General features: G+C 61.3%; 88 protein-coding genes and 2 pseudogenes. 35 read left to right on the top strand and 55 right to left on the bottom strand.

Annotation, left to right across the window (positions count from 1 at the left end; genetic code table 11):
• The first annotated feature begins 152 nt into the window (after nucleotides 1-152).
• Nucleotides 153-329 (top strand): PA1571 family protein, encoded by a 177-nt coding sequence (locus IFT99_RS20755; RefSeq protein ID WP_192134785.1) that lies wholly within the window; start codon nucleotides 153-155, stop codon nucleotides 327-329.
• 165 nt (nucleotides 330-494) lie between these two features.
• Nucleotides 495-1,475, top strand: a complete 981-nt coding sequence (locus IFT99_RS20750) for a zeta toxin family protein (RefSeq protein WP_192134783.1) — start codon at nucleotides 495-497, stop codon at nucleotides 1,473-1,475.
• Between the two features lies 1 nt (nucleotide 1,476).
• Here the strand turns inward: IFT99_RS20750 and pdxB are convergent, their stop codons facing one another.
• Nucleotides 1,477-2,625: a 4-phosphoerythronate dehydrogenase PdxB gene (gene pdxB / locus IFT99_RS20745; protein ID WP_192134781.1), complete on the bottom strand. Its 1,149-nt coding sequence runs from the start codon at nucleotides 2,623-2,625 to the stop codon at nucleotides 1,477-1,479.
• An 88-nt stretch (nucleotides 2,626-2,713) separates the two neighbouring features.
• Nucleotides 2,714-2,989: a sulfurtransferase TusA gene (gene tusA, locus IFT99_RS20740; RefSeq protein ID WP_192134779.1), complete on the bottom strand. Its 276-nt coding sequence runs from the start codon at nucleotides 2,987-2,989 to the stop codon at nucleotides 2,714-2,716.
• A gap of 249 nt (nucleotides 2,990-3,238) precedes the next feature.
• Here tusA and IFT99_RS20735 point away from each other — a divergent pair, with 249 nt between their 5' ends.
• The 6 genes from IFT99_RS20735 to IFT99_RS20710 are packed head-to-tail and all read left to right on the top strand — an operon-like array spanning nucleotide 3,239 to nucleotide 9,323.
• The gene (locus IFT99_RS20735; protein ID WP_192134777.1) at nucleotides 3,239-6,181 is read left to right on the top strand and encodes a monovalent cation/H+ antiporter subunit A; all 2,943 of its coding nucleotides are present in this window, start codon (nucleotides 3,239-3,241) and stop codon (nucleotides 6,179-6,181) included.
• The gene (locus tag IFT99_RS20730) at nucleotides 6,181-6,525 is read left to right on the top strand and encodes a Na+/H+ antiporter subunit C (RefSeq protein ID WP_065986226.1); all 345 of its coding nucleotides are present in this window, start codon (nucleotides 6,181-6,183) and stop codon (nucleotides 6,523-6,525) included. The genes IFT99_RS20735 and IFT99_RS20730 overlap by 1 nt, the downstream gene beginning before the upstream one ends.
• Entirely contained in the window at nucleotides 6,522-8,201 is a 1,680-nt protein-coding gene (locus tag IFT99_RS20725; RefSeq protein ID WP_065986225.1) for a monovalent cation/H+ antiporter subunit D, read from the top strand. Before IFT99_RS20730 ends, IFT99_RS20725 begins: the two co-directional genes overlap by 4 nt.
• Nucleotides 8,198-8,686, top strand: a complete 489-nt coding sequence (locus tag IFT99_RS20720) for a Na+/H+ antiporter subunit E (RefSeq protein ID WP_065986224.1) — start codon at nucleotides 8,198-8,200, stop codon at nucleotides 8,684-8,686. Before IFT99_RS20725 ends, IFT99_RS20720 begins: the two co-directional genes overlap by 4 nt.
• The gene (locus tag IFT99_RS20715; RefSeq protein WP_065986223.1) at nucleotides 8,683-8,961 is read left to right on the top strand and encodes a K+/H+ antiporter subunit F; all 279 of its coding nucleotides are present in this window, start codon (nucleotides 8,683-8,685) and stop codon (nucleotides 8,959-8,961) included. Before IFT99_RS20720 ends, IFT99_RS20715 begins: the two co-directional genes overlap by 4 nt.
• Entirely contained in the window at nucleotides 8,958-9,323 is a 366-nt protein-coding gene (locus tag IFT99_RS20710) for a Na+/H+ antiporter subunit G (protein WP_065986222.1), read from the top strand. Before IFT99_RS20715 ends, IFT99_RS20710 begins: the two co-directional genes overlap by 4 nt.
• 107 nt (nucleotides 9,324-9,430) lie before the next feature.
• Here the strand turns inward: IFT99_RS20710 and IFT99_RS20705 are convergent, their stop codons facing one another.
• Nucleotides 9,431-9,898 carry a hypothetical protein gene (locus tag IFT99_RS20705; protein ID WP_192134775.1) on the bottom strand — a complete coding sequence of 156 codons (468 nt, stop codon included), beginning with the start codon at nucleotides 9,896-9,898 and terminating at the stop codon, nucleotides 9,431-9,433.
• Between the two features lie 1,373 nt (nucleotides 9,899-11,271).
• Between IFT99_RS20705 and IFT99_RS20700 the strand changes: the two genes are divergently transcribed.
• A complete protein-coding gene (locus IFT99_RS20700; RefSeq protein ID WP_192134773.1) occupies nucleotides 11,272-11,508 on the top strand; it encodes a DUF2789 family protein in 237 nt (78 codons plus the stop codon).
• A gap of 94 nt (nucleotides 11,509-11,602) precedes the next feature.
• On the opposite strand, the gene IFT99_RS20695 is transcribed toward IFT99_RS20700, so the two are convergent.
• From IFT99_RS20695 to IFT99_RS20640, 12 genes are all read right to left on the bottom strand, one after another.
• Complete coding sequence (locus IFT99_RS20695) at nucleotides 11,603-13,066, bottom strand: T6SS phospholipase effector Tle1-like catalytic domain-containing protein (RefSeq protein ID WP_192134771.1); 1,464 nt, start codon at nucleotides 13,064-13,066, stop codon at nucleotides 11,603-11,605.
• A 273-nt stretch (nucleotides 13,067-13,339) separates the two neighbouring features.
• On the bottom strand, nucleotides 13,340-14,443 hold the full coding sequence (locus IFT99_RS20690) for a methyl-accepting chemotaxis protein (RefSeq protein WP_446731150.1): 1,104 nt from the start codon (nucleotides 14,441-14,443) through the stop codon (nucleotides 13,340-13,342).
• A 703-nt stretch (nucleotides 14,444-15,146) separates the two neighbouring features.
• Entirely contained in the window at nucleotides 15,147-15,551 is a 405-nt protein-coding gene (locus IFT99_RS20685) for a TraR/DksA family transcriptional regulator (RefSeq protein WP_065986217.1), read from the bottom strand.
• 349 nt (nucleotides 15,552-15,900) lie between these two features.
• Nucleotides 15,901-16,923 (bottom strand): ABC transporter permease, encoded by a 1,023-nt coding sequence (locus IFT99_RS20680; protein ID WP_065986264.1) that lies wholly within the window; start codon nucleotides 16,921-16,923, stop codon nucleotides 15,901-15,903.
• Between the two features lie 95 nt (nucleotides 16,924-17,018).
• Nucleotides 17,019-18,581 (bottom strand): sugar ABC transporter ATP-binding protein, encoded by a 1,563-nt coding sequence (locus IFT99_RS20675; protein ID WP_065986216.1) that lies wholly within the window; start codon nucleotides 18,579-18,581, stop codon nucleotides 17,019-17,021.
• Between the two features lie 85 nt (nucleotides 18,582-18,666).
• Complete coding sequence (locus IFT99_RS20670; protein WP_065986215.1) at nucleotides 18,667-19,593, bottom strand: sugar ABC transporter substrate-binding protein; 927 nt, start codon at nucleotides 19,591-19,593, stop codon at nucleotides 18,667-18,669.
• Nucleotides 19,594-20,129: 536 nt separating this feature from the next.
• Nucleotides 20,130-21,149: a Gfo/Idh/MocA family protein gene (locus IFT99_RS20665; RefSeq protein WP_192134767.1), complete on the bottom strand. Its 1,020-nt coding sequence runs from the start codon at nucleotides 21,147-21,149 to the stop codon at nucleotides 20,130-20,132.
• Nucleotides 21,150-21,328: 179 nt separating this feature from the next.
• Nucleotides 21,329-23,260 (bottom strand): 3D-(3,5/4)-trihydroxycyclohexane-1,2-dione acylhydrolase (decyclizing), encoded by a 1,932-nt coding sequence (gene iolD / locus IFT99_RS20660; RefSeq protein WP_192134765.1) that lies wholly within the window; start codon nucleotides 23,258-23,260, stop codon nucleotides 21,329-21,331.
• Between the two features lie 223 nt (nucleotides 23,261-23,483).
• On the bottom strand, nucleotides 23,484-24,983 hold the full coding sequence (locus tag IFT99_RS20655) for a CoA-acylating methylmalonate-semialdehyde dehydrogenase (RefSeq protein ID WP_192134763.1): 1,500 nt from the start codon (nucleotides 24,981-24,983) through the stop codon (nucleotides 23,484-23,486).
• Between the two features lie 22 nt (nucleotides 24,984-25,005).
• A complete protein-coding gene (iolB, locus tag IFT99_RS20650) occupies nucleotides 25,006-25,815 on the bottom strand; it encodes a 5-deoxy-glucuronate isomerase (RefSeq protein ID WP_065986211.1) in 810 nt (269 codons plus the stop codon).
• 2 nt (nucleotides 25,816-25,817) lie between these two features.
• A complete protein-coding gene (gene iolE / locus IFT99_RS20645; RefSeq protein ID WP_244657038.1) occupies nucleotides 25,818-26,771 on the bottom strand; it encodes a myo-inosose-2 dehydratase in 954 nt (317 codons plus the stop codon).
• Between the two features lie 60 nt (nucleotides 26,772-26,831).
• The gene (locus tag IFT99_RS20640; RefSeq protein ID WP_192134760.1) at nucleotides 26,832-28,769 is read right to left on the bottom strand and encodes a bifunctional 5-dehydro-2-deoxygluconokinase/5-dehydro-2-deoxyphosphogluconate aldolase; all 1,938 of its coding nucleotides are present in this window, start codon (nucleotides 28,767-28,769) and stop codon (nucleotides 26,832-26,834) included.
• Nucleotides 28,770-29,015: 246 nt separating this feature from the next.
• Here IFT99_RS20640 and IFT99_RS20635 point away from each other — a divergent pair, with 246 nt between their 5' ends.
• The 3 genes and pseudogenes from IFT99_RS20635 (at nucleotide 29,016) to IFT99_RS26955 (ending at nucleotide 31,424) form a co-directional block, all read left to right on the top strand.
• Complete coding sequence (locus tag IFT99_RS20635; protein WP_192134758.1) at nucleotides 29,016-29,942, top strand: MurR/RpiR family transcriptional regulator; 927 nt, start codon at nucleotides 29,016-29,018, stop codon at nucleotides 29,940-29,942.
• A gap of 168 nt (nucleotides 29,943-30,110) precedes the next feature.
• A pseudogene (locus IFT99_RS26960) lies at nucleotides 30,111-30,887 on the top strand (PAS domain-containing protein); the annotation flags it as partial.
• Complete coding sequence (locus IFT99_RS26955; protein WP_446731149.1) at nucleotides 30,873-31,424, top strand: methyl-accepting chemotaxis protein; 552 nt, start codon at nucleotides 30,873-30,875, stop codon at nucleotides 31,422-31,424. The pseudogene IFT99_RS26960 and the gene IFT99_RS26955, both read left to right, overlap by 15 nt.
• Nucleotides 31,425-31,887: 463 nt before the next feature.
• Here IFT99_RS26955 and IFT99_RS20625 read toward each other — a convergent pair whose 3' ends face one another.
• From IFT99_RS20625 to IFT99_RS20580, 10 genes are all read right to left on the bottom strand, one after another.
• Nucleotides 31,888-32,889, bottom strand: a complete 1,002-nt coding sequence (locus IFT99_RS20625; protein WP_192134755.1) for a lysylphosphatidylglycerol synthase domain-containing protein — start codon at nucleotides 32,887-32,889, stop codon at nucleotides 31,888-31,890.
• Nucleotides 32,886-34,118, bottom strand: a complete 1,233-nt coding sequence (clsB, locus tag IFT99_RS20620) for a cardiolipin synthase ClsB (RefSeq protein ID WP_244657037.1) — start codon at nucleotides 34,116-34,118, stop codon at nucleotides 32,886-32,888. The genes IFT99_RS20625 and clsB overlap by 4 nt, the downstream gene beginning before the upstream one ends.
• A gap of 23 nt (nucleotides 34,119-34,141) precedes the next feature.
• On the bottom strand, nucleotides 34,142-34,936 hold the full coding sequence (locus IFT99_RS20615; RefSeq protein ID WP_410934646.1) for an endonuclease/exonuclease/phosphatase family protein: 795 nt from the start codon (nucleotides 34,934-34,936) through the stop codon (nucleotides 34,142-34,144).
• Nucleotides 34,933-35,850 carry a DUF72 domain-containing protein gene (locus IFT99_RS20610; RefSeq protein ID WP_192134753.1) on the bottom strand — a complete coding sequence of 306 codons (918 nt, stop codon included), beginning with the start codon at nucleotides 35,848-35,850 and terminating at the stop codon, nucleotides 34,933-34,935. The genes IFT99_RS20615 and IFT99_RS20610 overlap by 4 nt, the downstream gene beginning before the upstream one ends.
• Before the next feature lie 142 nt (nucleotides 35,851-35,992).
• Entirely contained in the window at nucleotides 35,993-36,628 is a 636-nt protein-coding gene (locus tag IFT99_RS20605) for a CGNR zinc finger domain-containing protein (RefSeq protein WP_192134751.1), read from the bottom strand.
• A gap of 113 nt (nucleotides 36,629-36,741) precedes the next feature.
• Nucleotides 36,742-40,161 (bottom strand): PAS domain S-box protein, encoded by a 3,420-nt coding sequence (locus tag IFT99_RS20600; protein WP_446731148.1) that lies wholly within the window; start codon nucleotides 40,159-40,161, stop codon nucleotides 36,742-36,744.
• 270 nt (nucleotides 40,162-40,431) lie between these two features.
• On the bottom strand, nucleotides 40,432-41,340 hold the full coding sequence (glsB, locus tag IFT99_RS20595) for a glutaminase B (RefSeq protein WP_065986527.1): 909 nt from the start codon (nucleotides 41,338-41,340) through the stop codon (nucleotides 40,432-40,434).
• Nucleotides 41,341-41,533: 193 nt separating this feature from the next.
• Entirely contained in the window at nucleotides 41,534-42,031 is a 498-nt protein-coding gene (locus tag IFT99_RS20590) for an HIT family protein (protein WP_192134746.1), read from the bottom strand.
• 72 nt (nucleotides 42,032-42,103) lie between these two features.
• Entirely contained in the window at nucleotides 42,104-42,919 is an 816-nt protein-coding gene (gene blaOXA / locus IFT99_RS20585) for a class D beta-lactamase (protein WP_192134745.1), read from the bottom strand.
• Nucleotides 42,920-43,224: 305 nt separating this feature from the next.
• Nucleotides 43,225-44,022, bottom strand: coding sequence for a metallophosphoesterase (locus IFT99_RS20580; RefSeq protein WP_192134743.1), 798 nt, complete (start codon nucleotides 44,020-44,022; stop codon nucleotides 43,225-43,227).
• 242 nt (nucleotides 44,023-44,264) lie between these two features.
• On the opposite strand from IFT99_RS20580, the gene IFT99_RS20575 reads away from it, so the two are divergent.
• The 3 genes from IFT99_RS20575 to IFT99_RS20565 all read left to right on the top strand — a co-directional run bounded on the left by IFT99_RS20575 (nucleotide 44,265) and on the right by IFT99_RS20565 (nucleotide 47,512).
• Complete coding sequence (locus IFT99_RS20575) at nucleotides 44,265-45,257, top strand: AraC family transcriptional regulator (RefSeq protein WP_192134741.1); 993 nt, start codon at nucleotides 44,265-44,267, stop codon at nucleotides 45,255-45,257.
• Nucleotides 45,258-45,389: 132 nt separating this feature from the next.
• Entirely contained in the window at nucleotides 45,390-46,424 is a 1,035-nt protein-coding gene (locus tag IFT99_RS20570; protein WP_192134739.1) for a histone deacetylase family protein, read from the top strand.
• Nucleotides 46,421-47,512 (top strand): polyamine ABC transporter substrate-binding protein, encoded by a 1,092-nt coding sequence (locus IFT99_RS20565; protein WP_192134738.1) that lies wholly within the window; start codon nucleotides 46,421-46,423, stop codon nucleotides 47,510-47,512. The genes IFT99_RS20570 and IFT99_RS20565 overlap by 4 nt, the downstream gene beginning before the upstream one ends.
• A gap of 264 nt (nucleotides 47,513-47,776) precedes the next feature.
• Here IFT99_RS20565 and IFT99_RS20560 read toward each other — a convergent pair whose 3' ends face one another.
• The 4 genes from IFT99_RS20560 to IFT99_RS20545 form a co-directional block, all read right to left on the bottom strand.
• Nucleotides 47,777-48,493 (bottom strand): SDR family oxidoreductase, encoded by a 717-nt coding sequence (locus IFT99_RS20560; protein WP_192134838.1) that lies wholly within the window; start codon nucleotides 48,491-48,493, stop codon nucleotides 47,777-47,779.
• A 210-nt stretch (nucleotides 48,494-48,703) separates the two neighbouring features.
• Entirely contained in the window at nucleotides 48,704-50,407 is a 1,704-nt protein-coding gene (locus tag IFT99_RS20555; RefSeq protein ID WP_192134736.1) for a hypothetical protein, read from the bottom strand.
• Between the two features lie 161 nt (nucleotides 50,408-50,568).
• Entirely contained in the window at nucleotides 50,569-51,594 is a 1,026-nt protein-coding gene (locus tag IFT99_RS20550) for a type III secretion system chaperone (RefSeq protein WP_192134734.1), read from the bottom strand.
• Between the two features lie 229 nt (nucleotides 51,595-51,823).
• Nucleotides 51,824-52,645 (bottom strand): SDR family oxidoreductase, encoded by an 822-nt coding sequence (locus IFT99_RS20545; protein ID WP_192134732.1) that lies wholly within the window; start codon nucleotides 52,643-52,645, stop codon nucleotides 51,824-51,826.
• A gap of 177 nt (nucleotides 52,646-52,822) precedes the next feature.
• On the opposite strand from IFT99_RS20545, the gene IFT99_RS20540 reads away from it, so the two are divergent.
• The gene (locus IFT99_RS20540; protein WP_192134729.1) at nucleotides 52,823-53,593 is read left to right on the top strand and encodes an SDR family NAD(P)-dependent oxidoreductase; all 771 of its coding nucleotides are present in this window, start codon (nucleotides 52,823-52,825) and stop codon (nucleotides 53,591-53,593) included.
• 32 nt (nucleotides 53,594-53,625) lie between these two features.
• Here the strand turns inward: IFT99_RS20540 and IFT99_RS20535 are convergent, their stop codons facing one another.
• The 10 genes from IFT99_RS20535 to IFT99_RS20490 all read right to left on the bottom strand — a co-directional run bounded on the left by IFT99_RS20535 (nucleotide 53,626) and on the right by IFT99_RS20490 (nucleotide 69,789).
• Nucleotides 53,626-54,489: a hypothetical protein gene (locus IFT99_RS20535; RefSeq protein ID WP_192134727.1), complete on the bottom strand. Its 864-nt coding sequence runs from the start codon at nucleotides 54,487-54,489 to the stop codon at nucleotides 53,626-53,628.
• A complete protein-coding gene (locus IFT99_RS20530) occupies nucleotides 54,486-55,475 on the bottom strand; it encodes an alginate O-acetyltransferase AlgX-related protein (RefSeq protein WP_192134725.1) in 990 nt (329 codons plus the stop codon). Before IFT99_RS20530 ends, IFT99_RS20535 begins: the two co-directional genes overlap by 4 nt.
• Entirely contained in the window at nucleotides 55,472-56,137 is a 666-nt protein-coding gene (locus IFT99_RS20525) for an alginate O-acetyltransferase AlgF (RefSeq protein ID WP_141695097.1), read from the bottom strand. Before IFT99_RS20525 ends, IFT99_RS20530 begins: the two co-directional genes overlap by 4 nt.
• Before the next feature lie 8 nt (nucleotides 56,138-56,145).
• Nucleotides 56,146-58,722 (bottom strand): NfrA family protein, encoded by a 2,577-nt coding sequence (locus IFT99_RS20520; RefSeq protein WP_192134723.1) that lies wholly within the window; start codon nucleotides 58,720-58,722, stop codon nucleotides 56,146-56,148.
• Nucleotides 58,719-60,827 carry a glycosyl transferase family protein gene (locus tag IFT99_RS20515; protein ID WP_192134721.1) on the bottom strand — a complete coding sequence of 703 codons (2,109 nt, stop codon included), beginning with the start codon at nucleotides 60,825-60,827 and terminating at the stop codon, nucleotides 58,719-58,721. Before IFT99_RS20515 ends, IFT99_RS20520 begins: the two co-directional genes overlap by 4 nt.
• A gap of 12 nt (nucleotides 60,828-60,839) precedes the next feature.
• Nucleotides 60,840-63,053: a hypothetical protein gene (locus tag IFT99_RS20510; protein WP_192134719.1), complete on the bottom strand. Its 2,214-nt coding sequence runs from the start codon at nucleotides 63,051-63,053 to the stop codon at nucleotides 60,840-60,842.
• A 39-nt stretch (nucleotides 63,054-63,092) separates the two neighbouring features.
• On the bottom strand, nucleotides 63,093-64,265 hold the full coding sequence (gene wecB, locus IFT99_RS20505) for a non-hydrolyzing UDP-N-acetylglucosamine 2-epimerase (RefSeq protein ID WP_065986502.1): 1,173 nt from the start codon (nucleotides 64,263-64,265) through the stop codon (nucleotides 63,093-63,095).
• A gap of 890 nt (nucleotides 64,266-65,155) precedes the next feature.
• Nucleotides 65,156-66,778 (bottom strand): methyl-accepting chemotaxis protein, encoded by a 1,623-nt coding sequence (locus IFT99_RS20500; protein ID WP_192134717.1) that lies wholly within the window; start codon nucleotides 66,776-66,778, stop codon nucleotides 65,156-65,158.
• A gap of 679 nt (nucleotides 66,779-67,457) precedes the next feature.
• Nucleotides 67,458-68,255, bottom strand: coding sequence for a hypothetical protein (locus IFT99_RS20495; protein WP_065986498.1), 798 nt, complete (start codon nucleotides 68,253-68,255; stop codon nucleotides 67,458-67,460).
• A 307-nt stretch (nucleotides 68,256-68,562) separates the two neighbouring features.
• Nucleotides 68,563-69,789 (bottom strand): MFS transporter, encoded by a 1,227-nt coding sequence (locus IFT99_RS20490; RefSeq protein ID WP_192134715.1) that lies wholly within the window; start codon nucleotides 69,787-69,789, stop codon nucleotides 68,563-68,565.
• A gap of 72 nt (nucleotides 69,790-69,861) precedes the next feature.
• On the opposite strand from IFT99_RS20490, the gene IFT99_RS20485 reads away from it, so the two are divergent.
• The gene (locus IFT99_RS20485) at nucleotides 69,862-70,125 is read left to right on the top strand and encodes a hypothetical protein (RefSeq protein WP_192134713.1); all 264 of its coding nucleotides are present in this window, start codon (nucleotides 69,862-69,864) and stop codon (nucleotides 70,123-70,125) included.
• 49 nt (nucleotides 70,126-70,174) lie between these two features.
• On the top strand, nucleotides 70,175-70,375 hold the full coding sequence (locus IFT99_RS20480) for a hypothetical protein (RefSeq protein ID WP_192134711.1): 201 nt from the start codon (nucleotides 70,175-70,177) through the stop codon (nucleotides 70,373-70,375).
• Nucleotides 70,376-70,536: 161 nt separating this feature from the next.
• Here IFT99_RS20480 and nhaA read toward each other — a convergent pair whose 3' ends face one another.
• Nucleotides 70,537-71,907, bottom strand: coding sequence for a Na+/H+ antiporter NhaA (gene nhaA, locus IFT99_RS20475; RefSeq protein WP_192134709.1), 1,371 nt, complete (start codon nucleotides 71,905-71,907; stop codon nucleotides 70,537-70,539).
• A gap of 231 nt (nucleotides 71,908-72,138) precedes the next feature.
• Here nhaA and IFT99_RS20470 point away from each other — a divergent pair, with 231 nt between their 5' ends.
• The 3 genes from IFT99_RS20470 (at nucleotide 72,139) to IFT99_RS20460 (ending at nucleotide 76,747) form a co-directional block, all read left to right on the top strand.
• Nucleotides 72,139-73,446, top strand: a complete 1,308-nt coding sequence (locus tag IFT99_RS20470) for a DUF2254 domain-containing protein (RefSeq protein ID WP_192134706.1) — start codon at nucleotides 72,139-72,141, stop codon at nucleotides 73,444-73,446.
• A 39-nt stretch (nucleotides 73,447-73,485) separates the two neighbouring features.
• The gene (locus tag IFT99_RS20465) at nucleotides 73,486-75,060 is read left to right on the top strand and encodes a sensor domain-containing diguanylate cyclase (protein ID WP_192134704.1); all 1,575 of its coding nucleotides are present in this window, start codon (nucleotides 73,486-73,488) and stop codon (nucleotides 75,058-75,060) included.
• Nucleotides 75,061-75,127: 67 nt separating this feature from the next.
• Complete coding sequence (locus tag IFT99_RS20460; RefSeq protein WP_192134702.1) at nucleotides 75,128-76,747, top strand: methyl-accepting chemotaxis protein; 1,620 nt, start codon at nucleotides 75,128-75,130, stop codon at nucleotides 76,745-76,747.
• Between the two features lie 86 nt (nucleotides 76,748-76,833).
• On the opposite strand, the gene cysC is transcribed toward IFT99_RS20460, so the two are convergent.
• The 6 genes from cysC to IFT99_RS20430 are packed head-to-tail and all read right to left on the bottom strand — an operon-like array spanning nucleotide 76,834 to nucleotide 82,029.
• Entirely contained in the window at nucleotides 76,834-77,439 is a 606-nt protein-coding gene (cysC, locus tag IFT99_RS20455; protein ID WP_192134700.1) for an adenylyl-sulfate kinase, read from the bottom strand.
• Nucleotides 77,440-77,464: 25 nt separating this feature from the next.
• The gene (locus IFT99_RS20450; protein WP_192134698.1) at nucleotides 77,465-78,247 is read right to left on the bottom strand and encodes a class I SAM-dependent methyltransferase; all 783 of its coding nucleotides are present in this window, start codon (nucleotides 78,245-78,247) and stop codon (nucleotides 77,465-77,467) included.
• Nucleotides 78,216-79,418 carry a hypothetical protein gene (locus tag IFT99_RS20445; RefSeq protein WP_192134696.1) on the bottom strand — a complete coding sequence of 401 codons (1,203 nt, stop codon included), beginning with the start codon at nucleotides 79,416-79,418 and terminating at the stop codon, nucleotides 78,216-78,218. Before IFT99_RS20445 ends, IFT99_RS20450 begins: the two co-directional genes overlap by 32 nt.
• Nucleotides 79,419-79,463: 45 nt before the next feature.
• The gene (locus IFT99_RS20440; RefSeq protein WP_192134694.1) at nucleotides 79,464-80,195 is read right to left on the bottom strand and encodes an SDR family NAD(P)-dependent oxidoreductase; all 732 of its coding nucleotides are present in this window, start codon (nucleotides 80,193-80,195) and stop codon (nucleotides 79,464-79,466) included.
• Complete coding sequence (locus IFT99_RS20435) at nucleotides 80,192-80,929, bottom strand: sulfotransferase-like domain-containing protein (protein ID WP_192134692.1); 738 nt, start codon at nucleotides 80,927-80,929, stop codon at nucleotides 80,192-80,194. Before IFT99_RS20435 ends, IFT99_RS20440 begins: the two co-directional genes overlap by 4 nt.
• Nucleotides 80,926-82,029 carry a transaldolase family protein gene (locus tag IFT99_RS20430; RefSeq protein ID WP_192134690.1) on the bottom strand — a complete coding sequence of 368 codons (1,104 nt, stop codon included), beginning with the start codon at nucleotides 82,027-82,029 and terminating at the stop codon, nucleotides 80,926-80,928. Before IFT99_RS20430 ends, IFT99_RS20435 begins: the two co-directional genes overlap by 4 nt.
• A 676-nt stretch (nucleotides 82,030-82,705) precedes the next feature.
• Here IFT99_RS20430 and IFT99_RS20425 point away from each other — a divergent pair.
• The gene (locus IFT99_RS20425) at nucleotides 82,706-83,248 is read left to right on the top strand and encodes a cytochrome b (protein WP_167355767.1); all 543 of its coding nucleotides are present in this window, start codon (nucleotides 82,706-82,708) and stop codon (nucleotides 83,246-83,248) included.
• Between the two features lie 47 nt (nucleotides 83,249-83,295).
• Here the strand turns inward: IFT99_RS20425 and IFT99_RS20420 are convergent, their stop codons facing one another.
• From IFT99_RS20420 to IFT99_RS20410, 3 genes are all read right to left on the bottom strand, one after another.
• Nucleotides 83,296-84,411: an HlyD family secretion protein gene (locus tag IFT99_RS20420; RefSeq protein ID WP_244657043.1), complete on the bottom strand. Its 1,116-nt coding sequence runs from the start codon at nucleotides 84,409-84,411 to the stop codon at nucleotides 83,296-83,298.
• A gap of 95 nt (nucleotides 84,412-84,506) precedes the next feature.
• Nucleotides 84,507-86,186 (bottom strand): MFS transporter, encoded by a 1,680-nt coding sequence (locus IFT99_RS20415; RefSeq protein WP_192134687.1) that lies wholly within the window; start codon nucleotides 86,184-86,186, stop codon nucleotides 84,507-84,509.
• Nucleotides 86,187-86,264: 78 nt separating this feature from the next.
• On the bottom strand, nucleotides 86,265-87,437 hold the full coding sequence (locus tag IFT99_RS20410; protein WP_192134685.1) for an XdhC family protein: 1,173 nt from the start codon (nucleotides 87,435-87,437) through the stop codon (nucleotides 86,265-86,267).
• 459 nt (nucleotides 87,438-87,896) lie between these two features.
• Between IFT99_RS20410 and egtB the strand changes: the two genes are divergently transcribed.
• The 3 genes from egtB (at nucleotide 87,897) to IFT99_RS20395 (ending at nucleotide 92,435) form a co-directional block, all read left to right on the top strand.
• Nucleotides 87,897-90,044: an ergothioneine biosynthesis protein EgtB gene (gene egtB / locus IFT99_RS20405; protein WP_192134683.1), complete on the top strand. Its 2,148-nt coding sequence runs from the start codon at nucleotides 87,897-87,899 to the stop codon at nucleotides 90,042-90,044.
• 138 nt (nucleotides 90,045-90,182) lie between these two features.
• Nucleotides 90,183-91,280: an enoyl-CoA hydratase/isomerase family protein gene (locus tag IFT99_RS20400; RefSeq protein WP_192134681.1), complete on the top strand. Its 1,098-nt coding sequence runs from the start codon at nucleotides 90,183-90,185 to the stop codon at nucleotides 91,278-91,280.
• A 3-nt stretch (nucleotides 91,281-91,283) separates the two neighbouring features.
• Nucleotides 91,284-92,435, top strand: a complete 1,152-nt coding sequence (locus IFT99_RS20395) for an acyl-CoA dehydrogenase family protein (RefSeq protein WP_192134679.1) — start codon at nucleotides 91,284-91,286, stop codon at nucleotides 92,433-92,435.
• Nucleotides 92,436-92,512: 77 nt separating this feature from the next.
• Here the strand turns inward: IFT99_RS20395 and IFT99_RS20390 are convergent, their stop codons facing one another.
• Nucleotides 92,513-97,804: a dermonecrotic toxin domain-containing protein gene (locus IFT99_RS20390; RefSeq protein ID WP_192134677.1), complete on the bottom strand. Its 5,292-nt coding sequence runs from the start codon at nucleotides 97,802-97,804 to the stop codon at nucleotides 92,513-92,515.
• A gap of 227 nt (nucleotides 97,805-98,031) precedes the next feature.
• The gene (locus IFT99_RS20385; protein ID WP_065986466.1) at nucleotides 98,032-98,595 is read right to left on the bottom strand and encodes an NADPH-dependent FMN reductase; all 564 of its coding nucleotides are present in this window, start codon (nucleotides 98,593-98,595) and stop codon (nucleotides 98,032-98,034) included.
• A 329-nt stretch (nucleotides 98,596-98,924) separates the two neighbouring features.
• Between IFT99_RS20385 and IFT99_RS20380 the strand changes: the two genes are divergently transcribed.
• Nucleotides 98,925-99,137 (top strand): hypothetical protein, encoded by a 213-nt coding sequence (locus IFT99_RS20380; protein WP_083232993.1) that lies wholly within the window; start codon nucleotides 98,925-98,927, stop codon nucleotides 99,135-99,137.
• Nucleotides 99,138-99,218: 81 nt separating this feature from the next.
• Here IFT99_RS20380 and IFT99_RS20375 read toward each other — a convergent pair whose 3' ends face one another.
• The 4 genes from IFT99_RS20375 to IFT99_RS20360 all read right to left on the bottom strand — a co-directional run bounded on the left by IFT99_RS20375 (nucleotide 99,219) and on the right by IFT99_RS20360 (nucleotide 102,096).
• A complete protein-coding gene (locus tag IFT99_RS20375; RefSeq protein WP_065986465.1) occupies nucleotides 99,219-99,788 on the bottom strand; it encodes a GNAT family N-acetyltransferase in 570 nt (189 codons plus the stop codon).
• A 58-nt stretch (nucleotides 99,789-99,846) separates the two neighbouring features.
• On the bottom strand, nucleotides 99,847-100,599 hold the full coding sequence (dnaQ, locus tag IFT99_RS20370) for a DNA polymerase III subunit epsilon (RefSeq protein ID WP_192134836.1): 753 nt from the start codon (nucleotides 100,597-100,599) through the stop codon (nucleotides 99,847-99,849).
• Between the two features lie 240 nt (nucleotides 100,600-100,839).
• Nucleotides 100,840-101,292 (bottom strand): ribonuclease HI, encoded by a 453-nt coding sequence (gene rnhA, locus IFT99_RS20365; protein WP_192134675.1) that lies wholly within the window; start codon nucleotides 101,290-101,292, stop codon nucleotides 100,840-100,842.
• A gap of 45 nt (nucleotides 101,293-101,337) precedes the next feature.
• Nucleotides 101,338-102,096: a class I SAM-dependent methyltransferase gene (locus IFT99_RS20360; protein WP_065986459.1), complete on the bottom strand. Its 759-nt coding sequence runs from the start codon at nucleotides 102,094-102,096 to the stop codon at nucleotides 101,338-101,340.
• A 99-nt stretch (nucleotides 102,097-102,195) separates the two neighbouring features.
• On the opposite strand from IFT99_RS20360, the gene gloB reads away from it, so the two are divergent.
• The 9 genes and pseudogenes from gloB (at nucleotide 102,196) to fabI (ending at nucleotide 113,187) form a co-directional block, all read left to right on the top strand.
• The gene (gene gloB / locus IFT99_RS20355; protein WP_192134673.1) at nucleotides 102,196-102,975 is read left to right on the top strand and encodes a hydroxyacylglutathione hydrolase; all 780 of its coding nucleotides are present in this window, start codon (nucleotides 102,196-102,198) and stop codon (nucleotides 102,973-102,975) included.
• Between the two features lie 99 nt (nucleotides 102,976-103,074).
• A pseudogene (locus IFT99_RS26950) lies at nucleotides 103,075-103,183 on the top strand (lytic transglycosylase domain-containing protein); the annotation flags it as partial.
• A gap of 68 nt (nucleotides 103,184-103,251) precedes the next feature.
• Entirely contained in the window at nucleotides 103,252-104,688 is a 1,437-nt protein-coding gene (locus tag IFT99_RS20350) for a LysM peptidoglycan-binding domain-containing protein (protein ID WP_446731147.1), read from the top strand.
• 255 nt (nucleotides 104,689-104,943) lie between these two features.
• A complete protein-coding gene (locus IFT99_RS20345; protein WP_192134669.1) occupies nucleotides 104,944-106,773 on the top strand; it encodes an extracellular solute-binding protein in 1,830 nt (609 codons plus the stop codon).
• Nucleotides 106,770-108,665 carry an extracellular solute-binding protein gene (locus IFT99_RS20340; RefSeq protein WP_192134667.1) on the top strand — a complete coding sequence of 632 codons (1,896 nt, stop codon included), beginning with the start codon at nucleotides 106,770-106,772 and terminating at the stop codon, nucleotides 108,663-108,665. Before IFT99_RS20345 ends, IFT99_RS20340 begins: the two co-directional genes overlap by 4 nt.
• 1 nt (nucleotide 108,666) lies before the next feature.
• Complete coding sequence (locus IFT99_RS20335) at nucleotides 108,667-109,740, top strand: microcin C ABC transporter permease YejB (RefSeq protein WP_122624745.1); 1,074 nt, start codon at nucleotides 108,667-108,669, stop codon at nucleotides 109,738-109,740.
• Between the two features lies 1 nt (nucleotide 109,741).
• Entirely contained in the window at nucleotides 109,742-110,761 is a 1,020-nt protein-coding gene (locus IFT99_RS20330; RefSeq protein ID WP_192134665.1) for an ABC transporter permease, read from the top strand.
• Between the two features lies 1 nt (nucleotide 110,762).
• Nucleotides 110,763-112,373, top strand: coding sequence for an ABC transporter ATP-binding protein (locus IFT99_RS20325; RefSeq protein WP_192134663.1), 1,611 nt, complete (start codon nucleotides 110,763-110,765; stop codon nucleotides 112,371-112,373).
• Nucleotides 112,374-112,392: 19 nt separating this feature from the next.
• Nucleotides 112,393-113,187 carry an enoyl-ACP reductase FabI gene (gene fabI, locus IFT99_RS20320; protein WP_065986448.1) on the top strand — a complete coding sequence of 265 codons (795 nt, stop codon included), beginning with the start codon at nucleotides 112,393-112,395 and terminating at the stop codon, nucleotides 113,185-113,187.
• Nucleotides 113,188-115,343: the final 2,156 nt, after the last annotated feature.

Genomic DNA, 115,343 nt, shown 5'->3' with positions numbered 1-115,343 from the left:
GATTGTTCTCACGCCCTGCGTGCATGGGCCTTGCACACCGCCTTCCCCGACGACTCGCGACCGCGACGCAGATCGGCCGCAGCAGGTGTCACGGCGCAGTCACGCGGGCGTGGCTACTATGAACGCGCAACCCCCTGATGAGGAGACAGCCCATGAGCTTGCAAAGCAGCAGCAATCAAGAACCCGTGTTCCGCCCGCAACCTGAGCTGCAACTGGGCGGCGCGATTCTCGACAGAAACGGGCAGGAAATCCTGATCACTGAAGAAATGGTTCAGGCTGCCTGTCAGGAATACGAGAAGTACTGGGTGCAGCCCGAAAAACAAGATTGATGCACAGATCTGCTTGAAACCCGGCCATGGCGCCGGGTTTTTTATGGGCGCGATAAACATTCTGCAATACACAGCGCGTTTATTCCGTTGCCCATCGGCGGGCACTCCGATTACGTCCTTGGGACTTTCAACAGTCAATCCGACTCAACTCAAGGAAGACCTGCCATGACCGACACTCACTACGCCTACACACCAAAAGAACTGGATGCCGTATTTGAGGCAGTTGTGAACACCATCTTCGATGTACCGAAGGACATTGCAGACGATGGGCAGCCCGCCCCGAAAATTCTGGTGGTCGCCGGCGTACAAGGGTCCGGCAAGACCTACATGCTGAACAACACGCTGCTCAAGATTCCCGGATACGGCAACTACGTGCATCTTTATCAGGAGTATTTTCGCGAGCTGCACCCGCGCTATGCCGAGTTCGCCGATCAGGACGTGACCCGCCGCTACAAGCACACTGAAACCTTCATCTGGGAGCTGTGCAGCCGCATCTTTGCTTATGCCCACAGCAACACGTTCAACATCGTGATGGAAACCGCGCTGGACACCAAAGCCTTCGCCACGGTGATCTCGGGCCAGGCACTGGCCGCCTACCAGTTCGACGTTCACCTGATTGGCTGCAAGAAGGATTTCGTGCACCTTTCAACCATCAGGCGCGCCTTCAACGCGCTGGAAGCCGGGACCCTCGAGCGTTTTGTCGATATCGCCACCATCGAGACGAGCATCGAGAACGCCGAGGTCATTCTCAATGCGTTCGAGGAGGCTTGCATGAGGGTGAGCGGCTCCACCATCACCCTGTACGAGCGCGGCTTCGGTGAGCTCAAAGACCGCAAAAAAATCTGCAGCAGCCGCTGTGATCGAGTCGACTCGCTGACCCCGTACGTGTTCACCAATGAACAAGGCACAGAAATCACGTTGCAGGAACAGGTGCACCGGATCGAACGCAGCGAAGCGTTACCCACCCCCTGCAGCTTTGCCAGCTTCATCGCGCTGATCCAAGCCCCTGTCTCAGGCGCTGAAGATCGCCTGGAAGCCTGGCAAGAGGCCTACACCGCACTCCCGAGAATGCGCCAATTCTGGCAGCACGTTCCGCCCCGCCTGCCCGAGACACTCTGGTCTTACATCAAAAAATACAGCGAGTGACTCACGCGGTGACAACGGTGGCGCCCAAGGCCTCGACGATCTGACTCAACGTCGTCGACTCACCGTTGAGGCGAACCCGCAGGCTGTCGATTTCCCGGCGGGGCGGATAATGCTTGCGCAGGGCATCGAAGGCCAGGCGCTGGCTCTGGGCATCCCCCACCAGACTGCGGCGGAAATCCGCGTCATCGCGGCGCGGATCGTACACGCCGCGACACAACGTGTTCAGCGCCCAGACCGGGTCCGTGGCGGCATCCAGCGTGACCTCGGCCAGCCACGGCTTGGGCAGCAGATCTTCAAGACGGATGCTCGCCGGTTGCTCAAGGTGCGCGCACAGGGCCTGATAGATTTGCGCCGTGCCGCGCTGCCTGCCGTCGAGGCTGTAACCGGCGATGTGGGGCGTGCCGATGACGCACAGCTCGGCCAGCTCGACGTCGACCGCCGGTTCCTGCTCCCAGACATCCAGCACCGCTTGCAGGTCTTCGCGCTCCAGCAACACTTGGCGCAAGGCGGTGTTGTCGACCACCGGGCCACGCGCCGCGTTGATCAGCCAGGCGCCGGGCTTGAGCTGTTGCAAGCGGGTGCGGTCGAACAGGTGCCAGGTGGGCGTGTCGCCGGTTTTATCCAGCGGTGTGTGCAGGCTGATCACATCGCAGCGGGCAATGATCTCGTCGAGGCTGACGTAATCGCCGCCCTCGCTGGCCTGACGCGGCGGGTCGCAGACCAGGACGTTCCAGCCCAGGCCGCGCAACACCCTGATCAAGCGACCGCCGACCTGCCCCGCGCCGACCACGCCGTAGGTGCGACTAGCGAGGCCGACGCCTTCGATTTCCTCGAGGGTCAGCAGGCTGCCCAGCACGTAGTCCACCACGCCGCGGGCATTGCAGCCCGGGGCGCTGGACCATTGAATGCCGGCTTCTTTGAAGTAATCGAGGTCGAGGTGATCGGTGCCAATGGTGCAGGTCCCGACGAATCGTACGGGCGTGCCTTCGAGCAAGGCGCGGTCGACCCGGGTCACCGAGCGCACCAGCAGGATATCGGCATCGGCGACGGCGGCACGGTCAAGGGTGCGGCCCGGGTAACGCTGGATATCACCGAGTCCGGCGAAAAAGGCGTCGAGCAGGGGAATGTTTTCGTCGGCAACTATGCGCATGTCAGGGCTCCTGGAGTGGCCGCAGTGTAGGCGCCAGCGCCCTGTCGAGCCAGCGTGATGCGCAACGCGTCAGCGAGCAGGTCGCAAATCAGTCGAGTTTCTTGCGGATCCAGTACAGAAACTCGCCGTCGCCCGCCTGTTTATCCACCAGTTCGTGGCCGAGGAAGACACAGAATTTCGGGATATCCCGCTGGGTGGACGGATCGGTGGCGATCACCTTGAGCAGGCCGCCGGGCGGCAGGTCGCGCACCTTCTGGTGCAGCATCATGACCGGCTCGGGGCAATTGAGGCCGGTGGCGTCGAGCACGGCATCGACGGCGGGCCTTTCAATGGAATCAGACAGGGGGGCGATCGAATCAGACATGAGGGGGCTCCGGAAACAGGCCGGCATTGTCGCCTAATCGGTACATGCCGCCAATCGGCACTTTGCCTCGGCCCCTTCGCGAGCAAGCTCGCTCCCACAATAGGGCAGATAGCCGCCAACCTTACGCGACACAGACTGTCAACTACGCTGCTGCCTACAAACTTTGTAGGATTCTGCGACATCTTGGCGTTTGGTCATCCCGGACCCGGCACGTATGATCCTTGACATTTCTCCGCAGATTAGAAGCCTATGTCCCTGATAGTTCTACTGCTTCTGCCTTTCATCGGCAGCTGTCTGGCGGCGCTTTTGCCGCACAACGCACGCAACAGTGAATCCCTCCTCGCCGGCCTGATCGCCTTGATCGGCGCGGTGCAGGTCGCACTGTGGTATCCGCAGATCGCCCACGGCGGGGTCATCCGAGAAGAGTTTTTCTGGCTGCCCAGCCTGGGCCTGAACTTCGTCCTGCGCCTGGACGGTTTTGCCTGGCTGTTCTCGATGCTGGTGCTGGGAATCGGCGCGCTGGTGTCGCTGTATGCGCGTTATTACATGTCGCCGGACGACCCGGTGCCGCGCTTCTTCTCGTTTTTTCTGGCGTTCATGGGCGCCATGCTCGGACTGGTCATGTCCGGCAACCTTATTCAGATCGTGTTTTTCTGGGAGCTGACCAGCGTCTTCTCGTTCCTGCTGATCGGCTATTGGCACCACCGCGCCGACGCCCGACGCGGCGCTTACATGGCGCTGATGGTCACCGGCGCGGGCGGCCTTGCGCTGCTGGTGGGGATGCTGCTGCTCGGGCACGTCGTCGGCAGTTATGACCTGGATCGCGTGCTGGCTTCAGGCGATGCGATTCGCGCCCACGCGCTGTACCCCGTGCTGTTGACGCTGATCCTGATCGGCGCGCTGAGCAAGAGCGCGCAATTCCCCTTCCACTTCTGGCTGCCCCACGCCATGGCGGCCCCGACACCGGTGTCGGCGTATCTGCACTCGGCGACCATGGTCAAGGCCGGGGTGTTCCTGCTCGCGCGCCTGTGGCCATCGCTGTCGGGCAGTGAGCAGTGGTTCTGGATGGTCAGCGGCGCCGGTGCCTGCACGCTGGTGATCGGCGCTTACTCGGCCATCTTTCAGAACGACCTCAAGGGCCTGCTGGCCTATTCCACCATCAGTCACTTGGGGCTGATCACCCTGCTGCTGGGCCTGAACAGTCCACTGGCCGCCGTCGCGGCGGTGTTTCACATCCTCAACCACGCCACGTTCAAGGCCTCGCTGTTCATGGCGGCGGGGATCATCGACCACGAAAGCGGCACCCGCGACATCCGCAAACTCAGCGGGCTGATCAAGCTGATGCCCTACACCGCGACGCTGGCCATGGTCGCCAGCGCATCAATGGCGGGGGTGCCGCTGCTGAATGGCTTCCTGTCCAAGGAAATGTTCTTCGCAGAAACGGTGTTCATCACCTCCACCGACTGGGTCGAGATTGCCCTGCCGGTGATCGCCACGATCGCCGGAATCTTCAGCGTGGCGTATTCGCTGCGCTTTACCGTCGACGTGTTCTTCGGCCCTAAAGCCACGCGCCTGCCTCACACGCCCCACGAGCCGCCGCGCTGGATGCGCCTGCCGGTGGAGCTGTTGGTGCTGGCGTGCCTGATCGTCGGCATTTTTCCCACGCACTCCGTTGGCCCGTTGCTGGCCGCTGCGGCACAGCCGGTGGTGGGGGGTGAACTCCCCGAGTACAGCCTGGCGATCTGGCACGGGTTGAACGCGCCGATGATCATGAGCCTGATCGCCATGGCGGCTGGCATCGTTCTGTACCTGCTGCTGCGCGGCCCGATCAAGCGCAAACAGGTCAATGGCCCGCCGCTGATGTGGCGCCTGAACGGCAAGCGCATGTTCGAGCGCGTGCTGGTGTGGAAGATGCGCGGCGCCCGCCGACTGATGAGGCTGCTGACCACACGTCGTTTGCAGCCGCAGCTGTTTCTGATGGTGCTGGCCGCGCTGGTCGCCGGTTTCGTGCCGATGTACGAAAGCGGACTGAGCTGGGGCGATCGACCGAAGATCCCGGGTTCCGGCGTGTTTGTGATGCTCTGGTTGATCGCCATTGCCTGCGCCATCGGCGCCGCCTGGCAAGCCAAGTACCACCGTCTGGCGGCCGTGACCATGGTCAGCGTCTGCGGGTTGATGACCTGCGTGACCTTCGTCTGGTTTTCCGCGCCGGACCTGGCACTGACCCAACTGGCGGTGGAAGTCGTCACCACGGTGTTGATCCTGCTCGGCCTGCGCTGGCTGCCGCGACGTAACGAAAACGTGCCACCACCGTCCCAGGCGCGACGCCGGGCCAAGGTGCGGCGGATCCGCGACTTCGTCCTCGCCGTGGCGGTGGGTGGCGGCATGGCGGTGTTGTCCTACGCGATGCTGACGCGGCCGACGCCGAACGCCATTTCCGAGTTTTACCTGAGCCGTGCCCTGGCCCAGGGCGGCGGCACCAATGCGGTCAACGTCATGCTCGTGGACTTCCGTGGCTTCGACACCTTTGGCGAAATCACCGTGCTGGCCGTGGTGGCGCTGACGGTCTTTGCCCTGCTGCGGCGCTTCCGCCCGCCGAAAGAAAGCATCGCTCTGCCGGCGCAACAGCGCTTGCTGGCCCGTGACGTGGTCACCGATCTGGTCAATCCGCGTCACGCCGCCGATACCGCACTGGGCTTCATGATGGTGCCGGCGGTGCTGGTGCGCCTGCTGTTGCCGGTGGCTTTTGTGGTCTCGATGTACCTGTTCATGCGCGGGCATAACCAGCCGGGCGGCGGTTTCGTGGCCGGGCTGGTCATGTCGGTGGCGTTCATCCTGCAATACATGGTGGCCGGCACCCAGTGGGTCGAGGCCAACATGAGCCTGCGGCCGTTGCGCTGGATGGGCACCGGGCTGTTCTTCGCGCTGGCCACGGGTCTGGGCTCGATGGCCCTCGGTTATCCGTTCATGACCACCCACACCGCGCATGTGGTCCTGCCGATACTGGGTGACCTGCACATCGCCAGCGCGCTGTTTTTCGACATCGGCGTGTACGCGGTGGTGGTCGGCTCGACCCTGTTGATCCTCACGGCGCTGGCTCACCAGTCGGTGCGCAGCCATCGCCCGACCTCGCTGCCGCAGCCCATTGAACCGGTCCCGGCCGACAGTCCGATTTCACAAGGAGCCATCTAATGGAAGAAGTCATCGCCATTGCCATCGGCGTGCTTGCCGCCTCCGGCGTGTGGCTGATCCTGCGTCCAAGGACCTTTCAGGTCGTGATGGGCCTGTGCCTGCTGTCCTACGGCGTCAATCTGTTTATCTTCAGCATGGGCAGCCTGTTCATCGGCAAGGAGCCGATCATCAAGGACGGCGTGCCCCAGGACCTGCTCAATTACACCGATCCCCTGCCCCAGGCGCTGGTGCTGACGGCCATCGTCATCAGCTTCGCCATGACTGCGCTGTTCCTGGTGGTGCTGCTGGCGTCGCGCGGTCTGACCGGCAACGACCACGTCGACGGCCGGGAGCTGGGTGAATGAGTGTGATGAATCAACTGATCGTCGCACCGATCCTGCTGCCGGTGCTAACCGCTGCGCTGGTGCTGTGGCTCGGCGAGAAACACCGCCCGCTGAAAGCGCGGATCAACCTGTTCTCCACCGGACTCGGCCTGGCGATCGCCATCACGCTGATGATCTGGGTGCAGAAGACCGGCACCACCGGCTCCATTGGCGTGTACTTGCCGGGCAACTGGGAGGCGCCGTTCGGCATCGTGCTGGTGGTCGATCACCTGTCGGCGCTGATGCTGGTGCTGACCGGCATCGTCGCCTTCTGCGCCCTGCTCTTCGCCCTGGCCCGTTGGGACCGCGCCGGCGCCAGTTTCCACGCGCTATTTCAGATTCAACTGATGGGGTTGTATGGCGCCTTTCTTACTGCCGACCTGTTCAACCTGTTCGTGTTCTTCGAGGTTTTGCTGGCGGCATCTTATGGCCTGATGCTGCACGGCTCGGGGCGGGCGCGGGTGTCGGCGGGCCTGCATTACATCACAATCAACCTGCTGGCTTCGTCGTTGTTTCTGATTGGCGCGGCGCTGATTTACGGCGTCACCGGTACGCTGAACCTGGCCGACCTGGCGGTGAAAATTCCTCAGGTGCCGGAGGGCGATCTGGGCTTGCTGCACGCGGGCGCGGCCATTCTGGCAGTGGCGTTTCTGGCCAAGGCCGGCATGTGGCCGCTGAATTTCTGGCTGGTGCCGGCGTATTCCGCCGCCAGCGCACCGGTGGCGGCGCTGTTCGCGATCATGACCAAGGTCGGTTTCTACACGCTGCTGCGGCTGTGGACGCTGCTGTTTTCCGGTCAGGCCGGCGCGTCGGCGTTCTTCGGCGGGGACTGGCTGATCTGGGGGGGCATGGCCACCGTGACCGTGGCGGCGATTTCAGTGGTGGCCGCCCAGCGCCTGGAGCGCATGGCCAGTCTGAGCATTTTGGTGTCGGCGGGGATCCTGCTCTCGGCGGTCGGTTTCGCGCAGCCGAGCCTGACCGCAGGCGCACTGTTTTATCTGGTCAGCTCGACCCTGGCGCTCAGCGCGATGTTCCTGCTGGCGGAGTTGATCGAACGCTCACGCTCGGCCAATGACATCGCCCTCGACGAGGACGCCGACCAGTTGCCCAAGGCGCTGGAGTCGTTGCACCCGGTGCCGGGGACCAATCTGGATGACGAGCAGAAAGCCGTGGTCGGCCACGTCATCCCCTGGACCATGGCGTTTCTGGGCCTGAGTTTCATTGCCTGCGCGCTGTTGATCATCGGCATGCCGCCGCTGTCGGGTTTTCTCGGCAAGCTGACGCTGATCAGCGCCCTGCTCAATCCGCTGGGCCTTGATGTGGCGAAGGCCGAAGCCATTCGCGGCGACAGTTGGACGCTGGTGGCACTGCTGATTATTTCCGGACTGACGTCGCTGTTTGCCTTCGTGCGGGTCGGCATCAAACGCTTCTGGACGCCCCAGGAACATGCGGCGCCACTGCTGCGGCTCAACGAATGCCTGCCGATCGCCTTGCTGGTGGGCTGCGCCATCGTGCTGACGTTCAAGGCCCAGGCGCTGTTGCATTACACCCAGGACACCGCCCAGGCGCTGCATGACCCGCAGCAATACGTGCTCTCAGTCAAGGCAGCCAGGCCGATACCGGGGCCCGCTTCGGCAGCGGCGGAGGTGCAGCCATGAAGCGCCTGTTTCCCGCGCCACTGTTGTCGCTGTCGCTGTGGGGGTTGTGGCTGTTGCTGAACCTGTCGCTGAGCCCGGGCAATCTGCTGCTGGGGGCCCTGCTCGGCTTTTTCGCGCCCTACATCTTCGCGCCGTTGCGCCCTTCGCCCGCGCGAATCCGCAAACCCGGCGCCGCACTGCGCTTGTTCTTGCTGGTGGGCCGCGATGTGGTGGTGTCCAATCTGGCCGTCGCCTGGGGCGTACTGCGCGCGGGCCGCCGTCCACCGCGCTCGGCCTTCGTCAAGGTGCCGCTGGACCTGCACGACGCCCACGGCCTCGCGGCGCTGGCGATGATCTGCACGGTGGTGCCGGGCACGGTCTGGTCTGAACTGGCGCTGGATCGCAGCGTGCTGCTGATGCATGTGTTCGATCTGGACGACGAAGCGGCCTTCATCGAGCACTTCAAGAGCACGTACGAACGGCCACTGATGGAGATTTTCCAATGAGCGCCCTGCTCACAAACGCGATTCTGTTTACGCTGTCGGTGTTCACCCTCGCCATGGTCCTGACCTTGATCCGCCTGTTCAAAGGCCCGTCGGCCCAGGACCGGGTGCTGGCGCTGGACTACCTGTACATCCTGGCGATGCTGATGATGCTGGTGCTGGGGATTCGCTACGCCAGTGACACCTACTTCGAGGCGGCGCTGCTGATCGCACTGTTCGGCTTCGTCGGCTCATTTGCGCTGGCCAAATTTCTGTTGCGCGGCGAGGTGATCGAATGAATTCGTTGCAGGTTCTGCCGTTCTGGGTCGAAGTGCTGACCGCCGTCCTGCTGGTGCTGAGCAGCCTGTTCGGGCTGATCGGCGCGCTGGGTCTGTTGCGCATGAAAGACTTTTTTCAGCGCATGCACCCGCCCGCCTTGGCGTCGACCCTCGGCGCGTGGTGCGTGGCGCTGGCGTCCATCGTCTACTTCTCGGCCCTGAAGGAAGGTCCCGTGCTGCACGCGTGGCTGATCCCGATCCTGCTCGCCATCACCGTGCCGGTCACCACCTTGCTGCTGGCGCGCACCGGACTGTTTCGCAAGCGCATGGCCGGTGACGACGTGCCACCTGAAGTCAGCGACGGCAGACAGCAAGGGCATTGATGCTGTGCCATTGGCGATAGCCGGGCGCACGCATGCCCGCCACCCATCGCTTGTGGCGTGGGGGGATGTGGGCGCGTTCCGTGTGCAGGTGTGTTGAAGCGCGGTGCTTACTCGCTGGCTTTGAACGTCAGCTCGCCCTTGCGCCATTTCGCGGCTTTGGCGGTGGCGGCTTTGAGGACCTTGCTCAGGCCGGACTCAATCTGCTCGTGGGCGGCGAACACCATGAAGATGCTGTGGGACTCTTTGAACACGATGCCCTGGCCTTCAGGCACTTCGACAAACGCGTATTCGCCCAGACCATAGATGGTCATCCTGATGTCGCGAAAGCGGATTTCGAACTTGCCGCCTTCGCGGCTGGGCAATACCGCGGCACGGAAGTGGTCACCCACTTTCAGCTCCAGACCGGGTTTGTCATCGACCACCAGTGCGGTGTCGGTGTCGATCTCCGACATGTAAATGCCTTCAGGGGATTGTTCGATGACGTAAACGAATCGCGCCTGGAATAGCTTCACCAACTTCGCGCGCACGTCGCCGAGCACGAATAACGCGTGGGTATCCAGATTACCTACTGCCAATGTACAAACTCCCAACCAGATAGGAACTCGCCCGGACAGCGGACCGGGCGAGAAAAAAACGAGAAATGGTGCGTCCTGAAGCCGGACGCTGGCGTGGGTACGGATTCTACCGGCAGTCAGTCTATACGGGCTATATCCCTTTCGTCCGCTGCGATGACGTTTTTGCCGCCATACGATGTTTCGGTGGGACTGGCCCGACACGGCAAGACGCCATCGGATGTGTGAGTGGGGTGGCTTCACCCCAGTAAAGAGCCATGCGATTTTTTTAGCGGGACCGGCTTCAGCCGGGAAAAGGCCTGATCGGGCAACCTCATTTTCGCGGTGTGACACCTGACGCCTTCCCGGCTAAAGCCAGTCCTACTAAAAGCGCGTGGTGTGTCAGTGGGGCTGGTTCACACCATTAAACAGCCATACGATGTTTTCGTAGGACCGGCTTCAGCCGGGAAGAGGCCTGATCGGGCAACCTCATTTTCGCGGTGTGACACCTGACGCCTTCCCGGCTAAAGCCAGTCCTACTAATAGCGCGCGGTGCGTCAGCGGGATTGGTTCACTCCAATAAAGAGCCATACGATGTTTTCGTAGGACCGGCTTCAGCCGGGAAGAGGCCTGATTGGGCACCCTCAATTCTGCGGTGTGACACCTGACGCCTTCCCGGCTAAAGCCGGTCCTACTAATAGCGCGTGGTGTGTCAGTGAGATTGGTTCACCCCTTCAAACAGCCATACGATGTTTTCGTAGGACCGGCTTCAGCCGGGAAGAGGCCTGATTGGGCACCCTCAATTCTGCGGTGTGCCACCTGACGCTTTCCCGGCTAAAGCCGGTCCTACTAATAGCGCGTGGTGTGTCAGTTGCGATTTTGTTTTAGTGGGACCGGCTTCAGCCGGGAAGAGGCCTGATTGGGCACCCTCAATTCTGCGGTGTGACACCAGACGCTTTCCCGGCTAAAGCCAGTCCTACTAAAAGCGCGTGGTGTGTCAGTTGCGATTTTGTTTTAGTGGGACCGGCTTCAGCCGGGAAGAGGCCTGATTGAACACCCTCAATTCTGCGGTGTGACACCTGACGCTTTCCCGGCTAAAGCCAGTCCTACTAAAAGCGCGCGGTGCGTCAGCGGGATTGGTTCACTCCAATAAACAGCAATGCGATGTTTTAGTGGGACCGGCTTTAGCCGGGAAGAGGCCTGATTGAACACCCTCAATTTCGCGGTGTGCCACCTGACGCTTTCCCGGCTAAAGCCAGTCCTACTAAAAGCGCGCGGTGTGTCGGCGGCTCTTCAGGCAATCAGTTAGAACTCTTGCCTGCCGCGCGTACTCCCATGCAGCAGAAGGTTACTCACTGACACGCCAATCCGGGTCCTTGACCCGTTCGGGAGAAAAAATGGAAATCATGACGCCGTCGCTTGAAATGCTGTTCGAACAACTGGGGCTGGAGTCCGATCAGGCCAGCATCGACGCATTTGTCGCCGCGCACCAACTGCCGGAAGGTCAGAAGGTCTCCGAAGCCGATTTCTGGACGGAGAATCAAGCCGGACTGCTCAAGGAAAAAATTCAACTGGATGACGATTGGGCGCCCATCGTTGACGAGCTGAATGTGTTGCTGCACACGCCGACCTGACCCGGCGCACGTGTGAAAAAGGCGGCCCTTCGAGGCCGCCATTTTTTTTGCCTGATCCGCCATTATCGTGCCCCAACCCCTCAAGGCAGCCCGGTCACTGTGGATAACCGGGCTGGCCGACATTGGAAAACATCTGCCGCCCATTCCGCGCAGGCGCGTGCACAAAAAGACCATCCACCAGCGCATCGCGTCGGGCGTTGTTCCAGTGCGCCGAGCGATGGATGTAGCGCTGATGCAACAGCGTCAGCTCGGCGTCGTTCAGCACCCCGCCCTCTCCTTTTGCATGGCTGATCAGCTTGGCGGCGATGGGACGCAATTCTGGTGGCAGGGTGATTTCTGCGGAATCACGGATCGGCAAAAACGGCACACCTTCGTCACTCGCCAGGGTGTGCATGAGCCGCAGGTAAACGTGGGCAAGGTGGTTGTAGACGCGGCGTTCCAGCGTCACCGTCGCGACCACCGTTTTGACCCCGCGTGAGCTGCTGGCAAACCGCTCGAAACATTCAACACCCAGCGAAGCGCTCTCATCGGTGGGGTCGAGCAGACGCCTGGCGTCGAGGGTGGAAAGCTCGGCATGGGCCTGCAGCCAGGCGTCCGTTTCGTCGTAGGGCGTGTTGACGCAAACCAGGCTGCGGCGTGGCCGGAACAGCGACACCTTCTCGACTTCCTGGGGCTGGTAACCGCCGCCGATGTCCGAATGGCTGCCGGGCAGCACGATTTCCCGGGGCCAGTCGGGCTTGACGCTGTTTAGGACGAAGTTGCGCCGATGCTCATCGCCGGCCACCAGATGCAGCACCTGCTGCGCGCACCCGGGCGGCAGAAACAGATTGACCCGTTTATTGACCGCATCCCGAACGCTGCCCAGATCGGCGATCCCACCGACGGCGGCCACGGTGTCGAACAGCCCGATAACCTTCAACCGTACGCTGCCGCTGGCCCATGAGAAGCTGTCCGACAGCGGCAGTTTGCGCGGGTCCAGAACCGGGTCCAGCGCGCCCCGGGATTTTTTCAGCACTTCGTTGGCCAGATGCCGGGCCGAGGCCGCACCCCGACTGAAGCCAAACACGTCCAGTTCCACCGCACCGATGACACAACCCGGATTATCGCTTTCAAACATCTGAAGTTCGTCGGCGAGTTTTTTGATTCCCCGCGACACTTTCGCCACCACGCCGGTGGTGCCGCGACCAAAGCCCTGGCCCGACACGCGTGAATCGCGCCCGCCAGAGGTAGTGCCAACGCCGCTGACATACACCGCACCATATACATACAGGCCGTCGGCTTTAATGATCGCCTTGCGCTGTTGCTTATATAAGCCGGCCAGTCTCGCGATATTGGTGGGGCTGTTGCTGTAACTGCTGCCGGGGTCAGTGTGTCGGCCACCACATTCTTTTATATGCACGCCGCCGTAGACTTCCGCCATGGCCTGGCAGTCGGCGCCTATCTGGCTATTGACGCGATTATTACCGGTCCCGTCGAAGAACACACCGAGGCGAACGGTGACTTCCGGCGCGTCGGTGCGGGAATCGGCCGACGCGTGAGTGATAGTTTTCTTTGTCATTTGATTCATCCGTGAGTACTGACATGAGTCCCGAACAGGCATTTACATATTCGGACATATACTCACAGGATGATCGCAGTTAACGTCCCGTCAACCGATGGAACTGCACTTCAGACGCTTCCTACTTCAATATCGGACGTTTAAATAATTGAAGGGCCTTAGTCTCACAACTAACGCTCCGCGAAGAGCTGCAAGCTTCAAGCGGCAAGCCACAAGACGCCCGATCACTGCTCACTGCTCTTCACTTGAAGCTTGTCGCTTGCAACTCAGTCCTCAGCTTTTCTCCGGCCTATAGCCCAGTCGCAGCCCGCCCCAATGCCGGCCCTTGACCATGACAGGCACGGAAAGATCGTGCATCAGTTCGCCGGTATCGCGGGTGTAGGTCTGCAACAGAACCGGCTGCTGGTGACTGCCGCAGCGAATCCCGGTGCGGTCGTCGAACTTGCGCTTAGTGCGGTTGTTGACCGCGTCGACTGCCGTGTCGCCCGTCAAAGGTCGGCTGAACGCCTTATTGTGGGTCGGCACGTAGCCTTGCTGGGTGCAGGCGATGGCGAACACCAGCCCCTCATGACGGGTCAGCAGCGGTTCCTGAATCGCCGGCAGCGTCTGGTCGGTGTAGCGGTCGAAGCGCGTCTGGTACTTGGCCGGCGAGGTGTTGGCGATGGGCTGATAGGTGCGGTCGAACAGATCGGTCAGGCTGACCCGGCCCTGATCGATGTCCTCTTCGAACGTGGCGGCGATCTGGCTGGCGCCTTCGCGGGCGAGGTCGTAAATGCGCTGGTGATAGTCATCCAGACCGACCTGGGCCAGGCGTTCGCTGATGGTTTCCGCCTGCTCCTCCATCTGCAACGCCGATTGCGCCAGACGCCGGGTCTGGTCATCGCTGACGGCCAGGTCGCTGCGCATTTGCTCGACGGCCACGAACAGGCTGCTCAATTGCGCCTGATTGGTCTGGGCGCCCCGCGCGATCTCACCCACTTGCTGCTCTACACCAACCGCCAGCTGAGCGATGCTCGCCAGTTGCTGACCGGTGGATTCGACCTGCGCCACGCCGCCACTCAGGTCGCCCGACAACTGCCGGATCTGCTCGACCACCTGACGGGTGCGCTGCTGGATATCAACGACCATCTCCCCGACTTCACTGGTCGCCGTCGCCGTACGCCCGGCCAGCCCGCGCACTTCATCGGCCACCACCGCAAAGCCACGGCCGTGTTCGCCGGCCCGCGCGGCTTCGATGGCGGCGTTGAGGGCGAGCAGATTGGTCTGGCTGGCGATGGACTGAATCACCGCCGTCACACGCTGAATGTCTTCGCTGCGCTGGCTGAGCGCTTCGATCAGTTCACGGCTGCTGTCGGCCCGCTCACTGAGTTGGTGCATCAGGCCGATGGAAGCGTTGAGGACGTTGAGCCCGGCGCCGCTGCTCTCCCGCGCCTGGCTGGCGGCCGTCAGCGCTTGCTGGCTGAGGGTCGACGTGGCGCGCTCGGTAGCGATCATCACATCGGCGCTGCTGACGATCTGCTCGGCCGCGTTGACCTGAGACTGCAGCTTGCCCGCCAGTTGCCTGACCGAAAACGCCACGGCCGCAGCAGACAACGCGTTGTGACTGGTGCTTCGGGACAGGTCCCGGGTCAGACGCGTCATGGTGTCTTCGCCCGCCTCTCCCGCCGCCACCGGCGTTCGGCCGGCGAACAGCGGCGGCAACCACAGAATCAACAGCGCGACGGGCAGGCACACGTAAACGGACACATGGCCCCACGCCATCGCCGCAAACAGCAGGCACAAGCCAAGGCTTTGCAGGGCGGGCGTCAGCCAGCGCGAACCGGTGACGACCTGACTGTCGACGGCCGCGTGCGCGGGGTGGGAGGGTGTTGCTGCGTGACGACCTTTCGCATCCATGTCCGGGACCTGCCCTGCTTTCATTATTGTGAAAGCATTAAACGCCCAAATAGCGGCCATGCGCCATGAGTCATTGGTGGTAGTCGGTCGGAATGTGCTGCGACGGGGGGCTATACAGTAGGCGGTTGAACGGTGCGCAAGGGAACGGCTCGACCACCCGTTGCGGGCGGTCGAACCCGATGGATCACGCCTGACGCTGGTGGCGGTCGATCTGCTCGTGACGTTCCTGAGCTTCGATGCAGTACTTGGTGGTCGGGCTGATCAGCAGGCGCTTGAGGCCAATCGGCTCGCCGCTGTCTTCACACCAGCCAAAGCTGTCGTCAGCGATGCGGCTCAAGGCCATTTCCAGCTGAGGCAGCATGCGCTGATCGCGGTCAATCACGTTCACCAGCCAGTGGCGCTCTTCTTCCACGGAAGCGGCGTCGGCAGGGTCAGCCGGGGTGTCCAGGCTTTCGATCGCGATACGGCTCTGCTCGATGCGCTCGTGGATTTCGACTTTCATGGCTTGCAACAGGCCGACGAAGAACGCGTGCTGCTCGGCGTTCATGTAGTCATCGGCCGGCATCGCCAGCAACTTTTCCTTGGTCATTGATTTCTCTATAAAAAAACGTGCATTAAGGCGATCTCAAAGGTGCGCCTCAACCTGGCATTAAACGCGCCGTAGTCTCGAAGCGCCGCTTGGCACTCAATTTACGAGGGGCGGCAGTCTAAGGCCGGGTTCGGTACTCGGCAACATAATTGATCAGGATTCGTCCAACAAGGGCCGCAATACCCGGTGGCATTGGGTCGCGCCGGGGATTTGATCGCACCCTTCACCCGGCCCAGGCGTCCTCGAAACGAGGCAGATGGTGTCTGACCGACCGTGGCGTGATCGGTTCAAACCGATGAAAAACGAAAAGGGCCTGCAATGAGGCCCTCTTTGATGACGCCTGAACGACTCAGCGCTTGAGCTTGCGCTTGTTGCGGTACTGATCGATGACCACGGCGACGACAATGATCAGGCCCTTGATGATGTCCTGCACGTAGGCATCGACGCCGACGAAGGTAAAGCCGCTGGCCATGACCCCGAGGATCAGCGCGCCGATGACCGTGCCGGTGATCCGCCCGACGCCACCGGCCAGGCTCGTGCCGCCGATCACCGCCGCCGCGATGGCGTCCAGCTCGTAGGAAACGCCCATGCCGGCCTGCCCGGTGGCCGCCCGTGCCGACGCCACCACCCCGGCCAGCCCGGCCAGCAGACCCGCGATGCTGTAGACGATCACCAGATGCCGCTTGACGTTGATTCCCGAGGTGCGCGCCGCCTGCATGTTGCCGCCGATGGCGTAGGTGTATTTGCCGTACTTGGTGTAGCGCAGGGCGATGTGAAAGATCACCGCGACGACCAGAAAGATGATCACCGGCATGGCGCCCTGGCCGATCGCGGTGTAGGAATCATTCAGCATGCTCACGGGCTGGCCGCCGGTGTAATAGCGCGCCAGCCCCCGCGCCGAGACCATCATGCCCAGCGTGGCAATGAACGGCGGGATGCCGGTGATGGCGATGATGCTGCCGTTGATCGCCCCGGCGAGCAGCCCCACCCCAAGGCCGGCGATGACGGGCGCCCACACCGGCAGATCGGTCAGCGACGGAAACACGGCGCGGGTGTAGTCCGACGATTGCGCCAGGCTGGCGGCAATCATCGCCGACAGCGCCAGCACCGAACCTGACGACAAGTCGATGCCGGTGGTGATGATGACCTGGGTCACGCCGATGGCCAGCAGGCCGATGATCGACACCTGCAGAATCATCAGCACCAGCCGCTGGGAATTCATCAGAAAGCTCTGATCGCGGACGATCCACCCGAACAACTCGAAGATCAGACCAATGCCGATCAGCACCAGAAAGATGCTCAGTTCGGTGGGCAGCCGGCGCTTGTGCTTGCGGGGCGCCAGAGCGGGTTTGTTTTCCAGCATCGCGTTCATCTTCATGTGTGCCTCTTGTTCTTGTGCGACCCGACTGGGGCAGTGTGACTGGGGCGTGGTGCAGTGCTTGAATCGGAGCGTCAATAGCCCGAGATTCAGTGGACCGGGTTTCCGGACGCCAGGTGCATGACCCGCTCCTGGGTGGCCTCGGCGCGGTCGAGGGTGCCCATCATTTCGCCTTCGTGCATGACCATGACCCGGTCGCTCATCCCCAGCACTTCCGGCAGTTCGGAAGAAATCATGATCACCGCCATGCCCTCGCTGGCGAGCAGGGAAATCAGCCGATAGATCTCGGCCTTGGCGCCGACGTCGATGCCGCGGGTGGGCTCATCGAGGATCAGCACCCGCGGGTTGGTCATCAGCCAGCGCGCCAGCAGCGCCTTCTGCTGATTGCCGCCGGACAGCGTGTCGATGCACTGCTCAAGGGACGGCGTCTTCACCCGCAGCTTTTTGCACATGTCTTCGCACAGCACGCGCAAGGCTTTCTGGTGGACAAAACCGTTGCCAGCGTAATGGGGCAGCACCGCCATCTCCATGTTTTCCAGCACCGACAGGCACGGAAACAGGCCGCTGAGCTTGCGGTCTTCGGTGAGCAACGCGAAGCCCTTCTCGATGGCGAAGTGCGGGTCGCTGACACGGATCGGCGTGCCGTCGAGGAGGATTTCCCCGCGCGTACTGGGGGTGATGCCGAAGATCGTTTCAGCGACATTGGTGCGCCCCGAGCCCATCAGCCCGGCGATGCCCAACACTTCGCCGGCGTGCAGGTCGAACGACACGCCTTCGAACACGCCGTTGAGCGACAGGTCGCGAACCGACAGCAGCAACTTGCCCACGGGCTGGTCGCGTTCGGGAAACAGCTGGGTGAGTTCACGGCCAACCATCATCGAAATCAGGCTGTCGCCGTTCATGCTGTCGGCCCGCTGCAGACCGATATAGGCGCCGTCCCGGAACACCGCCACCTCATCGGCGATGGCGAACACTTCGTTCATCTTGTGGGTGATGTAGATGATGCCCTTACCCTGGGCCCGCAGGTCGGCAATGATCGAAAACAGGTGGGCGACCTCCGTCTCGGTAATGGCGGAGGTCGGCTCGTCCATGATCAGTACGTCGGAGTCGTAGGAAACGGCCTTGGCGATCTCGACCATCTGACGCTCGGCGATGCTCAGGTTGCCGACCATCTCCTCTGGATCGAGGTTGATGCGCAGGCGTCCAAGCAATTCCGCCGTGCAGCGGTGCATCGCACGGTGGTCAACCATGTGCAGGCCGTTAAGCTGCTCACGGCCGATCCAGATGTTCTCGGCGATGCTCATGTGGGGCATCAGGTTGAGCTCCTGATGGATCATGGCAATGCCCGATTGCAGCGCCGCCAGTGGCGACTGAAACACCACCGGCTCGCCGCGCAGACGGATTTCGCCGCTGTCGGGCTGGTAGATGCCGGCAATGATTTTCATCAGCGTGGACTTGCCCGCGCCGTTCTCGCCCATCAGCGCCAGCACGCTGCCGGGCCGCACGCGCAGTTGCACGTTGTCCAGCGCCACCACCCCGGGGAAGCCCTTGCTGATGTTGGTGATTTCCAGCAGATAAGGGTGCTCGGCGTCGTTCGTCGTCCCGGAGACAGGCGAGAGGGTTGAAGCCGAAGCGGTTGTGGAAGCAAACATGGTCACAGGCTCCTCGGTTGACAGGGTCGGCAGAGGCACGGCCAGGCGGTGCTCTGCCGGGTGTCAGTCGGTCTGAGATGAGCGGTTATTTGAAGGTGTTGACGTTTTCCGGGGTGATCAGCTTGAAAGGAATCACGATGGCCTGTTCGGGCAGCGTTTCCTTCTTCGCCAATTTCACCGCCGCATCGATTGCGCCCTCGCCTTGCCCCTTGGCGTCCTGAAACACCGAGACCGAGAGGTCGCCTTTCTTGACCGCGCTCAGACCGTCCGGCGTGCCGTCGACACCGGCCACAAATACCTCACCTTTTTTGCCCGCCTGCTTCAGGGCCATGGCCGCACCGATGGCCATTTCGTCGTTGTTGGAGATGACCGCCTTGAAGTCGCGGCCCTGGGTCAGCCAGTCATTGGTGACGTCCATGCCTTTCTGCCGCTGCCAGGCGCCGGTCTGCTCCTGAGTGACCTTGATGTCGGGGTAGTTTTTCAGGACTTCCTTGACGCCCGCCGTGCGGTCGCGGGTCGAGTTATTGGCCAGCTCACCGAGCAAGATGACGACGTTGCCCTTGCCGTCCATTTTCTTGGCCAGGTATTCCATTTGCATGCGCCCGGCTTCCTTGTCGTCGGAGGTCACAGAGGCAACGCCTGCGGGCAGCTTCGGATCGTCCGGACGGCGGTTGACGTAGACCAGCGGAATGCCGGCATCCGTGGCAGCCTTGGTGATCTTCACGGTGGCTTCGGTGTCGACGGGGTTGACGATCAGTGCGTCAACCTTCTTGCCAATCAGCTCTTGCACCTGATCGAGCTGTTTGTTCACGTCATTGCGGCCATCGACAAACTGCAAATCGACGCCGCCCATGGCTTTGACTTTTTTGTCCATGTCCTCGCGCATGTAAGTCAGGTACGTGTCATCGAACTGCGACATGGACACGCCGATCTTCAGGTCGGCGGCCAGGGTGGCGCCGCTGCTCAGCATGAGGGCTAGAGCGAGTGAGGTGAAACGGAGCGGGGTATTCATGAACGGTCTTTCTCCAGATTCTTGTTGTTGTAATGACAGGGATGATGACGGCTGGAGGTACTGACACTCAGCGCGGAGCAGTGCACGCCGTGTCTGAAAGGTGCGCGACCGAACCACCCGATGCGCCGCATACCACAACGCCGCGGCGTTGGACGCAGAGCACATGGGCGATGGTTTCGAGGGCGGATTCGACAGCGGGGGCGGCGTTGATCAATATGTGGGAAACAGCGCGGGGAATAGCAGGAAGCGCGAGTAAGAAGGGGCGGCAAGCCTTGGCGGCTGATCTGAAGATATTCATTGGCGGTACCTGTCTGCGATTGGCTTTCTTGTTTTTGTGTCGCTCGTTCGGCCTGCTGCCGGGAGACCCGGCACCAGGCGCTGACGGCGATCGTCGGCAACCTGGAAATGACTCTATTGGAAAATAATTTCTACTTCAACAGCTTTTAGAATTAATTTCTATTTTCGGTTTGATGCGCCTCGTTCGGACAATCCGGTGGGTGCAGCGCACTCCCTCGCTAGACATCCGGGTGCACGTCCTACAGCACAACCACCCTGCCCTCCATCGCGCTGATCCTCGCGGCATCCAGCACGCGGGCCGAGGCAACCGCATTGTTTGCATCCACAGGATTACGTCCCTGATTCATCACCGCTTCCTGCCACTGCCGGTAAAACTCGGTCCAGCAGCCACGCTCCGACGGGACCCGCTCGCGGTGCTCGCCCTGCTCGAACCAACCCCAGCGTCGGTGTTCTTCCACGCCCCAGCGATCGCCTTCGGATCGGGGGGACAACCCGGCCAGTGCGGCAGCTTCCTGACCGTCGAGGCCCTCCACGGTATAGCAGCCCTGTGAACCGTTGACTCGAAAACGCGGGCCCTGGGCGTTTTGCAGGCAGTTGCCCCAGAGGTGCGAAACCACGCCGTTGGCATGGGTCAGTGAAATAAAGAAGCCGTGATCGACCTTTTGCTCCGGCGTCGCGAACTCAAGCTCGGCGTACACCCGCTTCACCGGCCCGAACAGCAGCAGTGCCTGATCCACCAGATGGCTGCCGAGATCGCGGAGAATGCCGCCGCCGCTTTCCTTGCCAACCGAGGACGGCGAATAGCGCTCGACCCGGGACTCGAAGCGGCTGATGTCGCCGAGAACGCCCTGATCGATCAGCTTGCGCACGGTGAGAAAATCCGAGTCCCAGCGTCGGTTCTGGTACACGCCCAGCAGCACGCCTCGGCGTTCGGCGGCGTCTACCAGTTCCTGGGCCGCCTGGGCATCCGGCGCGAACGGTTTGTCGCTGACGACCGGGACGCCGAGTTCGATGGCTTCGAGAATCAAGGCACGGCGGGAGGCCAGCGGCGTCGAGATCACCACCGCATCGACACCGGCCGCGACCAGATCGGCCAGGCTGTCGAAGGCCGGGACCTTGGGGTAATCGTTGCGCAGGTCCTGGCGGCGTTCCGGCGAACGGGTGACCACGCCGGCAAACGTCACGCCGGGCTGGCTGGCAATCAGCGGCGCGTGAAAGTAACGCCCGCCCTTGCCGTAGCCGATGAGTCCGATTTTCATGTGTAAGTCTCCTTGCTAACACCCTGTATCTGGCTCCTACAGGACAAGTATGTCTCTGCAGGATGAAAGCGTTCTCACGGTAGGAGTGAGCTTGCTCGCGATAGCGTTGCGTCCGGTACATATCTGTATCTGACACACCGTCATCGCGAGCAAGCTCACTCCTACAAAGGTCGCATGCATCAATACTGGCGGGCCTTGGCCAACGCCGCTTTTTGCCGCTCGTACGCCTCGGCCGTTGTTCCCGTGGTCGACACCTGCGCCACGCCCACGCGCCACCACGACAGGTAGCCGTGGATCATGGTTTTCGGCAGCACCTTGATGTCGATCAGCGTCGAAACGGTCTGCAGGCGCGCATCGGCCAGTGCCGCTTCCAGCTCTTGGGCGTTGCTGACCTTGTAGGTCTTGCAGCCATAAGCCGCAGCATTCATGGCGAAATCCACCGGCACGAAGTCGCCATCCAGCTGACCGGTCTCGGGATTGCGGTAGCGGAATTCCGTACCAAAACTGCCCATGCCGTTGCCCATCTGCAAATTGTTGATGCAACCGAAGGCCATGTTGTCGAGCAGTATCACGTTGATCTTGCGCCGTTCCTGAATCGAGGTGGCGAGTTCCGAGTGCAGCATCATGTAGGAACCGTCGCCCACCAGCGCGTACACCTCACGCTCCGGCGCCGCCATCTTCACGCCCAACGCGGCGTTGACCTCATAGCCCATGCAGGAATAGCCGTACTCGACGTGATAGCTGTCGACACTGGTGCTGCGCCACGCCCGCTGCAAATCGCCGGGCAGACTGCCGGCCGCCGCGACGATGACCGCGTCTGAGGGCAATTGCTGGTTGAGCACGCCCAATACCCGGCTCTGGGTCAGGCACGAACCGGTCATTTCGATGAAATCGCGCAGCACCTGCGGGTCGAGATGGCCGCTGACTTCCGGCTCGAAAGCCTCGGTCTGGTATTTCACGGCGTACAGCCGATCCACTTCCGCATCCAGAGCAGCCCTCGCCTCGCGCGGCTGATTGCCCCACTGCGCGCGGTAGTCCCCCAACTGATCCGACAGGGAGCGAAGCGCCAGGCGCGCATCGGCCAGCACCTGCACGCCATCAAGCTTCTGCACGTCGAATGCACCGACGTTGAGGTTGAGAAATTGCACGTCGGGGTTCTGGAACAGGGATTTGGAGCCGGTGGTGAAATCGCTGTAACGGGTGCCGACGCCGATGATCAGGTCCGCCTCCCGGGCCAGGGTATTCGCCGCCAGGGTGCCGGTCTCGCCGATGCCGCCCATGTTCAGTGGATGGGCGGAGATGATGGCGCTCTTGCCTGCCTGGGTTTCGCTGAACGGGATGCCGAAGCGCTCGGCGAACGCCTGCAACTCGGCGGCCGCACCGGAATAACGCACGCCGCCTCCACAGATCAGCAGCGGCTTGCGTTTGCCTTTGAGCAGCGTCAAAGCATCGTTGAGCATCGCTTCGGTGGGCGGACGGCGGTCGATGCGGTGCACGCGCTTTTGCAGGAATGAATCGGGGTAGTCGTAGGCTTCGGCCTGAACATCCTGGGGCAGTGCCAGGGTGACGGCGCCGGTTTCGGCAGGGTCCGTGAGCACGCGCATGGCGTTGAGGGCCGCGCTCATCAGTTGCTCGGGGCGGTTGATGCGGTCCCAGTATTTGCTCACGGCCTTGAAGGCGTCGTTGGTGCTGATGCTGAGGTCGTGGAACTGTTCGATCTGTTGCAGCACCGGATCGGGCTGGCGACTGGCGTAGACATCGCCGGGCAGCAACAACAGCGGAATGCGGTTGGCCGACGCGGTGGCCGCGGCAGTGATCATGTTGGCGGCGCCGGGGCCGACCGACGAGCTACAGGCGTAGACCTTGCGCCGCAGGTGCTGCTTGGCAAAACCCATGGCGGCGTGGCACATGCCTTGTTCGTTGCGGCCTTGGTGGACGATGAGCTCGCCGCTGTCCTGCTCCAGCGCCTGGCCCAGGCCCAGCACGTTGCCGTGACCGAAAATGGTGAACACCCCGGCGACGAACTTGCTCTGCACGCCGTCGACTTCGACGTACTGGTTATCGAGAAACTTCACCAGGGCCTGGGCCATGGTCAATCGAGTCGTGGTCATGCTTGCACCTTGTTGTTATTGGCGGTGATGAAAGCCCTGGGAATGGTTAGCGGACTTGGCTGACTGGGCTGAATATTCAGACTCAGCGATGATCCCTGTGGGAGTGAGCTTGCTCACGAAGGGGCCGGTCCGTCTGGCACATCCCCAGTAGCCATACAGCCGCCTTCGCGAGCAAGCTCGCTCCCACATTGACCGCGTTCAGCAAACGATTAACGTTGTTCCCCTACTTCGCCGTCGGCATGCTGAATTCCGCGCCCTTGGCGATGCTGTCCGGCCAGCGCTGCATGACGCTCTTGTAGCGGCTGTAGAACCGCAGGCCTTCTTCGCCGTAGGCATGGTGATCGCCGAACAGCGAGCGCTTCCAGCCGCCGAACGAATGCCAGGCCATCGGCACCGGGATCGGCACGTTGATGCCCACCATGCCGACCTTGATGTTGCGCGCAAAGGCCCGGGCAATGCCGCCGTCGCTGGTGAAGCACGACACGCCGTTGCCGAATTCGTGGGCGTTGATCAGCTCCACCGCCGAGGCAAAATCAGGCACGTGGACGATGCCCAGCACCGGTCCGAATATTTCCTCCTTATAGATAGTCATCTCCGGCGTCACCTCATCGAACAGCGTGGCGCCGACGAAGAAGCCCTGTTCCGCCCCCGGCACGGTGAAGTTGCGCCCGTCGACAATCAGCTTCGCCCCCTCTTGAAGGCCCTGGGCGATGTAGCCCTCGACCTTGGCCTTGTGCACCGCGGTGACCAGCGGGCCCATGTCCGAGTCGGCGTTCATGCCGTTGCCGACCTTGAGGGCATCGATGCGCGGCAGCAGCTTGTCGATGAGTTTCTGCCCCACGTCGCCCACCACCACGGCGATGGAAATCGCCATGCAGCGCTCGCCCGCCGAACCGTAAGCCGCGCCGATCAATGCGTCGGCCGCCTGATCCAGGTCGGCATCGGGCATGACGATCATGTGGTTTTTCGCACCGCCGAGGGCCTGCACGCGCTTGCCGTGGGCCGTGCCCTGCTGATGAATGTATTCGGCGATGGGCGTGGAGCCGACAAAGGAAATCGCCTCGATGCCCTTGTGCTGCAACAGCGCGTCCACGGCCACTTTGTCGCCCTGCACCACGTTGAACACGCCATCCGGCAGGCCCGCCTGTTTCAACAGTTGCGCCATCAGCAGACTCGCCGACGGGTCGCGTTCGGACGGCTTGAGGATGAAGCAGTTGCCGGTGACCAGCGCCATGGGGATCATCCACAGCGGCACCATCACCGGGAAATTGAACGGCGTGACGCCGGCGCAAACCCCCAGCGGCTGACGCAGGTTCCAGTTGTCGATGCCGCCACCGATGTTGTCGCTGTAGTCGCTCTTCAACAGGCTCGGCGCGCCGCAGGCGAACTCGACGATTTCAATGCCGCGCACCACCTCGCCCTTGGCATCGGAAAACACCTTGCCGTGCTCGCGGCAGATGATGGCCGCCAGCTCGTCATGGTGCTGGTCGAGCAATTCCTTGAACTTGAACATGACCCGCGCACGGCGCAGGGACGACTGGTCCGCCCAGGCGGGAAACGCCGCCTGGGCAGCGGCGACGGCTTCATCGACGGTCTTCAGTTCCGCCAGCGCGACCCGGGCCTGCACGGCGCCGGTGGCCGGATTGAACACATCGCTGAAACGCTCGGCGCTGTCGTGAATCTGGCCGTTGATGTAGTGGCCGATGATCGGGGCAGTGCTCATTGAGGGGCTCCTTCCAATAGATTTACAAATCGAGCAGCCAGCTATGCTGCGGATCGTTATGAAATTGCCAGGCGCGTTTGGGGCCGGCCATCACGTTCAGGTAATAGGATTCGTAGCCGTACGGCACGGTGACCGGGTGATACCCCTTGGGCACCGTGACCAGGTCGTTGTTCTCCACGGCCATGGCCTGATCGATGCTGCGATCGTCGGTGTACACGCGCTGGAACACATAGCCCTGGGGCGGGTTGACCTGATGGTAATAGGTTTCTTCGAGAAAGCTCTGGTGCGGTAAATCATCTGTGTCGTGCTTGTGCGGCGGGTAGCTGGACGAGTGGCCCGAGGGCGTGCGCACCTCCACCACCAGCAACGAATGCGCGGGCTCGGAATCAGGGAGAATGTCGCAGACGTAACGGGTGTTGGCCGCCCGGCCGCGCACGCTGCGTTTCATCGTGTCGGGTGTGATGACTCGCGCCGGCAGGTCTTTGGACGCATCGCCGGGCGCCGCGCACACGGCAATCTGCACCGCGCTCAACGCCGTGACTTCGGCCTGGCTGCCCGGCGGCAGATACACCGCAAAGGGAGATTTGTCCTCGAACACGGACTGCCGATCACCTAGGTTTTCCCAGTTGAAACCGCCCTGCCCCGGCGCCTCGCCGCTGACGCTGATGCGACCGCTGAGCAGCACCAGGCAGATTTCCTTGTCGCCCGCACTCACCGGCAGACGTTCGCCGACGCTCAATCGATGGGCGGAGAAGCCGACGTACGTCAGCACGCCGTCGGCCAGCGCGACCACATCGCGCCCTTCGGCCTTGCTCTTGACCAAGAGATTCATGTTCACAGGCTCCTGTGTTCAGGCGGTTGTTGGGGCGTGCGGTGTTGTCGAGCGGAGTGAATGACCTGCGCGGCGGCCAGCAACGCGCGCAGGGTCTCGTAGCCTTTCTTTGCATAGGCATAGCTCGGCGCGACGGCCGGGTCCTGTTCCGCTTCGACCACCAGCCAGCCTTGGTAACCGGCCTGCATCAACACATCCAGCAGCGCGGCGAAATCGATGTCGCCATCGCCGGGCACGGTGAAGGTGCCGTTGACGATGCAGTCCGGAAAGCTCCACAAATGGTTGCGCGCCAGTTGCACCACTGGCTTGCGCACGTCCTTGAAGTGAACGTGACAGACGCGGTCGATGTGCTTGCTCAGCACTTGAAGCGGTTCGCCGCCGCCCATGTAGCAGTGACCGGAATCGAACAGCAGGCCGACTTCATCGCCCGTCAGCGCCATCAGCGTGTCGATGTCCTCCGGCGATTCCACGTAGGCACCCATGTGGTGGTGATAGGCCAGGCGCACGCCCTGGGACAGGGTAAACCGGGCCAGCTCGGTGAGCTTGTCGGCGTAGGCCTGCCAGGCGCTGGGGCTGTGGAAACGTGGTCGCTCGACCAATCGAATGCGCTGACCCTGAATCGAATCGGCCACTTCGCCGTACACCAGCACCGTGGCGCCATTGTGCTTGAGCAGCTCGACGTGGCTGGCGATGGCGTCGATTTCCTCAGCCGCCGAGCGGCTGGCGAGCCGACCGGAATACCAGCCCGACACCAGCGCCAGGTCATAGGGGCGCAACACATCGGCCACGCCTTGGGCATCCTTGGGGAATTTGCCGTTGAGCTCGAAGCCTTCGTAGCCGATTTCCTTGCCCTCACTCAGCGCGGTGCTCAGGGGCGTTTCGCCGCCGAGGGCCGGGAGGTCGTCGTTGCTCCAGGAAATCGGGTTGATGCCAATTCGGATTGCAGAAGCGGGCATGGCTGCACCTTTATTGTTGTTATCTCGTTCAACTGAAAACACAGGCCTGGCGTGCTGACGTCAGGCCCGGGCGTCGCGCCAGGATTCGATGAGGAAACCGAAATTGCTCTGCACCCGCGTGATCAGGCCCGCGTCGTCGATTTCGCCTTCCAGCCAGGCTCGGCTGGGCTCATGAAAAATCGTCCGGCCGACGGCAAAACCGCGGCAGGTGGTGCTTTTCGCCGCCTGACGAAAGCCGACCGCCAGGGTTTCGGCGGGCGCGTTCAGCCCCAGCAACACCACGCCCCGGCAGTACGGATCGCGCTCGTGGATCAGCGCGTCGAGCTGCTCCCAGACCTCGGCGGGCTGCGACTCGATTTTCCACCAGGCCGGGTAAATGCCCAGGTTGTAGAGGCGCTTGAGGGAACGGTAGATAACGTCTGGATGGGTCGAAGGATGATCCTTGGGCGGAATAACCTCCAGCAGCAGTTCGTGACCACTGGCCAGTGCCGCCTGATACAGCCCCAGCAGTTGTGCTTCCTGTTCCAGGCGCAGCATCGGCTCGTCGTCCGGGTGGTATTGCACCAGGCACTTGATGATCTGTTCCTGAGGCCAGCTTTGCAGCGTGCTGCCCACCGAACGCCCGTGCTCGAACGCCAACGGGCGTGAACCCTGGACTTCCACCGGGCGAGCCACCCACCAGCCGCGCCCGCTGGCGGCATTCAGTGAATCCTGACCGAAGCGCTGATCCGCCAGCACGCCGACATCGGCAGCGATGCCGCGCGTGTGCAACTCGGCTTCGACCCGCGCGACCGCTTGCACGAACAACTGCTTGAGCTGGCCGATACAGGCCGGATCGCGCCCGGCCTTTTGCGCCAGCTCCACCAGTTGCCCGCGGTGATCGAAGGCGAAGATGAACAACGGCTGCCATTCGCGACGGGGCACGCTGACCCGGTGCAGGCGCTGCAGCACCGCGTCCTGATCGGGTCGGGTAATCGGCACCGGGCTGTTGAACAGGTATTCCAGTTCGACCAGCGTCGGCATGGCCGGCGCGCACGCATGCCGCGACACCACCAGACCGCCGCAGGCATTCGCCAACTGGCAGCAGCGCTCATCGCTCTCGTCGTTGAGCCAACCCTTGAGAAAGCCGGACATAAACGCATCGCCCGCGCCCAGCACATTCAGCACTTCGACGCGCACGCCGGGGTAGATCGCGCCGTCTTCCAGCTTTGCCGGAATCGCACCGTGAATCACCGTGCAGCCTTGGGGCCCAAGCTTCACCACCAGGGTCGCGGCACTGAGTTCGCGGACCCGACGCAGGGCGCTGAGCAAATCGGTCGTGCCACCGGCGATGAGGAATTCTTCTTCGGTGCCGACGATCAGGTCGAAGCGCGGCAGGATGCGCTGCACGTGCTGGCTGACGGTGTCGTTGGCGACAAAGCGCGTCTCGCCGTCAGCCTTGCCGGCCAGGCCCCAGAGCACCGGGCGGTAATCGATGTCGAGGACGCGTTTGACGTGGTGTTTTTCGGCGTAGTCCAGCGCCTGACTGCTGGCGCGGAACACCTGATCGGTGGAGAAATGCGTGCCGGTGATCAACAGCGCCTTGCTGGAGGCGATCTGCGCTTCGTCGATGTCTTCCGGTTGCAGCGCCATGTCGGCGCAGTTCTCGCGGTAGAACACCAGCGGAAAGGTTTCGCGGTCCTTGATGCCGAGCAGGACCATGGCGGTCAGGCGTTCGGCGTCGACCTTGACGCCGCTGACGTCGCAGCCTTCCCGCGCCAGGGACTCCACCAGAAAACGGCCCATGTGGTCGTCGCCAACGCGGGTCAGCATGGCGGATTTCACACCCAACCGTGCGGTGCCAAACGCGATGTTGGCGGAGGAGCCGCCGAGGTATTTGGCGAAACTGCTGACGTCCTCCAGGCGCGCGCCGATCTGCTGCGCGTAGAGATCGACACCCAGGCGCCCGAGACAAATCACGTCCAGCTGACGCCCAGTGGCAAAACGAGTCTGGCCCATGCCGGCCCCTCTTCTTTTATTGTTATGGATATGAGTGCTGATGCCCTTGCCTGCGAAACCGATGCTTGCAAGCGAGTTCGTGGATGCAGACTAGAACGGCGCCGGGCCTTGATCAATGAATTTTTCTAAATTATTTTCAGGTGGAATATTTATTCCACTTTGCATTGCGGGTCACAGCCTGCAAAACTGGCCGCCTGTCTTCCCGGACAATCCGCCACGCCACCACCCGCCAAAGGATTTGCACGTATGTCCAGCCTCGATCAGCCAGGCGCGCCCGATAACGGAGCCGACGGCGAAACGCCCGTCACCGCCGCGCCGGAGACCGCCGATGCCCTGCTCAAGCTGATCACGGCCGAATACGAGAGCCTGCCGCGCCAGCTCAAACGCATCGCCAGCTACATGAGCCAGCAGAGCGACCGGATCATGGTCGACCGCATCAGCGACATCGCCCGGGAATGCGAGGTGCATCCTTCGGCCATTGTGCGGTTCTCCCAGCGCTTCGGCTTCAGCGGGTTCAGCGAAATGCAAGCGCTGTTTCGCGAGGCCTACACCCACAAAACCACCCCGGTGCAGAACTACCAGCAACGTATTCGCAGCATGATCGCCAACAAATCGCAGAAGGCCAGCGCCGGCGACCTGGCCCGCGAATGCGTGAACGCCACACTGTCGGGGCTGGAGCGGCTGGCGCTGGAACTGGACGACGAAGCGTTCGAGAAAGCCGTGGGCCTGGTGGTCAACGCCGACAACATCTACGTGGTCGGGGTACGACGCTCCTTCGCCGTTGCCGACTATCTGGTCTACAACCTGCAGCACACCAATAAGCGCATCCACCTGATTTCCGGCCTCGGCGGCAGTTACCGCGAGCAGATGCGCAGCGTGCGCGCCAATGACCTGGTAATCGCCATCAGCTTCACGCCCTACGGCAAGGAAACCCAGCACTGTCTGCGCATCGCCCAGCATCATCAGGCCAAGACGTTGATCATTACTGACAGCAATCTGTCGCCCCTGGCCAAGCGCGCCAACGCCGTGCTGCTGGTCAACGAAGGCAGCTCGTTCGCGTTTCGTTCGCTCAGCGCTACGTTGTGTTTGTGTCAGGCACTGTTCATTGCCGTGGCCTATCGACTGGAGCTGAAGGTGGACGAGATCTCCGAGCAGGCCGGTTTCGACGATTAACTGGCAGCCTTGTACAAACCCGACGAGCTGTATAACTTCGGTATAGCTTTTTAACATCACCTGCGTAATTATCCGCTGCACTGCACAGGGAACACGCATCTGAGCTGACTCTCGCTCGCACGGTCATGGACCTGGACCCTCGCCTCTCCACCTGCGTGAGCCGCCATCATGTTTTTCGACTCGTCCAAGAATAAAATCATCCAGGACCTGCAGCTGACCGTCGCCCATCAGGCCAGTCTGCTGGAAGCGATCAATCGCTCGATGGCCAGCATCGAGTTCGATCTGAACGGTGTGGTGCTCAAGGCGAACGACAACTTCTTCAACACCATGCGCTACCGGCCCGAGCAGGTCATCGGTAAAGAGCACCGCATTTTCTGCACCCCGGAACACGCGCGCAGCCCTGAGTACGCTCAGTTGTGGTCACGTTTGCGCAGCGGCGAGTTTGTGACCGCGACGTTCCAGCGTGTCGCCGGCGACGGCAGCACGGTGTGGCTGGAGGCCAGTTACAACCCGGTCAGGGATTCGGACGGCAAGGTCATCCGGGTGGTCAAGTACGCCATGGACGTGACCGCCAAGCTTCAGGCCGAGAGCGAAACCCACAACAAGTTGCAGGCCATCGACCGCGCCATGGCGGTGATTGAGTTCGACCTGGACGGCACGATCATCGCGGCCAACGATAACCTCCTGCGTTTGTTGGGCTACAGCCGGCAGGAGTTGTTGGGCAAAAGCCACAAGATGCTCTGCCCGCCTGAGTTCAGCAACAGCGCCGATTATCAGGACTTCTGGCGTCGGTTGAACAAGGGTGAGTTTTTCAGCGATCAGTTCAAGCGCGTCGGCAAGCAGGGCCGAACGCTCTGGCTGGAGGCGTCCTATAACCCGGTGTATGACGCCAGCGGCAAGCTGTGGAAGGTGGTGAAGTTTGCGTCGGATGTGACCGCGCGTATTCAGAAGCACGAGGAGGATTCCCAGAGTGCTGCGCAGGCCTATCACATTTCGGTGCAGACGCAGAAATACGCTGAGCAAGGCACGCAGGTGATTCAGCAGGCGGCCAGTGAGATGCGTCAGATTTCGCAGAATATCGATGATTCGTCGCGGATCATCGGTCAGTTGGGTGAGCGCTCGGAGCAGATTACGGCGATCGTGAATACGATTCGCAGTATTGCGGATCAGACGAATCTGTTGGCGTTGAATGCGGCGATCGAGGCGGCTCGGGCCGGCGATCAGGGCCGTGGCTTTGCGGTGGTGGCCGATGAGGTTCGGCAACTGGCGGGTCGTACGAGTCGGTCGACGCAGGAGATTTCGGAGATGATTCAGGTGATTCAGACTGAGACGCGTCAGGCGATTGTGAGTATGGACAATACGCGGAGTACGGCGGTGAAGGGGGTGGATCTGGCGGATCAGGCGGGGGCGGCGATTGTGCAGATCAGTTCGGGGACGAATGATGCGGTGGATGCCGTCAGGATGTTCGCTGGGCGGGATTGATCTTTGAGATCAAGATCAAGATCAAGATCAAGATCAAGATCTAGGGGGTCTGCCTGGGGGCAGACTGTTTCGCCTTCGGCGAGTTACTTGGAAAAGCACCCCAAGTAACCAAGGGTGCTTGCTCTCGGTTGGGCCCCTCGTTCCTCGGGGTTCCTTCACTCCGGTCTCGCTCCGTGGGCCCGCGCCGAACGGACATCCATGTCCTGACGGCGCTCTCGCCGCATCCATGCGGCTCGGCCCACTCCGCGAGACCTGCGTTCAGCCTGCACCCAAGTCGCGATTGGCGGTGACTGGACCATCTGTGTATGAAGATCAAAAGCAAAAGCTTCCCGGCTGAAGCCGGTCCTACAGTCAGAGCCGATGTTTGAGGGGGACTGATTTATTTACAACGCTTCACCGTAAATTAATCTGTCCCCGACCTGCAATCTGTCCCCGACCTGCCCCAGATAGTCGATCTCCTCTCCTACAACTGCCCTTCGTTCTTGCTGCGCATGGCCTTGGCCCGTTTCTCCAAAACCACATACACCACCAGCGCAATCATCAGCGGGATGAGGAAGTAGATCACCCGATAGCCAATCAGCGCGGCCAGCAGTTGGCCTTTGCTGAATTGGTGTTGCATCAGTGTGATGAACACTGTCTCAAGCACGCCAAGTCCCGCAGGGATGTGGGCGATGACGCCGGCGATGCTGCTGATGAGCAGGATCCCGAGCACCGCCGGGTAGAAGGCTTTTTCCGGCAGCAGCACGTAGATCAGTAGCGCCATCAGTCCCCAGTTCAGCGCGCCCAGCAGGGCTTGGCGCAGTGCCTGGTTCAGCGAGGGCAGGACAAACTGTTGCTTGCGGACGGTCCAGGTGCGCTTTTTCGAGAAGTGGCAGGCCAAAAAATACGCCAGGCAAACGGCCAGCAAGACAAAGCCGATCAGTTGCAGCGTGGTGTCGCCAATCTTCCAGCCTTCGGGCAGGTCGACGAAGTCCCCGGCGAACACGAAACCGGCCAGGAGCATGTAGCCCAGCCAGTTGGTGATCAGGCTCAGGCTGAGGATGCGGGTGATGGTCGGCACGTCCAGGCCCAGGCGCGAATACAGGCGATAGCGAAGCGCAATGCCGCCAACCCAGGAACTCAGGTTGAGGTTGAAGGCGTAGCAAACGAAGGTCACGGGGATGATCTGCTTGACCGCCAATTTGTGTTCGGTGTAGCGCCGGGCCAGGACGTCGAAGCAGCAATACGTCAGGTAACTGCCTGCCGCGATAACGAAGCCCAGCGCCAGAGTGCTGAGCTTGTAGGACTCCAGCGCGTGCATCACCTCGTTCCAGTCGAGGTTTTTCATCAGGGTGAACAGCAGCACCGGCACCGCGATGAAGAAGAACAGCGTGAAGGCGCGCTTGGCCCACGTCAGCCACGGACGATTCTTGCCCGCGTCGGCCGGTTTCTGCTCGTGGGTGGAAGCTTGGGAGACGCCGGTCATAGGGATTTCTCCTGATCGGCCGGCAGCTCGTTTTTGAGCGCGGCGGCTTCCGGCAGGGTTTCAGGCGCGCGCAGGGGTTTCAGGCGTGGACCGTGCACCGGGAACAGGCCGGCAATGGCCGGGAAGTGCCGAAGGAAGTGGAAGCTGAGGAAGATCATCGGTGCACGCCACCACTGCCCTTTCGCCAGGCCCTTGAGGTTGACCTGTTTGCTGTGGGCCACGGCGAGGTCGCGCAGGTGTTCGTGCAAGCGCTGGTTCAAGGCATGGTCGCGGATGAACAGGTTGGCTTCCAGGTTCAGCGCGAGGCTCAGCGGGTCGAGGTTGCTCGAGCCCACCGTTGACCACTCGTGGTCGATCAACGCGACCTTGCCGTGCAGCGCCCGCTGTTTGTATTCGTGGATGATCACCCCTTCGCGCAGCAGCCAGGTGTAGGTCAGACGCGAGCACACGCGCACAAATGGCATGTCCGGCTGGCCCTGGAGGATCAGCGTGACTTTCACCCCGCGTCGGGCCGCATTGCGCAGTTCACGCAGGAACCGGTAGCTGGGAAAGAAGTAGGCGTTGGCGATGGTGATGCGCTGAGTCGCGTTGCGCATCGCCAGCAGGTATTGCTCTTCAATGTCGGTGGTGTGATTACGGTTGTCGCGTTCGGCGAGAAGCATGCGCGCGCTGCCGGCCTGACGCGTCACCGGCTTGAGCGGCTTGAAAGTCTTGCGCACCGCGGGGCCGAGCATGCCCAGCGTCGAGCGATAAATGTCGGCGACAATCGGCCCGCGCACCAGAACCGCGTAGTCCTGCTTGGCGGTGATGCCGGTGTCGGCCATGTGGTCGACGCTGTAGTTGATCCCGCCCATGAACGACGTTTCGCCGTCGATCACCACCACTTTGCGGTGCAGGCGCCGGAACAGGTTGGTGCGCATGCCCATAAGCTTGGGGCGCGGGTCGAACAGCTGAATCTGCACGCCGGCCTCGATCATCTTGCTGACGAACGCCGTGCTCAGGTCGCTGGTGCCGTAGTCGTCCACCGTGATAATCACGCGAACGCCACGGCTGGCCGCTTCGATCACGGCCTGCTGCAAACCCTCGCCGACGCGGTCTTCGAAGATGATGAAGGTCTCGATCAGCACCTCTTCGCGCGCCGCACGAATGGCGTCGAACACCCGGGCGAAAAAGTCTTCGCCATTGATCAACAACTCCACCGAGTTGCCGTCCCGCCAAAGGCCACACATGGCGCCCATCGCTCTCATACCCCTCATAGCGTTACCTCCACCGCCAACGGCGCATGATCGGAAAGGTGCGACCAGGGACGATTGGACATCACCCTGGGCGACCGGATGTGCGCGTTGCGCACGTAAATACGGTCCAGGCGCAACAACGGAAAGCGCGCCGGAAAACTCTTCGCCGGCGCCCCAAATGATTCAACAAAGACCTCGCGCAGCCCGGCAGGATTCAACACGCCATCGGCCTTCTGCCGCCAATCGTTAAAATCCCCCGCCACAATCACTGGCGCATCGGACGGCAACCGACCCACCAGATCAGCGAGCAATTTCAGCTGCTGCTGGCGATGAACCTCTTTCAGGCCCAGGTGCACGCACACCGCATGCAGCTCGCCGAAATGCGGAACGTCCAGCACGCAATGGAGCAGGCCGCGCTCTTCGGTGCCGTGGATGGAAATGTCGAGGTTTTCGTGGCGAATAATCGGGTACTTGGACAGCAGCGCATTACCGTGGTGACCATGGGGGTACACGGCATTGCGGCCGTAGGCGAAATCCTTCCACATGCTGTCGGCGAGGAATTCGTACTGCGACGTGGTCGGCCAGTTTTTCACGTTCTGCGCGTGGTCCTGATGCTCGCCGTGGACTTCCTGCAGGAACACGATATCGGCGGACACCGTACGCACCGCGTCGCGCAGCTCCGGCAGGATGAAGCGTTTATTGAGGAAACCGAAGCCCATGTGCATGTTCATGGTCAGCACATTAAGCGTGACCGACGTCGACGCGCTTTGTCGTCGGCCGTGGAGTTCTTCGGGGATCAGGGCACTGGTCACAACGTGGCTCCATGCAAATCGCCTGGCGCAACTTCCAGGTTTTCAGTGAGATTGAAACGCTCAAGCAACCGGCGCGCGTCGTAGGGCGCGCGGACCTTGATGTCGTTATCGAAGTAGCAATAGACGTCGCGGGATTTCCGCGCCCGGGGCGCTTTGTCCACGATGAGTTGAGCATCCTTGGGCTGCGCGCCCCGCTGCCACGCGTCGATGCGGTCGCCCCAGTGCTTGATCGCCTCGTCGGAATAGCCGCTGGCATAGAGTTCCTTGTCGCCATGCAGTCGCACGTAGACGAAGTCGGTGGCGAGGTCTTCGACGTGGGGCCACTTGCCGGCGGTGTCCGCGACCACCAGCGCGACCTTGTACTTGCGCAGCAGCGCCACAAAGGCCGGCACCTTAAAGCTTTCATGGCGGATTTCAACGGCGTGCCGCAGCTTCAGGCGGGGCGGAATGTCCAGATAACCCGGCTGCTGCAACCGCTCGGCGCACTTGCTGGCGCAGGCCCTGGCGGCTTTACCGTCGTGGGGCAGCAGTTTCAGAAAATGCTCGAAGCGCTCGGCGTCGAATGTGAAATTGGGCGCAAACTGCCAGAGGATCGGGCCCAGCTTTTCCTTGAGCTGGAAAATACCGGAGGCGAAGAAATTGGCGACGGGCTCGTCGATCTCTTTGAGGCGGCGGACATGGGTGATATAGCGCGGGCCCTTGACGCTGAAGACGAAGCCTTTCGGCGCCTCGTCGTACCAGCGCGCGTACAGGTCGGGAGACTGCAGCGAATAGAACGAGCCATTGATTTCGATGCTGTTCACGGCTCTGGAGGCGAATTTCAACTCGTTTTTCTGTGTCAGGCCGACGGGATAGAAATCCCCGCGCCACGGCGTGTAACGCCAGCCTGAAATGCCGATACGAATGTCGCCCATGCCTGTGCTCTCTCATGTCCCGCCACGGCACCTGCCCCGACGCTTGTGAACTAGAGATAAGAAGCTTGAGAACGTGGCAGGTTCCCTGGCTTTTTGCCGGTGTTAGGGCGCAGATTGCCGCAGGCTGCACCCACGCCAGTGCTCATGACTCGGCCGTGGCCCTTTTGATCTTTTCCCGCGCGCCGCAAATATTCATCTGGCACCAGCGGCGGCGGCCGTTTTTCGACGTATCGAGAAACAGCCAGTCGCAATCCGGCGTGGCGCAGGCCTTGAGACGCGTCAGATCACTGGTGGTCAGCAGCGCCGCTGCCTGCACCGCGAGACGACCGATGAAACCGGCCGTCATCGAGCCAAGATCGTCGCCCACACGCCAGCGCCAGATCACGCCCGCAGGCGTCAGCACCAGTAAACGCTGGCCAGCGGTGTCCACCAGTGCCTGATTCAACGCATCCAGGCTGGACGTGCCAGGCCCGTGGTCCAGCGCCATGGGCAGCAGCAACCGATACAACGCTTCGCGGAAATCGATTAACTGTCCAAATGCCGTCATCGTGTGCCAGGACGAATCCTGTACCAGCGCGACGAAGTGCTGATGCTCCTGATCGTCGATCAGCCCGGCGTGGTGAAACCAGTGGACGATGTCCTCCAGATTGCCCAGCTTGTCGACGACCTCCCGCAACCCCGTGCCCGGCCGACGGCCGTCACAGGTATTGAGGTAATCCAGCACCGCAGGCCCGCCGACGAGACGGATGGCGTTGATCTTCAGCTGTCCGATAGACATTGCCTGCCCTCAGTTTGAAGCGATGAGGGAATGATGGCAGAGAAGTGAGGGAGTGCTGAAGTTTCGGACGGTCGTGGGATGCGTGTTGATACCCCTGAGACCCGCCAGACGCCTCAGGCCGCCCCTCCCAACTGAGCAAGACTCGCCGCCAGTTCGCTTTTGCGGAACGGTTTGGTCAGGCGCGGCAAATCAGGGTCGAGCCCTTCATGTTCGGCATACCCCGAGACCAGCAGGATCGCCGTCCCGGGCCGGGCGTTTCGGACGCGTCTGGCCAGGTCGGTGCCACTGATGCCCGGCATGAGGTGGTCGGTGACGATCAGATCGACAGGCTGCCCGGTGCCCAACAACTGCAAGGCTTCTTCACCGGACGAGGCTTCGATCACGCGATAACCCAGATCGGCCAGCATGTACGCCGTACTGGCGCGCACCAGGTCTTCATCGTCGACCAGCAGCGCGATCCCGCGCATGGAGCGCCGGTCCGGGGCCTCGTCGATACGCAACGACGCCGCCGGCACGGTCATGCTGCGCGGCAGCCACAGCTCCACGTTCGTCCCGAGCCCCGGCGAGCTCTGGATCGTCAGCGCGCCGTTGAGCTGGGACGCCAGCCCATGCACCATCGACAGCCCAAGCCCCGTGCCTTTACCGACGCCCTTGGTGGAAAAGAACGGTTCCACCGCCCGGGCGAGCGTGGACGCATCCATGCCAATGCCGGTGTCCGCAACGGACAGACAGAGGTAGTCGCCGGTCGGCAGCCTGGAACGGTGGCCGGTGGACACCCATTCGGCACTCGCCGAGATCCTCATCGTGCCGCCTTCGAGCATGGCGTCCCGCGCGTTCACGGAAAGATTCAGAAGCGCCATCTCGAGCTGATTCGGGTCCGCGATGGCGGCAGGCAGATCAGGCGGGGCATCGACGACGACCCGGATTTGCGGCCCGGTGGTGCTGGCGACGAGATCGCCCATGCCGTTCACCAGTTTCGCCACGTCGACCGACACCGGCTGCAGCGGCTGACGGCGCGCAAAAGCCAACAACCGCTGCACGAGTGTCCTGGCGCGATCGGCCGATTGCACGGCGCCGGAGATCAACCGCTGCTCACGTTCGCCGCCTACGCCTTTGCGCTGGAGCATGTCGAGGGCGCCGACGATCGGGGTGAGCAGGTTGTTGAAGTCATGGGCGACGCCGCCGGTCAGCTGACCCATGGCCTCCATCTTCTGACTCTGGCGCAACGCCTCCTGGACTTCTTCGCGCTCGGCGATGGCTTTGGCAATCCGCACTTCCAGCGTGGCATTGAGTTCGCGCAGCCCCTCCTCGGCATCCTTGCGGGCCGTCACTTCAACCACCGTGCCGGTGACGCGCAGGCAGCGTCCGGCGGCGTCGAACACGCCCCGCCCCTTGGCGGCCACCCAGCGAATCACACCATCGTCTCTGCCGACGGTGCGGTAGTCCACGTCATACAGCGCGCGGCGTTCGGGGTCGCTGGCCGCCGTAAAGGCTTCGATCGTCGCGTCCCGGTCCTCCGGATGCAAGCCGTCATAAAAGTCTTGAATCGTGACCCGCACATCAGCCGGGATGCCGAACATTGCTTTGGTTCTGGGCGGCCAGATCAACGCGTCGTGGACGATATCCACGTCCCAGAAACCGATATCGGCGTGTTCGACGGCAAGGCGCAGGCGCTCTTCGCTCTCGCGCATCCGCATCTCGGCGCCCACACGCTCGACATGCGCCCAGCAGCGTTCGACTACTTCCCTGACCAGCAGGACTTCAGCGGGCAACCAGTCGCGAGGCTGATCTTGATGAACCGCCATCATGGCCGTCAGCCGGCCATTCTTGACCAGCGGGCAGCAGATGATCGCGTCGATGCCAATCCCGCGGAAGGTCTCCAGGCCTTCGCCGGGACCGAGTTCTGCAACGGCGTCGCGCACGATCAGGGTTCGGCCTTCGCGCATGTCAGCCGCCGTCCGCGGGCCGAAAAGATCGAGGCTGTAGGCGCCGACCGAGCTCTGAATGCCAGCCGCGTTGTAGTCGCTGCGAATCCAGAAGCGGTCATGGTCGATGTCGACATCTGCGTAGGCGCAGCGCGACACGTTGAGCCTGCGCCCGAGCAACTCGGTCGCCGCGAGCATCGCGTCTTCGGCCCGGCGGATGTTGAAAAGGCGGTTGTCGAGCTCATCAAAAAAGCTCAGACGCGCCGCGCTCTCTTGCAGCGCCGCTTCCGCCTGATGCTCGGCCGTGCGGTCGCGGAAGATTTTCACGAAGCCGCCCTGATCCGTTGCCAGCGGCATCATCAAACCCGAGCCCCAGAAGCGCGCGCCGTGTTTATCGACGTGCCAACGTTCGTTGACGGCGCGCCCCTGCTCCATGGAGAGTTCGAGCTCGGCTTGAAAGACCCGTTCGATCTGGTCCGAATCGGTGTAGAAGAGATCACCGTCGCGGCCCATGACTTCCTCGGCGCAGTAACCGACGATGCGCTGGGCGCCGATGTTCCAACCGGTGACGGCCCCCCGCCCATCGAAGGTGATGATCGCGAAGTCCTCGGCGCCTTCGACTATCTGGCGGTAGCGCACCTCGCTGCTGCGAATGGCGGCCTCAGCGCGCGCACGGTGCACGACCAGTCCCACCGTTTTGACCACGAAATCGCCGATCTCGATATCCGCCGTCAAGGGCTCGCGCCGCTCGGTGTGATACATGGCAAAAGTGCCGAGCATGGCGCCCTGCGCCGAACGGATCGGAATCGCCCCACAAACGTGTAACCCGTGTCCGACGGCAAGCGCCCTGAATTGGGCCCAGTGAGGGTCGTCCACGATGTCGGACACCGCCGTCCGCGAGTTCGGAACCGTCGCGGTTGTGCTGGAGCCTGAACCTGCGCCGACACTGATGTGTGCGGCAGCCTCGATAAATGCAAGGGGAAGGCTGGGCCCGGCGCAATGCTGCAGCTGGCTGCCCTCCTCGTTCAGGAGCAGGATGCTGCCCAGGAAACGGGACGGCGACAGCGCCTCCACCTCGCGGACGATCGCGTCCAGCGCGGCGTTCAGCGGTGTTTCTTCAACAGCCAGTTCAAGGATACGGTTCTGGGCGGCCCCGAGTGCAGCCGCGCGATTGCGGGCCTGGGTCAGGCGCGCATTCTCGATGGCGATGGTTGCCAGCCGCGCCAGACTTTCCAGGCGTTTGACCGTGTCGTCATCGTGACTGCGGACCTGCGACCAATAGGCGCCCAGCGCCGCGACCGGCACAGGCCGACCGATGGGTGCCATAACAAGGCTACGCACAAAGGTCGGCGCGTAGATGTCTTGCGAGATGCGTGGATCGAGCCGGACGTCACGGATCGCAATCGTCTCGCCGCGGTGCATGACCCACCCGGAAACACAGTGGTCAGCCGGAAAGGTCTGGCCCTGCCACAGCGCAGAGACCGCATCTTCGGCTATGTAAGAGCACCGTCCTTCGTCCTGAATCACCACCGCAATGCCATCCGCGCCGAGCGTGGCACGCGCCACGTCTCGCAGCACGGCGATGACTTCGTCCACGGATCCCGCCATGACGAGCCGTTCACTGGCATTCAGCACATGAGACAGGCGCTCATCGCCGCTGGGGTCGACTGGAACAGTAGTCACACGGATCTCCCGACATCGCCACGGCATCAACATCCCGCAGACTGGTTCGAACTGGACAGGGCCAAAGCGGCATTGTATCGGGTAACCCTTCGCCCTCGACACGGCTCGATTCGGCTTTCTCGGAAAAGCGACCAACGCGCCCGCCGGTCAAACTTTTTCAATGATCCACCGAACGTCAAACAACCACGACCCCTGTCAGAAAACAGACCAGCCAATCCGCGAACTCAGCAACTCCAACGCCGCCATGCCGGCGAGTGAATTCCCGGCAGCATTCAGTTCCGGCGACCACACGCACACGGTGAATTGGCCGGGCACGATCGCGACGATTCCGCCCCCTACCCCGCTCTTGCCCGGCAATCCCACGCGGTAGGCGAAATTGCCGGCTTCGTCATACAGCCCGCTGGTGGCCATGATCGAGTTCACTTGTTGGGTCTGGCGCGGCGTGAGGATCTGCTCACCGCTGTGTTTGCAGAACCCGTTGTTCGCCAGAAAGCAGAACGCCCGGGCGAGATCCAGGCAGCTCATCTTCAGCGCGCAGCAGCTGAAATAACTGCGCAGCACGGTTTCGACTTCGTTATGGAAGTTGCCGAATGACTGCATCAGGTAGGCCATGGCCGCGTTGCGTGCGCGGAATTGATATTCGGAATCCGCCACGCGGGCATCGATCAACACTTGGGGATTGCCCGACAGCCGCCGTACGAAATCGCGCATGGACAAGGTCGGGGCAGCGAACCGCGACTGGTTGATATCGCAGATCACCAAAGCCCCGGCATTGATAAAAGGGTTACGCGGGCGTCCGCGCTCGAACTCAAGCTGCACCAGCGAGTTGAACGGCTGACCCGACGGCTCATGGCCCAGGCGCTCCCAAATGGCTTCGCCAGAATGACCGATCGCCTGAACCAGGCTGAACACCTTGGAAATGCTCTGCACCGAGAACGGCTCCAGGGCATCGCCCGCGCAATAATAGGTGCCATCGTTGCCATAAACGGCAATGCCCAATTGCTGCGCCGGCACGTCGGCCAGCGCGGGAATGTAATCAGCCACCTTGCCCTGGCCGATCAAGGGACGCACTTCGTCGAGAATCTCGTTCAACAGCGTTTGCATGGAGGGTCCTGGCGTTGATCCCCTGACGGCAGCAGGGGTTAGGGTTCATGACGAATGCTGGAGGGGCGGGATCACACAATTGGGCAGGATTTTGGTTTTTTTGTGGCGGGTGGGTTGGCGCTTTCATGTTGGCAGCCGTTGGTTGACCGAGCGCTTTTGCGGGGCTGTCGTTTTTCGGAAATTGGCCCTGCCATCAGATACGAGTGTCGGGACTGAATGCATGCCGCAGCGCCGCGATGGCTTGATCGATGGACGGGCCTTCTATCGGCGGAGGATCAGGGCGCTCACAGAATTCTCGCCATACGAAGAGGGTCAGTTCCGCGCCGTCGGTTTGGTTGGAGCCGTCAGGTAGCGAGCCGAAGGTTTGCAGCGATCTGTAACGTTCGTCTTTCCAGAACAACGCCTCGACCCATGAGTAGATCGGGATGAAATGGAAGTGAATGGAATGGCCCGCGTCATGGCCGAAACGGCCGATGTAGAGGCGTTTGGGGAGCAGGTGGGTTTCGATGGCTTGCTGGATTTGGGCCTGCAATACACCGAGCTCGGCCAGCGCTTCGTTGGGTAAGGTTGTCAGTGAATTGGTTAACTGCCTGGCGCTGAGCATCAGGTAGCCTGGGAGGTGGCTGTCCTTGCGGTGGTTGATCAGCCAGTGGGTGGTTTCGTGAATGACGAGATTAGGGGATATGTGCATGAGGCGGTCCTTTACGCTGATGACAGCTGAGTAACGGTCAAGACGGATGCCGCCCGGCCTGCTGGGCTTCCTTCATCGCTTCACCAGCGATCTGGCCAGCTCGGGCCACTCATCCAGTATCGCATCACGAACTCGCAGTCCTGCGGGCATCGGCTGCGCGTGGTCATCTTGAGCTAGACGGGCGAAAACCAGGGATTGTTCGCCCTTCGTTGCCCAACCGACGAACCATCCGTATCCATGAGCCTCATCGCTTGTGCCGCCTCCCATCCGAGGAAATGCTGTGCCTGTTTTACCGTGAACGTCCCAACAGTCTGGCCGCAAGGCGATTTGCGAAATCCGACTCGTCATATCGAACGCATGGGGGCTCACGGGTAGTTGACGGTTCACCAGCCTGTTCAGAAAAGTGATCTGTTCGCGAGGAGAGATTTTCAACGAGGAGCTGATCCAGGCACGATCAAGGCCGTTGTTTTTCCCCGGATCACCCGTCAGGTCGGTATTTCCGTAATCGAATGACTCGGCATATCGCTTGACCTTAGCCTCTCCAAGCGCATGCGTAACGCGTTGAGAGAACCACACCACGGAGTATTGAAACCACCGCGCTGCATCGGTCGGCTCCAGCCATGCAGCTCCGCCCCAGTCAGGATCACCGGGACGGTACGGCAAAGTAGGAGAATGCTCGTTTTGCAGAAAAGCTGTGTCAAAGCCCATCAGGCTAATGGCGATCTTGAACGTTGAGGCGGGGGTGACTCGACTTCGGCAATCACCCTCTTCCAGCAGGACCTCACCGTTTTTAGCATCGGCGACAATGGTGCAAATAGTCCCGGCAAGTGCTGCCGAGACATTGAACCCCAGAATCAGTAAACCTAACGCAACGCGGCGCACGAACATGCATCCTATTCCTTTAGACGGTGATGCAGGAGTCTCTCCCGCGTGGGGAATACGACTCCGCAGTTCGAGCAGACTCTCTCCGAGCCGCTTATCCAATATCAGCTTCTCTCAGGCCTGTTCGACGGTTCGCTCACAGCTGACCGGATCAAGTGCAAGGTAAGCGAAATTCCCTACTCTGCGCATCAAAATCGAATCCAAGGCATTTGGTTGCACAGACGACTCCTTTGGGGGCGGCAGCAACCCTTCACCCGCACTTAACCGATGCCGGGACTCACCCCTCTTCAGGTCCCGCCCCACTCCTGCGGTCATGCAAACGGCAGTGGCCCGCGGAATGTGCCGATTGGCACCCAGTGGGTAATCAGACCCGTATCCACCTTCCAGTGATGCAGGAGTAACGCCGGCGGCTCCACATACGACGCCTCTTCTGCCTCTGGATCCAGGGCCAACCCGATGGCCGTCGTTGTGCTGGGGGCAGTGCACAGGACTGTGCCGCCAAAACGTAATTGCATCGAGCGGTGAATGTGTCCGCACACCACACGTTCGATCGCCGGATAGCGCTGCACCACCTCGCGCAGTCGCTCCGAGTTCCGGCAGGCATACGTGTCGATATAGGGAATGCCACTGAGGAACGGTGGCTGGTGCAGCATGATCAGAGTCGGACGCGCCGGCTCCTGGGCCAGTGCCGCATCGAGCCAGGCCCCAGCCGCCTCGGTCATGTCGCCGTGATGTTCCTGCGGTACGGTCACATCCACGCCAATGATCCGTACCGGCCCGAGGTCATCGGCGACGAAGTGCCACGGGCCTGCCGTCGAAGAGAGATACGGCAGAGAAAAGGCAGAACCCATTAATGTTCGGTCATCATGATTGCCAGGAATCATCAGCAACGGCGGCTCGATCCCGGCCAGCAATGTACGCGCCATTGCGTACTCTTGCGGTAGCCCCTCATCCACCAGGTCGCCGGTGATGATCACGACATCGGGTCGCGGCACGAGCCTGTTCAGGTGTGCAATGGCCTGCTCGCACATCGTGTTCGAATCAACCAGCCCCTGATAAAGCATGCCTTGCGGCCTGATATGCAGATCGGAAAGGTGGGCAATCAGCACGGGACATTCTCCCTAGAGGAAGCAGTGATCGATGTCGGGTGAAGGTAGCATGTCTGAGCTGCGATGGACGGCGTCAGCGTCCATGCGGCATGGCAGAGCGCCGAGATCTTGGAGGCCGGAACGGGCGATTGGTTGTTGAACCGGCCCAGGCTCGAACAGCCAGTCGCCGAAGCAAAAATAACCAGGCGGGATTCCGGCACATAACTTGCCCTTTTTGTATTCCTCGCTTGGCTGGAAGTCCCATGTTGCACTCCCATCTCACCACCCTCAATGCTGTCTCACTGGTCCTGAGCACGTTCAAGGCCCAAGGCTGGTCCGCCGAGGCGCTGCTGGCCGGCAGTGGCATATGCGCAGCGGACTTGAACCGTGCCGACACGCGCATCGCCACGCATCAGGAGATGCAGGTGTGCGCCAACGCCGTGGCTCTGCAGCGCGATATCGGCCTGATCGTGGGGCGGCGTATGCATGTCTCATCCTACGGCATGCTGGGCTATGCCCTGCTTACCAGTGCCACTTTCGGTGACGCGCTACGTCTGGCTCTGCGTTATCCCGCGCTGCTGGGAACACTGTTCGAGCTGAGTCTGGAGGAAGACGGCGAACGGATCTGGTTCACTGCGGGCGATTACCGCGAGAATCCGGCACTGACCGCCTTCAATGTCGAGCTGTGCCTGGGGTCGCTAAAGGTCATTTGCGACGACCTGCTCGGCCACTCACTGCCCTTGCTGGGCGCTCGCTTTGAGCACGATGCGCCGGACTATAAGACTCGCTACGCCGAATGTTTCGACTGTCCGTTGCAATTCCAGTCCACCGTCAATGCATTTGCTTTTGATATACGCTGGCTCGACCAGCCTTTACCGCTGGCTGATGCGGTGACACACCAGGCCATGACCGAGCGCTGCCGAAAACAGAACACTGAATTCACCGGGCGCGAGGCCTGGCTGGGGCGAATCCGGCTATTGCTGGCTGCACAACTGCATGCCGCACCTGGGCTGGACGGGCTGGCCCGACAGATGAACTGCTCGGCGCGCACCTTGCGTCGACACTTGCACGACCTGGGCTGCAGCTATCAGGAACTGCTCGACGAACTTCGTTTCGAACGCGCCAAGCAAATGCTGGCCGAAGACCGGTGGCCCATCTACCGGATCGCCGAGACTCTGGGCTTCAGCGAGACCGCAAGTTTTCGGCACGCCTTTGTGCGCTGGAGTGGCGTGGCGCCGAGCCAATTTCGCGCATGACGCCTCATTGAGGGGCGAATTACGGACAGAGAATCTGGCCATATTTATCCCCTTTTGGCCGCACTTACCGTTCTCATAAGCTGCGCCCAGGGCAAGACTGTATTGACCGATACAGCCTGCGGAGAACAACCAATGCTGACCATCTACTCGGATGATCACCACCTGCACCACGGCCGCTGTGAGCTGATGGACGGGCAGTTGATGCCCTGCTTCGAAATGCCCTCACGCGCCGATCATGTATTACAACGGGTCAGGGACCGTCAACTTGGCGAGGTACAGGCGCCGCAGGACTTTGGCCTGGAACCGCTGCAACGCGTTCATAGCCGGGAGTACCTGGATTTCTTCAAGGGTGCCTGGGCGCGCTGGACCGAATTTGGTCAGGACGGCGACCTCTTGCCCTACACCTGGCCCGCCCGCACCCTGCGCCGCGTGTTACCCGAAAGCCTGCATGGTCAACTCGGTTATTACAGCTTCGACGGCGGAGCGCCAATCACCGCCGGCACGTGGCAGGCAGCCTACTCGGCGGCGCAGGTCGCGCTTAGCGCCCAACAGGCGATTCAGCAAGGGGCCCACAGTGCGTTCGCCCTGTGCCGCCCACCGGGACACCACGCAGCTGGCGACTTGATGGGCGGTTATTGCTACCTCAACAATGCCGCAATTGCCGCCCAGGCCTTTCTTGATCAAGACCACAAAAAGGTCGCGATTCTGGATGTGGACTACCACCACGGCAACGGCACCCAGTCGATTTTCTATGCGCGCAGCGACGTGCTGTTTACCTCGATCCACGGCCACCCGGAAGCGGAGTTTCCGTTTTTCCTGGGCTATGCCGACGAGTCGGGTGAAGGCGCCGGTGCCGGCTTTAACTTCAACTACCCTCTGCCGGCCGGTTCCGGCTGGGAGACCTGGAGCGCGGCGCTTGAGCAAGCCTGCACAGAAATTGATCGTTATGGCGCCGACATCATCGTCGTCTCCCTGGGCGTGGATACATTCAAGGACGATCCGATCTCGACATTCAAACTCGACAGCGAGGATTATCTGGCGATGGGCGCACGCATCTCCCGCTTGGGTAAACCTACGCTGTTCGTGATGGAAGGCGGCTACGCGGTGGAAGAAATCGGCATCAATGCCGTCAACGTTCTCGAAGGTTTTGAAGGGGCTGCCCAATGAACATGTTCAAGTCACTTATCCTCTGCACTGCCGTTATCAGCGGCATGGCTCATGCCGAAGAGAAAACCCTGCGGGTCTACAACTGGTTCGACTACATCACCCCCAAGGCGCTGGAGGACTTCAAGGCGCACAATCCCAGCCTTAAATTGGTGTACGACATCTTCGACACTAATGAAGCGTTGGAAGCCAAGCTGCTCACCGGCAACTCAGGGTATGACGTGGTAGTGCCATCCAACGTGTTCCTGGCCAAGCAGATCGAAGCCGGAATATTCCAGCCGCTGGACCGCAGCCAATTGCCGAACTGGAACCACCTCGATCCCAAGCTGATGAAGCTGATCGAGGCCAACGATCCGGGCAATAAATTCGCCGTGCCTTACATGTACGGCACCATCCTGATCGGCTTCAACCCGGACAAAGTCAAGGCCGCCCTGGGTGCCGATGCGCCAGTGGACAGCTGGGACCTGATTTTCAAGGAAGAAAACATCAGCAAGCTCAAGTCCTGCGGTGTAGCGCTGCTGGACTCGCCCTCGGAAATCCTGCCCCTGGCCCTGCAGCACTTGGGCCTCGACCCCAACAGCAGCAACCCCAAGGACTATGTGAGGGCCGAAGCGCTGCTGATGAAAATCCGCCCCTATATCACCTACTTCCATTCCTCTAAATACATGGCAGATATCGCCAACGGTGACATCTGCGTCGCGGTCGGTTACTCCGGCAGCTTTTCCCAAGCCGCCAACCGCGCTAAAGAGGCCAGGAACGGCGTGACCGTAGACATGCGTCTGCCCAAGGAAGGCGCACCCATCTGGTTTGACATGCTCGCCATTCCCAAGGGAGCCAAGAACCCACAAGACGCCTACACATTCATCAACTACCTGCTGCAGCCGCAGGTGATTGCGCCCATCAGCGATTTTGTCGGCTACCCCAATCCCAACAAAGACGCTACCGAACAGGTTGATCCGTCGATTCGCAACAACCCCAACCTGTACCCCACCGAGGCCGCGATGGCCACGCTCTATACGCTCAAGCCTCTGGGTCGTGACGCCGAACGCGCCCGCACGCGGGCTTGGACCAAGATCAAGTCAGGCACTTGATACGTTGCCGTTATACGTAGCGGGGCGAACTGGATGACCAAGCTTTCATCTGCGGTAAAGCGTGGTATGCGCTTTCAAGGTGTCCGCAGTGGTCGGTTTACCGTGGGAAATGGTCAGCTTTTGAAAAGAGCCCATTGATTAGCGATCTTGGGTCGAGAACGGTTTAGGTTCAGCAGGGATATGGGCGTCTGCTTTCGGCCCAGGCTGTGTGAAAACTCCGAGAAATAGATAAACGCCCACATACGAGAAATATCTCTCTCAACGCTATCTGCCACCGAGACTTCCTCCGCCATCGACGCTGATCACTTGGCCCGTCACGAAGGATGCTCCGTCACTCAGAAGGAAGGTAATCAAGGAGGCAACTTCGGACGGGGTCCCCAGCCTTTGCATTGGAATCGTGGAAAGTATTTTACGCTCGCCTTCACTGCCAACAGGCCTGGTTTTTCGAAACAGCTCGGTTTCTATCGGGCCAGGCGCGACCGCATTGACCGTGATACCGATGGGCGCCAACTCAAGTGCCCAAGTACGAGTAATACCCACCAAGGCGCTTTTTGCGGCAGCGTAGGCAGTTCTGTCTCGGGCTCCAAAAATGGCCCGACTGCATACATTCACTATCCGTCCCGCAGGAGATTGCTTGAGTGACGGCAGGCAAGCCTGTGTTACCTGTACAGAGGCTCGAACATTCAAGTCCATAACTCTTTGAAGCGTTTCGAGATCAAGATCTTCCAGGCTTTGGGGGGCAGCGACACCTGCATTATTGACGACGGCATCGATGGACGTTCGCTCTAGCAACTGCTGAAGCATTTCACCCGTCTGTTTAGTGTCGGCTAAATCACAGAGCAATAGCTTCCCAGGAAAGTTGTCAATGGGATGTCTGGCGATGCCGATCACGTTCCACCCTAACTGATTTAGATGGGTGCTGATCGCGAAACCGATTCCTTTGGTTGCGCCTGTTACCAACGCAGTTCTGCTGTTGCTCATTGTTACCTGCTCATCATCCGACTCAACATTCAAAATAACCCGGGGTCTGTGGGTGATAGTGTCGATCATCTTGCCGGTAATCGGTGTTTGGATTGGGCCCCAGATCCCCGAGGCCCCGCCCTGCCCGGTCTTGGCCAGCTTGATCTTGCTGATGATGGAGGCGGCGGATCGGGTAGGTACCTTCACCGCACGCTGACATCCCACTGCCGATTACGGCTTCCCGCTCGAGCTGTCTGCCAAGTCCATATTTATGCTCTCAGGTGCAGGCGCTGCCGCATCGCTTGGCTCGACAGGTGTGGCTAAGGCAGCGGCGGCTTGAGCGGCGGTCGGCGTCGATGTGGGCATGGGCGCGGGTCGAGCGGCAGCGGCGGCACGAGCAATGGCAGCGGCACCGGCAGCCACGGCGGCCGGCGAACGGGCAGGGCCCGCGGACGATTGGCCTACGCCCACATTAGCAAAACGGGCTTGAGACCTCATAGAGGCTTGGGCCAAGGCGGAGGTCGGCGCTGACGCTGGTTTGGGTGCAGTTCGGCTCGCCGGTGTTGCCGGGGCAAGTGTGCTGGCCTGGGCGGCTGGTTGCGGGGCCTGGGCAGGTTGAGCTGGAACCGGCTGGGCGACAGGCGCCGGCGCAATTGGAGCTGGCTGCGCTTGCGCCGGTGCTACTGGAGCTGGCTGCGCTTGCGCCGGTGCAGTTGGAGCCGGCTGCGCTTGCGCCGGCGCAACTGGAGTTGGCTGCACTTGCGCCGGTGCTACCGTGGCGGTAACACCCGCCTGGCCGCCGGTAGTCTGGGGGCTACCGGTATTCAATGCGGCGCGGGCAGCCCGGTTGGTGGCATGGGCATTGTAGGTCTTGTTGACCGTTTCGTAGGTCAAACCAAACATGGCAGCGGCGCCAGCGTTATTAAAGAACTGAGACACAGCGGGCGAGACCTTGCCCTTGGTCAGAGTGTCCAGCGCCAGGGGCAGGGCCCCTGAAATATTGTTCCAGCTCAAGCGCGCAGGAGAATGGTCAAGCAAACGCTCATAATCCTTGAGCGGTAACAATTTGCTTGCATCGGTCTGAAGCTTTTGCGTATCGCCCACTTCAGCAAGGCTGGCGTGCTTGCCCCGGTAGGCATCCACTGTCTCGATCGCGGTGTTAGCCAAGGCGCGTATGCCCGCCACCGTGTTGATCGCGCTGTTGAGCGCCGCGCCGGTCAGTGGTTTGCCATGCTCATCATTAACCGTTGGGCCCGCCGCCGATTGCCCGGCGGGCAAGGCATGGCCGATCACCGCATCTTGCAGGTAACCCATGGCCAGGGTCATCGCTGAGTACGTCCAGGCATTGGCGTTCATATGATCGGAATTGACACCATGGGTGCTCGTGCCGTTGCTGCTGGTGGTGGTGGAGACGGTCGCCTGCAAGGTTTCGCGGCTGGCGGCGTAGGTCAGATTGCGCATCTGGGTGGCCAGCACCCGGGCAGCCAGGGCGCCATCGCCATGGCTGTGGCTCAGCGCGGACATCACCAGGAAAGCGGCGTCGGCCACGATCTCGTTGCGCGTCACATTGCGCGAGTCACTCTTATGTTCGGCTGTGAGCGCGGCTTTTTCAGTCGGCGTCTTGCTCTGCCACTGCTCGGGGCTGAGGCCAAAGTGGCCCCTCACCCCCGCTTCCGGGTCCGGGTGGTCCAGGCGTGAATGACGATAGAGGTTCGCCGCTATCTTGGTGCCGGACACCGCCACTTGGGCGGCCATCAACGCCGGGGCACCCTGGTCCTGAAGTATTGGCAGCATGGCATTGTAGGCATGCATGAACACTTCTTCGCGGGCGAAGGTCGTGGCCCCGCAAGTCACCGCCTGTTGCAACGCGTGCCCCGCCATGGCGCCCATGGTGCGGCCCGAAGGCAGGCTGTTCCGCGTATCGTCAATGAGCATGCCACCTGTCGCCAATGCCGAGTGACCAGCGTTGCGCAAGCGGTCTTGCAGAGTAGGTGGTTGATGCCCCGCATTGCCCGCATTGCCTGCGTTGCCTGCAGACGGCTGCGTGCTGGGCAGTAGAGGGGCCGTAACGTGGTTATTGCCAATGCCGCCAACCATCAGATATTGCTCCCGTTCAAACGCCTGCCGGAGGTCGGCCCAGGCCGGTGATTACTGTCAATGCCAACGGCCAGGGTCACGAAACGCACCAGCCAGCTCGCCAGGTCGTCGCCATCGAGCCCAGTGCTGTCCCAGCGCGCTTGCAGACTGGCGCCAGCCGGTGCCAGGGCGACGCCACATTGGGCGCCGGTCATCAAGTACAGATTGCTCTGCAAAGCGGCGCCGCGTTGCTCATTGCCGTTCAGGGCAACCGCCACCGGCGTGCTGAGCAACAGGTGGCGTTGGTCGGGGTCGGCGATGATGTCGATGTAGCGATCATTCACCTTAAGCGAGCCCACGCTACCGAACGCCTGGCCTGGCAGCGGCACTTGCAAAGCGGTGAAGGCCCGCTCAAGCAAAGGGCGGTGCCACTGGTCGTTGATCTGCTGCTGAGCGATGGCGTCGACCTTCTCGCCCAGCTGCGCCAATTGCGAGTTGGCCGGTGCCATATCCGCCGAGGGCTGTTCGGGAGGATTCTCGCTGGCGTTGGCGGCAGCTATCAGCGTGACCAGCAGGCTGGCCCCCAGCGCTTGCATCTGCTCGAGAGCCTTGATCAGCGCCTGGCTGTCGTTATGGTGGTAGAAGGGCAATTGCTTGACCAGCAGCGTGGCGCCGCTTGCATCCTGGGCCCACACGCAGGTGTCCAGGGCCATGCTCACGCAGTTGGCGCGCAGCAGGGCCTCGCGCCAAAGCAAAGGGCTGATCCCGGTCGGCGACTGAATGAACCCCAGCAGGGACCATCTGGGCGGTTCCTCTTGCTGGCGGACCATCACCACGTTCAAGGGTGACAGCGTCAGCATGCCGTAGCGTGTGAAAGTGGCGGCTGCCTGGGGCGACAGGCCCAGTGCGCGGGCCACTTCGGTCAGCCAGGAGCGGGTGTCGTCCCCCATTGGCGGGAGGCCGTTTAGCGTCGTGTCGGCGGGCGCATTGCGGGCCCGGGGCGAGCGAGACGGCGTAGAAAAACGCAGGTTGGGGTCTGTGAGCATGAAATCACCAATCCGTCAGCGCCTTCTTCTAAAGCGCCCTGGCACGTGGAAAGCTGCTACCTGGGGCGTTACAAGCAGGCAAGGCATGTTCGTAGCTGTGTGTGGTACCAGCACGCAGATCGGTTCCCCGCCATGTACTACATTTTTGTACTGCCGAGGGGTCAAAGGCTGCTGCCAGCGATGGCCCGTTATCGGGCAGAACCGTCTCTCGCCCCCGCGACATTAATGCCTAGGTTTCGCTGTCATCTACGATTGCGGGAGTCGCAGCCGTTCCGGCCAACAGCCCACCATCAATGTTGAACTCACTGCCCGTGATGTACGTGGCTTCATCCGACGCGAGCAACAAGGCCAGAGCGGCCACTTCTTCAGCCATTCCGAATCGCCTGAGCGGCGTGTCTCGAACCAGCGCAGCCATTCGCGCTTCGCGACCGGCATCGCTGCCTAACATGGGTTCCCACATGGGGGTCAGAATGGCCGCCGGGTGTATCGAGTTGCATCTAACCTTCAGCCCTTGTTCGGCGCAGTAAAGCGCCACCGTTTTAGTGTGATTGCGGACGGCAGCTTTGGAGGACGCATACGCGGCGGCACCTGGAATACCCACCAGACCGGAGCGAGAGGAGATGTTGACGATGGAACCGGCGCCTGACGGGCGCATGGAGCGAATGGCGTATTTGCATCCGAGGAATACACCGTCGAGATTGGTTTGATGCACCGAACGCCAATCTTCCAGCCGTGCATGTTCCGGGTCATGCCGCACAGCGCCATCCTCGAATCCGGTGATGCCCGCGTTATTCACGAGAACATCCCAACGGCGGCCGTCATTTGAAATCTGCCCGGCCAATCGTTGCCAATCTTCTTCACGCCGCACATCCAGACGCAGAAAACAGGCGCGCCCCCCCAACGCGCTTACAACCGCACGACCAAGCGCTTCGTTGATATCCGTGACGTAAACGAAGCAACCTTCTTGCACGAAGAGTTTTGCAATGGCGGCACCGATGCCTTGAGCCGCGCCGGTAACGACGGCTGTCTTGGAGGCCAGTTTATTTTCCATAAATGATTTTATCTCCAGGGTAAGGCGTGTAGAGCGCCCATGAGAATGAGCCAATGTCCTGTGCCATGCTCACGGTTGGCAAACAGGCTAGTCCATAACCGAACGCCACGAAACCTGAACGTCAAAACCTGACTCAGGGTCATAAAAACACTTCAGCCACGCCCCTCAAGGTGCCTTATGCGTTTGATACCTGAACTGAACAGCGAAGCTCATGTGCTGATATGCGGCGCCAGCCGGGGTATTGGCCTGGCACTGTGCGCGGCGTTGCTGGCTCGCGATGATGTGACGCAGGTATGGGGAGTATCGCGAAACGCCAGCACCTCATCAGAACTGGCAGCGCTTGCAGAACGCTATGGCCAGCGCCTGAAGCGGGTCGACTGCGACGCGCGCAATGAGCAATCCCTCGAAGCGCTCGTGAGCGAGACGCTTGCCGGATGCGACCATCTGCACCTGGTTATCAGCGCGCTGGGCATTCTTCATCAGGACGGCGCAAAACCAGAAAAGGGTTTGGCCCAGTTGACGCTTGCGAGCCTGCAGGCCAGCTTTGGGACCAACACGTTCGCGCCGATCCTGCTGCTTAAACACCTCCTCCCTTTATTGCGCAAACAACCTTCTACCTTCGCGGCGCTCTCGGCGAGGGTTGGTTCTATTGGCGATAACCGATTGGGAGGCTGGTACAGCTACAGAGCCAGCAAAGCGGCGCTCAACCAGTTGCTGCACACGGCCAGCATCGAACTGAAACGGTTGAACCCTGCCTCGACTGTCCTGGCCATACACCCAGGCACGACCGACACCGAGCTGTCTCGGCCATTCCAGGGGAACGTGCCTGAGGGCCAGTTGTTCGAACCGGCGTTCTCGGCGGACCGTATTCTTGAGGTGGTGGGCGCACATGGGCCGGCCGACAGCGGGACCTTTTGGGCCTGGGACGACACCCCCATCGTCTGGTGACGTCTCCCACGCGCGAAACGGGACGTGAATAATTACTTCGCCAACGCTTTCACCAACGCCGGCGTCACGTAATGCGGGCCATCGAACAGGTACAGCGGGTAGCCGTCATAGGCGGCGAGCTGCGGTTTGAGTTCGGCGGCCGTTGCGGAGCGGAAACCGCCGCCGTAGTTGGGGCGGAAGGCTTCGACGATGATGCGCACGCGGTCCTTGCCCAAGCGTTCGCGCAGGGTGTCGGCGTAGGTGCGGGCTACCGGTGCAGTACGGGCGTAGACCCCGACGCCGTCCTGAAAGAACACGCCGATGTCGTCTGGCAGCCATTGCTTGAGCCAGTCTGCTGTGGCGGCCGGGCCGATGTTGGCGCCGTCATAGACGCTTATCCATAACGGACGCGGAAGCTTGGCCAGCAGCGCAGGCAGCTCCTTGGCACGGGTCCAGCTGGGGTCGACTTCGGCCGGGAAGTAGTAGCCGGTCACGTGCAGCGGCGTCGGCAGTTTGGCGATGCGCTCCGAGACGGCCGCCAGTTGCTCGATGTTGTCCCGGGAGCGGTTTTCGCTGAAGTATCCCGCCAGGCCTATGATCACATCCTGAGCCCAGGGCTCTTTGGCGATACGTGCCCAATCGGGCAGGACCGGCACGCTGGGCAGACCGGTGCCAGGCACAAACGCCTGATCGTCGACCACGGTCCATTGCACCAGCAATTCTTTGGCTCCGAGCTGGTCCCATTGCCCCTTGATGCCCACTGTTTTGTTATCGGGCTGCCAGACGATGCCAACGATCCCAGGGTCCAGCCGTTTTTGCGTGGTGACGTAAAACATGGCGGTGCCTGTGACCAGTGTCGCTGCGAACAGCAGGACAGCTAGAGTCGCACGCCCGAGGCGCCCCGGGAGAATCTTCAAGGCAGGGCCTTGTTGATGCGCTGGCGCCACTGGCCCAACGACGTCACTCCCTTGGCATTCCACTGGGCGGCTGCATCGGGGCCGAGGTGGAACTGGCCCTCGTTGAATTGCCACACGATCACCTGCGGCTTGTGCTGAGCAAAGTCCGGTGATTCGAGGTATTGCAGCAGTGTTGCCCAGGGGCCGACGTCGCCAGGGTTCCAGGTCAACGTGACCGGGCGGTCCAGGGCGTTGGACAGCTTTTGGGTATAGCCGAGGTAAGGCTGCACAAAGCTGTTGCCGATGACCTGAACAGGGGCCGGGGCGTCGTCGATCAGCAGGTCTTTCTCGACCTGATGGCGCACGGTGTAAATGTCTCGGCCGATGGCTTTGCGCTTGATCGACGGCAGGAAGTTGCTGGCCAGATCGCCGAACGCGCGCTTCTCGAACCACTCCCCCAGCACTGCACCGCCGCCGGGTTCACCCTGCAGGCGATAGCGTCCGGTGATCAGTTTCGCAGTGGCATCGGCCGTGTTTTCGGCGCTCCACGCGGTCCAGTGGTAATCGGCGCGGTAAAACGCCGTCTGCTTGCCCTGCTCCGTGGCTTGGAGTATCGGCTTGATGTTCAACGTCGTCAGGCCAGCCTTCGTCAGTTCGCCTTGCAAACGGTCGTAGCGCTGCACCACGGCCGGGCTCAGAGGGTGGTCGGCAGGCAGGCGCTGGGCGTAGAACGGCGCTTTCATCGGCACCACCAGCACCACGAGCGCGATTTTCTCGCGCTCAAGTTGGTGTTGGACGTCTTTGATCAGGGCGATATCCCGGGCAATGCCGGCGTTATCGACGGTGTTCAGGCTTTCCCACGCAGGAAATAACCAGCCGCCCTGCCCGGTGATCACTGCAGAATCGGCTTGGGCAGCGGCGCCGGACAGACTCAGCAGCACACCGGCAATCAGGCCGGATACCGGAGGGCGGCGCAGGATATGGCGAGGTTTTACTAAAGAGGTCATGGGGCAGTCTGGTCAACGAGGCCAATCAGGCGGGGGGTCTGGCGTGAGCCGACCAGGAACAGGCTGTAACGGTCACCGGCCTTGAATGGCTCAAGCTTGAGCGGCAGGCTGGCGCTTTGATCGCAGCTGGCAATCAGCGTCGCCTGCACCGGATTGATAGTGCGCTGCGCCTGGCCGTTGAGCGGCAGCTGGCTAAATACGCTGGAGCCGTTGGCCAGCTTGATATCGGCTTTCTCACAGCCGGCGCTGAGGTTGTAGACGTTGAGTTCGGCACGCAAGTCTTTGCCGCGCGGCTGCGGGTCGATCACCAGCCGCGGGGCCGCTGCAGGATCGCTGCCCAGAATCACCGTGACAAAGGCGTTTTTCGGGACGTTCAGGCCCTTGAGCTCACGTTCGTTGATCGTGATGCGCAGCGGTTGCCGCGAGTCCACCACCTGGAAAGGACTGGCCACCACCGACTGCGCAGACAGGGCAACGCCGGGCTTGCGATCCACGCTCACTTGCACGGCGCCGTCGGCGGGATTGACCACCCGCACCCAGGAAGAGCCTTCCGGCAGTTTCGGTGCATAGAGTTGAGCGATTTCCGAAGCAGCCTGAGCCGCTGTCGACGCCATGCCCAGGCTCAGTCCGAGGGACATCAGCCAATACATACGAGGGTGCATATCCGTCCTCAATAGGAGTAAGTCAGACGAGCGAAAACACCTTTGGCGCGGTCATCGCCAGACACTTTCACTCGGTATTGCAGCGAAAAATCCACATAGGAGCGCGGCGCGTTGTACGCGTCTTCGCGGAACCAGTAGCGCACGTTGTTACCCACGCCGACGCCAGCCGCATGGCCGGAAGAGTAGTCGGTGCTGCCGTCGGAGCGGGTTTCGCTGTCCATCTTGGAGTCGTAGTCGAACGCGGCCACCACGTGGGGGAACGTCACCCAGCGCGAGCCGGCGCCGCCAATGGTGTAGCTGCGACCACCCTGCCATTCGCTGTTGATGTAATTGCGCGAGTCGTTGACGTAATGACCGGTTTCGGCGAACAACTGCGACGTCCACCAACTGGGGACATCAACCCGCAAATCGGTGCCGATGCTGGAGCCGTAACCCAGGCGCAACAGCCAGTCGCCTTCGACGTCGGAAGAACCCAGGGGAAAGGTGCGTTCCACGGCCGCCATGACGTTCAACGAGGTGAACGGCTTGACCCGCACGCCCAAAGCGCCTTGCAGTGCATCCAGGCCCGTGTCCGAATCGCTGTTTTTGCTCCACAGCGTGTCGGTGACCCGGCCATACAGTTCGACGAAACGGGCGTTGCGGTAACCCAGCGGACGCCACGATAGTTCGGTGCTGTTCTGCAGGCTGTCGTTGCTGCTACTGCCACTGCCGCTGTTGCCATTATTGCTGCCAGTGCTGGGCGCCGAGCTCAGGCCACTGGTGGAACTGTTGCCGCGATAACTGGTGGTGCTGGTCAGGCCCCAGGTGCGCGACACATCGGCCACGGCGCGACGGGTGTCGAACAGCTGCTGGTCGGTCATGTCCAGTTCGCCGCTATTTTTGGCGTCGATAACCCGCTTGAAATAGCCGACAGCGTGTTCGTCGTCACTGACCCGCATCGCGTTGTAGGCCGCGTCCTGAGTCGCTGTCGGCGCGAGAGGCGTGGCAGCGTCAGCCTTGCGGAATGACTCATGGGCGCTGTCATCGTCGCCGGCCTGTACCGACAGGTAAGCCACTTGCAGATCGCTCATGCCATCCAGTTCGCCAGCGTCGCGGGCGACCTGAAGGCGTTCCCGCGCCGTACGACGCTGCCCCAGGGCAGCATAGAGACTGGCTTCTTCATACGTGGGCAGGCTGCCCAAGGCCAGGGCCTGGGTGAAGTCCTTGCGGGCACCGGCATCGTCACCGGTCTGCTGCTTCAACCGACCGCGCTGGGCCAGCAGACGGGCGTCGTCGCCATTGGCTTGCAGGCCATCGCTGGCCGCAGATATGGCTTCGGGCAGGCGCTTCTGCTCGGTCAGGGCGCTGACCAAGAGGCTGCGATATGCCGGATTCTGCGGCGCCCGGCGAATGGCTTCGCTGGCCAGGGCCGCAGCCGAAGCGGCGTCCTTGCGGGCCAGCGCAGCGTAAGCCTGCACGGCCGTGTCCGTGCCGCCATCGCGCTGGTTGCCCGGCCAGATATCGCAGATCAGGCCGAATGCGCTTTCCTGGCAGTTAAGGGCCGGGGCCGGAAAACGCGTCGCGGTTTTCAGGCCATTGTCCTTCTGGCGCAACGCAACCTGGGCGGCGGCGCGACGGCGGGCGACTTCACCGCCCGTGTCGGCGGGCAGTTTTTGCAATTGATCCAGAGCCTGCTGCGGCTCGTTGTTGGCCAGCGCCAGGTCGGCGGCGAAAAAGCGAATCTCGCGCACCTCAGAGTCCAGCAAGCCTTCAATGGACAAGGCCCGGTTCAGGTCAGCCTGTGCCGCCTGGGTCTTGCCCTGACGATCCAGGGCGTAGCTGCGCAGAATCCATGGCGCGGTTTCGCCATCGTCCTGGGCCAGCGCGCCGGTGGCGGCCAGTTCGGCGGCGCGATAATCCTTGTTGGCGATCAGCGCGCTGATCAGCAACTGCTGGTGAGCGCCGATTTCCGGTGCCCAGGCCACGGCCTTGCGGGCTTGATCCACGGCCAGCGGCAGGTTGCCTTGTTCCAGCGCGCGATAACCGGCGATGGCCAGTGGCGCGGCGAGCTGACGGCGAATCGCTTCGCGACGCATCAGCAAGGTGTCGTCATCCGGGAACACCCGCAGGGCTTCGGTGGTGGCCTGATCGGCTTCCTCCAGATGCTGTTGGCGTTGCAGGGACTCGATCAGCAGCAGGCGGTAATCCATGCGCCTGGGTGCCTGGGCGATCGCTTTGCGAGCGGCCTGCGCGGCGACGCCGAAGTTTTCGCGATCGTAGGCCTTGAACGCTTGGGCCGCCGCGCTGAAACCGGGGGCCGGGCGCGAAGGCGACTGCGGGTAGCGCTTGGGGTTGTCGCGTTGTTCCTTGTCTCGTTGCGCCTGCACGATCAGCCGGTTCAGACGGGTGACATCGGCGCGCTGACGCAAGGCTTCGCGCGCTTTGGCGATGGCCAGGTCGTAGTCCTTGCGATCGTAGGCGCTGTAGGCCTCATTGGCCGCCTGATACGCGGGACCGGTCAACGGCAGCGGCAGAATTTCGCCATGCACCAGCGCAGGCAAAAGGGTCAGCCCCGTGGCCATGAGCGTCAGGAAAGGGCGGTTCATGCCGGGAGCTCCGTTGGGTAATGACTGTGCTGACGGGCCACGGCCTGTTCGATGGTGGTCCGAGGCAGCACGCCGCTGTCGACGAGATAGTCGCCGATGCGCCCGTGGTGCTGCGGGCGGTAATTGAGCATGGTGCGGTTGAACACGTCGCGATCCAGCAGCCCCATTTCGATCAACAGGTCGCCCAGCATCGGTGCGCGGGCGTTGGGCACCGGTTGGCCGTCGAGCGCATAGACGTTTCGCAGTTGCGCGACGATCTCGCTTTCACGGGCAATCAGCTGCACCGGCTCGCTGCCCAGCTCATCGCTGATCTGTTGCAGGCCTTCAGCAGACAGCGGGCTGGCGACGGCGATCTGCCCGCGGCCCTCCTCGTTGGTCCCCAGTGGCACAACACGCCAGCGCAGGGCGAACTCGTCGGCCAGCAGCGATGGATTGGCTTTGTGGGCCACATCGAACACCCGCGGCAGATCGTTCTGAAACGCGATGGCTTCCGCCAGGGTTTCGTCATCCAGCCAGCCGTGGCTGAGCAAAATGCGGCCCAGTGGCATGTGGCGGGTTTGTTGTTCGTCCAGTGCGGTTTGCAGATTGCTGTCGTTGATGGCCTGCCAGGACAACAACACGCTGCCCAGTTTGCGCGGTGCGGCAGCGACCAGGTCGGTGGACGGGAAGTCGTGCATGGTCTTGTCCCAGACCAGCTTGCGGTTGAGCACCTTGCCCACCAGAAACATGCGCCACGCCCGGGAGGCGGCCATGAAGTTGACGAAGTTGCCCACCACCATGCGCGGGAGCGACAGCAAGCCGTGCTGCCAGCCGTACAGCACCGTGGTGAAGTAGCAGCGGTGCAGGATGCGCCAGCCCAGGGCCAGGCCGTTGGCAATCAGCAGGTACTTGATCCAGCCGTTGGATTCGAACGGCGTCGGGAAGCTCACGTTCCACAGCCCGCTCTGGCGCAGGATAATCAGCGCCACCAGTTGCACCAGGATCACGTAGGCCAGGATGCTGACAAACGCTGTGACCACGCCCTTGCGGTCGCGAAACAGCAGGTAACGGTTGGCCAGCGAGCCGTTCCAGCCCATCTGCTCCCAGCCTTGCAGGCCGATGCCCAGGGTCCAGCGCGCTTTCTGGCGGAACGCCGTGCGGAAGGTGTCCGGGAAGAATTCGCGTACGCACAGCGGCATCTTCAGGCTTGATTCGTAGGGTTTGCGGAACCACGATTTGCGCAGCACCCGGAATTCCACCGGGAAGCGCACGAAGATGGCGTTCATGCCGACCTTGGCCAGGCGTGCGCCAACGTCGTAGTCCTCGGTGAGGCTGTCGGTGTTGAACGGCTGGTTCTGGGTTTCCCCGGCCAGCACTCTCAGGGCCCGGTGCGAGAAGCAGGTACCGACGCCGGCCGAGGGCACGGTATCGGTCATGCTTTCACGGACCACCAGGTCCTTGCCATGCCATTCGGCAAACTCGTCCATGTACGTACCGGCCACCCATTCGTACCAGTTGCGTTCCAGGGAAACGACCGGCAGCTGGATCATGTCCTTGCGTGGCAACAGGTAGTTGAACAGGCGCAGTTCCAGCGGATGCAGCACGTCTTCGCTGTCGTGCAGCACGACACCGGCGAAGGTCATGCCGTGGGTTTGTTCATGCAGGAAAATCGCCTGAATCACCCAGTTCAGGCAGTCAGCCTTGCAGGTCGGCCCGGCATGGGGGACTTCCACGCGGTGCAATTGCTTGTAACGCCGACGCATGCGCTCCACCTCATCGATGGTGCGCTGGTCGTTGATGTAAGTGCCGACGAAGACCACGTAGTTCTGGTAGTCCAGGGTCGACACCATGTTCTCGATCATCGGCGCGATGACGTCGTATTCCAGCCAGGCCGGAACCATGATCGCCAGTGGCTGCTCATCCCGGTCCAGCAATTGCTGGGCGGTCAGTGGCCGGTATTTGCGGTCCACGGTGAACTTGCGAAACAGGCGGCGAGACCAGTACCACAAGTCAATGAACAGATCGTCCAGGCTGGAAATCAGGATCAGCACCGCGACCACAATGGTCGCGACTTCCAGGAAGCTGTAGTAATGAGCCAGCCAGTAGGGCCAATAAAGCGACGTCATCGAAGGGTTCCGTTACTGGCGATTGCGACGGGCGCTACGGCCAGCCAACATCAGGATAAGCACCAACAGGATGCCGCCGGGAATCAGCCACAACAGCGAAGGCGTGCGCCAGGCGTCCAGACCCTTTGGCTCCTCTTTGTCGATGAACTGGCTACCGCTCGGATCCTTGCTGTCGAAGGTGTTCACGACACCGTTGTCGCCCAGGATTGACACGTCGCCGCGGGTCAACAGCACGGGCTTGGCGAATACCGGGGCATCGCTGCCCAGGACGCGATAGACCAGACCGTGCTGGCCACCGGCATCCACGGCCTGCAATGACGCCAGGTGGTTGAGCGGCGACAGGTCCAGCAGCGGCTGATCCTGGTGGTTGATGCGCAGGCGACCCTGGTCATCGACGCGAACCGATTCCTTGCTGTCCTTGAGCGGCAGCTCGAAGGCCAGGAAGTCTTTGTCCGGCGTGACCGTGGCTTTAGGATCGCTGCTGACTTTGAGTTCAGCGCGCAGCGGCGAAACGCCCGCACCGTCAGCCACCGAGATCACCTGCGGCAAGCTGCTGGCCGGGTGATCCAGGTAAGCCTGGGGCACGAGGATCTGCGTGTTCGTGGCGTAACGGGCAGCCATGCCGGAGAAACCGTCATCCAGTGAAATTTTGTCGAGCACGATGTGGCTGGTCGGCAATACGGAAACCGGGAACGCTTGCGGCGTTTCCAGGCAGCGATCACTGACGGGCTGACGCTGGAACGAGACACGCAGGACGTTCTTGGAACCCAGGGCGTAGCTCGGGATACGCGCTTCGATGCGCTGTTTCTCACCGTTGGCAAGCAACTGTTGCGCGCCGATCAGGTAATCGTTGAGGAACAGTGACGCCACAGGAGCGGTGTCCGAAGCGCCAGGGGCGGCGGACACATCCATCACGGCCTTGACTGGCAGGCGACCGTCGTAGGCCACGCTGCCCAGAGGGAAGGAGGCGCTCCAGTCGGACTTGGCGAGCACGTCGATGGTGCCGGGGTTTCCGCCCAGATTGGTCAGGGCCACACGGCCGTCGGCACTCAATGGCATCTGCGCTTCGCTGACGGTCAGCGTGCGACTGCGGGCCAGTTTGTTCCAGGCGCTGCTGAACAGGGCCATGGCCTTGCCGGTCGATTCAGGGGCGATCATCAGCACCGGACGGGTGCCGAGCAATGCCAGACGGACGTTATCCGTGCCCTTGGCGGCCAAACCGGCGTTCACGTGACGCTCGCGCCATTGCGTGAACGCGCTGGCAGCTGTGGCGTCCACACCTTGAATCTGGCTTTGCAAGGCGTCCAGGGATTCGTTGATCGCCTTGAGCAATTGCGGGTCGTTGATCGCCAGGTCGGCCTGCACGTCAGGGGTCTGGCCGAGCATCAGCAATGCACCGATTTCCGCCGGGTTGGCCAGGGCATGCGGGCCCTTGCCGTTGAGGCTGGCGAAGGCCGGAATGCTCTGCAGTTCGGCCGGAATGCGCAGTGCGCTCAGGTCAACGCTGTCCTGCACGGCAGGGAACGACAGGATGCGCGCGTGTTTGCCGATCCGTTCCAGTGCAACGCCCAGGCGCCAGGCGGCGTCGTACGTGCCGACTGCCAGGCTGCCCGGCGCGACCATGATGCCCGGCTTGGCCGGCAATGCGGTCCAGGCAGCGCCGACGTCCTGCAACAGGTTGGCGTCGTAGCTGTAATTGAGGCGGGTGTCGGGTTCGATGCGCAACACGTTGCCAATCGCGCGTTCGTCTTCACACAGCACGCGAGAAACGATCGACGACCAGGCCACGCCCAGGCGTACCGAACCGCTGTTGCGAGCGGCCTTGTCCACGCCGAGCGTGGAGCTGGCATTGCCTTGCGCTTCGCTGAGGCCTTCGGCCCGTACCGGATAGCCATCCAGGGACAGCAGCAGGGTGTTGCGACCGCCCTCCCCATTCAGGTAGCTGGCATCGAAGTTCAGCGACGCATCGGACAACGGCACACCCGCCGGAACCGGCAGGTACAGTTCGCGGCGCGAATCCGTGGAGCCGAGCACGATGGGGGCGTCGATGCCCAGATCTCTCAGGCGAATCTCCCGGTGTTGCAGCGTATCGGCATTGAGTCGGTTGATCGCCTCGGTGAGCGGGCTGTCCGCCGCCAGGGCAAAGTTGGGCATGAGCGCGAGCAGGCTCACGCCACAGACAAGGGCGCTAAGTGCGCCCGTTTGGGTGGCAACGGAAGACTTCATTCAGGCAGATCTCAAGCTAATAGAGGGGTCGGGCGTTTGTTACTGGTACGTGGACGACGGGCGGTTGTCGTCCCGTGCCGGGGCGCTGTGCCCATACTCGAGGTATCTGGGCACGTGCAACTGGCCGACCACGAAGTCGTTGACCGGGCGGCCCATCAAGGCATCAACGATGCGCGAACTGGCCTTGCCGTCACCGTACGGGTTGGCCGCCTGGGACGCGCGGCGCCACAGCAGGTCGTCGTCAAACAGCGCGTTGACGCCGCTGATGATCGAGTCCGGAGAAGTGCCGACCAGCCGCACGGTGCCCGCCGCAACTGCTTCAGGCCGTTCGGTCACATCGCGCATGACCAGTACCGGTTTGCCCAGGCTTGGCGCCTCTTCCTGCACGCCGCCGGAATCGGTAAGGATCACGTGGGCGCGCTGCATCAGACGCACGAACGCGAGGTAATCCAGCGGCTCGATCAGATGCACATTGGCCAGTCCGCCTAAATGCTCGGTCACCGGGCCCAAGACGTTCGGGTTCAAGTGCACCGGGTAGACGATCTGGATATCACTGCGCTGGGCCAGTTGACGCAAGGCTTTGCAAATATCCAGGAAGCCGTCACCGAAGTTTTCCCGACGATGGCCGGTCACCAGCAGCACTTTGCGGTCGTTGCGCAGGAAGGAGAATTGCTGATCCAGACGGGTACGCAGTTCAGCGTTCTGATCAATGCGTTGAGCCGTCAACTGCAGGGCATCGATGACCGTGTTACCGGTCACGTAGGAACGCCCTTGCAAGCGCTCGCCCAGCAGATTGCGGCGCGATTCATCGGTCGGGGCGAACAGCATGTCGGCACTCAGATCGATGCAGCGGCGGTTCATCTCTTCAGGCCATGGGCTGTAGATGTCACCCGTGCGAAGACCGGCTTCGACATGCCCCACAGGGATCCGGCGATGGAAGGCGCACATCGACGCGACCATGGCGGACGTGGTGTCACCATGCACCAGCACACGGTCCGGCCGGGTGATTTCCAACACCGGATCAATGGCTCCGTACAACGCGGCTGTCAGCGAATTGAGGGTCTGGTGCGGCGTCATCACATCCAGTGTGAAATCGGCTTTCAGATCGAACAGCTCCAGCACCTGCTTGAGCATGCTCTGGTGTTGGCCGGTGATGCAGATCTGCGAGTGAATACCCGGCTCTGCAGCCAGTGCCTTTACCAGCGGGGCCATCTTGATGGCTTCCGGACGTGTACCGAAAATCGACAGGATTTTAATCCCGGAATGACTACGAGCGATGATGCCCTCCTCACACGGATGTTCCGCGCCTACTCGCTGCTCAAGGCGTCATTGCGTCTTGAACGAACTGAGAATTGAGTTTATTGGGCCGGGGACTTAATCAGAATTCAGACTTGATATTCACTTCTTGTGAGATGGCGCATTGCCTTGCTTCCCGGAGCAGTCGGGATTATTAACACTAATAGGGATGACTGCAAACACAGATGGGCAAAAAGAATGTTTAATTATTCAGTGTGAAACTTCTGAAGTCATGAACAGTCGATTAGGGGTTTTTATTTCGTTGGGAATGGAAACTTCTTGAGCAACTTAATGGGCGTTTGCCCCAGTGTTTCCGGGGGTGCCGGGATTAATAAATGCCGCCCGTCTGCCGATCTGGACCTTTTCTTATATACCGTTGTCGCGACGCGGGCTATATAGAAATACTTAATCCAATGCACCTTCGATAGTCACCGCAATGGCGCCTGTATATTGTCGAAGCCGATAGCGAGAGTGTCGGACAATACATACCCAGTTGCAAGCCTGTTATGTATCGAAAGAGAAATATATGAGGCCATCACGGGTTAGCGCTCATGCAGCACCCAGCGTCTTCGCTGGGGCGGCCTGTTCAGGGTGAGTCTTTAAGGGTGAAAAAAGTCACCTCGAACCGGCATGGTAACGATCGGGTTGTGCACCCAGCCGAACCTCGCCCGGATCCCGCGCGACTGCTTAGCCCGCCAATAGACCAGCCGGGAAGGTCACGGGGGACGCCAGGGCAGTGTTCTTCTGCCCGGCATACCGGCAAGCCTTCCGCATTCATCTTCAAGAACACATCATTTCTGACAGCCCTACAGACGGAACCGACCCACTTCCTGCTTGAGCCCTATCGCCAGCTGATTCAGATCATGGCTGCTGCGCAGAAGGTCTTGCACGGACAGATTATTCTGCTCGGACATCTGTGCAGATCGCTCGACGTTACGGGCGACGTCCTGACTGGCCGCTGTTTGCTCACGCAATGCCAGCGATATCTGTTCGACGACCACGAGCACCTGGCCAGAGCTTTCACTGATTTCGGTAATCGCCTTGCCTGCCGACTCCGCCATCTCAACGCCCTGGCTAACTTCCATCACGCCGCTGCGCATGCTCTCCACGGTATCGCGGACGCCGAGCTGGATCTTGTCGATCATCCCGGCAATTTCCTTGGTGGATTTACCGGTGTTCTGCGCCAGCAACCGCACCTCGTCGGCCACGACTGCAAAGCCGCGACCCTGCTCCCCCGCCCGCGCCGCCTCAATGGCCGCATTGAGGGCAAGCAGATTGGTTTGATCTGCGATGCCCTGAATAACACTGACGATGGTGGAAATCTGCTCGGAGTGTTGACCCAGCTCCGACACCTTGGTCGACGCATGCTGCACGGTCTTGGCGATACCATTCATGCTGGTAAGGGTGTTCTGGATGACGGCCGATCCATCCAACGATTGCTGACCAGAGCGACTGGCAAGTCCACCGGCCTCCCCCGCGTTATTGGAAACATGATTGATACTGACCGTCAGCTCTTCAACCGTGGCCGCCATCGCTGATGCTGCGTTGGATTGTTCGCTCACCGCGCCGGAAAGCTGCTGCGACGCCCCTGAGATGTTCTGCACGGACTCGATCAACTGGCTGGCAGCTTGATTGATCTGCTGGATCATTTCTCGCAAGCGAGCTTGCATACGAGCAAACGCCTTAGGCAGTTCATCGCTGGTACTGGTATCGATCACCGTGTCCAGTCTGCCCTCGGCGACTGCGGTTGCCGCGTCGATAGCCACCTGCAGGCGGGCACGGACCGTGCGGCCCAAGGCGTAAGCCAGAATGATTGCCAGAACGGCGGCAATCAGCCCACCGGCCATCAGGATCGTGATCGCGCGATCCTTGGCGTCGTTCATCTCTTGAGTGCGCCGTGCCAGCAGGGCTTCTTCCGTCTGCGACATATCTGAAATGATCCCGCGCATGCCATCCATTTTGGCTTTGTCCGCGCCACTGTCGATGCGCTGATCAACCGAATCATCGGAGTTGCCGCTTTGTGCCAATTGACGACGCTGAGCAATGATCGAATGAACATCTTCGTCCAGCCAGCGTGTTTGTAACTGCGCCAATGAAGCCAGTCGTTTCTGTTGTTCGGCGTTATCAATCGTCAATGATTTGAGCGTTGCCAACGCCTCGGAAAACTTCGCTTCACCGGCAATCTGCGGCTCAAGAAAGTTGTCCTTGCCAGTAATCACGAAGCCGCGCATGCCGGTCTCGATATTGATCAACTGTTCAAGGGCCATCTGGGACTGATTTAACACACGATACGTGTGGACGTTGCTGTTAATTGCGCTGTCGACCTGACCAAAACCACGATAGGCACTGAAGACAAGAATGCCCAGAATCACCACGATCGCGGCGAAACTGAGATAGAGCTTTTGGGTAATACTGAGTTTGCTAAACATAGGTGTGCACTTCGACAGTGGAGCATCCTTCGCTCCGGCTTTTAGTTTTTTTCGTGAACAACCTGGTCGATATCATTCCGACATCACTCTTATCGACAGCTTTCTTCGCAGCTTGAATCCGGCTGTTATTTGCCATCAAACGTGCAGCATCACGCGCGCGGAGATGGATTCGCTTTAGTCCACCCTACGCCTCTGCCCTTTTCGAGCACGGAGCGGTACTTTTTGACGGGATAAGCAGGGTCGAGGACTTCCGCCACACAGACACTGCTATTGATGGGGACGATGCAGGCAGCGCACTGGTCGCAGAGGTGCGCGACGCCTACGTGCGTATCGCCAAACGTTTTTTAGACGTCAGGCACTCGGCAGGCGCTGTGCGTGGGCTTCTCAGGTTGACTGCACCTGTCGCTCTCGCTCGGCAACAACATCAGCGCTCAGGCAGCGTCGGGGGGAAGGTTCTCTGGTTCAACTACTTGAGCACTGGCAACTCAAGGGGGCGTTCTCGGACGAGATCAATCTGGTTCGACCTTACTCGCCACAAATTCCCAGGGCTGGCACTGCTCTGGTGGCGTATCTCAAAGACCAGTTTTTACAAGGTTTCTGTTGTCGGAGATGATCCTCAGTACCCTGATTCAGGCCCTGCCAGGCATGTCCCCCAAAAGAAACATGCGGCAGGAATCGTTTAGAGCATGCCCGCTACGTTGCGCACCTCTTCGGGTGCCGCTTTGGTTTCTGACAAGGCGCCGGCATAGGCGCCAGCCGCCATGGCTGCCGGGTTGCCGCCACCGCCGATCAGGCCTTCGGCCGCGCCTTTGGCGGTGTGCACCCCGCCTTCGACCCCGCCTTTGATCATCCCGCCAGCGCTGCCATCAGACTCACCGATCCCCGTCATGACGTTACTCAAGCCGGGGACCATCCACAGCGCTTTGCCCACTTCGCCAGCGGCCGATGCCAGTCCGTTCTTGTCATCGCCTTTCTCCGCCACAGGGGCGTCCTTGGTCTGGGTGCGGGCAGAATCGCCGGCGGAATGCGCACTCGCCCCGCCACCGAACGGCTGCAACAGCGCCCCGATTAACTTATCAAGCAGCTGCATCAAGGGAGAAGACGGCTTCGAGGCCTCACCGTTGTTGCTCAGCCCCGGGCTTTGCTCAGCCAGAGACTGGTTTTGCAAAGCGGCCGGCGCGCCACTCCCGGCAGGGCCGCCATAGTTGACCGCGCCTGTGGGGGACTGAGCGGCGTATTGGGAATTCTGCGTGCTTTGGTCAGCCCGATAGATGGCCGCGCCGCCGCTGGCCAGAGCCCCGGTACCTTGGGCCACGTTGCTGAAGTTACCGGTGGCGCGGCTGCCGCCGTTACCGGAGTCATTGGGGCTATTCGTCGGTTTGCCCGCGTCGGGCGTCGGTTTGGCGTCCGGCTTGGAGGCATGGGGGGTAATGTCAGGCGTCTTGGGCGACGAGGCGCCGATTCCGGGTAATTTCACGTTTTTTCTCCAAACTGAAAGGTCGGTTGGCAGTGCCCCAAGCCCACTCTTGGCCGCTTGCACAGGTGCAGGCGTGTTGGATGTTGTCACGGGGCGATCGCTGTGAGGTTCGCGTGGTGAGTGGGTTGCCCTTGTGTGGCGCTGGAGGGCCGATCGGTTCCGCGCACAGAGCAATGCAACCACGCGCTTTCGCTCTTTTTTTAAACGCCTCGTAGTCGTGGGGGCAATGCAAGCACTGCGGGCGGGCGTCAGGCGCCCGCTTCAGGCTCACCGACTACAAATGGCAGTACACAATCCCGTGGCGACCTCAGGAACGAATCCTCGCCCCCGAGATACCGTGCAGCAAAACCGCAGACGCCACGAACGCCAGCGAAGCGCCCACGACATTCGCAAAGTACCCGGTGCTCAAGCCATAGAGCCAGGCACTCAACAATCCCCCCAGCGTGCCGCCCGTTTGGTAGACCGCGTTGAGCGATGAGTTAAGACTTCCCCTGCGCGACGCTTCAACCAGCCCCATGGCATCGCCCAGGATCAACGCCAGCATCAGGTCTCGGCCGAACGCGAAAGCCATGTAGGCGGCGCCTTGCGTAAACGGCGAGCCCTCGCCCCATGGGATCACCTGAATCACCACCGCGATCGCCATCGAGGCGACGGCGCACAGGCGCAACGGATTGTTGAACCGACTGGCAAGCCTGGCGGAAAGCATCGCGCCGAACAGTCCGCCGACCTCGCCAATAAAGATGACCGAGCCGACGGTATCGACGCCGAATGAGGACAGGCCGTGCTGCACCAGCCAGCTCGGATACAGCCCCAGAAAAACGTACACGCCAATCGACCAGCAAAAGTACGCCGCCATTAGCGGGCGGGTGCCGGGACTGGCCGACAGCGACGTCAAGCGCTCCTTGTACATGGCTCGGCTTATTCTGGAAGAAGACAACGAAGCTGAAGGCGGTGTCGGAAAGGTAAGCGCCAGTCCGGCAAGGGCGGCGCAGACAAGCGCGAGGCCAATGACCGTGACTTGCCACGACAGCAGCCCTCCGACGACAACGCCCATCGACAGCGAGCACAAAAAGGCAATGGGCGCGGCGGTGGTGACATACCCGGCTGCCCTGGTGCGTTTGGGCTCGGGGACATAGTCCGCCAGGGCGGCGAAAATCGACGCGCCAATCATCGGCATGAACAGCCCTGTCGCCGCCCGACTCAGCACGATCATCGAAGCGCTATGGGATGCGGCGGTGATCAGCAGCGTGCAGCAGCAAGCAGCCCCTCCCACCGTGATAAACAGCTTTCTGCCAAAGCGATCAATCAGCGGACCAAGGGCGAGATTGCTGATCAGCGCCACGACCGGAAAAGCGGCCAATATCCACCCTGACTCACTGGAAGAAAGGTGCAGATCACGCTGAATAAAAGGCAGCAGCGGGATCATCATCACCACGTTGAAGTTAATGATGAAAAACGCTGCCCAGAGGATTCCGGTCACCAGCACGTGTTCCCCCTTGTGCGCGTGGGCGTGACATTGCCAAACGACTTCCATGTTGCGGAACTTTGTCTACGCTGAAAAGCGATGGGGTCATGAGGACCTCGACGTTCGCTCAGGAGTATTACCATGCACAAGCTCGTTTCGTCTGCACTCATCACTGCACTGATGACTGCGTCCGTTGTTCCTTTGGCCCTCGCCGAAGACGACGTGGCAAAAGGTATCCGTCACGACAATCGGGAGTTGGACAAGGGCGTAGAACACGATGCCAAGGAAGCCGACAAAGGCGTCAAGCACGACGCCAGCGAAGTGGATAAAGGCGTTAAACATGACGACGAGGAACGTCATAAAGCGGATAAGCATGTGGATAAAGAAGTCAAAAAACATCTCTGAGTGCGCTGATTTCCGCTCATCAAAGGCTGTGATTTGAAAGGAATTGTCGATGCGTTTTCTTTCTTTATCGCTGCTTATCACACTTATCGTCACCGGACCTGCATTGGCCAAGGATGATCATCACGAATGCGAAGCGGCATTCGACAAGCTGAAGGCAGAGACGGAGGCAGACTTCACCTCGTCATGTCACCATGAGCATCAGCAGGCCAAAGCGGCCAACAAGGCGTTGGCGCACATAAAGCAGAAGTAACTGCGCGCTCAACGGCATGACTTGGACTCCTCTGCTCGGTTCAAATAGCCACGGGGCCTGCGCTTGCATTCAGGTCTTCTCTTGGGTATGCCGACGCATCGGGCAAGGGCAGTCAGTCCAGCGCTGCCCAGTGCCTGGAGAGTTCTTCACAAGACGAGCAATCAACTATCTGAGGCCTGGGGCACGGCAGCTGAACGAAACCTGGCCCTGCCCCACGCCAAACCCAGCATCGCCGCCACTGTGGAAGCGGCGAGCACCCCAAGCTTGGACGCCGCCAACAAGCCAGGATCGCTGAACGCCAGTCCTGAAATGAAAATCGACATGGTAAAGCCGATGCCTGCGAGAAGTCCTACCAACCCAACGCCCGCCCACGTGACGCCTTCCGGCAGTTCGCAGACCCTTAGTTTGACCAACGCGAAGCTGGCCATGATGACGCCCAACGGTTTACCCACTATCAAAGCGCTCGATACCCCGACAAACACGCCATGCGCCACCGCATCCTCCAGGTTGACACCCTTCAGACTGACCCCGGCATTCGCCAGCGCGAAAAGCGGCATGACGCCGTAAGCGACCCATGGGTGCAACCCTATCTGAACGCGCTGGACCGGGGATAACACCTCCCGCTCAGCATGACGCAGTTGTTTCAACGGCCTGGCTGCGGCCTTTGGGTCCTGCTGAGTCTGTGACAAACGCTCCATCAGTTCATGGAAAGTACGCCCAATCGTATCCAGCGGCCGCTCGCGCAGAGGCTTTGAGTGGACCGGTGTCATCAGCCCCAGGACAACGCCAGCAAGGGTTGGATGAACGCCGGTCTTCAGCAGTCCAAACCACACGATCACTCCCGGAAGGACATAGGCGTAGGCTTTCCCGATGCCCATGCGTTGAAATATCAGCACGAGCAACAACCCGCCAGCTGCGATGACCAGCCCCAGGCAATCCAGACTCGCGGTGTAGAAAATCGCAATGATCAGGATGGCGACAATGTCATCAATGATGGCCAGGGCCAGCAGCAGGATCCTGACTGAGCCGGGGATTGCTTTACCCAGTAAAGCAAGGACTCCGACGGCAAAGGCGATGTCGGTCGCCGTCGGTACGGCCCAGCCATTGGCGGCTGGAGTACCGACATTGAGTAGGGTGTAGATGAAGGCCGGCACCATTACCCCACCGAGCGCAGCGCCCAATGGGAGCGTAGCGAGCTTGAAGCTCGACAGCGCACCATCGTTTATTTCTTGACGGATTTCAGCGCCCACCACAAGGAAGAACACTGTCATCAGCCCGTCGTTGACCATGAAATGCAGTGAGCGTGAAACGCTGAACGGCCCCAGACCCAAGGTCAGTTCGGCGTTCCAGAAGTGCTCGTACGACGCCGCTATCGGACTGTTTGCCCAGATCAGCGCGACGATCGCCGCCAACAGCAGTGCAATGCCGCTTACAGCCTCGATATGGGAGAAACGTTCCAGCGCTGCAAGCGCACGCTCAGTTAGAACCTGAGGACGAGGAATAGCGGGCGGTGCTGATCTTTTACTGGCCACAGTCAAGCTCCACTGGCGGCCCGACCAGCGTGTGCTTTTAACCTGCGCATCGCTTTATGCAATGGCGCACCCTGCGCGATCATAGGAAGCCAGGCGCGTGGATGCAATGGCTGGCCTTATTCTAGATCCTAATCGCACTGAACCTTGCGTAGCCGGATAAACTCCATTTACCGAGATTATCGGGGATCGAGCCCGCGTCACTCCCCGCCGTTGTCCAAAAAAGGTGTGACTATGATTGCTCGATGGCGATGGATGCTGACGCAACTGACTAAAAAGCTTTGGCTGAGAGCCACTCTGTTTTCGCTGCTGGGCGTTGCCACTGCCCTGATATCAATTCTGGTCAAGGACTCAATTCCGTTTTCGCTGTCCGCCCGCGTAGGCGCCGATGCCGTCGACAAAATCCTGAGCATCATTGCCTCTAGCATGCTTGCCGTAACCACCTTTTCGTTAAGCACGATGGTGACGGCGTACGGCGCTGCGAGCACTGGCGTCACCCCACGTGCAACGACACTGGTCATGGAGGACACGACAACACAGAACGCGCTTGCAACATTCATCGGTTCCTTCTTGTTCAGCCTGGTGGGCATCATTGCTTTGAGCACCGGAGCGTACGGTGCTCAAGGAAGGGTCCTGCTGTTCGCGGTGACCATCCTGGTCGTCATCCTCATCGTTTACACCCTTCTGCGCTGGATTGATCACCTGTCCAGGCTGGGACGCGTGGGCGAAACGATTGACCGCGTCGAGAAAGCGACAATCGATGCGATCAATCATAGAGTTCAATGGCCCTGCCTGGGTGGCAGGGCCTTCCCGCAGGGATGGATTTTACCTCACGGAGCACAAGCCGTTGCCAGCGTATCGACGGGGTACGTGCAACACATTGATGTCAACGCACTGAGTGAGACGGCCAAGGCCGAGGGGATGCAAGTCTTTCTAGACGTGCTTCCTGGCAGCTTTGTACACCTGGGAATGCCCCTGGCGTATCTGGTGCGGCTGAACAGCGTTTCTTCCGAGGCGTGCGACGCTCTTTCCGAGAAAACACGCGCCGCACTGACCATAGGCGTGCGACGAACCTTCGAGCACGATCCCCGCTTTGGACTTTCAGTGCTGTCGGAGATCGCCTCCCGCGCCTTATCACCCGCCGTCAATGACCCCGGCACGGCCATTGATGTCATCGGGCGGGGCGTTCGCAGCCTGACGGCCTGGGGTATGCCTGAATTCTTAGACACGAAGCATGCAAACAGCTGCGATCAGGTGTTTCTGCATGGTTTGAATGTCGACGACTTATTCGACGATTTCTTTGCGCCGATCGCCCGAGACGGCGCCGCCCTCATCGAAGTGGATCTGCGCTTTCTGAAAGCCTTGATCAGCCTTGCTCAGGTCAATCCCGGTTTGTTCAGGGCCGTGTGCGCAAGGCACGCGGATGTCCTATTGAGACGAGCGGAAAGCGCATTGACGATGAACGAGGAGAAGCAACAATTGCGGGCGTTGGCGAGCACCTTGCTACCCATTTCGCCGCAGCTGCCCGCAACGGTACGATAGCTGCATAAAGCGTGCACTAGCCAATTTGATGACGCGCCCATGAAGCCGCTGTACCTGACATCCACCAGGCTTGCCCCATCCGTGCTGACCAAAGCACTGATTGGTTTCATTGCTTTGGTGTGCCTTTCATTGATCTTGGCTACCGCCTGGCAAATGAAACAGTCGCGCAATGAACGCATCGCCACGGCCAAAATTTCGGTTTCGAATATCGTGCTTGCGGCCGAACAGCAAGCGCAGGACACCATACGGCAGGCAGATAACACGCTTCGCGATTTGGCGGAGCGCGTGGAGCACGACGGCGTTGAGGGCGATCAGAAAGTTCGACTCGAAAAGCTGATGACCCAGGCGGTGATGAACGTGGATGGCATTCAGGGGCTGTTCATTTACGACGCCAAGGGTAACTGGGTCGCCAATTCATTGGTCCAGGGCACACCGCTGAACACCAACAGCGACCGCGCCTACTTCCTCTATCATCGCGACAATCCCGATGCGTCCATCCACATCGGCTCAATTGTCGAGAGTCGCAGCACGAGCGACATGGTCATCCCTGTCAGCCGCCGCATCAATGCCGCCGACGGAACGTTTGCAGGTGTCGCGTTAGCAACGGTGCCTGTTGCCTATTTCCAGTCATTTTTCAAGCGTATGGACGTGGACGACAAGGGCGTTATTTTTCTTGCGCTAAACAACGGCGACCTGCTGGCACGGCGACCGACGCTGACCGCACTGATGACGACTAACGTGGCCAAAGGTGATCTTTTCACCCTGTACCTGCCTTACAGCGACAGCGGTAACGCCGTGATCAAGTCCGTCGTGGATGGAGTAGAAAGGATCTACGCCTACCGGCGTGTGGCCGGGTTACCCATCGTCGCTGCCGCAGGCGTGTCATGCGAGCATGTATTCGCGCCGTGGTGGGACTATGCGTACCGGTCAATGGCTTCGATCGCGTTGATCACGTTCGCTCTGGTTTTGCTGGGTTTGCTGTTGTACAGGCAAATTCAGCACCTCATCACGGCGGAAAATGACCTGAACACCGCCAGAACCGAGCTGGAGGTCATTGCCCAGACCGACAGCCTGACCCATCTGCCCAATCGCCGTTGTCTCGACGCGACCTTGCACCGTGAATGGGGCCGTGCTGTTCGAAATAACTCATTTATTTCCATTATTTTGTTGGATATAGACTGGTTCAAGCAATTTAACGACCGCTACGGCCATCTACAGGGCGACGACTGCCTGAGCGAGGTCGCGGGCATTATCGGGGCCTGTATCAACCGGCCCGGCGACCTGGCGGCACGGTATGGCGGCGAAGAGTTTGTGATCCTGCTGCCTGATACACATTTAGAGGGGGCACTGATCATCGCCGACAAGGTCAGATTGGCCATAGAAAATGCGCGCATAGCGCACGCCACCAGCCCCTTGGGCAATGTGACCATCAGTTCAGGTGTGGTGGCGGTCAACGCGCCCGGAAAGGATGGCTACAAAGCCGCCCTGGAAGAGGCAGACCGACTGCTGTATCGCGCCAAAACCAAAGGCCGCAATAGAGTCGAGGGTCAACCGCCACTCGATGACCTCAATGACTTCCCTGCCAGCGTCATCGCTTCCCGACTAGATGCTTAAAGTTTCCAAGCCTGAGTCGATAGCGTTATTGAACATATAAGCCATTAACGGAAAACAGGAATTTCGCATGCGCCTTAGAGATCTCAACCTCGCTCCACGAGCGGCCCTGTTTTTCGCCTCGATTATCTTTTTGGTGTGTGTGATGGGCGTATTTGCAATCCTGCAAATGGGCAAACTGAGGGACTCTGAAAAAGATGTCGAACTCAACTGGATGGCCAGCATTCGACAAACGGCGTTGATGAACAACGCCGCCCTTCGCATCAGACTCGAAACACAGCGAGGCCTCGCAGACCCGCAGTCCATTGAAAAGAATATTGAAAGTTTCGCGGGCTATCGCAAGGCGTTCACCGACGCGGTAGCAGGTTATGAGCCGCTCATCGCCAGTGATAAAGAGCGTTCATTTTATACCCGGGTAAAAAACAGCGCCGATGCTTACGCCAAACAACTGGATATTCTTGCGCCGTTAATGAGAAAAGGCGATATAGCGGGAGCCGTCAACCTCGTAAGTAACGGCATCCGCCCGCTGACGAATACGATGGAAACCCAGATCAAAGACTTGACCACCTTTAACGACGAAGGCGCCGAGCAAGCCGGAAACAACGCAACCGCCTTCTATGACAACGGCCTGCGGCTGGTTGTCGGCCTGATTACAGCTGTCGTCATCCTCACGATTGGCTTGGCATTACTGCTGACGAAAAGCATTACCAACCCGATCAATGATGCGCTGTCTGTCGCCGAGCGTATCGCCGCCAGTGACCTGTCCAGGGAAGTGCTGGTCAGCGGCACTGATGAAGCCGGGCGCCTGTTGAAGGCGCTCTCTCAGATGCAGACAAACCTTCGCGCCACCATCTTGCAGATATCCGACTCCTCCACCCAACTGGCGTCTGCGTCTGAAGAGATGACGGTTGTGACGGAGGAATCAAGTCGTGGCCTTGTTTCCCAGAACGATGAAGTCAATCAGGCGGCCACAGCGGTCACCGAAATGAGCGCAGCCGTTGATGAGGTCGCGCGTAACGCGGAGTCGGCTTCCGAGGAGTCAAAGCGGACCCAGGGCTATACCGAGGTGGGTCTGGCACGTGTGGCTCAGACCCTGATGTCCATCCAGAAGCTGAACGGTAACGTTGAAAACACTAGCGTACAGATTCAAGGATTGTCAGAGCGTGCCCAGAGCATCACTAAAGTGGTCGAGGTGATAAGGGCCATCGCAGAGCAAACCAATCTGCTGGCGTTGAACGCGGCGATCGAAGCAGCACGCGCTGGCGAGCAAGGCCGTGGGTTCGCGGTCGTGGCTGACGAAGTGAGGGCGTTGGCCCATCGTACCCAGGCATCAACCCAGGAAATCGAGCAGATGATTGCGGCCATCCAGAACGATTCTGACCTGGCCGTGAAGGCGATGAATACCAGCAAAGACCTGGCGACCGAATCACTGGGCGTGGCCCAGGAGGCCAGTACCTCGCTGGATCAGATATCCACGGCCATTAGTCAAATTAATGAACGTAACCTGATGATCGCGACAGCCTCTGAAGAGCAGTCCCACGTTGCTCGAGAAGTTGACCGGAATCTGGTCAGCATCCGCGAGCTTGCCATTCAGAGTTCTGCGGGCGCCGCCCAGACAGCAACCGCGTGTGGCGAAATGTCTAAGTTGGCCGTCAATTTGAATCAGTTGGTCAATAAGTTCGTAGTGTAAGTCCAGGGGCGCCCGTTCGCCGCTGAAACCGGCAAAACACATTCACCAGAAATTGTCATTCACCGGCGCCCTTGATCAAGGGGCGCCTACCCCCGCGCCAACAACCAGTCATCAATCATCTTCACCGCCCGTCTCACATCCACTTCATCACTGCGAATATGCAGATCCGGAAACACCGGCGGTTCATACGCTGAATCCACCCCGGTAAACCCCGGAATGCCCCCTGCCCGCGCGCGCCGGTACAACCCCTTTGGGTCCCGGGCTTCAGCCACCGCCAGAGGCACGTCGACAAACACTTCCACAAACCGCGCACTGCCAATGATCGAGCGGGCCAGCTTCCGGGCCGAGCGGGTCGGCGAGATCAGCGCGACCATCACCGTCAGCCCCGCATCAACCATCAACGCGGCCACTTCCGCCACCCGCCGCACATTCTCCTCTCGGTCCTCCGCAGAAAAACTCAGATCGCGGCACAAGCCGTTGCGCACCGAATCCCCGTCCAGAATGCAGGTGGTTAACCCGCGCGCCTGCAGCACCGGGTTCAGGCTGTCGACGATGGTGGACTTCCCCGCCGCCGAGAGCCCGGTCAACCAGATGACCCTCGGTCGGACGGCGGACGGGGCCGGAGTGATCTCGCTGAACGGGTACGGCACCAGGTTGTGGTGCTGCGTCAGCCCAGGATGGCGCGTGCTCATGACCAAACTCCTGCGTGGATCAGCATCAGATGTGGGCTTTGTGAATGACGAAATCCACGTCCATGACGTCGTAGATCGGCTTGAAATCGCCGTAGGCAGACACGGTACGGAACCCGGCCTCTCGCAACTCTTCCTGCAGGTGTCGCGGACGAATCGGGCACACCCGCAGCCGATACTGTGCACCATCGGCAAAGCGATACACGAACTCGCACACCGACTCGTCGAGTTCGCCGAGGGTGATGCTGGCGGAATTGCCGCAGTAGTAATAGCGCCCCGAAGAGGTGAAGCGCCCGGCGAGAATCGCTTCGAAATTGCGCTGATCGATCAGCAGCATTCCGCCGGGTTTGAGCATCTGCCGAAACCGCTTCAACACCGCGATACGCGCGTCGCGGTCGAACAGATGGCAAAGCGAACTGCCGAGGCACAGCACCGCGTCGAACCTGCCCAGTACGCGAGCGTCCAGCGCTTGCCACTCGCAACGGTGGACCGGCACATCGACGCCCAGCCGATCGAAGTTGCGCCGGGCGCGATCCACCATGGTCGCGCTGCCGTCACACGCGGTGACGTCAAAGCCGGCCTTGTGCAACTGCGCCCCATGAAAGCCGCTGCCGGTGGCGGCATCCAGCACACGCCAGGCGCCGGCCTGGCGCAGCAGGTCGAAGAAAAAAGAACCCTCGCCGGCTGCGCGCTTTTCCCAGTCGATGAGTTCGTCCCAGCGCTCGACGAAGTCCGCCACGTACTGGCGGGTGTAGTCGTGATCGGCGATTGCCGATCGGTCAGCAGGCAGAAGCGCGATGACCGGCGCCATGGGCGGCGACTCCTGTGTGGTGGCTGTTGGTGTGGGGAGTGCCTTCTGCGTACGCCAGGTATTTGCTGCCCAGCTCTTCCGCCCACGCCGCAGCGTCACACACGCGCATCTCGGCCATGGCGAAGTTGAGCTCGCGCTGCATGATCTGCCTCTGCACCTCGCCAAACACCGCCGAGCCGTCGGCACGAATCAGCGTGATGCCGTCGAGCCGCTGCCCCGCCTCATTCACCCTGATCGCCTCTTCCCGGGTCACGCCGTATGGCAGGTCGAGCAGGACTTTGCCCATGCCAACCTTGACCGGATAACCGCCGGGCAACCCCTGAGGCCCGGGCCCATGCACCCGCACCTCATGCTCGGCATGCAGGTTTTCCAGCACCGTCACCGCCGACATGGCGGTGAGGTACTGGCCGTCGACGCCGCCCAGCCGGCTGAATTGACGGGCGACGCAATCGAAAATAGCCTCGGGCGCGTGCTCGCCGGTGCGCTCTTCACCGTCGATCCAGTACGTCAGGTTGAAGATAGGCTCCATGCGTTGCGGCGGCAGGCCATGGCGAGGCACGCAATGGCTGAAATAGTGATGCCCGACCAGCTTGGCGCAGACCTGAGTTGGCAGGCAGCCGGACAAATGCGCAATGGCGCTGCGGGTGGCCGGGATCAGGTTGGCGATGTTGCCGATGCCGACGTCGGGCGCCATGCCGACCTTGTAGAGGATCGGGTTGACCGCATCCGGGAACGCCGCGTTGACCACCAGACTTTTCGGGCAGGACTGTTTGACGGCTCGCATCAGTGCGTAGGCCGGCGCCAGGTGCATCGGCAGCCAGGGCCCGAGCTGCGCCTGATCAAGGGCAGCAAAACGCTCGGCCGGCAACTGCGTGATCACCCGCCAGGATTGCAGCGAGGCACAGTTGAGGATGATGTCCGGGCGAATCTTGAGCAGCGTTTCGGCGTTGCGGCTGATGCAGGCTTCGCGCAGGTCCATCTGATGGCTTTCAATCTGAATGTTGACGTTCTGTTGAAGCGCGGCCAGTCGGATCAGGTTGCACATCCGCGTGGCCTTTCCGAGGTCTCGACTGGCGACGTGGAATTCGAACGGGTTGCGCGGGCCCAGGATCTGCAGGACTTGCAGGCACAGGTTGCCGCCGCCAACGATGAGCAGTTTTTTGCGATGCATGGTGTTCTCCCTGAAATACGTGAGGGACGACGGTGTTTTCGATCGCTAGCGCGGGTAGGCGCCGTTATCCACTGCGATGACTTTTCCGGTCAGGTGACGGCTCTGTTCCGACAGCAGAAACAGAATGACGTCGGCCACGCCGTCCGGCTGAATGGGCTCCTTGAGGATTTCCTGGCGCTCGTACTCACGGCGTCGGTGCTCGGGAATACGGTCATGGATCGAGGTGTCGCGAATCAGCCCCGGGGACACAGCGTTTACCCTGATCCGGGGGCCGAAATTCCAGGCGTTCGCCTTGGTAAGGCCGATCACGCCAGCCTTGGTCACGCCGTACCACGCATCCATGCTGCCGACCTCCCCTGCCACCGACGTGATGTTGACGATGCTGCGCGAGTAGTCGGCCGCCGACTCCCGCCGTGCGAAGTCCTTGGACAGATACCCCAGGGATTTGAGGTTGACGGCCCAGATCTCATCCACTTCCGCGTCGGTGTAGTCGTACACACCTTTGCCGTGATAGATCCCCGCGTTGTTGACCAGGGCATACAGCGCCCGGTGTTTGTGAAGGTCGTACAGGTTGCCGATAAACGACTGATAGACGTGCGCCTGGGAGAAGTCAGCCAGGTGGGTTTCCAGTCGGTGCAGGGGCAGGCTTGCCTGAAGCGACTGCAGGCCCAGTCTGTCGCTGTCCGCTGCGATGACGTAGTAGCCCGCCTTGACGCAGGCCAGGGTGGTGGCCTTGCCAATGCCGTTGGCGGCGCCGGTGATCACGATCTTTTTCATGGCTGTCCCTGCTCGGTGAACTGATTCATGCGTTCGTAGAAAGGTCGATGCAGCTGGTCATACGCCATCAGATGGGGATTATCGTGCAGCGGTCGCGGGTCGAAATCGGCGCTATCCGGCATGATCGTGGTGCTGTTCTCGGCGTCCTTGTGCCAGCTGCGCCAGGCTTTCCATTGCTCGGGGCACCTCGCATTCCAGCTCAATGCTTCGGGCAGGAAATCCAGCTGCAGGTGGTCACAAAGCCTGCGCAGGGTGGTTTCCGGATGGCTGGCCAGGTTCTCGGCGTTGACCACACAAGGGGTTTTGCCGGTCAGCCGCCTGACCTCGCAGAAGACTTCGTACAGCGCTTGATGGCCGATGGCGTGCGCCGGCATCTGCGGGAAGATGGCGTGGTGGGAAACAATCGCCCGGGCCGGGTCGCGAACGATGAAGACGTTCTGTTGCTCTGCGAGAAACTCGGCGTCGGCCTTCAGCGGCGTGAGGCAGTGGTAGGCCATATCCTTATGGAAAACGTGAGCGCGCTGGCGGGCGTCGCGCAACAGGGCCTTGATCGCTTCATAGTCACGGGGCATGCCGCAGTTGAGGTCCCCATGGGGAATGGCGGACTGTTCGTCGAAGGCCATGTGCGAAAACGGCTCGTGAAAAACCTCGAAGTCACCGCGCTCGATGAACACCCTTTCGAGGATCGTCGACCGCGAGCGGGGATGGGCCCAGAGGCCGATCATGCGGTTCATGCGCGGCCCTCCATGGTCGTTTTGTGACGCGCGACGGGCGGCGTGGAAACGGGCGGATCAAGCGTGTCGGCGATGAAGCACTGCAGACGCTGCACGCCCAGGCGTGCGTCATTGCCCGCAGTCAGGAACGCCGGATAACGGGCGTATTCGTCCGAGGTCAGGCCGCCCTCAAAGTACGCCTGGTTGAAATACGGAATGGCCAGAAGGCGGTCCAGCACTTTGCCGGGAATCTGCACCCATTCCGTCGCCGGTGCGATGCTGCGCCCGGCCTGCTGACGGCGTACGAGGAATTCGATGAGTTCAGGCGTCAACGTGTACAGCGTGGTGTCGGCGCCGGTGCGCTGCAGGTGCCAGCAATGTTCACGCCCACGCGCATCGGTGTCGACCTTGATACTGCACAGCAACAGTTGCGCCGGTGTCTCGCACCGTCGCATCAGCGCCTGCATCGCCTGGTACACCGCAAGTTCGGCCCAGCGCTTATCCGTCTGGCCAAGGTGGAGGCGACGGCCCCGCGCCTGCCGCTCGAATTCCGGTTCCGCACCCAGCCGGCCGATCATGAAGCTCACCACGTAACGCGCCCGCTCCGTGTTCACACCGTTGGCAAGCGCCCGCTGACGCCCGGCGTGAATGGCCTTGAGGCAGGCATCCAGCTGAGAGACGCTAAAACAGAAGGTGTTATTGATCGAGCAGCCCCGGGCGACCAGTTGCTCGATGGCGCGATAGCCCTGGGCGCTGCCCGGGATCTTGATCATGATGTTCGGCGCCAGCGCCGCCAGTTCGAGCCCGCGGGCCACCAGCGCGTCCTGATTCATCCAGTGCCCGCCCTCGATCTGCGCGGACAGCCAGCCCGTTCGATGCCAGGATTGCAGGAACAGCGGTAGTAACAGCTGCGCGCTGTCGATGATCAGTTGGTCATAAAGCGATCGCAGGCGAATGTCCGCAGGCATGGACGCCGGCAAGGTGTGGAGGAATGATCGGTAGTGGGCTGAATGGGTCACCAACGCCTGCCCCATCAACGCAGGATTTGTAGTGGCTCCGCTGACACCCGCGGCCGATGAACCCAGTGCTTCAGGCAACAGCGCAATAACCGACGACTGCATATCCGGGTAGGTCTGTAATAACCGCCTTTGGCACTGCTTATATATAAGGGGTGAAGAATCGAACCATACTTCCGAATCGGAATTATATGTTTTTAAAAGCTGAACGAAGCCGGAAACATCCATGAGGGTGTCCTTCCCTTTTCGATTAAGTCACGAAGATCAAGGCCCCGGCTGCATACGGGCAAAATGCCAGCTTATTCAAGCTGATAGTCAAGGATCTGAGCCTTCGACACATTACGATGGATCCATTCCCATAACCTGTCAAACGTAATTCGCCGGGATTTTAATGCCAAATTAGAATAAGAAACACTCTTTGTTATTGCTGATATGAAGATGAATCTCTATCAGAATTTCTTCCCTTTTTCGAAGTAACTCAAACGAATGAAAATTAATGTTCAATACAAGATCCAGTGCAAAATTGTATTGATGCGTCATGATTCACAATAAAAGTTACACCCAGGGATCGCTGAATTAATTAGTCATACTACTTATATTAATGAGTGGCCAAGATGTAAGCGTATGTGTCGTCAACACGTTTCTCCGAGGAACAAGCGACGGCTTTCTTGCAGTGCGCCTTGCACGTTCTCCTCGACGACCGTCAGCCATTGGGTTAAGAAAGCGCAGGGGCGGTCACCGCACTGCGCCACTCAAAAAAAACAGACCAAGAGACCTGACCGTGAGCAAACCTTCCGCTACCGAACGCTACAGCTACAAAGCCCGCTGGTTTCACTGGGTGATGGCGATCCTGATTGTGCTGGCGTATGCGCTGATCCTGAGCCGCACCCAGCTGGCCCGTGGCAGTGACGCGCGGACTTTCGTTGTGCAAACGCATTTCTGGGTCGGCATCGTGGTGCTGGTCATGGCGTTTTTCCGCATCGCCGAGCGTCACCGCCACACGCCGCCGGGGATTACTCCGCCCCTGGAAGGCGTATTGCGTCTGGCCGCCACGCTGTCCCATTACGCGCTGTATGCGTTCCTGTTCGCGCAACCGCTGCTGGGTCTGTTCACGGTGCTGCTGGAGCGCGGCGCACTGCCGATCCCCTTGACATCCCTGAGCATTCCCGCGCCGTTCGACCTGTCCAAGGACACCGCCGAAACGCTGGAGCATTACCACGTCTTGCTGGGCACGATTTTCTACTACGTCATCGGCCTGCACGTGATTGCGGCGATCTGGCACCACTTCGTGCGCAAGGACAACACCGTCAAGCGCATGGTGTAGGCCGGACCGTTCATTCGGCGGCGCCGCTTGCGTCAGCCTGCTGCGGATCAGCGAGGATCGACTGAATCCACCCGCCCATCCACCGGATCCGGCGGTACGGCGCCGTCCTGGCTGGTGTCGATGCCGACCACCACCGACATCCCGGGGCGCAGCCGGTCCACGTCGTGCTGGTCGTCGTCGATGGTGATGCGCACCGGGATGCGCTGGGCGATCTTGACGAAGTTGCCGGTGGCGTTGTCCGCCGGCAGCAGGCTGAACTCGGACCCCGCCGCCGGTGAGATGCGCTGCACCCGACCGCGCATCTTCAGGTTTTCCAGGGCATCGACGGTGAAGCTCACCGGCTGGCCCAGGCGCACGTTGGCCATCTGGGTCTCTTTCATGTTGGCGATGATCCAGCGCGGACGCGGCACCAGGGCCATCAACTGCGCGCCGGAATTGACGTACGCCCCCAGGCGCACCCCGATCTGCCCCAGCTGACCGTCCCGAGGCGCGGTAATGCGCGTGTTGGTCAGATCAATCCGCGCCAGCTCGATGGCGGCCTCGGCGTTCTTCACCGAGGCCTCCAGCGAGCCGCGATTGACGATCACCGTCTGCAGGTCCTGACGGGAAATCTCCAGCGCTGCCTTGGCTTCGGCCAGTGCCGCTTTCGCCTGCGCATCCGCGGCGCGGGTCACGTCGAATTCGCTCTTGGACACCGAACCATCGGTCACCAGTGCCTGACCGCGGCGAAGGTCGGCAGCGGCTTTTTCACTCTGCGCCTGGGCATTCGCAACGGCCGCCTGACGCTGGGCGATGGTGGCCTCGGCGCTGCGCCGTTGCTGCAGATTATTGGCCAGTGCGGCCTTCTGGACGCCCAACTGCGCAATGCCCTGATCGAGATGCTGCTGGTAAATCCGGTCGTCGATGCGCACCAGCAGGTCGCCCTTCTTCACCCACTGGAAATCCTGCACCGGCACTTCGTAGACGTAGCCACTCAGCTGCGGGCCGATAAGCGTGGTCTGCCCGCGAATCAGCGCGTTCTCGGTGCTTTCAATCGGGCTGCTGAACGGCGGCAACTGCCAGGCGTAGAGCACCACCAGCACACCCGCCAGGGCAATGCCGCCGAACAGAATCGACGACACCAGGCGTATGCGCGCCGAACGCGGTTGCGTGGTGGCCGGCATGACCGCCGGTGCAGGTGCTGCGGAGGTTGCCTGAGACGGAGCCGAGCCGCCCGTAGAACTGTTGGAAGCGTTGCCAGAAGGTTTACCGGGTTCTGTCATGAAGGTTGAGCGCCAGAAGGTGTGAGAGGAGATGCCGCAGGGGTCGCCGGAGTAAAGGGAGCGACCGGCTCGGTGGTGATCCACAGCCAGGTGGCGCGGCTGGTGATCCAGATCATGGTCAGCACCGCGATGACAGCGATCAGCATGAACACATCGTTGTACGCCAGGGTATTGGCTTCGCGGGTGGCGGCGGTCGCCAGCGAGCGAATGCCCAGGCTGGTGCGCGCGGCCGGGTCGGCGATGGCGGAAATATACGCGCCGCTCGCGCTTTGCAGGCGCGACTGCACCTGGGCATCGATCAGCGTGACGTGCTCGACGATATGCGCCGAGTGAAATTTCTCGCGCCACACCTGAAAGGTGCCCAGCAACGCCGAGCCGATCAAGCTGCCGACGTTCTGGGTAATCCCGAACATCACCGAAAAACTGACCATGTTGCGCGGGTTGCTGATCACCCCGCTGATGCCCATCACCAGGGTCGGCCCCAGAAAGAAGGTGCCGCCGAACGCCAGCAAAAACTGGCTGAAATACATCTGCGGCTCGCGGGTGAGGCTGGTCGAGAAGCTGTCCATGCTCGAGCCGATCGCCATCAACGCCAGGGAAATAATCAGCGGCTTGAACAGGTGCTGGGGATTGATCGTCAGCGCGCTGACCGCAAGGCCCGCAACGCTGCCCAGCAGCATGAACAGGTACAGCGTGTGCAACTGCTCGGTGCCCTGATTCAGGCCCTGAAGAAAACCGACCGCGCCGGTGGATTGCTCCGACAGCACGATGCGCGTCAGCAGCACGCCGAAGGCGAAGCGGATCATCCGGCCACTGCCCAGCCAGCGGGTAATCAACAGCGGGCGGGTGCGGTTGTGCTCGATGCACAGTCCGGCGAGGATCAGCACGATGGACGACGCCAGGGCGATGCCGATCCACGGCTCTTCAAGCCACCATTCGATCCGCCCCAGGGACAACGCCGCGCACAATGCCGCAAAGCCTGATGCCAGCAAGGCGAAGGTCAGGAAGTCGAGTTTTTCGAAGGCTTTGAAGCGATCACCGGGTGGCAGTTTGAGAATCAGCACGCAGCCCAGGGACAGCAGGCACATGCCCAGTTCGAACAGGTAAAGCCCGCGCCACTCGGCAATCTGCAGCAGGTCTTCGGAGACCAGTCGCGCCAGCGGCGTTGCCAGCTGCGCCGTGCCGAGGCCCAGCACCAGCGCTTTTATCCGCCACTTCTGCGGGAAGGCCTGGATCATGTAATACAGGCCCAGCGAACTCAGCGCCGCGCCGACCATGCCATGGGCCGCTCGAACGGCAACCGCCGATTCGATGTCGTTGACGAACAGGTGAGCAAAGGTGACCAGGGCGTACAGCACCAGGAACACTTCAGTGAACGCCCGCAAACCAAACTGCTGGCGAAACTTCACCAGCAGCAGGTTCATCGACACGTTGGTCATGACATACGCGGCGGGCAGCCAGGCGATTTCGGCCTGGGTAGCGCCGAGCGAGCCCTGCAGGTACTGGAGGTTGGCGACCACCAGCGCATTGCCGAGCCCGCCGGTCAGCGCCACGATGACGCCAACGATGGCATAGGCCCAGCGTTTCGGCGTCGCGTGCAAGGGCGTCGACGGCGACCCCGGCAACGTCGGTCGCTCGTGGGGGGCCCAGTCGTGGGGTCTGTACTTGTCGTTCATTGAGCGAACCTGATGAATGCCATGCAATACCACTGAAGCGCGATGGGGCGGGCTCTATCAGCGCTGCCCCCGTCAAAGCTAGCTGATCATTCTCAGTTCGCGCGCCTGCTCCAGTGTGACATCCACTGCGTGAATGCTCGCTTGCCTGTGTTTGAGCATCCCGCCGCTGCGGCCGTTGAACACCGCATTGATCTCCGAAAGAATCGACAACGCCACGCTGTGCGGCGCGTCGTCGCCCAGATCAAGGCCAACCGGGTAATGGAGGCTGGCTTTAGCCGCGGCGTCGCGGAGCTGATCCGGCAGTTCGTCGAGCAAACGCTCGGTGCGGCTGCGCGGCCCGAGCTGGCCGATATAGCGCGGCGTCGATTCAAGGACCTGCCCCAGCCAGTGACGGTCCTGGGTCAGGCTGTGGGTCATCACCACCACGGCGGCATCGGCGACCATTGCGTGCAATTCAGGCATCGGCTGCAGCGGCGCGGACAGCACCTGGTCGGCGTCCGGGAAACGCTGGGGCCGGGCGAAGTGCGAGCGCGCATCGATCACCGTGATGTGCCAGCCCTGCAGCCGCGCCATGCTGACCAGCGGCATCGCGTCGTGCCCGGCACCGAAGACCACCAGCCGGCGGGGCGCAGCGATGTATTCGAGGAGCACTTCGACGGCGCCGTCGGCGCTGTCGTAAGTACGTGTGGCTGAACGGCGGGCGTCGAGCACCGTTTTCAGGTCCTCGGCCACGGCCGTCGCCAGCCAGCGTTCGCGCATTTCACTCTGGACCTGCCCGGATGCACGGATGGCCACCCGCTCGCCCAGTGCCGTGTGGCGTTCGCTTTGCGTACCGATCACTGTCGCCAGCGCAGCGCCAGTGCCGCTCGCCTTGACCTCACGCAGCACGTCGACCACCAGGCTCGCCGCCTGCGGATCTATCCGTTCGAAGAGGATGTGCACCGTGCCGTTGCAGCCCAGGCCGAAGCTGAGTTCGGCATCTTCGAGCTCGTCGTCATCCTCGCCGGTGCTGTACGTGCGCATGGACGGCTTGCCGTTGGCGGTCAGCCACCAGGCCTTCTTGCTGACGTCGCTTTCCAGGCATCCGCCGCTGACGGTGCCGGTGGCTTCGCCCATCGGCGCAATAATCATCCGCGCGCCGGGGCGCCGGTAAGCCGAGCCTTCGACCTTGACCACCGTGGCGATCACCACTTCCTGCTGCCCGGTCTGCGCTTCATCAAGCGCCCCCAGCAGACTGGATAGATCATTCATGCGCGTCCCCAAAAACCGGTTCATTCATCTGACGTGATTCACTTTTAACCTGACTCCTGACCTGCAACGCCCCTGCCCTCTCGGACAAACGTGCTGTTGTGCTGACTGCCAGTTGCCGCGCAGGTTCAGGTTTTGCCCACAAGACGTACGTCCTGGGTAGCGCAACTGCGCTGGAATGGCCGGCAGGGTAACGCAGACTGGCCGCTCATTGGCCATCGGTCACCGACTGCGCGAATCAACCCACGCTGTGACTACACTCGGTGCGTGCCGTTAAATCCATGCAAACGCTGATGACTCAAGGCATCGACGTACGCGTGGGCAGTGGCCATCCTTCGTTTGGATATTTCGGTTGAACATTCCGGGCCACACGAGCCTCAAACCCTGAATCGCCGTACCGCCTGGCTGCGTGGAATCACTCCACCGGGTCCACCGGGCATCGGCAACGCCGGAGAGCACCTGATGACGCGCCAACTACGCCAGCTTCGTGAAACATCCGCTACCCACACCCTGTGCCAGCGCTTTCAAAGTGTGCGGGAACGTACCGAATTTCTGGTCGAGCCACTGAGCGCCGAGGACATGGTGGTGCAGTCGATGCCCGACGCCAGCCCGGCCAAGTGGCACATGGCGCACACCACGTGGTTCTTCGAAACCTTTCTGCTGGCGCCGAATCTGCCGGGTTATGAAGCCTTCGATCCGACATTCGGTTACCTGTTCAATTCCTATTACGAAGCGGTCGGCCCGCGTCATCCCCGCCCCCAACGCGGGTTGATGACCCGGCCAAGCGTCGATCAGGTGCTGGCCTACCGCAGGCACGTCGACGAAAACATGACGACGCTGTTGATGACGCCGCTCAGCGACGAGATGACCAGCCTGATCGAGCTGGGTCTTGCCCACGAGGAGCAGCATCAGGAGCTGCTGCTGATGGACATTCTTCATCTGTTCAGCCTGTCGTCCCTGAAACCCGCCTACAGCCCGCGCTGGCCGAAAGACCCATCGGGGCGTCGCGGTCACTTCAAGCCGCTGAGCGCCGGCCTGACCGAGATCGGCCACGACGGCGACGGTTTTTCTTTCGACAACGAAGGCCCGCGCCACACCACGTATTTGCAGTCCTTTGAGATCAGCGACCGGCTGGTGACCAACGGCGAGTGGCTGAGTTTTATTGCCGACGGCGGCTACCACACTGCCGCCCTGTGGCTGTCCGAGGGCTGGAGCCTGGTGCAGGAAAACGGCTGGAACTCGCCCATGTACTGGCAGCACGACGAGAACGGCTGGAAGCGCATGAGCCTGCGCGGCCTTGAGTCGATCGACCCGTCTGCGCCGGTGACCCACATCAGTTATTACGAAGCCGCCGCATTCGCCCTCTGGGCCGACGCGCGCCTGCCCACCGAAGCGGAATGGGAAGCCGCCGCCCGCGCCGGCTTGCTCGAGCAGGTGGACGACGTCGCCTGGCAGTGGACGCAAAGCGCCTACAGCGCCTACCCAGGCTTCAAGCCCTCAGTGGGCGCGGTCGGTGAGTACAACGGCAAATTCATGGTCAATCAGATGGTCCTGCGCGGCGGCGCCAGCGTCACGTCGCCCGATCATTGCCGTCTGACCTACCGCAACTTCTTCCACGCCGACAAGCGCTGGATGGTCTCCGGCCTGCGTCTGGCCCGTGACAGCCGTCAGCCCGGCGTCGTGGACCCGAACGACAGCGAATTCGCCCGGGACGTGGTGGCCGGTCTTGGCGCTGCGGTGAAAACCCTGTCGCCCAAGTATTTCTACGACGCAGCGGGTTCCGACCTGTTCGAAGCCATCTGCGAAACCCCCGAGTACTACCCGACCCGCGCCGAAACCGGGCTGCTGAAAGGCATCGCCGCGCAGATTGCCGCGACCATTCCCTCCGGCGCAGCGCTGGTGGAGTTCGGCAGCGGCGCCAGCGAGAAGACGCGCCTGGTGCTCGATGCCGCGCCGCACATCGCCGTTTACGTGCCGATCGACATCAGCGCAACGGCGCTCAACAAGGCCGCGCGGTCATTGCGCCAGCGCTACCCTGCGCTGATCGTTGCCCCGCAAGTCGATGACTTTACCCGGGTGCTCACCCTGCCTGAAGAAGCCGACGGCCACACCCGCGTGGGCTTCTTCCCGGGTTCCACCATCGGCAACTTCAGCCACGAGCAGGCCGTGGATTTCCTCCACAGCGCCCATGAGGTCCTGGGGGAAAACGCGCATTTCATCGTCGGTGTCGATATGGTCAAGGATGAGCAGACACTGGTAGCGGCTTACGATGACGCCGAGGGCGTGACCGCGCAGTTCAACAAGAACCTGCTGACCCGCATCAATCGCGAGCTGAACGCCGACTTCGATGTGTCCGCCTTCGATCATCTGGCGGTGTGGAACGCCGACCAGGCCTGCATGGAAATGCACCTGGTCAGCCGCAAGCAGCAGAGCGTCACCGTCGCCGGGCACACCTTCCGCTTTGCCGCCGGGGAACGACTGCACACTGAGAACTCCCACAAGTTTACCGTTGAATCGTTCACCGAATTGGCCGCCCGTGCAGGGTGGACCGTCAGCGAATGCTGGATCAGCGAGGCGCCGGAAATGGCGCTGTTCAGCCTGCAGGCGTGACTGGGGTCATGCGCCCGGCCCCGCAGGAATCTTCATTTTCATTTGCAAAATGGCGCTGGTAGCATCCATCAGCACCCTCACGGATCCCGGCTGTTCAGCCGGGAATTGAGTACAACAAAAATCAACAGGGATTCAGCGATGACGGCTCAGGTACTACCTGCCGAATACGCGGGCGAGCAATCAGCCTGCGAGAGCGTTCTGTCCGACGTACGCAATCATATCGGTCACATCACCCTCAACCGCCCCCAGGGCTTGAACGCCATCGACCTGCACATGGTGCGGCAGCTGCAGTTTCAGCTGGACGCCTGGGCGAAGGATGACAACGTTTACGCCGTGGTCCTGCGCGGATCAGGCGAAAAGGCGTTTTGCGCCGGCGGCGACATCCGCTCGCTGTACGACAGCTTCAAAACCGGTCGAAACGAGCACCTGGACTTCTTCGTCGAAGAATACGCGCTGGACCTCACCCTTCATCATTACCGCAAACCCGTGATTGCCCTGATGGACGGCTTCGTGCTAGGCGGTGGCATGGGCCTGGCCCAGGGGGCGGACCTGCGCGTGGTCACCGAACGCAGCCGTCTGGCAATGCCGGAAGTGGCGATCGGTTATTTCCCTGACGTAGGCGGCAGCTACTTTCTGCCCCGGATACCGGGCGAGCTGGGGATTTACCTCGGCGTCACCGGCGTGCAGATCCAGGCCGCCGATGCGCTGTATTGCGGGCTGGCGAACTGGTACCTCAACAGCCAGCGCCTTGAAGACCTCGATCTGCAGTTGGATAACCTGAAGTGGAGCCTGACCCCGCTCAAGGATGTACAGGGCGCGCTGGCGAAACTCGGCGTGCAGCACTTGCCTGCGCCGCCGCTGGCAAAGCTGCGGCCGGCCATTGATCATTTCTTCGCGCTGCCGGACATCCCGAGCATCATCGAACAACTGCTGGAGGTGACCGTCCACGACACCCATGCCTGGGCCGTCGACACTGCCAACCTGATGCAGACCCGTTCACCCCTGGCGATGGCGGTCACTCTGGAGCTGCTGCGCCGCGGCCGGCATATGCCGCTTGAGCGTTGCTTCGCCCTGGAGCTGCATCTGGACCGCCGGTGGTTTGAACGCGGTGACCTGATCGAAGGCGTGCGCGCCTTGATCGTCGACAAAGACAAGAAACCGCAATGGAGCCCCTCCAGCGTGCAGGCCTTGAATGCCGAGCACGTGGCAAGCTTCTTCAGCGGTCATGAGGCGTGACCTATGCAAGATCTTGAATTGACCGAAGAACAAGTGATGATCCGCGACATGGCGCGGGACTTCGCGCGCAATGAAATCGCGCCCCATGCCCAGGCCTGGGAAAAGGCCGGCTGGATCGACGACGCGCTCGTGGCAAAGATGGGCGAATTGGGCCTGCTCGGCATGATCGTCCCCGAGGAATGGGGCGGCAGCTACATCGACTATGTCGCCTATGCGCTGGCCGTCGAAGAAATCTCTGCCGCCGACGGCGCCACCGGTACGCTCATGAGCGTGCACAGCTCGGTGGGCTGCGGGCCGGTGCTCAATTACGGCAGCGACGCGCAGAAACAACAGTGGCTGGAAAAACTCGCCAGCGGCCAGGCCATCGGCTGCTTCTGCCTGACCGAACCCCAGGCCGGCTCCGAAGCCCACAACCTGCGCACCCGTGCCGAATTGAAAGACGGCGAGTGGGTGCTCAACGGCGCCAAGCAGTTCGTCAGCAACGGCAAGCGCGCACAGCTGGCGATCGTCTTCGCGGTGACCGACCCGGAGCTGGGCAAGCGCGGCCTGTCAGCGTTTCTGGTGCCCACCGACAACCCCGGCTACCGCGTCGACCGCATGGAACACAAGATGGGTATCCGTGCATCCGACACCTGCGCCGTGACCCTGAGCGATTGCCGGATTCCGGCGGAAAACCTCTTGGGTGAACGCGGCAAGGGACTGTCCATTGCCCTTTCAAACCTGGAAGGCGGACGCATCGGCATTGCCGCCCAGGCCCTGGGCATCGCCCGTGCGGCATTCGAGGCGGCACTGGGCTACGCCCGTGAGCGGGTGCAGTTCGACAAGCCGATCATCGAGCACCAGAGCGTCGCCAATCTGCTGGCCGACATGCACACCCGCATCAACGCCTCACGGCTGCTGGTCCTGCACGCCGCGCGCTTGAGAACGGCGGGCAAACCCTGTCTGTCGGAAGCGTCCCAGGCCAAGCTGTTCGCCTCGGAAATGGCCGAATGGGTCTGTTCCAAGGCGGTGCAGATTCACGGCGGCTACGGCTATCTGGAAGATTACCCGGTGGAGCGATACTACCGGGACGCGCGGATCACCCAGATCTACGAAGGCTCCAGCGAAATCCAGCGCCTGCTGATCGCCCGCGAGCTGCGCCACTACTCGCTGTAAGGTACGTGCCGGCTCGCCGACACCGGCGCCTGCCCATCAAGGACAGACGCCGAGCCTGAAGGCTCGGCGTCTGTCACTCAGCGGCCGCCCGGCGAAGGGCTCGGCACGACAAAGCTTCGGCGCCCCAGCCGCAGCACCAGCAGGGTTACCGAATCGGCGTTGGCCAGAATAACCCGGCTGCGTTTCTGGGCATCGCTCATAAACACATCGCGGGCATCGTCCAGGGTCTTGCACTTGGTGAGCTTCAGGATCGCGTCGTACTCGAAACTCTCCTCCTCATCGAAATCGCGCCACTCGCCGTCCGTGAATTGCAGAAACAGGTCCTTCTTCACGCTCAGATGCGACAACCCAGACGATTGCATGCGTTCGATGTCTCCCCTCAGCTTGATGTTGTTGGCATTGTTTTCCAGCAGCAGGTCGGGATACGGCGCCGTGCTTTCCAGGTAGGCAATGTCGTGGGTATCGAGCACCAGATGCGAGAGTTCATGGATCAAGGTGGCCGCGCGGTAATGGGCCGGGCAATCGAACCCTTCGTTCGCCGCCTCAGGCTTCAGTGGAAACGGCGGCGCATCAAAATACCGGTCGGTCAGAAACACGCGCTGTTTCGGGTCTCGTTTAATGACGAAGCCCATGGTGCCCTCCCGCCCCGAGCGGTTGGTGCCCACCACAAAGCGTGGCGAAGAATAGGGTGACAGCGACGCATCCATCACTTCATCAAACAGCGCCTTGACCGCGCGTTCGGTGTCGACCAGCAGCTCTTGACCGGGCTCACTGACCCCGAAAAAGTCGCCAATGATCTGCGTGACCCTCGGGTCCAGCGGCGTGCCGGGGGCATGCACGTTGAGGTTGTCCAGCGCATTTTCGAGGTACCTTTTGGCCTGCAGATGGGCTTCACCGATACGCTGGGCGCGCTCCCGATAGAAGGTCCGTATGTCGGCCATGCCGCTGGCCTCGATAAGCAGCACGTCGTCAGCACTGACATCGGCAGCGTGGCTCCGCAGTTTGGTCATGGCCCCGCCGCCGCCCTTCAGACCGGACTCGATATCCAGCTGCCAGCGCTGCCTGTCGTCCAGCTTCAGGCTCGGGCCGGGCGATCGGTCGGGGCCGATAATCATCCAGCGGCCACTCTCGGCCTGACGGCGCACTTCATAGACCCGCCCGGAAACAGCAGCATACGCCCTGCCGTTTTCCGTGTTCATGAACAGACTCAGCAGGTCGTCCCGGCGCAAGTCCTTGAGCGAGACGTTCCGGGCCTCCAGCGCATGCAGACGGGTCAGCTGCTCGCCTGTGAGCGTGGCGCCTCCCCAGAAGAACACCGGCGCAGGCACCTCCTCGCCCTCCACCAGATCGGCGCTGATCAACTCGTCTTTTTCAGCCTGGTCCCGGGCCGTCATCATGACGCCCAGGGCGGCAGAAAATTCGGAGAGGGCTTCCCCCCAGTGACGCCCGGAGGCCGACGCGGCTGACGCACGAAACAACGTATGGCTCTGCCACAGCGCGATCATCGTGCCAAGCTTGCCGGGCATGACACTCAGTACCTGCTCAAGGCCAAGGGACGCCAGAAACTGGCGTGACGCGTGATCGGCCTCCTGATTCGTGACCGTGTCGGACTTACCGATGTCCACCAGCAGGCTCATGGTGTCGGTGAACATGAACTGCAGCGAGTTGCCGTTTTCCTCAGCCAGTGACACCGTGACCGGACCCGGTGTGTGTGTCGGCACATCCCCGAACCCCTGCGCAAAGAACGGCAGGTGAGGCTCAATGAAGCCGCCGTGTTCATACCGCTTGCGAACTTCCGGGTCCACTCGCTGCAGCAACAACGCTTGCAGGCTCGCATCACTGCGGATATCGGCCTCCAGCGCCGACAGGCTGGCGTACTCGCGGAAGACAAAATCGCGGTGGAACACGGCGTGCAGGATCACCGGACCGCTGGCGCCCGCCTCGGCGCAGATCAGATAAATGCCCTTGAGGATGTCGGGCGTCATGCCTGCGTCGGCGACCAGCCGCAACGCACTGATAATGACGCGCACCCCGTTGACCGGTTCACGGGCGATCCCGTCAGGCATCTCAACCACACGCGAGATGAACGCGTAGGCTTCGGCGCTCAGCTGTCCTTCAAGCTTCTGCTGCATCGCCACCGCCTGCATCATCGGTGGCAGTTGGTCGATAAACAGCTTGTTGCGCCTCACCCATTTGGCATCCGCGGGGTTCAACGTCTGACGCAGCAGCGTCCTGAATCCTGTGCCGACGTCCAGCTTTCGCACCGTGCTGCGCAGGTAATCGGGCGTGATCAGGCGGGCTGCCTCTGGGTCGCCGGCGTCATTGATGCTCAATACACCGTCCGGGATGTCGGAAAAGCGATTGATCGCGTAATCGGTCAGCGTCTCACTGTGCACGAGGGTGGCGGCCGGAATCCCTGACGGGATCTGGCCAACGCCGGTGGGCGCCGCAACGTAGCGGCGCTGGGTGACGGTGATCTCGTCGGGGTGCAGGACATGCTCGGGAAAATCCTTGCGCATCTGTTCGAGCAGCCGGTCGCGTGCGTAATCCGAGAGCGTCGGGATGTCGAAGAGAAAGTCTTCCTCGCCGTCGCTGGCCAGAAAGAAACGACGCCATATCGCGTTATACGCTCGAAGGTCGCCGGGCGATGCCGCCTTCAGCCAGTCCGGCAGCAGCTCTTGAAAGAGCGTGTTATCGATCCGCACCGACAGGGCATCGAGCATCTCGATCAATTGCGTGTCCAGCTCGGTGGCCCGGGCAAGGCGCGTGAACAGCCCGGCTTCAAAGCGACAACGCCGGGCGCGGGCGCACATCTGCTGGAGGTTCTGTGACTGTCGGTCAAACACGCTTTGCTGCAACGCCTCGATCGCGTGGCCGGCGCGATGACTGAAATGAATGCGAATCGGACCCGCAGGGTGCGCTTGCAGGTGGTTGCGCAGCAGCACACGGTCGCGTTCCCCCAAAAGCGCCAGCCAACGCTCGCTATGAGCGCCACGCAAGCGACTGCCTATTTTGTCGCTCAATGCCTGCTTGGAGACGAAATACTCCCAGCCCAGCTGGCAGCTCCAGAACATCACGCCCGCATCGAGGGCCAGGGGTTGCCAGAGGGCCATTGAGTCACTGAGGGTGGCCCCCGGCTGTGGGCCGTAGACCAGCGACACCGCAAACACTTCAGTGGTCGGCGCCCCCGGCTCGGTCCGCTGCGCGCGGACCGGCGCGTTCAGCACTTGCATGACCATGCTCGCCGACGCGCTTGTCACCTGCTCCATTCGCTGGCGCAGTGCCAGATCGAGCCGCAACGTGTCTTCCCTGAGGACCAGCGCCATGGCAACCGGTTGCAGCTGCCTGTCGCCCAGACGCGCAAGGCCCGTGCGCAAGCGCCTGAAGTGGTCGAGATAACGTTCGATGAAATCCGCCGCCACGCGCTTGAGCATGAAGCGGATGAGCTCGATATCCAGGTGTGCCCCCGCGGCCTGGGCGGTGAGCAGCACCTGCGCCGACGATTCGAGCGGATCGCAACGGTGTCCGCTGACGCGTTCCAGCAACAGCGCCACCAGATCCATCGACGTGGCACTCAAGGTCTCACTGATGGCGACGGAGTCTGGTTCGACATCGGAGGAGCCCAGCGGCAGCGACTCCAGCCAGCGCACCCGCACCTCGCTCGCGCGCAATCCCCGGGCCGACGCCACGCACAGATATCGTTGCAGCGCCTGCTCGGCGTAACCGGCAAGGACGTTGTCCAGCTCGCGAAGATGCGCCGCATTGGCATCGAACACTTGGGTTCGCTCCAGCCAGGAAGGCGGCGTTGGTTGCAGTTGGGTCGGCTGGGAAGGGTCGGACGCTGACAGTTGACTGCCAATGCTCTCTGGCTCCGTGACGGCCACCACCAAGTCATCGTTGGCGCTGCTGCACCAGACGGCGGCGAAGTCCATTGGCTGCTCGCGGCGCCAGCGTCCGGCGCTGAAGTGCAGTTGACGAGGGTCGATCAGTTGGCGCACGTCCAGCGCGTCGTCGTACATCGCCGAGATCATTTCCGACTCGGTCGACAACCCCGTGACGAACTGCAGATTGCGCGCCTGCAGCGCAAGGATGGAATCAACCCGTTCGCCCAGCAGGGGCCCGCTGATGCGTTGCATCGAAAGGGACAGGGCGCCTTCGCGCAGCAACAGGGGCTGATCGGCCAGCGCCAGTGTCGGGCGGAGCATCTCGCGTCCTTCCGGGGTCGAGCAAAAGGCACTCAGCGCCGTCAGATTGGCGAATCGGCGCAGGCCGTGCTCCGGCGTAAACCACAGCAACGGCAACGCTGCCGGGCTGACATCGAAGACCAGGGTGCCGGCCAGTGGCTTTGCAGGGGCGCCCGGCACATGCAGCGCGAGACGACTGCAGTGGAACTCGGCGTCTGATGCGGTAAAGCGCGGCCCGGCCACGAGCAACGGCCGCAACAACGCTTGCTCCTGCCGAGTGAGATTCGCCTCGTGGCCATAACGGTAGAGCTCATGGCACAGGCTCGTGGCGTAAATTTGCATGGCCATGTCACGGCACGAACCGGCCGCGTGTCGCTGCCCCCAATAGTCGCTTAGCAATTGGGCGAATCGAGCAGGCACCGCAGGAATCGTCTCGCGTATGGCCTGAGCGAACAACGCCGCATCGCTGTCGCTCGCCACTCGCCCCTGCGCATCCAGGTACTGCATCGTCACGCCCTGGTCCAGCTCGGCACGGCACACGGCTTCATACGCCGTTTGAACCAGCGTCTGGGTCCTGAACACGAGTTCTTCTTCGGCACTGGAAGCCGGCTGCACCAGGCGCATGAGGTGCGTCGCCGGATCCATCTGCTGATCCGGCAACAGCCGGCGCAGCTGCAGGGCCAGGGACGAATTGACCGCGCCGATCAGGTCCGGGATCAGCTTCAACTGGTCGGTGAACTGCCTGACTGAATGGGCCTGGTACTCAACGATGGCTTCCATTTGCGCCTGGAAAGCATCGCCGTCGATTTTTTCGTATTCGAACGAGGCCAATGGATCATCGTTGGCAAATCGCCTGAGCAGCGTCGCCAAAAGCTGTGCGCGATCCTCGAAAGCTTCAACACCGGACGCAAGGGTAAACAGAAACACACGCGGATCGGCGGTCTGGCCATGGCTGAACATCAACGCCGCGCTGAGCTCCAGCGAGTTGGGCAGGCCGTCATTGAGCAGCAGCTGATCCACTCGGACCGGATCGGCATCATCGGTTGCCGGCGCGCCTGCTGCGCGTTTCAGCCAAGTCTGTTCGGATGACACGAGAAGATCGGCAGTGACGGCGCGGTCGAGTTCTTCGAGGAAGCGCCGTCGCAATGACGCGCTGTTGAAGTACGTGGTGGTAACGGTGGACATGACAACTCCTTGAGCACAAGCGCCCACGGCCGGCATTGGCCGGGCATGGGCAGGAAAGGCTGGGAGCGTAGGGAAGAAATCCACCGCGATTGCGGTACATAACGCTATACACGGGCAAGGAAATTCAGGATTGACTGACGAAGGCGCGACGATCTTGCGCGGTGGGTGCGAGGGGCCGGCACGCGGCGTTGCGCGCAGGCCCTTTCACCGAAAGACGGTACAGATGATCAGGCTTTCAAGGTGCGCGCAACGTGGCCGGCGAATGCATCGATGATGTTCTGCAGGAACGGGCGGGTTTTCTCGCTCAGCTTGCCGTGTTCGTCAAAGAAGGTCCCGGCGTTGCCCAGATAGGCTTCCGGTTGCTGCATGCACAGCACGTCGAGGAACACGAAGCACTGGCGCAAATGCTGGTTGGCGCCAAAACCACCGATCGCCCCGGGCGACGCACTGACCACGGCCGCCGGTTTGGCGCTGCCCCATGCGCTTTTGCCGTAGGGCCGCGAGCCAACGTCGATGGCGTTTTTCAGCGCGCCCGGCACTGAACGGTTGTATTCGGGGGTGACGAACAGAAACCCGTCTGCGCCCTGCAGGGCCTGACGGAAGGCGGTGTAAGCGGCAGGCGGCGAATCCGCGTCGATGTCTTCGTTGTACAACGGCAGGTCGCCGATTTCGACGATGCTCAGCTTCAGGCTGGACGGCGCCAGCTCAGCCAGTGCGTGGGCCACTTTGCGGTTGATGGAGTCTTTCCTCAAGCTGCCGACGATGACTGCAATCGAATGAACCTGGCTCATGAAACGGACCTTCTGCTGTGGGAGGAGACAACAGTTATAGATGAAACATGAGTGCAATTCTGTGTTGTTTTTCCGTTGCTAATCATCGAAGCGTTCGATGCTGGCCCGTGGGTTATCGGCCCCTGCTTTGGGCGGGCCGTGCTACCGTCGGTCGCGACTATTTTTCCAATCGCCGAAAACTCCCCCCGGAAACGGCGGTCTGACTGCCTTAGGCGAATAAGGTCCCCGGACAAATTTGGGAATTACCTTACAAGCGGACACGGTTTATTCACTCGCGGTGTTAGGATGCGAGCGAAAACGAGCAGTTATTTCCAGAGGTTACAAAGCAAATGGCTTCAGTTCTAGTTGGGCAATTTCATGCGAGGGATGCGGAGGGACGCGTTTACTCGGTGCATGAATTCCGTGAATCACAGCCTGACGAGGCTGATGGAAAGGAGCCCGTTTCCACTTATCGCCTGGCCATTGGCGACCGCGTCAAACATTTGGGCGGAGAGGAATTCGAGTTGATTCAGGGCAAGGTCAAGCTCATACGAGAGCATTGAAACACCGCTGCAAGCCCGCCTCTTTCCACACAGGCCGCTGACATCGCGCGGCCATGAGTCAGGTCAGAGGGGCTTGCCGCTTCAATCGACGCCCGGGGCGTCGAACAGCAGATACCAGAAAATCGCCGCCTCCTGCGTCAACGGTTCTATCGCGCGATACCGCAGATGATCGACCCCGCCGACCACAAACCCGTAGCGCTCATATAACCGGCACGCCTCCAGATTGTTGTTCTGGGTTTCCAGGGTGATGCCCGGCAGCCCGCGCTTGCGGCTCCAGAACTGCGCCACATCCAGCAGCTTTTGTGCCACGCCATTGCGTCGCGCCCCGGTATCGACCGCCAGCTCGTCGATGTGAGCGAAACCGTTCCAATGCTCGCTGACCACCACATGCCCGACCGGCTGCTCATCGAGCCAGGCCACCAGCACCGTGCCGTCGGCGGCGTCCCGATAATTGCAGAACTCTTCGGAATCGATGCCGTAATTTTTCAGGTAAGGCTCGACTGCATCGACGTGCCACTGCGCCACGGGCTCGCCGATCTGCACCCGGGCATAGCCGGTGACGGTGAAGGTGAACTCGCTATTGAGGATGTAATCCTCGAAGCATTCGTCAGCGACACGAATGCTGAAAGTCGGGCTGGACGTGTTCACCATGTGCCTCCTGCACGATTACCGGGATCGACATCACCTTCTATGAAGGCCGCTGCCGCCTTCAGGCTTCCGCCCGGGCCTGAACCTGGGCTTCGAGCAACTGGGTCCACAGGGCCGGGGCACCGGCGGATTTGGCGATCACGGCCAGCCGGGCTTCGTGCTCCGCCAGTTCGGCCTCGCTGGCGAGGATGATGCGTCCCGGCGTGCGGTTGGCGATGCGGCGGATCTCCGATGGGCGATCGGCGCCGCCCTCTCCGTCGTTGTTGCCGGCCAGCGACAGGGTCGTCTGGCCACCGGTCATCGCCAGATAGACTTCCGCGAGAATCTCGGAGTCGAGCAATGCGCCGTGAAGCTCACGGCCGGAGTTGTCGACGTCGTAGCGTTTGCACAGCGCATCAAGGCTGTTGCGCTGGCCCGGATGACGCTCGCGGGCCATGGCCAGGGTGTCGAGGATCGTGCAGTAACTGCTGAGATTGGCGCGATCGTGCTGGCCGATCAGGGCGAATTCGTTGTTCAGAAAGCCGACGTCGAACGCCGCGTTGTGGATGATCAGCTGCGCGCCTTTGACGAACTCGAAGAACTCGTCGGCGACTTCAGCGAAACGCGGTTTACCGATCAGGAACTGGTCGGTGATGCCGTGAACGCCAATGGCGCCCTCGTCACTCTCCCGGTCCGGTTGCAGGTAAACGTGGAAATGCCGCCCGGTCAGACGCCGGCCAATCAGCTCGACGCAGCCGATTTCGATGACCCGGTGGCCGTCGGTGACGGGCATACCGGTGGTCTCGGTATCGAGGACAACCCTTCGTTCAGTGATGATGTTTTGTACAGTCATTGCCTACCGCCTCAGCTTCAGGCGCGGATATTAGCATGGCGGTTTTGGGATGTGCGCGCGCAGCTATCGCCTTCTGGCGACAGGCGCACGCTGTTTCTGTAGGAGCCGGCTTGCTGGCGAACGCGTTGTGTCAGGGATGAAGATGTCGGCTGAACGCATGGATTCGCCAGCAAGCCGGCTCCTACACTCGTCATCATCAGCGTCACCAAGACTGTGTCTTGATCAAGCGTGCTTGATACCGCGCACTTCATCCACACCACGGTTCGCCAACTGGTCAGCGCGCTCGTTACCAGGATGGCCAATGTGGCCGCGCACCCACTTCCAGCTCACATTGTGCCGGCCGACCTGCTCGTCCAGCTGCTTCCACAGATCGGCGTTTTTTACCGGTTCCTTCGCTGCCGTTTTCCAGCCGCGCTTCTTCCAGTTGACCATCCACTCGGTGATGCCTTTCATCACGTACTGCGAGTCGGTCACCAGGATCACTTCGCACGGCCGCTTCAGTTCTTCGAGACCGCGAATGGCGCCCAGCAGCTCCATGCGGTTGTTGGTGGTGTTGGCTTCACCGCCCCAGAGTTCTTTTTCGACGCCTTTGCACACCAGCAACGCGCCCCAGCCGCCGGGGCCCGGGTTGCCCTTGCAGGCGCCATCGGTGAAGAGTTCTACGGTATCGCTCATTACGATGTTTCCAGAAATTGAGAAAGCGTGGCGTCAGCCGGTGAATCAGGGCTCGGGCGTGCGCCGATTGACCTTGGCCATCGGCAGAGGCAGCAGTTTGCCCATGGGCTCGCGGCGCGGCATGCGCACGGGCCGCAGCCCTACACTCATCTTGCGCGCGATCAATAGATAGAAGCCGCCGCCGGGACTTTGCCAGCCATCGCCGAGACGTTCGAGCCCGGCCAGACGAGCCTGCCACTTGGGCGAAGCGAGCGGCGGACGATAGCACCCGAAGCGGCGTTTCTCCAGCGCGAAGCCCAGCAGGTTAAGCCAGTCGCCGACCCGCGATGGCGAGATGCAGCGCGCCCTGCGCAGGGCATCATTGGCGAAGAAATGGCGGATGCCCCAGGTGCTCCAGGGGTTGATCCCGACGATCACCAGATGCCCGCCGGGGCGCACGCTGCTGGCGGCTTCGCGCAACAGGCCGTGGGGCGACAGACAGAAATCCAGACCGTGCTGCATGACCACCACATCCGCGGCGTGCTCGCTCAAAGGCCAGGCCTGCTCTTCGCAGACAATCTCGACGCCCGGCAACGGCGCGCCCAGTCGCACGTTGCGCTGCACTTGCTTCGCCGCCGGCGGCGTTTGCGCCGACGGGCCGTAATGCACCAGATAACCGCCAAAAAAACGCTCAAGCTCTTGCTCCAGCACACGGCTTTCTTCTTCCAGCAACAACTGCCCCAGGGGCCCGGACAGCCAGTCGCGGGCGGCGCTGATCAGCTCAAGCCACTCGGGATCGGCCTGGGCGAACGCTTCATCGGTCATTTCCGGTCTCCATGAGAGGGTCATTGCGATAGAGACTCGCCTCGAGTCTGTTCAGACCCTAAGATGCTTCTCTATGTTTCCAGCCAAGCGAACCGCGCCATGATACAGGTCGATGCCCTGCCCGCTTTCAGCGATAACTACATCTGGTTGTTACAAGACAATGCCGTCAAACGCTGCGCCGTGGTTGACCCGGGTGATGCCGCCCCCGTCATCGCCTGGCTTGAGCGCAACCCGGACTGGCGCCTGACCGACATTCTCATCACCCATCACCACGCCGACCACACCGGCGGCGTCGCGCAACTGAAAACGCTCACCGACGCCAAGGTCTACGGCCCGGCCAATGAGAAGATTCCGGCGCGGGACGTGGCCCTGTCCGACAACGATCAGCTCACCGTACTCGGCCTGACATTCAGCGTCCATGCGGTCCCCGGCCACACCCTGGGCCACATCGCCTTTTACCATGCCGACGCACAACAGCCGCTGCTGTTCTGCGGCGACACACTGTTCGCCGCCGGTTGCGGCCGCTTGTTCGAAGGCACCCCGCAGCAGATGCATCATTCCCTGAGCCGACTCGCCGAGCTGCCCGACAGCACCCTCGTGTACTGCGCCCACGAGTACACCTTGAGCAATTTGCGCTTCGCCGTGGCGGTTGAACCGGACAACGCCGACGTGCTGAAGCGTTTTGAAGAAGTGACGCGATGGCGTGCGCAAAATCGTATCAGTGTGCCGTCGACGCTGGCACTGGAGCGCAAGACCAATCCGTTTCTGCGAGCCGCCGTCATCTCCGTGAAACAAAAAGCAGACGAACGGAGCGGAACCCATAACGCGACGGCCACAGAGGTCTTTGCCGTGCTGCGGGCATGGAAAGATAAGTTCTAAACAGGCTGCGAATCAGCACGGAAATTCTGAAAGGTTGACCGTTCACCAGTCACTTTCTAGAATCGCCCGACATTTTCGCCTGGAACTATCCCCCAGCCAATGTCGTCATCTATACGCAAAACCTTCAATTCCGACACATTGACTCGGTTGGCCCAGGCAATCGCAGTGGTCGCGAGCGCGACACTGGCAGGCTGCCAGAGCACCGGCGGCCTCGAATCCGGGAACGGTTCCAGTGCCGCCCATCCCGTCGCCAGCACTAAGCCAAAACCTGTTTATATCGCGCGCAAACCTGTCCCCCTCGCACCGCCCCATGATGTGTGGGAGCGCATGCGTCAAGGTTTCCAGTTGCAAGACGGCAACGACCAGAATCCGCGGATCGATCAGCAGCGTCTCTGGTACGCGAACAACCCTTCGTTTCTCGAAACCGCCGGTAACCGCGGCAGTCTTTACATGCACTACATCGTCGAGCGTCTGGAAGAACGCAACATGCCCCTTGAGCTGGCGTTGCTGCCGGTGATCGAGAGCGCGTACAACCCGATGGCCTTGTCGCGCAGCGATGCGGCGGGGATCTGGCAGTTCATTCCGTCCACCGGCCGCTACTTCAACCTGCGTCAAACCAATTTTTACGACGGCCGCCGCGACATCACCGCGTCCACTACCGCAGCGCTGGACTACCTGACCAAGCTGCACGACATGTTCAACGGTGACTGGCTGCTGGCACTGGCGGCCTATAACGCCGGCGAAGGCACGGTCAGCCGCGCCATCGAACGCAACGAAAAGCTCAACCTGCCCACCGATTACTGGAACCTGCCGCTGCCGCAGGAAACCCGCGACTACGTGCCTAAATTGCTGGCGCTGTCCCAGGTGGTGATGTCGCCGGACGCCTATGGCGTCAACCTCAACCCGATCGACAACAAGCCGTACTTCCAGGTCGTCGAGCTGAATCAGCGCATGGACCTGTCGAAAGTCGCCGCCATGGCGAACATCGACGAGGACGAGCTGGTGCAGCTCAACCCGGCGTTCAAGAAGCGTCTGACCATCGACGGCCCTCAGCACCTGCTGGTGCCGACGTCGAAATCCCAGTTGCTGACCGCCAACCTGTCGAACATGAAGCCTGAAGAACTGGTCGACTGGCAGCAATACCGCGTGCGTCCGGGCGACAGCCTGGCCAGCATCGCCAGCCGCTACAAGGTGTCGACCAGCACCCTCAAGGACATCAACAAGCTGTCCGGCAATCAGGTGAAACGCGGCCAGGCGCTGACGATTCCGGTGCAGCCCGGCATGCAGTACGCGATGCCGGTGTTCGAAGAAGTCGCCGAGGTGGACGAAAAGCCGGCGCGCACCCGCAGCTACAGGGTGAAGAAGGGCGACAACCTGGTGCAGATCGCGCGCATCAACAAGGTCGACGTCAAGGATTTACAGCACTGGAACAAGCTGTCCGGCCAGAACCTCAAGGTCGGCCAGACGCTGGTCATGCAGGACAACAGCAAACCGGCGAAAGCCAGCTCACGCGCCGTGGCCAAGGCTGACAACAGCGCCAGGGGCGAAGACGCCGGCAAGAAGTCGATGCAGTACAAGATCCAGAAAGGCGATTCGATGTACCTCGTCGCCAAGCGCTTCAACGTCGAAATGCAGCACCTCAAGCGCTGGAATCCGCGCAGCGGCCAGGCCCTCAAGCCAGGGCAGACACTGACGGTGTACCTGCCGCACTGATGAGTCGCAGGCAACGCCGATGCTCTTTGTAGGAGTGTGGCTTGTCCCGCGATCGGCGACAAAGTCGTCGTAAAACCTCTGTTCACGATCTGCCAGGCATACCGCACTCTCAGGATTTACTGCCGGTCCCCGGCAGATCGCGGGACAAGCCACGCTCCTACAGATGTTGCGTCAGCCTGACACCTCCGCACTGCCCTTTTTCCAGCCGATACAAGCTGTTACTGTGACCGACCGCTGCCTGGATCGACCGCCGACTTGATACGTCACCTGCTGCTGACTTTCAGCCTGGTCTTGAGCACGACAGCCGCCGCGACCATCAGCGAAAGCCATGGTTACGCACAATTCGGCGTCCTCAAGTACCCTGCCAGCTTCACGCATTTCGACTGGGTCAATCCTGAGGCGCCGAAGGCTGGCACCCTGCGAATCATGGCCAACGGCACGTTCGACACCCTCAACCCGTACACCTTCAAGGGCAGCAGCCCGATTTCGACGGCCAACTTCGGCCAGTACGGCGTCAGCGAGCTGAACGAACCACTGATGGTCGGCACGGGACAGTACGACCCCTCCGGCGATGAACCCACCTCCAGTTACGGCCTGATCGCCAAAACCGTCGAGTACAGCGACGACCGCAGCTGGGTGGTGTTCAACCTGCGCCCCGAAGCGCGCTTTCACGACGGCAAGCCGATTACCGCCTACGACGTGGCGTTTTCCTATAGAACGTTACTGAAGGACGGTCACCCGCAGTACCGCACGGCGTTGCAGGAAGTGCAGCGTGTGGACATCCTCAACCGCCACCGCATTCGTTTCGTGTTCAAGCGCTCCGGCAACCCATTACTGATTCTGCGCCTCGGCGAACTGCCGGTTCTGCCGCAGCATTACTGGAAGAACCGCGACTTCAAGGCCACCTCCTTCGATGCCCCGTTGGGCAGCGGCCCCTACCGCATCACCCAGGTGCGGCCGGGGCGCAGCCTGGTGTTCGAGCGGGTGAAGGACTATTGGGGCAAGGACCTGCCGGTCAACCGCGGCAAGTACAACTTCAACCGCGTCGAAGTGGAGTTCTACCGCGACGCCGACGTAGCGTTCGAAGCGTTCAAGGCGGGCGAGTTCGACATCTACATCGAGCATCAGGCGAAGAACTGGCTCACCGGTTATGACTTCCCGGCGGTGACCGAGGGCAAGGTGATCAAGGCGCAGATCCCGCACCAGATCCCCACGCAGACCCAAGGGCTGTTCATGAACACCCGTCGCGGCGCGTTCGCCGACATCCGTGTGCGCGAAGCCCTGGGGCTGATGTTCAACTTCGAGTGGACCAACCGCACGCTGTTCAATGACGCCTATATGCGCTCGACCAGCTACTACCCCAACAGCGAATTCACTTCCAGCGGACTGCCCGCCGGTCGTGAGTTCCTCATGCTCGCCCCCTACCGCGAGCAGTTGCCGGCCAGGCTGTTCACCCAGCCCTTCGCGGTGTCGAAAACCGACGGCGGCGGCGTGCCCCGGGATTCCATTCGCAAGGCGCTGGGGCTGCTGGCCGACGCGGGCTGGACATTCACCGAGCGCGGTTTGACCAACAGCGCCGGGCAGCCGTTGCGTTTCGAAATACTTCTGGTCAATCCCAACCTGGAGCGAATCCTGCAGCCCTACATCGAAGACCTCACGCGGATTGGCGTCGACGCGCACCTGCGCACCGTTGACCGCGCTCAGTACAAACAGCGGCTGGACCAGTTCGATTTCGACATGATTCTGATGACCCTGAACCAGACCCTCAGCCCGGGGCTGGAGCAATGGCAGTATTTCCATTCCAGCCAGGCCACCATCAAAGGCAGCAAAAACTACGCCGGCGTCGCCAACCCGGTGGTCGACAACCTGCTCAACCAGCTGTTGGCCGCGAAGACCCGGGATGATCAGGTGGCGGCGACCCGTGCACTGGATCGCGTGTTGCTGTGGCAGCACTACATGATCCCCAACTGGTACCTCAATAATCACCGTCTGGCGTACCGCAACCGGTTCGCCATGGTCACCACCCCGCCCTATACCCTGGGCCTGCGTGCGTGGTGGCTCAAGCCTTCGGAGAAAACCCAATGACTGCCCTGCGCTCCCTGACCCGCGCCGGCGGCCTGTTTCTGAGCCCGTTCGTGCTGGCCCCGCTGCTGCTGGGCGTAACCTGTGCAACCCAGGCGGCTCCGCAACACGCCATCACCCTGTACAACGAAGCGCCGAAATACCCCGCGGACTTCAAGCATTTCGATTACGTGAACCCGGACGCGCCCAAAGGCGGGATTCTGCGCAGCGCCGGGTTTGGCGGCTTCGACAGCCTCAACCCGTTCATCAGCAAGGGCGTGCCTGCCGACGACATCGGCCTGATCTACGACACCCTTGCCCGCCAGGGCCTGGACGAGCCTTTCACCGAATATGGCCTGATCGCCGGCAAGATCGAAAAAGCCCCGGACAACAGCTGGGTGCGTTTCTACCTGCGGCCCGAAGCGAAATTCAATGACGGCCACCCGGTCCGCGCCGAAGACGTGGTGTTCAGCTTCGAGACCCTGATCAAGGACGGCTCGCCGCTGTACCGCAGTTACTACGCGGACGTTGATCAGGCCGTCGCCGAAAACCCGACCACGGTGCTGTTCAAGTTCAAGCACAACGACAACCGCGAACTGCCGCTGATCCTCGGCCAGTTGCCGGTGTTGCCTAAACATTGGTGGGCCACCCGCGACTTCAGCAAGGGCAACCTGGAAATTCCGCTGGGCAGCGGGCCGTACAAGGTGGTCGAAGTCAAAGCCGGACGCTCGGTTCGCTACGAGCGGGTCAAGGACTACTGGGGCAAGGACCTGCCAATCAACAAGGGCTTCTACAACTTTGATCGGCTGTCCACCGACTACTACCGCGACAACACGGTGGCCCTCGAAGCTTTAAAAGCTGGTGCTTTCGACTTCTGGCAGGAGATGGCGGCGAAGAACTGGGCGACGGCCTACGACGTTCCGGCGGTCAGAGAGGGCCGTCTGATCAAGGAAGAAATCCCCAACGGCAATCCTCAGGGCATGCAGGGCTTTATCTTCAACCTGCGCAAGCCGATGTTCCAGGACGTGCGCGTGCGTCAGGCCCTCAGCCTGTTGCTCGACTTCGAGTGGACCAACAAGCAGCTGTTCTTCGGCAGCTACACCCGCACCAAAAGCTATTTCGACAATTCCGACATGGGCGCAAAAGGCCTGCCGACGCCTGCCGAACTGAAGATTCTGGAACCCCTGCGCGGCAAGCTGCCCGAATCGGTGTTCACTGAGGCATTCAAGCTGCCGGTCACCGATGGCAGCGGCATCATCCGCGAGCAACAGCGCAAGGCGTTCCAGCTGCTCAAGGACGCCGGCTGGAAGATCGTCGGCGACAAGATGGTCGACACCGACGGCAAGCCGGTCACCATCGAGTTTCTGCTGGCCCAGACCGAATTCGAGCGCGTGCTGCTGCCGTACAAACGCAACCTGGCCGACATCGGCATTGATCTGGAAATCCGCCGGGTCGATGTCTCCCAGTACATCACCCGCCGCCGCTCACGGGACTACGACATGATCGTCGGCAGTTTCCCGCAATCGAGCTCCCCGGGTAACGAACAGCGTGAATACTGGGATTCCTCCGCCGCCGACAAGCCGGGTAGCTACAACGTGATCGGCCTAAAAGACCCGGCGATCGACACGCTGGTGAGCGGCTTGATCAACGCCGACTCGCGCCAGAGCCTGATCGACCACACCCGCGCCCTCGACCGCGCGCTGCTGTGGGGCTACTACGTGATCCCGAACTGGCACATCAAGACCTGGCGCGTGGCGTACTGGGATCACCTGGGCCACCCGGGCAAAACCCCGCTCTACGACATCGGCACCGTGACCTGGTGGGTCAAGCCCGACGCGACGCCGGCCATTCCCGTGCAGGCCGCGCCAGATCAGATGCCGGCCGACGCCGAGTCAGCCAAAGGCACGGAGCGATAACATGCTGGCCTACATTCTGCGGCGCTTGCTGCTGATCATCCCGACCCTGTTCGGCATCCTGCTGATCAACTTCGTCATCATCCAGGCCGCGCCGGGCGGCCCGGTGGAGCAGATGATCGCCAAGCTCGAAGGCTTCGAAGGCGCCACCAGCCGCATCGCCGGTGGCGGCGCTGAAGTCTCGGTGGCCGGCTCGACCTATCGCGGCGCACAGGGCCTGGACCCGAGCCTGATCAAAGAAATCGAGCACATGTACGGCTTCGACAAATCGGCGCCGGAACGCTTGTGGATCATGGTCAAGAACTACGCACATCTGGATTTCGGCGACAGTTTCTTCCGCGACGCCAAGGTCATCGACCTGATCGTCGAGAAGATGCCGGTGTCGATCTCCCTCGGGCTGTGGAGCACGCTGATCATGTACCTGGTGTCGATCCCCCTGGGGATCGCCAAAGCCACGCGCCATGGCAGCCATTTCGACGTGTGGACCAGCTCGGCGATCATCGTCGGCTACGCCATTCCGGCGTTCCTGTTTGCCATCCTGCTGATCGTGGTGTTCGCCGGCGGCAGTTACTTCGACTGGTTCCCGTTGCGCGGGCTGACGTCGAGCAACTTCGATGAGATGAGCTGGCTGGGCAAAGTGGGCGATTACTTCTGGCACTTGGTGCTGCCGATCACCGCGCTGGTCATCGGCAACTTCGCCACCATGACCCTGCTGACCAAAAACAGCTTTCTCGACGAGATTGGCAAGCAGTACGTGATCACGGCCAAGGCCAAGGGCCTGACCCAGCGTCGAGTCCTCTACGGCCACGTGTTCCGCAACGCCATGCTGCTGGTGATCGCCGGTTTCCCGTCGGCGTTCATTGGCATCTTCTTCACCGGCTCCCTGCTGGTGGAAGTGATCTTCTCCCTCGACGGCCTTGGCCTGATGAGCTTCGAAGCCGCGATCAACCGTGATTACCCGGTGGTGTTCGGCACGCTGTTCATCTTCACCCTGCTGGGGCTGGTGGTGAAACTGATTGGCGACCTGACCTACACGCTGGTCGACCCACGCATCGACTTCGACCGCAGGGATCATTGATATGACGTTGTCCCCCCTCAATCGACGCCGTTTCGAACGCTTCAAGGCCAACAAGCGTGGCTGGTGGTCGTTGTGGCTGTTTCTGATCCTGTTCGGCGCCAGCCTGGGCGCCGAGCTCATCGCCAACGACAAACCCCTGGCCGTGCGCTACGACGGCGAGTGGTACTTCCCGGTGTTCAAGCGCTACCCGGAAACCACCTTCGGCGGTGAATTCCCGCTGGAAGCCAACTACAAGAGCCCGTATATCAAAGAGCTGCTGGCGGCCAAAGACGGATGGACGCTGTGGGCGCCGATTCCGTACAGCTACCAGAGCATCAACTACGACCTGAAAGTCCCGGCCCCTGCACCACCGTCGCGAGAGAACCTGCTGGGCACCGACGATCAGGGCCGCGACGTGCTGGCGCGGGTGATCTACGGCTTCCGCGTGTCGGTGCTGTTCGCCCTGACGCTGACGATCCTGAGCTCCATCATCGGCGTGATCGCCGGGGCGCTGCAGGGTTTCTACGGCGGCTGGGTCGATCTGATCGGCCAGCGCTTTCTGGAAATCTGGTCCGGGCTGCCGGTGCTGTACCTGTTGATCATCCTCGCCAGCTTCGTGCAGCCCAACTTCTGGTGGCTGCTGGGCATCATGCTGCTGTTCTCGTGGATGAGCCTGGTGGACGTGGTGCGCGCCGAGTTTCTGCGTGGCCGCAACCTGGAATACGTGCGCGCCGCCCGGGCGCTGGGCATGGAAAACGGCGCGATCATGTTCCGCCACATCCTGCCCAACGCGATGGTCTCAACCATGACCTTCATGCCGTTCATCCTCACCGGCGCGATCGGCACCCTGACCGCGCTGGATTTCCTCGGCTTCGGCCTGCCCGCCGGTTCGCCTTCGCTGGGCGAACTGGTGGCGCAAGGCAAATCCAACCTGCAGGCGCCGTGGCTGGGCATCAGCGCCTTTGCCGTGCTGGCGATCATGCTGAGCCTGCTGGTGTTCATCGGCGAATCCGCCCGCGACGCATTCGACCCGAGGAAATGAGATGAATCAGGACAATCTGGTCGAAATCCGCGACCTCTCCGTCGAATTCGTGAACGGCACCAACGTCCAGCGGGTGGTCGAGGGAATCAGCTTCGACATCCGCAAGGGCGAAACCCTGGCGCTGGTCGGCGAAAGCGGATCGGGCAAGTCAGTCACCGCCCACTCGATCCTGCGGCTGCTGCCCTACCCGCTCGCGCGTCATCCGACCGGGACGATTCGCTACGCCGGTGATGACCTGCTGACAGTCAGCGAGAAGCGCCTGCGCGGCATTCGCGGCAACCGCATCGCGATGATCTTCCAGGAGCCGATGACGTCGCTGAACCCGCTGCAGTCCATCGAAAAGCAGATCAACGAAGTGCTCGGCCTGCACAAGGGCCTGACCGGCAAGGCCGCGACGCGGCGCACGCTGGAGCTGCTGGATCTGGTGGGCATTCCGGAACCGGCCAAGCGCTTGAAGGCTCTGCCCCACGAGCTATCCGGCGGCCAGCGTCAGCGGGTGATGATTGCCATGGCCCTGGCCAACGAGCCCGAATTGTTGATCGCCGATGAGCCCACCACTGCGCTGGATGTCACGGTGCAGCTGAAAATCCTCGAGCTGCTCAAGGAATTGCAGGCCCGGCTGGGCATGGCCTTGCTGCTGATCAGCCATGATTTGAACGTCGTCAGGCAAATTGCCAACCGAGTATGTGTCATGCAGCGCGGTTGCATCGTCGAACAGGCATCGTGCGAAGAGCTGTTTCGCGCGCCGCGGCATCCGTACACCCGTGAACTGCTCAGCGCCGAGCCCAAGGGCGGGCCGGCGAACAACCCGCCGGGCGCGCCGATGCTGGAAGTTGAAGACCTGAGGGTCTGGTTTCCGATCAAGAAAGGCGTGTTCAAGCGCACGGTGGATCACGTCAAGGCGGTCGACGGCATCCATTTCAGTCTGCCCAAGGGCCAGACGCTAGGGATTGTCGGCGAGAGCGGCTCGGGCAAATCGACGCTGGGCCTGGCGATCCTTCGGTTGATTCGCAGCGAAGGCGAGATACGCTTTCACGGGCAATCGCTTAGCGGGATGAATCAGCATCAGGTCAGACCGCTGCGGCGGCAGATGCAGGTGGTGTTTCAGGACCCGTTCGGCAGCCTCAGCCCGCGCATGTCGGTGTGTGACATCGTCGGCGAAGGCCTGCGGATTCATAAGATGGGAACCCCGGTGGAACAGGAAGCCGCCGTGGTTGAAGCGCTCAAGGAAGTGGGCCTGGATCCGGCCACCCGGCACCGCTACCCCCACGAGTTTTCAGGGGGACAGCGGCAAAGGATCGCCATTGCCCGGGCATTAGTGTTAAAACCGGCGCTGATTTTGCTGGACGAGCCGACATCGGCCCTCGACCGCACCGTTCAGCGTCAAGTGGTGGAGCTGTTACGCTCCCTGCAAACCAAGTACAACCTGACGTATTTGTTCATCAGCCATGACTTGGCGGTGGTCAAGGCGTTAAGCCACCAACTGATGGTGGTCAAGCAAGGCCAAGTGGTCGAACAGGGTGTGGCAGAAGACATCTTCGCCGCACCGCAACATCCTTATACACAGCAGCTGCTGGAGGCCGCCTTCTTGGCGCCGGCAGCTGTCGATTAACCTGAAGAGGAACAAAACAATGGGTTTTCTCGCCGGTAAGCGCGTCCTGATCGTCGGTGTCGCCAGCAAATTGTCCATCGCATCCGGTATCGCTGCCGCCATGCACCGTGAAGGCGCTGAGCTTGCTTTCACCTATCAGAACGAAAAACTCAAGAAGCGCGTCGAGGAATTCGCCGAGGGTTGGGGTTCGAACGCCGACCTGTGCTTCCCTTGCGACGTCGCCAGCGACGAAGAAATCGCCAAGGTCTTCGAAGAACTGAGCAAAAAGTGGGACGGCCTGGACTGCATCGTGCACTCCGTTGGCTTCGCGCCGGGCGACCAGCTGGACGGTGACTTCACCCAAGCCACCACCCGTGAAGGTTTCCGTATCGCTCACGACATCAGCGCCTACAGCTTCGTGGCGCTGGCCAAAGCCGGCCGCGACCTGATGAAGGGCCGCAACGGCAGCCTGCTGACCCTGTCGTACCTGGGTGCCGAGCGCACCATGCCGAACTACAACGTGATGGGCATGGCCAAGGCCAGCCTTGAAGCCGGCGTCCGTTACCTGGCCCGCAGCCTCGGCCCGGACGGTACCCGTGTCAACGCGGTATCGGCTGGCCCGATCCGTACCCTCGCCGCTTCGGGTATCTCCAACTTCCGCAAGATGCTGGCGGCCAACGAGGCGCAGACTCCATTGCGTCGCAACGTGACCATTGAAGAAGTGGGTAACGCTGGCGCTTTCTTGTGCTCTGACCTGGCGTCCGGTGTCAGTGGCGAGATCATGTACGTCGACGGTGGTTTCAATACCACGGCGATGGGTGATCTGGAAGGTTGAGGGTTGCTTGCCCCTTTTCAGAGTGATGACGCTCTGAAGCCTGGCGCACGACCTGTAAGCGCCGGCTAGCTGGCGAAAGCGGTGGATCAGACGGCCCTGTGGCTGGATGATCTGCCGTTTTTTTTCGCCTTGGGTTTCTTTGGTGAGATCGGCCCTGGAGTAGCGTGATAATTCCAGGCCGCGGGTGGCGCTGACAGGGTTCTGCCAGAGGCAGAACTGTTTCGCCTTCGGCGAGTTACTTGGAAAAGCACCCCAAGTAACCAAGGGTGCTTGCTCCTGGCTAGGTTCCTCCTACGTCGGAATTCCCTCACTCCGACGCCGCTCCGTGGGCCCGCGCCGAACGGACATCCATGTCCTAGCGGCGCTCTCGCGGCATCCATGCCGCTCGGCCCACTGCGCGTCGTCTGCGTTCGGCCTGCACCCAAGTCGCGATAGGTGTCGTCTGGGCGTTATGTGCTTGAAGATCAAGATCTAGATCAACAGCAACAGCTTCCCGGCTAAAGCCGGTCCCACTTAAAGCACCGCGGACCCACAGTAGGACCGGCTTCAGCCGGGAAGCTGTTGACCTGCTTTTGATCTTTGAACACAGAAAGCTCAGACACCGCAGAACGCGACTTGGGTGCAGGCTGAACGCAGGTTTCGCGCAGTGGGCCGAGCGGCATGGATGCCGCGAGAGCCGCCCCCCGCCATAGATGGCGGATGGCGGCGGGCCCACGGAGCGAGACCGGAGTGAAGGAACCCTGACGAAGGAGGGGCCAAACCAGGAGCAGGCACCCTTGGTTACTTGGGGTGCTTTTCCAAGTAACTCGCCGAAGGCGAAATGTCTGCCGTGAGGCAGACGCTCTTGATCTTGGTACAGTCAGCCGCGCCGCAGACCCGGGGACAGATTAATTTACGGTGAAGCGTTGTAAATAAATCAGTCCCCTTTCACACCACTTTCACACCCTTTCACAAAAAGTGCCTGCTCCCGGTTTGGCCCGACTTCGTCGGGTTCCGGGGTGTCCGGGCTACCGCGTATAAGATCAAGATCAACAGCAAAAGCTTCCCGGCTAAAGCCGGTCCTACCAAGAAATCGCATGCATCCAGTGGGACTGGCGCCGACTGTAGGACCGGCTTTAGCCGGGAAGCTGTTGATCTGCTTTTGATCTTCATACACACAAAGCTCAATCACCGCCAATCGCGACTTGGGTGCAGGCTGAACGCAGGTCTCGCGGAGTGGGCCGAGCCGCATGGATGCGGCGAGAGCGCCGTCAGGACATGGATGTCCGTTCGGCGCGGGCCCACGGAGCGAGACCGGAGTGAAGGAACCCCGAGGAACGAGGGGCCTAACTAGGAGCAAGCACCCTTGGTTACTTGGGGTGCTTTTCCAAGTAACTCGCCGAAGGCGAATTGTCTGCCGTGAGGCAGACGCTCTTGATCTTGGTACAGTCAGCCGCGCCGCAGACCCGGGGACAGATTAATTTACGGTGAAGCGTTGTAAATAAATCAGTCCCCTTTCACACCACTTTCACACCCTTTCACAAAAAGTGCCTGCTCCCGGTTTGGCCCGACTTCGTCGGGTTCCGGGGTGTCCGGGCTACCGCGTATAAGATCAAGATCAACAGCAAAAGCTTCCCGGCTAAAGCCGGTCCTACCAAGAAATCGCATGCATCCAGTGGGACTGGCGCCGACTGTAGGACCGGCTTTAGCCGGGAAGCTGTTGATCTGCTTTTGATCTTCATACACACAAAGCTCAATCACCGCCAATCGCGACTTGGGTGCAGGCTGAACGCAGGTCTCGCGGAGTGGGCCGAGCCGCATGGATGCGGCGAGAGCGCCGTCAGGACATGGATGTCCGTTCGGCGCGGGCCCACGGAGCGAGACCGGAGTGAAGGAACCCCGAGGAACGAGGGGCCTAACTAGGAGCAAGCACCCTTGGTTACTTGGGGTGCTTTTCCAAGTAACTCGCCGAAGGCGAATTGTCTGCCGTGAGGCAGACGCTCTTGATCTTGGTACAGTCAGCCGCGCCGCAGACCCGGGGACAGATTAATTTACGGTGAAGCGTTGTAAATAAATCAGTCCCCTTTCACCACCTCGCCGCAGGTGCCTCGGACCGCGTGTTCCGAACACCGGCCACAAAAAAGCCCCGACTCTCGCGAGTCGGGGCTTTCTGTTAA

Origin of the sequence: Pseudomonas sp. CFBP 8772 (assembly GCF_014841665.1) — a bacterium.
Lineage (GTDB): Bacteria > Pseudomonadota > Gammaproteobacteria > Pseudomonadales > Pseudomonadaceae > Aquipseudomonas > Aquipseudomonas graminis_B.
This window is presented reverse-complemented; position numbering and strand designations above follow the sequence as displayed.

Coding starts and splice junctions, on each gene's coding strand:
- IFT99_RS20430 (WP_192134690.1), bottom strand. CDS start 82,029: ATGCAGTCGTCGGTTATTGCGCTGTTGCCTGAAGCACTGGGTTCATCG.
- gloB (WP_192134673.1), top strand. CDS start 102,196: ATGATACAGGTCGATGCCCTGCCCGCTTTCAGCGATAACTACATCTGG.
- IFT99_RS20520 (WP_192134723.1), bottom strand. CDS start 58,722: ATGAACCGCCCTTTCCTGACGCTCATGGCCACGGGGCTGACCCTTTTG.
- IFT99_RS20445 (WP_192134696.1), bottom strand. CDS start 79,418: ATGCATCGCAAAAAACTGCTCATCGTTGGCGGCGGCAACCTGTGCCTG.
- IFT99_RS20565 (WP_192134738.1), top strand. CDS start 46,421: ATGAACATGTTCAAGTCACTTATCCTCTGCACTGCCGTTATCAGCGGC.
- IFT99_RS20460 (WP_192134702.1), top strand. CDS start 75,128: ATGCGCCTTAGAGATCTCAACCTCGCTCCACGAGCGGCCCTGTTTTTC.
- IFT99_RS20590 (WP_192134746.1), bottom strand. CDS start 42,031: ATGCACATATCCCCTAATCTCGTCATTCACGAAACCACCCACTGGCTG.
- IFT99_RS20510 (WP_192134719.1), bottom strand. CDS start 63,053: ATGAAGTCTTCCGTTGCCACCCAAACGGGCGCACTTAGCGCCCTTGTC.
- IFT99_RS20515 (WP_192134721.1), bottom strand. CDS start 60,827: ATGACGTCGCTTTATTGGCCCTACTGGCTGGCTCATTACTACAGCTTC.
- IFT99_RS20485 (WP_192134713.1), top strand. CDS start 69,862: ATGCACAAGCTCGTTTCGTCTGCACTCATCACTGCACTGATGACTGCG.
- glsB (WP_065986527.1), bottom strand. CDS start 41,340: ATGCAAACGCTGTTGAACGAGATTCTCGACGAAGTGCGTCCCTTGATC.
- IFT99_RS20440 (WP_192134694.1), bottom strand. CDS start 80,195: ATGAAAAAGATCGTGATCACCGGCGCCGCCAACGGCATTGGCAAGGCC.
- clsB (WP_244657037.1), bottom strand. CDS start 34,118: ATGTGTGGCCTTTGGCGGGACGGCAACTCGGTGGAGTTGTTGATCAAT.
- IFT99_RS20325 (WP_192134663.1), top strand. CDS start 110,763: ATGAATCAGGACAATCTGGTCGAAATCCGCGACCTCTCCGTCGAATTC.
- IFT99_RS20625 (WP_192134755.1), bottom strand. CDS start 32,889: ATGACCGGCGTCTCCCAAGCTTCCACCCACGAGCAGAAACCGGCCGAC.
- IFT99_RS20610 (WP_192134753.1), bottom strand. CDS start 35,850: ATGGGCGACATTCGTATCGGCATTTCAGGCTGGCGTTACACGCCGTGG.
- IFT99_RS20730 (WP_065986226.1), top strand. CDS start 6,181: ATGGAAGAAGTCATCGCCATTGCCATCGGCGTGCTTGCCGCCTCCGGC.
- IFT99_RS20555 (WP_192134736.1), bottom strand. CDS start 50,407: ATGCTCATTGACGATACGCGGAACAGCCTGCCTTCGGGCCGCACCATG.
- IFT99_RS20375 (WP_065986465.1), bottom strand. CDS start 99,788: ATGGTGAACACGTCCAGCCCGACTTTCAGCATTCGTGTCGCTGACGAA.
- tusA (WP_192134779.1), bottom strand. CDS start 2,989: ATGTCTGATTCGATCGCCCCCCTGTCTGATTCCATTGAAAGGCCCGCC.
- IFT99_RS20465 (WP_192134704.1), top strand. CDS start 73,486: ATGAAGCCGCTGTACCTGACATCCACCAGGCTTGCCCCATCCGTGCTG.
- IFT99_RS20490 (WP_192134715.1), bottom strand. CDS start 69,789: ATGGAAGTCGTTTGGCAATGTCACGCCCACGCGCACAAGGGGGAACAC.
- egtB (WP_192134683.1), top strand. CDS start 87,897: ATGACGCGCCAACTACGCCAGCTTCGTGAAACATCCGCTACCCACACC.
- IFT99_RS20655 (WP_192134763.1), bottom strand. CDS start 24,983: ATGAGCACTGCCCCGATCATCGGCCACTACATCAACGGCCAGATTCAC.
- IFT99_RS20680 (WP_065986264.1), bottom strand. CDS start 16,923: ATGAACGCGATGCTGGAAAACAAACCCGCTCTGGCGCCCCGCAAGCAC.
- IFT99_RS20750 (WP_192134783.1), top strand. CDS start 495: ATGACCGACACTCACTACGCCTACACACCAAAAGAACTGGATGCCGTA.
- IFT99_RS20685 (WP_065986217.1), bottom strand. CDS start 15,551: ATGACCAAGGAAAAGTTGCTGGCGATGCCGGCCGATGACTACATGAAC.
- fabI (WP_065986448.1), top strand. CDS start 112,393: ATGGGTTTTCTCGCCGGTAAGCGCGTCCTGATCGTCGGTGTCGCCAGC.
- IFT99_RS20710 (WP_065986222.1), top strand. CDS start 8,958: ATGAATTCGTTGCAGGTTCTGCCGTTCTGGGTCGAAGTGCTGACCGCC.
- IFT99_RS20530 (WP_192134725.1), bottom strand. CDS start 55,475: ATGACCTCTTTAGTAAAACCTCGCCATATCCTGCGCCGCCCTCCGGTA.
- IFT99_RS20390 (WP_192134677.1), bottom strand. CDS start 97,804: ATGTCCACCGTTACCACCACGTACTTCAACAGCGCGTCATTGCGACGG.
- IFT99_RS20695 (WP_192134771.1), bottom strand. CDS start 13,066: ATGACAAAGAAAACTATCACTCACGCGTCGGCCGATTCCCGCACCGAC.
- IFT99_RS20450 (WP_192134698.1), bottom strand. CDS start 78,247: ATGGCGCCGGTCATCGCGCTTCTGCCTGCTGACCGATCGGCAATCGCC.
- IFT99_RS20385 (WP_065986466.1), bottom strand. CDS start 98,595: ATGAGCCAGGTTCATTCGATTGCAGTCATCGTCGGCAGCTTGAGGAAA.
- IFT99_RS20700 (WP_192134773.1), top strand. CDS start 11,272: ATGGAAATCATGACGCCGTCGCTTGAAATGCTGTTCGAACAACTGGGG.
- IFT99_RS20395 (WP_192134679.1), top strand. CDS start 91,284: ATGCAAGATCTTGAATTGACCGAAGAACAAGTGATGATCCGCGACATG.
- IFT99_RS20545 (WP_192134732.1), bottom strand. CDS start 52,645: ATGGAAAATAAACTGGCCTCCAAGACAGCCGTCGTTACCGGCGCGGCT.
- IFT99_RS20330 (WP_192134665.1), top strand. CDS start 109,742: ATGACGTTGTCCCCCCTCAATCGACGCCGTTTCGAACGCTTCAAGGCC.
- IFT99_RS20690 (WP_446731150.1), bottom strand. CDS start 14,443: ATGCACCAACTCAGTGAGCGGGCCGACAGCAGCCGTGAACTGATCGAA.
- IFT99_RS20715 (WP_065986223.1), top strand. CDS start 8,683: ATGAGCGCCCTGCTCACAAACGCGATTCTGTTTACGCTGTCGGTGTTC.
- IFT99_RS20420 (WP_244657043.1), bottom strand. CDS start 84,411: ATGCCGGCCACCACGCAACCGCGTTCGGCGCGCATACGCCTGGTGTCG.
- IFT99_RS20540 (WP_192134729.1), top strand. CDS start 52,823: ATGCGTTTGATACCTGAACTGAACAGCGAAGCTCATGTGCTGATATGC.
- IFT99_RS20415 (WP_192134687.1), bottom strand. CDS start 86,186: ATGAACGACAAGTACAGACCCCACGACTGGGCCCCCCACGAGCGACCG.
- IFT99_RS20575 (WP_192134741.1), top strand. CDS start 44,265: ATGTTGCACTCCCATCTCACCACCCTCAATGCTGTCTCACTGGTCCTG.
- IFT99_RS20410 (WP_192134685.1), bottom strand. CDS start 87,437: ATGAATGATCTATCCAGTCTGCTGGGGGCGCTTGATGAAGCGCAGACC.
- IFT99_RS20525 (WP_141695097.1), bottom strand. CDS start 56,137: ATGCACCCTCGTATGTATTGGCTGATGTCCCTCGGACTGAGCCTGGGC.
- IFT99_RS20400 (WP_192134681.1), top strand. CDS start 90,183: ATGACGGCTCAGGTACTACCTGCCGAATACGCGGGCGAGCAATCAGCC.
- IFT99_RS20670 (WP_065986215.1), bottom strand. CDS start 19,593: ATGAATACCCCGCTCCGTTTCACCTCACTCGCTCTAGCCCTCATGCTG.
- IFT99_RS20755 (WP_192134785.1), top strand. CDS start 153: ATGAGCTTGCAAAGCAGCAGCAATCAAGAACCCGTGTTCCGCCCGCAA.
- IFT99_RS20675 (WP_065986216.1), bottom strand. CDS start 18,581: ATGTTTGCTTCCACAACCGCTTCGGCTTCAACCCTCTCGCCTGTCTCC.
- IFT99_RS20435 (WP_192134692.1), bottom strand. CDS start 80,929: ATGAACCGCATGATCGGCCTCTGGGCCCATCCCCGCTCGCGGTCGACG.
- pdxB (WP_192134781.1), bottom strand. CDS start 2,625: ATGCGCATAGTTGCCGACGAAAACATTCCCCTGCTCGACGCCTTTTTC.
- IFT99_RS20560 (WP_192134838.1), bottom strand. CDS start 48,493: ATGAGCAACAGCAGAACTGCGTTGGTAACAGGCGCAACCAAAGGAATC.
- IFT99_RS20720 (WP_065986224.1), top strand. CDS start 8,198: ATGAAGCGCCTGTTTCCCGCGCCACTGTTGTCGCTGTCGCTGTGGGGG.
- IFT99_RS20380 (WP_083232993.1), top strand. CDS start 98,925: ATGGCTTCAGTTCTAGTTGGGCAATTTCATGCGAGGGATGCGGAGGGA.
- IFT99_RS20500 (WP_192134717.1), bottom strand. CDS start 66,778: ATGTTTAGCAAACTCAGTATTACCCAAAAGCTCTATCTCAGTTTCGCC.
- IFT99_RS20335 (WP_122624745.1), top strand. CDS start 108,667: ATGCTGGCCTACATTCTGCGGCGCTTGCTGCTGATCATCCCGACCCTG.
- IFT99_RS20665 (WP_192134767.1), bottom strand. CDS start 21,149: ATGAAAATCGGACTCATCGGCTACGGCAAGGGCGGGCGTTACTTTCAC.
- IFT99_RS20600 (WP_446731148.1), bottom strand. CDS start 40,161: ATGGCGGGATCCGTGGACGAAGTCATCGCCGTGCTGCGAGACGTGGCG.
- IFT99_RS20550 (WP_192134734.1), bottom strand. CDS start 51,594: ATGCTCACAGACCCCAACCTGCGTTTTTCTACGCCGTCTCGCTCGCCC.
- IFT99_RS20640 (WP_192134760.1), bottom strand. CDS start 28,769: ATGGGCCAGACTCGTTTTGCCACTGGGCGTCAGCTGGACGTGATTTGT.
- iolE (WP_244657038.1), bottom strand. CDS start 26,771: ATGCCCGCTTCTGCAATCCGAATTGGCATCAACCCGATTTCCTGGAGC.
- cysC (WP_192134700.1), bottom strand. CDS start 77,439: ATGAGCACGCGCCATCCTGGGCTGACGCAGCACCACAACCTGGTGCCG.
- IFT99_RS20470 (WP_192134706.1), top strand. CDS start 72,139: ATGATTGCTCGATGGCGATGGATGCTGACGCAACTGACTAAAAAGCTT.
- IFT99_RS20735 (WP_192134777.1), top strand. CDS start 3,239: ATGTCCCTGATAGTTCTACTGCTTCTGCCTTTCATCGGCAGCTGTCTG.
- rnhA (WP_192134675.1), bottom strand. CDS start 101,292: ATGAGCGATACCGTAGAACTCTTCACCGATGGCGCCTGCAAGGGCAAC.
- IFT99_RS20570 (WP_192134739.1), top strand. CDS start 45,390: ATGCTGACCATCTACTCGGATGATCACCACCTGCACCACGGCCGCTGT.
- iolD (WP_192134765.1), bottom strand. CDS start 23,260: ATGACCACGACTCGATTGACCATGGCCCAGGCCCTGGTGAAGTTTCTC.
- wecB (WP_065986502.1), bottom strand. CDS start 64,265: ATGGCCCCGCTGGTAAAGGCACTGGCTGCAGAGCCGGGTATTCACTCG.
- iolB (WP_065986211.1), bottom strand. CDS start 25,815: ATGAATCTCTTGGTCAAGAGCAAGGCCGAAGGGCGCGATGTGGTCGCG.
- IFT99_RS20340 (WP_192134667.1), top strand. CDS start 106,770: ATGACTGCCCTGCGCTCCCTGACCCGCGCCGGCGGCCTGTTTCTGAGC.
- IFT99_RS20725 (WP_065986225.1), top strand. CDS start 6,522: ATGAGTGTGATGAATCAACTGATCGTCGCACCGATCCTGCTGCCGGTG.
- IFT99_RS20360 (WP_065986459.1), bottom strand. CDS start 102,096: ATGACCGATGAAGCGTTCGCCCAGGCCGATCCCGAGTGGCTTGAGCTG.
- blaOXA (WP_192134745.1), bottom strand. CDS start 42,919: ATGTTCGTGCGCCGCGTTGCGTTAGGTTTACTGATTCTGGGGTTCAAT.
- IFT99_RS20605 (WP_192134751.1), bottom strand. CDS start 36,628: ATGTCTATCGGACAGCTGAAGATCAACGCCATCCGTCTCGTCGGCGGG.
- IFT99_RS20635 (WP_192134758.1), top strand. CDS start 29,016: ATGTCCAGCCTCGATCAGCCAGGCGCGCCCGATAACGGAGCCGACGGC.
- IFT99_RS20480 (WP_192134711.1), top strand. CDS start 70,175: ATGCGTTTTCTTTCTTTATCGCTGCTTATCACACTTATCGTCACCGGA.